Below are 113435 nucleotides of genomic sequence, written 5' to 3'. Positions count from 1 at the left end.
TGCCATACCGCGTGATCACTTTGTGTACCGGCGATATGGGCTTCGGTGCAACCAAAACCTACGACTTGGAAGTTTGGGTTCCTGCGCAAAATACTTACCGCGAAATTTCCAGCTGTTCAAACTGCGAAGATTTCCAAGCTCGCCGCATGAAAGCGCGTTTCAAAGATGAAAACGGTAAAAACCGTTTGGTACATACTTTGAATGGATCAGGCTTGGCTGTCGGCCGTACTTTGGTGGCGGTTTTGGAAAACCATCAAAATGCCGACGGCAGCATTAATGTTCCTGCCGCGTTGCAACCGTATATGGGCGGCGTGACCAAATTGGAAGTAAAATAATCGCTGCTTAAAAGGAAAGGCCGTCTGAAACTTGGGTTCAGACGGCCTTTTATATGATTGAGCAATTATTTATTGTGTTGACGGAAATATTCCCATTCTTCAACAACGGTACCGTTAGGCAAGTGGCACATGCCGTATTCGTTGCCGTCTTTGTCTTTTTTGATTTCGGATTTGCCGCCTTGTTTGACGCAGAATGCGGAGGCCGGATTGGCCATGCCGATCTTAGGAGATTCTTGTTTTTCAGAAGCGGAGCAGGCAGCTAAAGCAGTTGCGGCAGCGAGGCTGAGGATAACGGGTTTGATCATGGCGAATCGTTTATTTGAAGGATAAAAACAAGCGGATTATAGGGGGTGCTTGCGTTTAATTGAGTTAACCAAATTAAAGGCCGTCTGAAAAGTTTTCAGACGGCCTTGAGTTTAAGAAGTCATACCGGATTATTTGGCTGCTTCGGCTTTTTCACCTTCTTTAGCAAAGTATTTGGCGTAAATTTTGTCGTATTCGCCACTTTCGCGTACTTTTTTCAGCGCATCGTTCAACATTTTGATGGTGGCTTCGTCGCCTTTGCGTGCAGCGATACCGTAGTTTTCGATGGTGAAGTCAGGCAGGGAAATGAAATCCAAGCCTTTGGTCGGGTTGTTTTTCACATAGTTGGCAATAACCGCGCTGTCGCTGACTACGGAATCCAGACCGCCGTTTTCCAATTCTTTGATAATCAGGGGAACGCTTTCAAAGCGGGCGATTTTCGGATTGTCGTTGCCCAAGAGTTTGGAAACGGAGAAGTCGCCGGTGTAGCCGGTTACAACGCCGACTTTGGCCATGTTTTTCAGGTCTTCGGAAGAGGCCACTTTTTTGCCTTTTGGAACGAGGACAACTTGGGTGATTTCAAAGTATGGATCGCTGAAGAGCATGCTTTGTTTGCGGTCGTCAGTGATGGTTACGCCGGACATAACGATGTCCACGTCGCCGTTGTTCAGAGAAGGGAAGAGGCTTTCCCATGGCTGGTGTTTGAATTCGACTTTGAAGTTGCCGGCTTTAGCCATAGCGTCCATCAGGTCAACGTCAAAACCTTCCACTTTGCCGGCAGAATCCAAAGATTCAAATGGGGCAAACTCGGCGTTGGAGCCGACACGGTACACTTTATCGGCAGGAGTAGAGGCATTGTTGCTTTGACCGCCGCAGGCAGTCAGGGCAAGGGCGGAGCAAGCGAGGGCAGTGGCCAGCCATTTTTTCATGTTCATGATATGTGCTTTCTTAATAAAATGTTAACGGATAAAATCTTAGTTTAGCATAATTTTGCGAACATACTAGCCGAAATCAGTGGTCTTTTTCTCGGAAAAATGCGTAGGTTACGTCATGGAAGAGGTCGGTGTGCGGACTGTCTTCGTAGCTCAATTCAGCCAACGCGTCTTCAAAGGCAAGTTGGATGGATTCTACGGCATCGTTGGCCATGTCGGAGGGCAGGGAGCGGATAAGGCCTTTGAGTGCGGTGGCGAGGACGTGGTTTTGCATACGCAAAGCGTCGTTGGCCTCTTCCAGATATTCGAGGCGTTGTTCGATGCTGCTCATGATGTATCCTTGAGTATTAAATAAAATAGTGATTATATAGCGAATTAATATTAAAATGTGACGCTTGCGCCGGCTTGCCGGATATGTCCAACCATCGGCCGTATTTCAAGTGATTTTAGGTTTGAATGCGGTTCACAATAAAAATGAAAAACGAGATTATTATGGAAAACAACCGTCTTGACCCCACAGCCTTCGAGGAAGAAGACCTGAATTGGGAAAAACGCCTGGAAAGATTGCGTCAGGTACGACAATTCAATACCGCGCCGACTCATGCGCCATTGGTCAAAAAATCGGACGAAGCTGTCGAAGCTGCGCCCAAAACCGCGCCTAAAAAAGAATATAAATTGGATGCGGGCAATCGTGAAAAAGTGCTGGAAGAGTATTTGTACCGTTGGCAGTTGGAACACAATACTGCTTTGGCCGACGATGGCGAAGCAGTGGAAACCGATGCGATGGTGGTTTTGCAGGACAACTGGTTGAGCGCGCAATCGGCATTGCAGGCCGCGGCTTCAGAGCGTCATATCGAATCAACGCGTACCGTCAGGCTAAATCCGAAATCAGGTGCAGTAGATTTTGATGTGCCTGAAGTGGAAGAAACTGAAAAACCGGAAAATGATGATGTGGAAGCGGCTGAAGAGGCGGTTTCAGATGGCCTTGAACAAGAACCGGCCATCAATGTCCATATCAATGTATTGAACCCGCAAGTGATTGGCCGCCAGGAAGTATTCTGCGTTTCTGAAAAAGATTTGACCGAGCGTCTGATTAAGCGTTTACGCCCCCATGTGGCCGATGCGGTCAATGGCATGATTCGGATTGCCGTGCAAAAACAAATGGCCTTGTTCACTTACCAGTTGCAGCAAATGCTGAACGAGCAGGCGTCGGGCTTGGTGGAGGATGTGTTGGAACACAACGTCAAACGTATTTTGGACGATATGAAGACTGAAATGAAATATCGCCGTTGAGTATCTGGGCCGTCTGAAAAGTTTCAGACGGCCTTTGGCGTAAAATTCCCTTAAAATTTTACGAAGCGTGTATAATAGCGGCTCACGTTTTCGTGATAAATATCCTTTCTAAATAGTTGATATGCCCGATGCAGAATCGGGCATTTTTTTTGAGATTGTTATGAATAAAAATAAAATCATTGTATTGCTGATTGCTTTGGTTGCCGTATTTGCCTATAACAAAATGCAAAACAAGCAGCCGGTACAATCGCAGAATCAGCAGAAAATAGAAGCCGTTCAAAAACAAAATAATGCGGACAAAAAGAATGCCGATACGGCTCAGCAGCAAATCGGTTCGGGCAAAGAATCAGCCGAAGCAGTTTTGAAACAGGCGTTTGAAAACGAGCAAAGCGATATTCAGGTTGAAGGCGAGGGCACGGTATGGAAAACCCTGCCGGATGACAATAAAGGCACGCGCCATCAACGCTTTATCTTGAAACTTTCCAGCGGTCAAACGCTTTTGGTGGCGCATAATATCGATTTGGCCGACAAAATCAAGGGCTTGAAAAAAGGTGATAAAGTCGCGTTTTACGGTGAATATGAATGGTCGGAGCAGGGTGGCGTTATCCATTGGACGCATCATGATCCGGCAGGCCGTCATGAAGACGGTTGGCTGAAGCACGGCGGACAGGTTTATCAATAATCGTTCAGACGGCCTCCTGCTTGAAAGATGACAGGAATAAGCGCAAAATGTTAACAAATTAAACGGGCGCATTGTTTACTGCGCCCATCGCAACATACAGTAGATTGAAAAACAAATGAGCAAAAAACTTCATCCTCAAACGCTTGCCATCCGTAGTGGCAAAGAACAAACCGGATACCGCGAACACAATCAGGCATTGTTCCTCACCAGCAGTTTCATGTGGGACAACGCCCAACACGCCTCCGATTTGTTTTCCAAAAAAATCAAAGGTTTTACCTATACCCGTACCGCCAACCCGACCATCGCCGCCTTTGAGAAACGCATTGCCGCATTGGAAGGCGCAGAGCGCGCAGTAGCTACTTCGACCGGTATGTCCGCGGTTCAGGCTGCGTTCTTTACCTTCTTGCAAGCCGGCGATCATGTTATTTCTAGCCGCAGTCTGTTTGGTACGACTGTCGGTTTTATCAATAATATCGTAACTAAGTTCGGCATCGAGGTCAGCCATGTGTCGCCGACCGACTTGAACGAGTGGAAAGCCGCGGTTAAAGACAATACCAAATTACTGTTTTTGGAAACCCCGTCCAATCCTTTGGGCGAAGTTGCCGACTTGGAAGCGTTGGCCGAACTGGCGCACAGCATCGGTGCGCTTTTGGTGGTGGACAACAGCCTCTTGTCACCAGCCGGTTCGCAGCCTTTGAAATACGGTGCGGATATTTCCGTGTCTTCCGCAACCAAAGCGATTGACGGTCACGGCCGCGTGATGGGCGGCGTGTTGGCCGGTTCGGAAGAATTGATGACGCAAGTGGCCATGTATTGCAACTCTTGCGGTTTGGCGATGTCTCCGTTTAACGCATGGCAGTTGTTGAGCGGCGTGGAAACTCTGTCACTGCGTATGGAAAAACAATACGACAATGCACTGAAAATTGCGCAATGGTTGAAAGAGCAGCCACAAGTCCAAGCCGTGTACTACACCGGATTGCCCGACCATCCGCAAGCCGAACTGATCCGCAAACAGCAAAATGGCGGCGGTATTGTTATAGGTTTTGAAGTTGCAGACCAAGAAACTGCATGGAAAATCGTGGATGGCGTAGAACTCTTTTCCCGTACTGCCAACCTCGGCGACGTGCGCTCAACCATCACCCATCCGTGGACAACGACCCACGGCCGTATGCAGCCTGAAGAAAAACTTGCCGCCAATATCCGCCCAGGCTTGGTGCGCCTGTCTGTCGGCTTGGAATACGTTGACGATTTGATTGAAGATTTGAAACAAGTCTTGAACAAATAAGTTCAAAAAAGATATTTCAGACGGCCTGTTGCGGTAAGGCCGTCTGAAATTTACGGACACACATCTGAACCATACAAGGAAAGAATATGACTGAAGCAGAATTCGCCTCATGGGCAATGAAAATCCTACTGAGCGGCCTGATTATCTTTTTGGGCTTTATCGTTTGGAACTTGGGTAAAGAATCCAAAGCCGGCAAATTCGGCATTGCCATGCTCTTCTTGGTTTTGGGCTTGGGTGTGTTTGGATTCGTATTTAAAGAGTTGCTGATTAGCTTTTTGGTATTGCCGAAGTAAGCAGGAAGTTTATAGATAGAACAAGGCCGTCTGAACATTTTTTCAGACGGCCTTTTCCTTTTAATTTGATAATTTAAATGACGCCCAATTCTTGCAAGCCGCGCAATACGCCGTCTTCATCAACGCTGGGGCAGACGAATTGTGCGGCAGCTTTGGCAGCTTCTTCGCCATTGCCCATGGCAACACCAAAGCCGACGGTTGACAGCATTTCCAAGTCGTTGAAGCTGTCGCCGAATGCCATCACTTTGCTCATATCAATCCCCAGTTTTTCCACTGCGTGGGCGATGCCCCGTGCTTTTGAACCTTCTTTACGCAGCAGGTCCACAGCATATTCATGCCAGCGGACGGATTTGAAGCCGTGTTGCCGGGTCAGCGGTTGCAGGATTTTTTCTTCTTCCTTGTCCACAAAGACCAACATTTGATAAACAGGTTGTTTGCGGAAATATTCTTTATCCATCAGGAAGTTGGGCAGGATATGTGATAAGCCTTCGACAACGCGCGGAGAGTTGGACGAGACGGCAATTTCTTGGTTGTTGACGAATGCGTAGTCTATTTTTTGTTGTTCAAGCAGGTTGATGGCGGTTTCGATGTCGGCAATGTCCAAGGGGTAACTTTGCAGGGGTTCGCCGCGAAAGGAAATATATTGGCCGTTGATGGTAACGAGCATGTCGATACCGCATTCTTGAATCAAGGCTTTGACTTTGGCGGGAAAGGCAATTTCCGGACGGCCGGTAGCAATGGCAGTCAAAATGCCTTTGGCTTTCAATGCGCGCATGGCTTGGGCAACCGAAGGACGCAGGGTATCCGTGTATTTGCGGTAGAGGGTGTCGTCGATGTCAAAGAAGATGATTTCAGGGTTGTTCATGGTTTACTCGTTGGGCTGGGTATACACAGCTTTCATTGAAAATTGTGTGAACAGCTTGTGTATAAATCGGTTTAGTATTTGATTGCTATTATAAAAATAAGTTCTGATTAAAATTTAGGCAGTTTTTGTTTTGAGAATAAAGCGGAAAGTTATTCACAATAGGCCGTCTGAAAATTTGGTTTTCAGACGGCCTTGTTTTAAGCAATCAAACGGATATTTTCTTTGTCTTGCCTGAATTTGTTTTTAATCACGAGAGGCAGGCTGCTGTCGAAATACCAGCTTCCATCAGGCAATGCCAACGCGCCGCCGGCGCAGAGCAGGGTAATACTGTTTCCGGTCAGGGGGTCGGTTTCGGTAATTTCAATTTCGTGCGCTTTGCCCCAATCGGTTACGGGGAGTAGGGCGGCAAGCTCGGTAATGCGTTGGTTTTGATGTTTGATACCGTTTGGCTGGCGACAGTTGCCATTGCATTTTCCGACGGCCTCGACAGGGCAGGGTTCGCCTTTTGCGTAGCTGGTCGGCAAAATATTGAGTGAATCTGGACAGAGTTTGTGTTCTTGCGACCATTGCGTCAAAGCGCGTTTGGCTGCTTTTTTGTGGGCAAACAAACCGTAAGGGCGCCAGTTTCTGGTGCCGCTGTTTAACAAGACAATGCGTGCTTGAAGGCTGCCGTGTTCGTCAGCGATAAAGCGGACGGTAGAAAACGATGTGGACTTTTCTGACGGCATCAGTTGGTATTCTTGCATGGTCTGGGCTTTGAGCCATAATGTATGGAGCTGTCCGACTGCCGGAATAAAACGGATGGAGGCTGCGGCTTTGATGTGCGGCGGCAGTTTTTTGCTGTGCAGCAGGGTGGCGGTTTCACTGTATGCGCGTTCGTGTGCTTCAATAGCTTGGGCTTTGCCGAAATGGTCAAGCCAAACCAATACGCCGTAACTGTCGGGCAGGGCATAGAGCTGTTGGGCAAGCGAATCAGGCAGCCAAGTGGGCAACATTTTCGGATTCATCAATACACGGACGTGTTCGTCCCATTGTTGATGATTTTTTTCTGCCAGACTTAATTCGAGATAATCACACAATGCGGCAACATCGGTCATGGCGCGGTGGCGGTTGGCCGTCTGAATGCCGGTGCGTTCGATAATGCTGTCGAGACTGTGTTTGTAAAACTCAGGATAGAGGCGGCGCGACAGTTGAACCGTACAGAGCGAGGGTGCGGCAAAGTCAGTATGGATACGGGCAAACTCGTGACGCAGGAAGGTATAGTCAAAGCGGCTGTTGTGGGCAACAACCACAGCACCTTGCAATAGCGGCAACAAATCGGCTGCAATATCGGCAAAGACAGGTGCGTTTTTCACCGTTTCATCATGAATCCCGGTCAGTCTGGCAACAAATTCGGGTATGCTGCGGCAAGGATTGACCAATTGCTCGTAATGTGTGGCGCGTCCTTGCTCAAAACGAACAAGGGCAACTTCCGTTATCCTGTCTTGATAGAAATTTCCACCGGTCGTCTCCAAATCTACCACGACCACAGGCCGTCCCAAACGGGAAAATGCTTCGGATAAGAGCGGCCAGCGTGCGAAATCTGACATTTTATTCTCTGTAAATTCAATAGCAAATGCGCATTTTACACGCTGTCTACAAGTTTTCCAAATAAAACGCTTGACAGTAAATAGCCCTCTCTTTATAATTCAAATCTTTCTTGATGCACCCGTAGCTCAGTTGGATAGAGTATCTGGCTACGAACCAGAGGGTCGGGCGTTCGAATCGCTCCGGGTGCGCCACAGAAAATCTCCGCGCCCATCGTCTAGCGGTTAGGACATCGCCCTTTCACGGCGGTAACCGGGGTTCGATTCCCCGTGGGCGTGCCAGTTTATAAAAAAGCGCAATCTGTTTCAGATTGTGCTTTTTTGCGTCTGTCAGTTTTGAAATGATTTGAACCTCTCTTTTTATCTGCTAATGCAAGGAGGAGTTTGTCATAATCTACTAAAAGCATTTATTATTACATATCTAATAATCATAATTTAAGGGAAAACGTTCATGGCGTGGCAGTTTGTGTTGCCTGCTTGGGTGGTGGGTGTAGTGCTTTCATTTGCGTTGCCGTTTGTACCGCCATGGTGGGTTTGGTTGTCTGTGATCATTGGCGCGCTTGCGTTGTGTCGAAGATTTGCTGTGGCTTGGTTGGTGCTGGCCGTCTGCATGGGCATGGCGTTTGGGGTGTGGCGGACCGGGCTGGTGTTGGCCGGTCAATGGCCTGCGGGGGAGGCATCGGCTAAAGTTTTGACGGTTGAAGTGGCGGATATGCCGCGTGATGATGGTCGGCGTGTGCAGTTTGCGGCAAGGGCTTGGGATGATCGTGGGCAGGCTTTTGATTTGATGTTGTCGGATTATCAGCGGCGTGATTGGGCGGTGGGCAGCAGGTGGTCTGTATCGGCGCGGGTAAAGCCAGTGATTGGTGAAGTGAATGTGCGCGGTTTGAACCGTGAAACATGGGCTTTGGCCAATGGTATCGATGGCATGGGTACTTTGGGGCGCGACAGGAAACTCGTGCGGCAAGGTGGCGGTTTCGGTTTGGCTAATATGCGTGATGCGGTAAGCCGGAGTTGGCAGAGAACAGGGGACAAATATCCTGAGTTTTCAGACGGCATAGGGCTGATGCGTGCTTTGAGTATTGGCGAGCAATCGGCGTTGCGGCCGCCTTTGTGGCAGGCATTTCGGCCTTTGGGGCTGACGCACTTGGTCAGTATTTCGGGCTTGCATGTGACGATGGTGGCGGTATTGTTTGCTTGGCTGATTAAGCGAATTTTCCGTTATTTGCCATGGATTCCGACGAAACCGCGTGTGTGGGTATTGGGCGGAGGTGTTGCCGGTGCTTTGCTTTATGCGCTTTTGGCCGGTTTTTCCGTACCGACGCAACGCAGTGTGTTGATGTTGGCTGCGTTTGCGTGGGCATGGTGGCGCGGCAGTGGCGGCTCGGGCTGGACGGCGTGGTGGCAGGCTTTGGCTGTTGTTTTGTTGTTGGATCCGTTGGCTGTATTGGGTGTGGGCACTTGGTTGTCTTTCGGTTTGGTTGCTGCTTTGATTTGGGCTTCATCAGGCCGTCTGAAAGAGTCGGGCTGGCATTTGGCTGTACGGGGGCAATGGGCGGCAACTGTATTGTCGGTGGTATTGCTTGGCTATCTGTTTGCTTCGTTACCTTTGCTCAGTCCGTTGGTTAATGCGCTGGCTATTCCTTGGTTTTCTTGGGTGTTGACACCGTTGGCTTTGCTGGGTTCGGTTTTCCCGTTTGAACTTGTTCAGTTGGTAGCGGCATTTTTGGCGGAATATACTTTACGCGGTTTGGTATGGCTGGCTACGGTATCACCTGAATTTGCCGTCGCAGCGGCGCCTGTGCCTTTGCTGGTGTTGGCGATGATGGCGGCTTTGCTGTTATTGTTGCCTAAAGGAATGGGCTTGAAACCTTGGGCATGTCTGGTTTTATTGGGTTTTGTGTTTTACCGTCCTGCCAAGCTGGAGGAGGGGGTGGCAAGAGTTACGGTGATGGATGCAGGGCAAGGTTTGTCGGTGTTGATACAAACGCGTAACCGCAATCTTTTGTTTGATACGGGAACGGAGCAAGTGGCGCAAACAGGTATTGTGCCGAGTTTGAACGCTATGGGTGTGCGCCGTTTGGACAGCCTGATTTTGTCGCACCATGATATTGACCATGACGGCGGTTTTCAAAGTGTAGCGGCTGTCGGTACCGATAAATTGCTTGCCGGACAACCTGAGTTTTATCCGAATGCGGAGTTTTGCCAAGAAGACAAATGGCAATGGGACGGCGTAGATTTCGAGTTGCTCAGGCCGTCTGAAAATTCCGGCAAGGAAGATAATGACCAAAGCTGCGTATTGCGTGTCGTGGCAAACGGCAAAGCCTTGTTGATAACCGGTGATTTGAGCGTAAAGGGCGAGGCCGGTTTGATTGAGAAATACGGCAATGCGCTGTATAGCCAAGTGTTGGTATTGGGACATCACGGCAGCAGCACGGCTTCGTCGGGCAGCTTTTTGCATACGGTTTCGCCACAATATGCCGTGGCATCCAGCGGCTATGCCAATGCCTACAAACATCCGACCGTTGCCGTACAGAATCGTGTCCGCGCGCACGGCATTACTTTGTTGAGAACGGATTTGTCAGGCGCGTTGGTGTTTGCTTTGGGGCAGGGCGATATATTTCAAGGCCGTCTGAAAAAGGATAAGTTTTATTGGCAGAAGAAACCGTTTGAGTAAAAAGGATAAAAGGCCGTCTGAAAGACTTTTTCAGACGGCCTTAATATTTTTTATTGACGGGCATTATCCAAATTTTGTGTGAATCCAATTGTGGATAGTTTGGTTTGATATTTGATAATAAAGAATAAATTAATCGTGATGAAAAAATAGGCAGTTTAAAAAGAGGGTAATAATTACAAAGTTATTAGTAATTATCGGCTGATGGTTGTTTTAAAGTTTAAGGCCGTCTGAACCTGATATTTCATGTTCAGACGGCCTTAAACTTATATAATATCCGACCTATCTGTTTAAAAAGGCAATCCCCATGAACACCATACGCACCAAAATTTGTGGTATTACCCGACCTGAAGACGCGCTGGCTGCGGCCGAATTGGGCGCGGATGCTATCGGGCTGGTGTTTTACGCCAAGAGTAAACGGGCGGTGAGTATTGAGCAGGCTCAGGCGGTTGTGAAAAATCTGCCGCCGTTTGTATCGGTGGTGGCCTTGTTTGTGAATGAAAACGAGCAAACCATCCGCGAGATTTTGCGTCAGATGCCGATAGATGTGATTCAGTTCCACGGCGATGAAGACGATGATTTTTGCCGTCGGTTTGACCGCCCGTATTTGAAGGCCGTGCGCGTACAGTCCGCTGCCGATATTCAGACGGCCTGTGCTAAATTTCCGAATGCCCGCGCTTTGCTGTTTGATGCTTATCATCCGACCGAATACGGCGGTACGGGACAAAGTTTCGACTGGACCATGTTGCACGGCAATATCGGCAAACCGTGGATACTTGCCGGCGGATTGACTGCGGAAAACGTTGCCGAAGCGGTAAAAATCAGTGGCGCGGCGGCGGTGGATGTGTCCGGCGGCGTGGAAATCTCCGGCGGGGTTAAGAGCAGGGAGAAAATGGCAGCGTTTATTCAGGCAGTAAAGGCCGTCTGAAATTTTGTTTGAATGAAAAACAACCGGAATACAGATATGCAAGAGCCAATCGTTGAGTCCCACCCCTTCGCAGCTTTGTTGCCGCCGCAGGCAACGGTCATGATGATGGGGACGTTCCCGCCTAAAGAAGAAAAACACGCGATGCAGTTTCATTATCCGAATTTTCAAAACGATATGTGGCGTGTGTATGGGCTGGTGTTTTTCGGCGATGCGGTGCATTTTCAAAAGCAGGGCGAAAAAGCGTTTGATGCCGATAAAATCAAAGCGTTTTTGAGTGAAAAGGGAATTGCATCCTGTCCGACCGTATTAAAGGCAATACGCGAACATGGCAATGCTTCGGATAAGTTTTTAAAAGTGATAGAAACTGTCGATTTGGCAGCAGTATTGGCGCAAATGCCCGAGTGCTGCCATCTTTGCACCACCGGCGGCAAGGCAACCGAAGTTTTGTTGGAGATTCAAGGCAGCGGCATGAAAATGCCGAAGGCCGGCGAAACAGTACCGTTCCCCTATGCTGGACGTGAGTTGACCCTGACACGTCTGCCTTCGACTTCGCGTGCCTATCCTTTGAGTTTGGCGAAAAAAGCGGCGGCGTATCGGGCTTTTTTTGAAATGGCCGGATTGACTGTTTTTCAGGAGTAGGGTGATGGACCGTTATGAAATCTCTTTAATGACGTTTATGGCTTTGTGGTGGCTTTTTAATGTCGTCTCAGTGTGGCTGAAGGCCAAACAATGGCATATCAAGGTATTGTTGGGCGGAACGCTTTTGTATGTGATACAAATATCTGCAGTCATTATGTCTGTTAACGGCCTTAATTGGATATTTTTGAACACAAATACCATAAATACCAATGAGTTGATTATTGCTTTGCTTGTGCTTAACTTTCTGGGTTGTTGGTTGCTGGCGTTGTGGCTGGGGATGTTGGCATTGAAACTATGCCTGAGAAACAAAAACGAAGAAAAATATATCGCGCCGCCGTTGGGTACGGCATTGATTGCAACATCGAGCTGTACGCTGTTGTTCCTATTTTGTCTGCTGATATTATTATTCAATTAGTTGCCGACAAGATGAATGGAAAACAGCTATAATTGCTGACAATTTTTACTTTCAGACGGCCTTGTACTGAATCAGGCCGTCTGAAACCATAAAACAAACAAGGAAAAATCCTATGAAAAATTATCACGCTCCCGACGAGAACGGCTTTTTCGGCGAACACGGCGGCCTATACGTTTCCGAAACCCTGATTCCGGCTTTGCAAGAATTGGCAGAAGCCTATCAAGCAGCGAAAGAAGATCCTTCATTTTGGGAAGAGTTCCGCCATGATTTGAAACACTATGTCGGCCGTCCCAGCCCTGTTTACCATGCCGCGCGCTTGTCCGAGCATTTGGGCGGCGCGCAAATCTGGCTGAAGCGTGAAGATTTGAACCACACCGGCGCGCACAAAGTGAACAACACCATCGGTCAGGCATTGCTCGCCCGCCGTATGGGCAAAAAACGCGTCATCGCCGAAACCGGCGCGGGTCAGCACGGCGTGGCGAGTGCCACCGTCGCCGCCCGCTTCGGTATGACTTGCGACGTGTACATGGGCGCGGACGACATCCAACGACAAATGCCCAACGTGTTCCGTATGAAATTGTTGGGTGCGAACGTGGTCAGTGTTGACAGCGGCAGCCGCACGCTGAAAGACGCGATGAACGAAGCCATGCGTGAATGGGTGGCTCGTGTGGACGATACGTTCTACATCATCGGTACTGCCGCAGGCCCTGCGCCGTATCCGGAAATGGTACGCGATTTCCAATGCGTGATCGGTAATGAAGCTAAAGCGCAGATGCAGGAAGTCATCGGCAGACAGCCCGACGTCGCCGTTGCCTGCGTCGGCGGCGGATCGAACGCCATCGGTTTGTTCTACCCCTATATCGAAGAAGAAAACGTACGTCTGGTCGGTGTAGAAGCAGGCGGTTTGGGTGTAGATACGCCCGACCACGCCGCACCGATTACCGGCAAAGCCCCTATCGGCGTATTGCACGGTTTCCGCAGCTATTTGATGCAAGACGAAAACGGTCAAGTTTTGGGTACGCACTCTGTTTCCGCAGGCTTGGACTACCCAGGCATCGGCCCGGAACACAGCCATTTGAACGACATCAACCGCGTGGAATACACTGTTGCGAAAGACGACGAAGCACTTGAAGCCTTTGACTTGCTCTGCCGTTTCGAGGGCATTATTCCTGCGTTGGAGTCCAGCCATGCCGTTGCCTGGGCAGTGAAAAATGCACCGAAAATGAGCAAAGACCAAGTGATTTTGGTCAACCTCTCCGGTCGCGGCGATAAAGACATTAATACCGTGGCGAAGTTGAAGGGGATTGAGTTGTAAGGTTTCAGGTAGCCTTTGGGTTGCCTGAATTTTGTTTATCGAAACAAGGAAAAAACCATGAGTATGTTCACTATGTTGCATGGTGTTCCTTCCGAATTTTTGGAAGCCTGCCTTGCCGACAGTTCGCGTTTGGATGAATTGTCCTATCCCGACGATGCCGAAAATAATCCCGATTTTTTGGATACTGACAAAACATGGGGTGCGCTCACGTTCATGTTGGGCGGCGATGATACGGGTATACCTGACGATGAGGTTTTGTTGAGTCAAGCTGCTTTGGGTTCGGAAGCCATAGACGAAGAATACGATATGGGTATGTCTCCTGCGTTTTATCTGACGGCAGAGCAAGTGGCACAGTTGGCGAAAGAAATTACGGCGTTGAGTGATGATGAATTGCTCAGTCGATACCAACCTAGTGAAATGGAAGACATTTACCCATGTGAATGGCAAGAGGATGATGAAGAAACGTTGGAATGGTTGCTGCAATACTTCCATGCGTTGCAAAAATTCTATGCTGAACAGGCACGAAAAGGTCATGCCGTGATTAGCTATATCGCCTGATACTCCGAAAATAACGCCGTTTGAAAGTCCGCCTTTCAAACGGCTTGTTTTTTAGCTGCCGAAAATTTGTCCGCGTAATAATGCGCTGGATATTAACCGCTTCGCCGAAAACAGGTTTTCAGACGACCTTTTCCTTATCCGATAGAGACTTTCAGGTTCTCATCTAATCATCAGAATGGGTTAAAATAGCGGAATTTAGCATTGACCCTGTAAGAAAATATGTTTTCCGAACACACTTCCTCCCTGCTCGATTTCGACCGCGCCCATCTGCTCCATCCCTATACATCCATGACCGACCCGTTGCCTGTTTATCCGGTGCGCCGTGCGGAGGGCGTGCATATCGAATTGGCGGACGGCACGCGGCTGATTGATGGGATGTCGTCTTGGTGGTGTGCGATACACGGTTACAATCATCCTGTTTTGAATCAGGCGGTTGAAGCGCAGATGAAACAAATGGCGCACGTGATGTTCGGCGGTTTGACGCATGAGCCTGCGGTAGAACTGGGCAAGTTGTTGGTCGGGATTTTGCCGCAGGGGCTGGACCGTATTTTTTATGCGGATTCAGGCTCGGTTTCGGTAGAAGTCGCGCTGAAGATGGCGGTGCAATACCAGCAGGCGCGGGGTTTGCGTGCAAAACAAAATATGGCGACGGTGCGGCGCGGCTATCACGGCGATACTTGGAACGCGATGTCCGTCTGCGATCCGGAAACGGGGATGCACCATATTTTCGGCAGCGCATTGCCGCAGCGTTATTTTGTCGGTAATCCGAAAAGCCGTTTCGACGATGAATGGGACGAGGCGGATTTGCAACCTGTCCGCGCCTTGTTTGAAGCGCATCATGCGGATATTGCCGCCTTTATTTTGGAGCCGGTCGTGCAGGGCGCGGGCGGCATGTATTTTTATCATCCGCAGTATCTTTGCGGATTGCGCGATTTGTGCGACGAATTTGACATCGTGTTGATTTTTGACGAAATCGCTACCGGATTCGGGCGCACGGGCAAGATGTTTGCCTGCGAACACGCGGAGGTCGTGCCGGATATTATGTGTATCGGCAAGGGCTTGAGCGGCGGCTATATGACGCTGGCGGCGGCGGTTACTTCGCAAAAAGTCACCGAAACGATTTCGCGCGGCGAAGCGGGCGTGTTCATGCACGGCCCGACGTTTATGGCGAACCCGCTGGCGTGCGCCGTTGCCTGCGCTTCGGTCAAGCTGCTTTTATCCCAAGATTGGCAGGCAAATATCCGCCGCATCGAAAGCATCTTAAAATGCCGTCTGAAAGCCGCGTGGGACATTCGCGGCGTGAAAGACGTACGCGTTTTGGGCGCCATCGGCGTGATCGAGTTGGAAAAAGGCGTGGATATGGCGCGTTTTCAAGCGGATTGCGTGGCGCAGGGCATTTGGGTGCGCCCGTTCGGCAGGTTGGTGTATCTGATGCCGCCTTACATCATTTCAGACGGCGTTTTGACCAAACTTGCCGACAAAACCGTGCAAATCTTGAAGGAACACAGCAAATGAAAGGCGTTTACTTCGTCAGCGGCATAGACACGGACATCGGCAAAACCATCGCCACCGGCGTATTGGCAAAACAATTGTTGCAGCAGGGCAAAAGCGTGATCACGCAAAAGCCCGTGCAAACCGGTTGCCAAGACATCGCCGACGACATCGCCGTCCACCGTAAAATTATGGGCATACCCATGCAGGAAGCCGACAAACAAGGGCTGACCATGCCCGAAATCTTCAGCTATCCGGCTTCGCCCCACCTTGCTGCCCGACTGGACGGCAGGGATTTGGACTTGGAGAAAATCCGTACCGCCACGCAAGAATTGGCGGCACAATACGAAATCGTGTTGGTCGAAGGCGCGGGTGGTTTGATGGTGCCGCTGACGGAAGATTTGTTGACCATTGATTATATCCGTCAGCAAGGTTATCCCGTCATCCTCGTTACCAGCGGACGGCTCGGCAGCATTAACCACACTCTGCTCAGCTTCACCACGCTCAAACAATACGGCATCCAGTTGCACAGCCTGATTTTCAACCATATTCACGACAGCAAAGATGAAACCGTTGCCGGAGATACCTTGGAATATCTTAGAGGCCGTCTGAAAGATGAGTTTCCCGAAGCCAAATGGCAGGAATTGGCCAAGACAGAGGTGTCAGATGGAGCTTGATATACCGCGTGGCACGCTTTGTTCACATGCCGAAGCTTCAAGTCTTTTGCCGTCTAAGGCCGGACATCTACTGACCGTTTCTTCGCTAACCGCCGCTTTACGCGCTTCTGGTAAGGATTTTTCAGTCGAGCCTGTGTATTTGGGTTTGACGAAGGGGGCGGACAATAGCGATGAAATCTTTGTGCGCGATGTTTTGCTCAAACTGGACGGCGAAACAGTGATACAAGCCAGAAGCGCGTGCCGGCCGGATAGCAGTCTATGGGCAGAATTATTAGATTGCGGAACGCAGCCTTTGGGCGAGCGCCTGTTTGACGGCACATTGCCGTTGAAACGTTCGGATTTTAAGTTTCTTCGTTTTGAAGATTCCGACCATCCATCTTTCAGACGGCCTGTTACCGCGCGCCGTTCGTATTTCGATTGGAACGGCGAAACATTGGAATTAACAGAATATTTCTTATTGAAATTAATAGATTTATACCGCTAAGGCCGTCTGAAAATAAAACCAATTACCGATGTTTGTCATAATTCTGTTATAATACAATAAATTAAATTGTTAAGATCTGTTTGATTTCAGACGGCAATAAATTATAATAAGAGCTAAGGCTCTAAAAAGCCATTCCTTCCGAATCGACACATAAACAACGACACATTACATCAATGAACATAAGGCGCTTTTTTCTACAATTTCTACCGCGTTACGCTGTCGGACGGATGGTGATATACGCCAAGCTGATGCGCGTCGACAAACCCATTGGCACACTGCTTTTGCTGTGGCCGACTTATTGGGCATTGTGGATTGCGTCTAAAGGCGTTCCCGCCGCGGATATTTTTATTGCCTTTACCGCAGGTACATTTCTAATGCGCAGCGCAGGTTGCGTCGTGAATGACTTTGCCGACCGCAATTTTGACGGCGCAGTAGAGCGCACTAAAAACCGCCCGTTTGCCAAAGGTTTGGTTTCCAAAACCGAAGCACTGCTTTTGACCGTCATGCTGTGTCTGATGGCGGCTTTATGCTTGGTGCCGCTCAACCGTTTTACTTGGCTGATGAGCCTTCCGGCCTTGTTCTTGGCCGTCACATATCCCTTTACCAAACGCTTTTTCCCTTTGCCGCAGTTTTATTTGGGGCTGGCATTTTCGTTCGGCATTCCCATGGCCTTTGCCGCCGTACAAGGCCGAGTGCCTCCTGAAGCATGGCTGATGTTTACCGCCAATGCCTTATGGACGCTGGCTTACGACACGATTTATGCCATGGCGGATAAAGAAGACGATTTGAAAATAGGTATTAAAACTTCGGCAATCACATTTGGCCATCACGATATTGCCGCCTCTATGCTTTGCCATTTTTGGTTTACCGTATTGATGGCGGTGTTGGGTATCAAAATCGGCGCAACTTGGCCGTATTGGCTGGTATTGCCGGTAACCGTTTATTGGCAGTATCAGCAGTATGCCGCCATCCGTACGCGCGACCGCCAGTTGTGCTTCCAAACGTTTTTGGCCAACAACCGCATCGGTTTGGCGTGGTTTTGCGGATTGGTCTGCCATTATTTCTGGTTGTTTTTGGTTTCCAAACTGTTTTAAAAAACTAGGTTGAGGCCGTCTGAAAAGAAAGGGAAAAGGGGTATGCCAGACATACCCCTTTTCATTTGAATCATGGTTTGTCCAGTCATAGGATTTTTACTTTAAATTCTATATAAACAAATAGTTGGCTTATTTTTAGCTCGTTAAAAAATATCAAAAACAACATGGAAAATGTTAGCAGGGCGAGTGTAAATTGCGCCTTCAGGATTGAGATTTGCACCGACAATCGGTACAATCCCATTGTTTTGCGACATTTAAAAGAGATACACATGAGCCTGATCGGCGAAATTTTACCTTTGTCCCATATCGTTTTGGATTTGGAAGTCAGCAGCAAAAAGCGTCTGTTTGAAGAGGCCGCCCAGCTGCTGGAGAATGAAGCAGAATTACCGAATACCAACGTGTTTGACTGCCTGTTTGCCCGTGAAAAACTTGGTTCGACCGGTTTGGGGCAGGGGGTGGCGATTCCTCATGGCCGTCACGCATGCGTGAAAAAAGCCACCGGTGCGTTTATCCGCACCAAAGAGCCGGTTGCCTTTGATGCGCCCGACGGCAAACCCGTTTCCCTGATTTTCATCCTGCTTGTGCCTGAAAACGCTACCGGCGAACATTTGGAAGTCTTGTCCAAACTGGCCGGCAGATTCTCTCAAAAAGCCATCCGTGAAGCGTTGATGGCCGCGACTTCTGCCGAAGAAGTACGCACACTCCTGAGCGAAGAGTAATTTATGCCCAGTATATCCGTCCGCCGCCTGTTTTCCGATAATCAGCACAAACTCGAACTTGCTTGGGCTGCCGGCAATTCCGGCGCGGACAACCGTATCGGTGTCGAAGCCGATAAACCCGTCTTGGCCTTGGTCGGCCATTTAAACTTTATCCATCCCAACCAAATTCAAGTTGTCGGCGTAGCTGAAGCCGAATATTTGCGCCGCTTGGAAACAGGCGAGCTCAACTATGATTTCGGCGAGCTTTTCGACATCCCCATGTCTTTGGTCATCGTCGCCAACGGCTTGCCTGTTTCGCCCAAATTGCGCGATTATTGCCATACCAACAGTATTCCTTTGCTGACTTCCAAGCAGGAAAGTCCGCACCTGATGGACGTTTTGCGGATTTATCTGCAACGTACATTGGCTACTTCCACCATCAAACACGGCGTATTTTTGGATGTATTTGAAGTGGGTGTACTCATTACCGGGCAATCCGGCTTGGGTAAGAGCGAATTGGCATTGGAGCTGATTTCGCGCGGCCACAGCTTGATTGCCGATGATGCGGTCGAACTTTTCCGTACCGGCCCGGAAATGCTGGAAGGCCGTTGCCCGCCTATGCTGCGTGATTTCCTCGAAGTACGCGGTTTGGGCATACTCAATATCCGCCATATTTTTGGCGAAACCTCTATCCGTCCGAAAAAAATCCTCCAGCTGATTATCAATTTGGTTCCGGCCGACGACGGATACATGAAACAACTCGATCGATTGAGCATCCGTACCGAAACAGAATCTATCCTCAACGTCAGCGTCCGTTCCGTTACCCTGCCTGTTGCAATCGGTCGAAACTTAGCAGTATTGGTTGAAGCTGCAGTGCGCAATTACATCCTTCAATTGCGCGGTAAAGACAGCACCAAAGAATTCCTCGAACGCCATCAAACACAACTCAAAGAAAACGAACAAAATCATGAAAATCGTCCTGATTAGCGGCTTATCCGGCTCAGGAAAATCCGTAGCCCTCAAACAACTCGAAGATTTAGGCTATTATTGTGTCGATAATCTGCCTTTGGAAATGTTGCCTTCGCTGGTGTTGTACCATATTGAACGCGGCGAAGAAACCCAGCTTGGTGTCAGCGTTGATATCCGTTCCGGTATCAATATCCAAGAGGCGCAAGAGCAAATCCAATATTTGCGTGACGAAGGACATCAGGTCGAAGTCCTATTTGTTGAAGCAGAAGAGGGCGTTTTGGTTCGCCGCTTCTCAGAAACCCGTCGCGGACACCCTTTGTCCGGCCCAAACCTGACTTTGTTGGAAAGCCTGCAAAAAGAACGCGAGTGGCTCTTCCCGCTTAGAGACATCGCATATTGCATCGATACGTCCAAAATGAACGCTCAGCAGCTGCGTTATGCTGTGCAACAATGGCTCAATATTGAACGTGTCGGTTTGCTGGTCATTCTTGAATCTTTTGGTTTCAAATACGGCGTTCCCAATAATGCCGACTTTATGTTTGATATGCGCAGCCTGCCCAATCCGTATTACGATCCGGAATTACGCCCCTTTACCGGCATGGACAAGCCTATTCAAGATTATTTGGGCCGGCAGCCGTTGGCTCAAGAAATGGTTGATGACATCGACCATTTTATTAGCCGCTGGCTGCCGCGCCTGCAACAAGAGAGCCGCAGTTATGTGACGATTGCCATCGGTTGTACCGGCGGGCAGCACCGCTCCGTTTATGTTGTGGAAAAACTGGCCGAGCGCCTCAAAGGCCGTTACGAACTCCTTGTCCGCCACCGTCAGGCTCAAAGCTTGGCAGGACGCTGACTTGCCGTTTCAAACGGCCTCAAAGGAAGAAACCATGAAAAAAATCAGTATGACCGCATTATCCCTGCTTATCTTGACCGCCTGTGCAACAGAGCCTGTCACTGCTTACCGTTGGCACCGTACCGGCGCGAGCGAAGCCGAAGTTTCCCGCCAAATCAACACCTGCAAATCACAAGTTCAAAATGAAGCCAAACGTGGCAATACATCCAAGACGTTTGAGCAATGTATGGATGAAGCAGGTTATTACAGCTACGAGCATGGCAACCTCTAAATCCTGATTGACCGATTATCCAAATATCGAGGCCGTCTGAAAAACAATGATTTTTCAGACGGCCTCAGATACGAATAGAAAGAAGAAAAAGACATGGCTATCCAATGGTTTCCCGGCCACATGAACAAGGCAAAAAAAGCCATTGCCGAACGCATTAAAAGCGTTGATATGGTGATTGAGATGCTGGACGCGCGTATGCCTGCTTCCAGCGAAAACCCCTTGCTTGCCCAGTTGTCCAAAGGTAAGCCCAAACTTAAAATTTTAAATAAACAAGACCTTGCCGATCCCGATCGCACCAAAGTTTGGCTCGAACACTACAACAGCCGCCAAGATACCCGTGCCATTGCGCTTGATTCTTCCGAAACCGGCGCGCATGGCAAAATTACCCAAGCCTGCCGCGCCATGATTCCGCATCGTCAAGGTATCGAGAAGCCGCTGCGTGTCCTGATTTGCGGTATTCCCAACGTCGGCAAATCCACCTTGATTAACGGCATGATCGGCAAAAAATCTGCCAAAACCGGTAATGAACCCGGTATTACCAAAGCCGAACAGCGCCTTTTCCTTGCCGACGATTTCTGGCTTTACGATACCCCCGGTATGTTGTGGCCAAAAATTATCGTCGAAGAAGGCGGCTACAACCTTGCAGCCGGCGGTGCAGTCGGACGTAACGCGCTGGACGAAGAAGAAGTGGCGCTTGAGCTTTTGGATTACCTCCGCCGCCATTATCTGGCTCTGTTGCAAGAGCGCTATCAAGCAGACAAAGATCCAAGCAGCCATTGGGACGATACTTCTTGGCTGGAGTGGATTGCCAAGAAACGCGGTGCGGTTTTGAGCGGCGGACGGGTCAACTACCAAAAGGCCGCTGAAAATATCCTGACCGATTTTCGCGAAGGCAAAATCGGCAGAATCACGCTGGAAACGCCAAACCAATGGGAAACTTGGCTGAAAAAAGCCAGACAGAAAGAGGCCGAACTTAAAGCCATTCGCGAAGCCAGAAAGGCGGAAAGAAAAGGGCAGCAGCCTTCAGCCGATTAATATAAAAGGCCGTCTGAAATCTATTTTCAGACGGCCTTTTGTTGGAATAGGCAATTTAGAGGGCGGTACGGCTGAAGTTGTCTAGAGTTTTATCGGTTTGGATTTGGTTGAACTGCATGATGGTTTTGTCGCCTTGCTTTTCGTCCAATTCGATTTTACGCACCAGTGTATCGCCGTTGATTTCGATACGGTTGAAGATTTGACGGGTAATGGCGGTTTTCGGAGTTAAGGTCAACGTCCATTTTTTCTCGTTGCCGTTTAATTTCAAATCAAATTGTTTTTCCAAGCCTTGGGTATTGCCGCCCAAGAGGTCGAGGAAGAGTTTGATTTGGCGGCTTTGGCCGTTGAGTTTGCTGGCGTTTGGGTTGACCCATTGGCTGCCGTTCCATTGCATGATGCCGTCTGAACGCACGCGCAGGGTGGTTTCAAATGGTTTTTGCATTTTCCAGAGCAGGCCTTTTTGTGGGACAAGGGTAAAGCTGCCGCTGGTGGTCATGGGTTTGCTGAGGGATTTTAGCTGGCGTTGTTGGACAAAATTGCCTTGCACGTTTTGCGGTTTTTGCAGGGTTTGTGCCAATTCGGCAGGGGAAAATGCCCATAAAGCCGGAGCGCTGATGAGGAGAGTAAGAGAAAGAATGGTTTTTTTCATTGTGCTTCCATAAGGTTTGAGGCCGTCTGAAAGTTCAGACGGCCTTTTATTGCTTTAATTATAAGGCTGACAAGGCCTGATTAAAGGTTGCGCTTGGACGCATCGCTTGCGCGGCTTTTTCAGGATTGGCTGCGTAGTAGCCGCCGATGTCGACCGCTTTGCCTTGTACGGCAGAGAGTTCTTCAACGATTTTGGCTTCGTCGGCAGTCAAAGCGGCTGCCAATGGCGCAAATGCGGCTTTCAGTTCGGCATCTTTGTCTTGCGCCGCCAATTCTTGCGCCCAGTAGAGGGTGAGGTAGAAATGGCTGCCGCGGTTGTCGAGTTCGCCGGCTTTGCGTTTGGGCGATTTGTCGTTTAGCAGCAGTTTTTCGGTGGCGGCATCCAAAGTGTCGGCAAGGACTTGGGCTTTGGCGTTGCCGGTTTTTTGCGCCAAATGTTCAAACGATACGGCAAGCGCGAGGAATTCGCCCAAAGAGTCCCAACGCAAGTGGTTTTCTTCGAGGAATTGTTGGACATGTTTCGGTGCAGAACCGCCCGCGCCGGTTTCAAACATACCGCCGCCGTTCATCAATGGGACGATAGACAGCATTTTCGCGCTGGTACCCAGTTCCAAAATCGGGAACAAGTCGGTCAGGTAGTCGCGCAGGACGTTGCCGGTGACGGAAATGGTGTCTTCGCCGTTTTTCAGACGACCCAAGCTGAATTTAGCGGCTTCTTCAGGAGCAAGAACGCGGATGTCGAGACCATTTGTATCCAGTTCGGCAAGGTAGGCTTTAACCTTGGCGAGCAGGCTCTTGTCGTGCGGACGGTTTTCGTCGAGCCAGAATACGGCGGGCGTGTTGCTCAGGCGGGCGCGGTTGACGGCGAGTTGTACCCAGTCTTTAACCGGAGCGTCTTTAGTTTGGCACATACGCCAAATGTCGCCGGCTTCAACGTCGTGTTGCATCAGGACATTGCCTGCTGCATCAATGACTTGAACCCGGCCGTCAGCTTCGATTTCGAAAGTTTTGTTGTGTGAACCGTATTCTTCGGCTGCCTGCGCCATCAGGCCGACGTTAGGAACGGTACCCATGGTTGTCGGGTCAAATGCACCGTGTTCGCGGCAGAAGTCGATGGTTGCTTGATAAACGCCTGCGTAGCTACTGTCGGGAATCACGGCTTTGGTGTCTTGCGCTTTGCCGTCTTTATCCCACATACGGCCGGAGTTACGAATCATTGCAGGCATAGAGGCATCGACGATGACATCGCTGGGAACGTGCAGGTTGGTAATGCCTTTGTCGGAATCAACCATCGCCAAATCAGGGTTGGCGGCGTAAACGGCGGCGATTTCAGCTTCAACGGCAGCGCGGGTGTCCGCATCCAGTTTGTCCAAATTGGCAAGCAGGTTGCCGAAGCCGTTGTTGACGTTGACGCCTGCGGCAGCCAGTTTGTCGCCGAATTTTTCAAATACAGGCGCGAAGAACACTTTGACGGCGTGTCCGAAGATAATCGGGTCGGACACTTTCATCATCGTGGCTTTCATATGCAGCGAGAACAATACGCCTTTAGCTTTTGCGTCTTGCACTTGTTCGGCAAGGAAGGCGAGCAGGGCTTTTTTGCTCATCACGGTCGCGTCGATGATTTCGCCGGCTTTCAGGGCAACAGGCTCGCGCAGCTCTTTTTTGTTGCCTTGTTTGTCGATGAACACGATGGATACGGAAGTCGCATCGGGTACAGTAACAGATTGTTCGTTATGGAAAAAGTCGCCGCTTTGCATAGTGGCAACGTGGGTTTTGGAGTCTTTGGTCCATGTGCCCATGCTGTGCGGATTTTTTTTCGCAAAGTTTTTCACTGCTTTAGGGGCGCGACGGTCGGAGTTGCCTTCACGCAGGACAGGGTTTACCGCGCTGCCTTTGATGCGGTCGTAGCGTTCGCGTACGGCTTTTTCTTCGTCGGTTTGCGGGTCGGCGGGATAGTCGGGGACGGCAAAGCCTTTTGCCTGCAATTCTTTAATCGCGGCGGTCAGTTGCGGTACGGACGCGCTGATGTTCGGCAGTTTGATTACGTTTGCATCGGGTTGTTTCACCAGTTCGCCCAATTCGGCAAGCGCATCAGGTACGCGTTGCGCTTCAGTCAGGTATTCTGGAAACGCCGCCAAAATACGGCCGGAGAGAGAGATGTCGCTGGTTTTGACATCAATATCGGCGTGGCGGGTAAACGCCTGCACGATTGGCAACAGGGATTGAGTGGCCAATGCAGGAGCTTCGTCGGTGTAGGTATAGATAATGGTGGATTTAGTCATGGGATTATTCTCTATGTAGGTTAAGTTTTTCTTTTCGGGCACATCGCGAGAAGAAACGTGCTAAGCCTATTATGGCATATTTCGGCGGATTTGGTTGTTGTTTTGATGTTATTGTTTTTTAAGTTGCGGAAAAGAAAAAGGCCGTCTGAAAAGACAGCCTAAATATAAGGACTTATCCGATAATCAAAACGGCATTGCTGCCGCCGAAGGCAAATGACGAGCTGGCGGCAATGCGTTTTTCAGACGGCCAGCGGCTGTTTTCGTCGGTCAAAGCGATGTTGGGCAGCTCGGAATCGGGTACGTTGTCCCATTGTTGGGGCGGCAGTTTGCCTTCCGGATTGTATTGGCGGTTGGCCATTAACCAGGCAAACGCGGCTTCGATCGCGCCGGCTGCACCCAAGGTATGACCGGTGGACGGCTTGGTTGACGTGCAAAGGGTGTGGCAGCCAAATACTTCGGCAACGGCTCGGCTTTCCATGCTGTCGTTGTGTTGCGTGCCGGTGCCGTGCAGGTTGATCCAGCCGATGTCTTCCGCTTTCAAACCGGCTTTATCCAATGCGGCCTGAAAAGATTGGGCTGCACCCAAACCGTCGGGGCGGGGCGAAGACATATGGTAGGCATCGCTGCTTGCGCCGTAGCCCAGCAACTGCATTTCGCCGTCAAAATCGGCATCGCGCGTCATTACGAAAAATGCGGCCGCTTCGCCGATATTGATGCCGTTGCGGTTGGCAGAAAAGGGCTTGGCGATGCCGTCTGAAAGCACTTCCAAAGAGGCAAAACCATTAATCGTCAGCGGAGAAAGCGTATCTGCGCCGCCGCAAATCACGGCATCACACAATCCGGCACGAAGCAGTCGAGCTGCGCTGATGAGGGCGCGTGCGCCGGAAGTGCAGGCGGTGGAGACGGTATAGCGCAAGCCGTCCAAGCCGTAAACTTGGGCGATAAATTCGGAGGGCGAAGCCATGGTGTGTTGCAGCTGTTTGAACGGAACATCCGTCCACTCACCACCTTGGACAACGTGTTGGAACAAGGGGATATTTTCGTCTGCACCACTGGTGGACGTACCGGTAACGACAGCAACCCTTTCTTTGCCGTAACGGGCAATGGCCGTCTGGATCAGTCCGTCTATTTGCGAAAGCGCGTGCAGGATAAGCTGGTTGTTGCGGCTGCGATGCGATTCGGGGATGTTGTCGGGCAGAGGCATCAGGGTTTCTTTGACTGCACCGAAAGCATGCGTTTTGCCTTTTACCCATTGGTCTGAAAAAGTCAGGGGCGTGTTTTCAGACGGCGTGAGTAAGGCATCGGTATGAACTTGCAAGCCGCTGCCCAATGCGCTGGTCAGTGCCGGACGGCTGAGATAAACAGGAGTATTCATGAATTAGTCTTCTGCAATCGGACTGATCGTCCAGAAAGTTTGGTCGGGGAAGCCGATAAGGAATTGTTCGGAATGGTGGGCGACACACCACAAATCACGCTCTCGGTAGCTGAACACCGCGCCTTTGCCGTCAGGGCAGAAGCCTTGATGGGTGGCGTTTTGTTGGCGGGCTTCAGGGTAAAGCATGGCGGCGTGTTCGGCGGCCAAAAGCGGCAACAGGGCGGCAAACAGTCGGCGCGAAGTGGCATTGGGCATCACAAAACCGTCATTTTTCCAGCCTTTGGTGCTGACCGATTGACGCGATACCGGCGCACCCAGTGCATCGGTTTGGACAAAGCGGATGCCGTCTGAATGAGGCTCGACTGCCAAGAGATTGGTTTGAACGGTTTGCCCCGCCGCATTGGTCTGCTCGAGTTTGAACCATTGGCCTTCTTTGGAAAGTGGCGGCAGCGTTTGCGGATGGGGGAGCGAGGTCGCACATGCGGAAAGCAGCAGTGCGGCAAGCAAAGGGATAAATCGCATAAGGTTTTATCTATCGGTCAAAATATTTAATGGTGTGGATGAAGTTTCAGACGGCCAGTTCCGTTCTCAGACTCGGTCGTCTGAAAGACATTCGTCCTTATTCTACCTTTAAATCGCCCACCAATGCGGCAAGTGTGGACAAGCGTTGCTCGGATTTTTCTACGAATGGATTGTTCGTATCCCAAGCATAGCCTGCCAGAATAGACGAAAGCATGCGGCTGATTTCAGGGCTGCGGTTGGGCGCATAGATGGCGTTTTGGAAGCGGAAATCGTACCAGCCGGTTACATAAGTGCGGAACGCGTTCACGCCGATCATCAGCTGGTCGGCAAATTCGGTTTGCCAATCGGCGGCTTCGCCTTTGAGCTGTTTGCCCAGTAAATCGGCGGCCAGTTTGGCAGAGTGCAGGGCAATGGTCACGCCGGAGGAGAAAACGGGGTCGAGGAATTCGGCGGCGTTGCCTAAAAGAGCGAAGTGTTTGCCGTATAAGGTTTTCACGTTGGCAGAGTAGCCTTGGATAGAGCGGAACGGGAAGTCGTTTTCCCAAACGGCTTTATCCAAAATTTCCGCCAGCATCGGGCATTCGTACACAAATTTTTTCAACACGGCTTCTGATTCGCCGGCCAGTTTGTCGGGCGTGCCGACAACGCCGATGGAGCAGCGGTTGTCGCCGAAAGGAATCAGCCAAATCCAGACATCGCGATGTTCAGGATGCGTGTTGATCAGGATTTTGTTGCGGTCGAATTTCGGGCTGGTGATGTTGTCGTCGATATGCGTGAAGTGGGCTTGGCGCGGAGGCAGCTCGGACGGGCTTTCCAAATCTAAAAGGCGGGGCAGGACGCGACCGTAACCGCTGGCATCCAAAACGAATTTGGCAGTCAGTTCATAGTTTTCGCCTGTATCGGTCGCAACGCTCAAACGTGCCACATCGCCGTTGTTGTCAAACGCGGTTACGCCGTGTCCGAAGCGGACATCGACGCCTTGTTTTGCCGCCTCATCAATCAGGATTTTGTCGAAGATGCCGCGGCGCACTTGATAAATAGTACCGGGGCCGTCTGAAAATTTTTCAGTAAAGTTGAAATCTGTGTAACGGCTGCCCCATGAAAACGCCGCGCCGTCTTTAAATTGAAAGCTGGGTTCGGCATGTACCGCATCGGCAAAACCGGCTTCTTCCAACATTTCCATGCAATGAGGCAACAGGCTTTCGCCGATGACAAAGCGCGGGAAATGTTGTTTTTCCAATACGCAAACTTTAAAGCCTTGTTTGTTCAGCAAAGCGGAAGCAACCGAACCTGAAGGGCCTGCGCCGATAACGGCAACGTCAAATTCTACGGACATTTGAAAATACCTTTGATTTTAATGATAAATAATGTTTAATCTGTCGCCTGAAATTTTTCAGACGGCCTGTTGCAACTTGGCGATAGAAGTTGAAAAAATATTGTTTCAACTTCAATCGTCTTCATCTTTTGTCTAATTTTTCAATAATGTGCCTGCCAGCCAAATATTGAATGCCACGCCGATGGTAACCGTCATGCCGAACGCGGCAACGGCGGGCGTGCTGCTGATGGCGAGCAGGGCAAAGGAAATGGCTGTCGTCGCGGCGGCAAGCAGCATTCCGCCTAATTTTGCCTGTGCGCTGTGGTGTGCGGTGGCGGCATAGACGGCATAGTCCACGCCGATGGCGGACACTAAAAGCAGGCCGAACATGGCAAACAGGCTGACGGGAATGCCGGCCAAACCGAGTACGGCAACGGTGCAGATGGCGGCGGCCAGCGGCACGGCAAGGATTTTGCTGCCGCGTTTGAAACCAAACATTTTCCATAAAAGCAGCCATGCCAACGCATAGGAAGCCAGTTTCAACCATGCGGCCTGATTGCGCGTGTGGTGGAAAAGCTCGTTTAAGTGGGCGCGTTTGTCTGCCCAATGTACGCCGGAGACGTGTTGTGCCACGACGCGTACGGCGGCTTCATCGGTCATGCCGTTCAAACGCACGACGGCAGCAAAACGGCCTGGTTCCACTTCGCCCAAATACAAGGAACGCCAAGCTTCTGCCAAATCGGTATTCAGGCCGTCTGAAAGCGACAATGGTTGCGTGTCGGCAGCTTGAAGCAGGGCATCGCGCACGGTTTTGCGCGGAATACCGATTTCTGTGAGCGGTTTCCAGCTATCAGGCAATTTGGTCAATTCGCGCAGGCGGTTTTGCAGTTTTTGCTGTTCCGTTGTCGGCAGGATGAATTGGTCGGGCGATTGGATGCCGGACAGTTTGCCTTGCGCGATTAAGGGCTGCAAGGAGCGGCCGAGTTCGGCGGTTTTCTTCAACAGGGCATCTTCGCTTTGTGCTTCGGCCACCAAATATTTGCCGCCAAAATCCGTGCCGCTCAACCGGCCGATTTGTTGTACCTCGGTCAACATCGCGGTCGGCATATTGACCCATTGACGGATGTCGTCACGCCAGTCGCTGCGCCACAGTCCGACTGCCAGCAAAATTCCGCCCACGATTAACCAGCCGCGTTTGTGCAGGCGGTTTTTCAGACGGCCTGACAGGGAATAGAGCTTTTCGGTTAATGCGGCAAAAGGCACGGTTTTGGCTCGATAGCGGCGAAACAGCGGCGGCAGCCATAAAACGGTGGCACCAAACGCGCCAAATAAGGCAAAGCCTGAAAATACCGCGGTTTGGCGCAATACAGGTAAAGGAGTAAACCACAGCAACGTGTAGCCCAAGACGGTAATCGTCAGGCTGACGGCAAAGCTCGGCAAGACATGTTTCATTGCCGATTCAGCCTGCCAAACGGTCTTTTCAGACGGCCCGAATACCGACGGAGCAAGCCAGTGCAACGGGAAATCCACCAACATACCCACCAGGCTGGTGCCGATGACGATGGTCAGGATATGCACTTCGCCCAATACCAATAAAGCGACCGCCAATCCGGTCAACATACCGGCTGCCAGCGGCAGGGACAGCAAAAATACCCGGCCGCTGCGGAAGACCCACAACAGCAGCGCAAAGGTCAGCCCAAGTCCGACCATGCTCATCAGCCGACTTTCTTTTTCTGCGGCTGCTTTGGATACGGCGGCGAACAATGCGCCACCTGCGCTTAAGGTTTCCGCGCCGTTTTCCGAAGCGATTTGACGGCTTTGCGACATCAGCGGCAATAGGGCATCGTTGCCGGAGAATTGATCGCCGCCGGCAAGCCGTCCGCGCAAGAATACCCAAGTTTTGCCTTTGTCTTCGGCAAACAGCATGCCATTGTCCATGTCCCACTGCAAACGGCTTTGCGGATTGGCTTTGTCGGCAACAAAGCGTCCGAAGCCCAGCCAGTCTTGTTCTAAAGACAAAGGTGAGGGGGCGGCAAACGGATTGGCCGCGGCTTCTGCACGTGCTTGAAAATAGGCTTGCGGCTGCTCAAACAGCAGGCGTATTTCGTCTTGCGGCAAAACTGCCAAACTCAGTTTCTGCATATCCACCCGCACTTTGTCCAAATTCGGCGTCATGCTGCTGTCGACTTGTTCAAATACGCCGCTTTTGCGCCATGTGTCGGCAATTTGTGCGGCCGTCTGAAAAGCAGTTTCGGCATCGGTACTGCCTGCAAGCAAAATGACTTGCGAATTGAGCTGCGCTTCTGCGGCTTTATCTGCTGCCGTCAGTAAGGCATCGGGTTGCTGTTCGCTTGGCAACAACGCGGTCAAATCGGTTTGGATGCGCGCTTGTGAAGCAAAGGCGTAAATCAAAAACAGGGTAAGAAACAGGATAAGGGCGGTATAGAGGCGGTTTAGGAGGCGAAGATTCATCGTTCAGACGGCCTTTTGAAAATGCTGCTGTTGGTGTGTGGAATAAGTAAAAGTGCAGTAAATTAAATCAGATTATTATTATTTTGTCAGTTGTTAGATAGTTTGCCGGTCGGTTAAATCATTGGGCTTGATCGAACCGAAAAACTGCCATTGCAGAGTGACGGCTTTTTCCTTCCAAACGCAGGCAAGTGCCATCGTATCCGCCAAAATCGCGCTTGTGCCACGCCAATCGGTTTGCTTTCCAGCGCGTAAACCGACGGGTTGCCCTGAATCGAAAACATAGCCGACCGATTTCATATCTGATGGGAAATCCAAATTCGCCGCTTTAATCAATGCTTCTTTGAAACACCACAATCGGTAAAACGTTTCAGACGGCCAGTTTACTGTTTCTAAGTAGTCTTGTTCTTCTTGCGTGCAGACCAAAGCCGACAACGCTTTGAAATTGCGTGGGCGGATAAATTCGATATCGACACCGGCTGTTAAGGGATGAGGCGCACACAATAAAGCGGCAAAGCCTTGGCTGTGGCTCAGCGATACAGTCGGTAAATCGGTTTGCTGTTTTAACGCTCGGCTGACTTGCCAGTCTTGACGCTGCGCCAGTTGAGGCGTAGTAGCCAAACGTTGTGAATCGGCTGCGTTTAGAGAAGCATGGTTGTAGCAGGCGGCAAAAGATGGGTCGGCCAGCAGGCAGTGAAGGAGTGTCGTATCCATAAAATAGAAAAATGCCAAACTTCATATTGAAGTCCGGCATTTTTGACATTGCTTAGTGGAAGCTGCCTTTCAAAACCACACGGCTGTTGAATGTAGCGATGTGGCATTCGTACTCGTTACCGCCTTTGGTTACTTTGTCAAAGTAGCTAACCAGATGAACGGATTTGGCTTTTTTACGAAGTGCAGTGCTTTGGAAGCGTTTAACTGCGCTCAGGAATGCGCGTTGGCAGGTTTCATCAGGGGTTTTGCCGACTGAGTTGGCGATTTGACGGGAAGTCAAAGTCGCGCCGGATGTGCTGCCGTAGTGAACGCGGATGCTAGGATCCAAAGCGGATTTGGCTTCGGTAGAGTTCAAAGCTACATCGACTTTACACATATAGATATCGTTTTGACCTTTGCCATTGACTTTATGGCCTTCACCCATGCTGCGGCAGGCAGAACCGGCGGCAGTCGTTTTTTGAGTAGAAGTTTGAGAGGAGGAAGTAGATGGTTGGGAATTGCCGGATTGTGAGCAGGCGGCAAGCATCAGGGCGGATACGGCAACCAAAGCAGAAAAACGTAACATACGAACTCCTTTGTAATAAGGGGTGTGAAAAAAGGTTCACAGAAAACAGAATCATTTTAACATATATGAAAGAAGTATAAAAATAGGATGATGCAAAAAATATTATATTTTTATTTAAATGATTTCATGGTGTTAAGAAAGTTTGGGGCGGTAATGCTTGACGAGGGAAGGGAGAAAGCGTATATTGCGGTCTTCCTTAGGAGTAATGGCTGAGAGGCTGAAGGCACTTCCCTGCTAAGGAAGCATGTGGGGTCAACCTGCATCGAGGGTTCGAATCCCTCTTACTCCGCCAAATATGAAAGACACCGTTTATACGGTGTCTTTTTTATTATCCGGAATTTCTTGAAATCCAAGGCCGTCTGAAAGTGTGAAATGAACGATTTGATTATTCTAAACAAGCCTTATGGCGTGATTTGCCAGTTTTCTGCACATGAAAAACATCAGTGCCTTAAGGATTTTGTCGAGAAACCGGGATTTTATCCGGCCGGACGTTTGGATACGGACAGCGAGGGCTTGCTGCTGCTGACCAATAATGGCCGTTTGCAGGCGCAGATTGCCGACCCGAAATTTAAGCAGGTTAAAACTTATTGGGCGCAGGTGGAGGGCTCTCCAGATGAAGCCAAATTGGATTTATTGCGCCGTGGCGTAGATTTGGGCGATTTTGTCACCCATCCGGCCGAGGTAAGGGTATTGGAAGAAGGCGAAGCGGATGTTTTATGGCCGCGCGTGCCACCGATTCGCGTGCGCAAGTCCGTGCCTGATTTTTGGGTGGAAATCAAAATTTCGGAAGGGAAAAACCGCCAAGTGCGAAGGATGACGGCGAAAGCAGGCTTTCCATGTTTGCGCTTGGTTCGTGTGGCGATAGGCCGTCTGAATCTGTTTGATTTGAATTTGGAATTGGGACAATGGCAGTTTGCGCCGCATCGTCCTTAAATAGGATGAATAAAGGCCGTCTGAAATTTCAGACGGCCTTTTGTCATGGAAGAATCAATGGTGTGAATGACCGATTTGGAAAGTCAGTGTGGTGTAGTTCGCCTGTTTTTGGCACACGCTTTGATCAGGGAAATCGGCTTTGTGTTCTACGCTGGCTTTCCAGAAACCTTGGCGCAATGGAATGATGCTGACTTCGCCTTTATCGTCCGTAGTATCGGAGAAGGCTTGGGCTTCGGTTTTATGGGTTTTGCTGCGGTCGCTGGTGTCGAAGCCGTCAAATGTAGCGGTAACGGTGGCGTTGGGCAGCGGCTCGCCATTGAAGAGGACGCGGACTTTGAAGCGTTCGCCGACGTGAACATTGGCAGGGTTGTCCAAAGGAACGATTTCCAAATGTTGACCGACTTGCTTGGTGATGATGGCGGTGTCTGCGCTTTCATGGCCGACATTGACGATGTTTTTACCGAACATACGGGTTTGCTCGCAATAGTTTGCATCAGGCATTTCTTTGATGCTTGCCTGTTTCCAGCCCGCGCTGTTTTTTGACCAGAAGGTCGGTTGGTATTCGGCGGTTACCAAGTAGCTGCCGTCTTTGACCGGCAATTTGCTGCGGTATTGGTAATTGTATGTACCTTTTTGAATCATGTTTTCTTTGCCTTTTTCAGTCACCAGTTGCATGGGTTTGCTGAAAATGTGCAGGCGGTCTTTGGCGATCGGCTCAAGCTCTGGGAATTCGCCATAGCCCAATTCGGCTTCAAGGTATTCGCCGCCATGTGTGTGGGCGGTTTCAACCCAAACCCGGTGGGCGTGTGCGGCAGTGCTGAACAGGAAGGCGGATGCGATAAGTAAAGCAGTTTTTTTCAAGATTTCTCTCCGATTTTCAATGTGTAGAAAAGATAGAATAAAGTGTTCGTTATAATATAACAAAATTATTTAAATTTAAAGAGAGGCCGTCTGAAAGTTTTCAGACGGCCTTTTAGATGATTGTTTTTTGAGGCGGATTATTGAAACGGTTTAGTCCCCGTCACGACAAACGTCAATCGCTTCCTGCAAACTGCTGACGCCGTAGATTTTCAGGTTTGGAAATTCTTTGGCATTGCGCGGCATATTGGCTTTGGGAACGATGGCGCGTTTGAAGCCGAGTTTTTCCGCTTCTTTGAGCCGCTCTTGTCCGCGCGCGACAGGGCGGACTTCGCCGCTTAAGCCGATTTCGCCAAATACAACGGTTTTTTCAGGCATGGGGCGGTTGCGGAAGCTGGAGAGCATGGCGAGGATGACAGCAAGGTCGGCGGCAGGTTCGCCGATTTTGACGCCGCCAACAGCATTAAGGAATACGTCTTGGTCGAAGCAGGCGATGCCGCCGTGGCGGTTGAGGACGGCGAGCAGCATCGCGAGGCGGTTTTGTTCGAGACCGACGGTAAGGCGTTTGGGGGTGAAGCCGTGCGCGTCATCGACCAATGCCTGAATCTCGACCAGAAGCGGGCGGCTGCCTTCTTGTGTAACCAAAACACACGAGCCGGGCGTGTCGTCGCGGTAGCTGGCGAGGAAGATGGCGGACGGGTTGGACACGCCTTTCAAACCGTTTTCGGTCATGGCGAATACGCCCAATTCGTTTGCCGCGCCGAAGCGGTTTTTGATGGCGCGTATCATGCGGTAGTTGGAATGTTGGTCGCCCTCGAAATACAGCACGGTATCGACCATGTGTTCCAGCACGCGCGGGCCGGCAATCGCGCCGTCTTTGGTTACATGTCCGACCAGAATCATGGCGATGCCCATTTGTTTCGCCATGCGCGTCAGTTGGGCGGCGCATTCGCGCACCTGCGACACGGAGCCGGGGGCGGAAGTGATTTGGTCGGAATACATAGTTTGAATGGAGTCGATGACGACGACTTCGGGCTGGTGTTGTTTCAACGCCGCTTGAATCGCTTCCATCCGGATTTCGGCAAGCAGGTTCACGCCTTCCGTGGGCAGTTCCAAACGTTGCGCGCGCAGGGCGACCTGTTGGGCGGATTCCTCGCCGGAAACGTACAGCACTTTGCGGCTTTGCGCCATTTTGGCGATGGTTTGCAACAGCAGTGTGGATTTGCCGATGCCGGGGTCGCCGCCGAGCAGGATAACCGCACCATCGACCAAACCGCCGCCCAATACGCGGTCGAGTTCGCCCATGCCGGTCGGATTGCGCGGCACTTCGGCAGCGGTAACGGCGGAGAGGGATTGGACGGTCGAAGTGTCCGCCGCCCAAGATTGGAAGCGGGCGTTTTTCGGTTCGGGCGCGGCAAGGCTTTCTTGAAGCGTATTCCACTCGCCGCAATGCGGGCATTTGCCCTGCCATTTCGGGGAGGTGCCGCCGCATTCGGTGCATTGGTAGATGGTTTTGGGGGCTTTTGCCATGGTGTTTTCCCTGTGGAATATTTGATGTGTGAAAAGGTCGTCTGAAAACAATCATATCGTTTTCAGACGACCTTAGGATTATGAATACTTTATTTATAATTTCAAGTATTCATAACTGGTTTAATGCAGCGGCATTTGCTGTTTTTTTGCGGCATAATAGGAAAAATTTACATGGAAGTTTTAGAAAAATGATTTTATTTCAACATAACGATGGTAAGCTTGCCTTGCCTTGCCTTGCCTTGCCTTGCCTTGCCTTGCCTTGCCTTGCCTTGCCTAGTTCTCTATTAAAATCCCTTCAAGGGTTTTTATCAAATCTATACATAGGAGTGAAATCCTATGTTATCTAAAAAAATCTCAAAGTTTAATTCATCTGACAAGAAACCCAGAATTTTATCTCTATTTTCAGGATGTGGAGGTTTAGATTTGGGTTTTCACCAAGCTGGTTATGAAACTGTTTGGGCGAACGATTTTTCCCATTGGGCTTGCGAAAGTTTCCGTAAAAATATCGGCGATGTCATCGTAGAGGGCGATATTGAACAAATAGACCCTAACGATCCAACTATTCCCGATTGCGACATCATTTTAGGCGGATTCCCTTGCCAAGATTTTTCCATGATTTGGAAACAGCCGGGCCTAGAGGGTGAGCGTGGAAATCTTTATAAAAGCTTTTTACGTTTTGTAAATGCAAAAAAACCAAAAGTCTTTGTTGCTGAGAACGTAAAAGGTTTGTTGACTGCCAACAAGAAAAAAGCCATCCAGCAAATTATTACCGACTTTGAGAATTGCGGTTATTACGTTCAGGCAAAGCTGTATAACTTTGCTGAATTTGGTGTACCTCAATTTCGTGAGCGTGTGTTGATTGTTGGTGTAAGGTTGGATACAGGATTTGATTTTCATCATCCAGAACCGACGCACAATGAAACTGGCGAAAATGGCTTAAAACCATATGTAACTGCTGGTCAAGCTATATCTAATATTCCCAAGAATGCCAGTAATAATGAATTGTTGAAAATTAGTGAGCAAACCCGTAAACGTTTAGAACTAATCCCAGAGGGAGGAAACTATAGTGATATTCCTAAAGAACATCCTTTATATGTAAAAAGTATGTTAAGCCTTGTTTATCGCCGAATGCACCGTAATAGACCTTCTACAACGATTATTGCTGCGGGTGGCGGTGGTACTTGGGGCTATCATTTTCCTGAACCCAGAGCCTTTACCAATCGTGAACGTGCAAGATTACAAAGCTTTCCTGATGACTTTGAGTTTGTTGGCTCAACGACGGAAGTTCGTCGTCAAATTGGCAATGCGGTACCGCCTCAAGGCGTGGTTGAATTGGCAAGAACCCTCTTACCAATTTTTTCAGGCAACTATAAAAAAGTAGATTTGCATAAGAAATTGAAAGCAGAGAAGGACGTTTTATTTCATGACCGACTAAGCAAAATTAGAGGGGGAAAACGATGAATACTGTTTTTTCTAATATTGCTAATGCACGAATTACAGATAAGCCATTAAATAAAGTTTGGATGGATTTATTTATGTCCGCCAATGAAATTTTAATGGCAACAGGCTATGTTTCTAATGATGCAGTCAAAGAGTTACATAAAATTTTAGAAGATAGCGAACATAACCAGAAAATCAAGTTATTAGTTGGTATGCATTATTTAGAAGGGTTTAGTCGTCCTCAATACAACAGTCTTTGTGAATTAAATTATTTTTTGCAAGATAAGCAACGTGGGGCAGTATATGTTTCTCCACGTGTGAAATTTCATGGAAAAATGTATTCGTTTAAGAATCAGAATGAAACTCATGGATTGATTGGTTCTGCTAATCTTACTTGCTTTTGGGATAATACTGAGCGCACCTATGAAACGATGGTTCATTTGAATGATGTTCAGACGGCATCTAAATTACATAAAAATATAGATCAGGTTATCCAGCAATTGGGTGTGATTATTAATCAAGTAGCAAAACCAACTGATTTTAAAGAACATAATGTTCATTTAGAGAATTGTCTGGGAGTGGAAAAAGTGAAGGATTCTATACTTGAGCAACTTTTTTCACAAATATCGACTTATCACTTTGATTTACCAGTTAAAACTTTCCCAGAAAGCAGTTTAAACCGATTTTTTGCCAAAGGCCGTAAAAATAAACGTGGATTTTATTTACCGAGGCCATGGTATGAAGCAGAGTTGATTGTATCAACAAAATTTTTAGGTACAGAAGGATACCCAAAACAAAAAGAGTTTACTGTCATCACGGATGATGGCTGGCAATTTGAATGTAATACCACAGGACAAAATGGTAAAAATTTCAGTTCAAAAGGTGATCAAACCATATTTGGTAAATGGGTTAAAGGACGTTTAGAGGCGGCTGATTGTTTAAGAACAGGGGAACCTGTCACAGAAGAGACTCTACATAAATACGGTAACGATCATTTTGAGTTCCGTTCAACCGACAACCCTGATGTTTGGCTACTCTCATTTAAGGGGAAAAACTAAATGTTGCAAACCTACTTGAATCAATTAACCCCGTCCGAATTAGCTGATTCTGTTAAAAATACCGTTGATGGTTTTATGGGGAAATTATCACAAACCAAGCCAAAAATTGCTCAAAATGTTTTATTGCTAGGCAATGTTCAAAGTGGCAAAACAGCACAGGTTTTGGGTGTATTAAGTGCGCTGGCTGATGATGGTGACCACAAAGTTTTCTTATATCTCACTACTGACAGCGTAGATTTGCAGGAACAAACAGTCAAGCGTGCCAAAGACAATCTGAAAAATTTTATTGTTTTGTCTGAAAATGATGACCGAAGTTTTATGCAGGTAATGAAGGCAAATAATCCCATCTTGGTCGTGATTAAAAAGAATGCCCGTGTATTGAAACGTTGGCGTAATTTGTTTGCCAGTCAAAGTAGCCTGAAAGGCTATCCTTTGGTTATTGTGGATGATGAAGCCGATGCTGCCAGCCTAAATACTAATACTGATAAGCTGGATAAAGATGCCAGTACTATCAATAAACTGCTAAATGACATTAAGAATTCCTGTTGTCAAAGCCTATTTATTCAGTTGACCGCCACACCTCAATCGCTTTTATTGCAACATGAAGAATCTGATTGGCAACCTGAATTTATCCATTTCTTTGAAGCTGGTGAAAAATACATCGGTGGTAACTTTGTCTTCTCTGATCCTCCAAGCTATATCGTTCGCTTTATTGACAGTGAATTGGATGATATGAAAGATGCAAGTGGTGAAATTGCCGAAGGGGTAAAACAGGCATTGCACAGTTTTCTGCTTACTTGTGCAGAGTTTGCTTTATGCGGTAAAACCAATTGTAATTTTGCTTTACATCCAAGTTATAAAATCCAAGATCATCAAGCCTTTTCTCAAAAAATCCAAGCCTTTTTGAATGATTTGGTACAAGCAATTAATAGCGGGGAGAATTTTGCAGACAGTTTTAAAGAAGGCTATTTGGATTTACAAAAGACTAAGCCTGATATTCATCATTTTGAGGAAATTTATGAAAAACTAACAGAACTTTTAGAAAATAAGCAAATTTATACTCTCGTCGTTAACTCGCAGACAGAATCAGATTTTGATTTAGAAAGAGGCTTTAACATTATTATTGGTGGGAATGTGATTGGACGAGGCTTAACTATTCCGAAACTACAAACGGTTTATTATAGTCGCGCTGCCAAAAAACCGAATGCAGATACTTTCTGGCAACATTCGCGTATTTTTGGATATGACCGTGATAAATCATTATTACGGCTTTATATTCCGTTTGATGTCTATTACTTCTTTGTACAACTCAATCAAGCAAATAATCTGATTATTGAGCAGGCAAAAAATTCAGACGGCAATATTCAGGTTATTTACCCGAAAAGCATCAACCCAACACGAAGAAATGTATTAAAATCTGACAGCATCAATCAAATGGTCGGAGGAGTAAATTACTTCCCACTTCGTCCGAATGAAAACAACTTGTTGACTATCAACAACCTTCTTCCCTCTGTTTTGACAAATAAGGTGCAATCTGATTTGTATAAAATAGACATAGAAGAGCTATTCTTGATTTTAGATAAACTTGGTAATTATGTATCTGATGATTGGGACAAGGAAAGATTTATTGCCGGCATAGAAGCATTAAAAACGCAACATCCAGCTTTCAAAATCTATGTTTTGGTTAAAACAGAGCGTAATCTTTCTCGAGCGACAGGCACAATGCTTTCGGAAGACGACCGTAAATTAGGAGAAAAATATCCCGATGATTTATTCCTTACACTTTATCAAGTAGTGGGAAGTAAAGATAAAGGTTGGCAGGGTAAAGATTTTTGGTTGCCAAATATCAAGTTACCACATAAGGGATTAGTGTATTGGGGTGTTAAGTAAAATACAAAGGTCGTCTGAAAACTTTATATCGTTTTCAGACGACCTCTTTTCAAGGATTCGGACTGAGCTTATTTGCTTTCGTCTTTACCGTCTTTCTTGTCTTTTTTCGGGGCCGGTTTTTTCGCTGCCAAACCCAAAGATTTTTGCCATTCGGCTGGATTTTTCACTAAATCCAAGGCTTTGCGGAGTTGGTCGTCTTTGGCAGGATTAGGAATGCGACGGCTGGAGATGTCTTCGTCTTTTTCTTTGTCCTTGCCTTTTTTGGACTTGGCGTTTTCATCGGCTTTGGCTGCTTCGTTTGAATCAGGCGTGCTGATTTCGTTGCTGCTGTTGACGTCTTCGCCGCCGAGCGGGTTGCCGATGTGTCCGGCGAGGTCGGCTTCGCGGCTTTCAAAAGCGCGGTCTTTGTCTTTGACTTCGACATCGGGAACAATGCCTTGCGCTTGAATCGAACGGTCGTTCGGCGTGTAATACAGCGCGGTGGTCAGTTTGACTGCGCTGCCGCCGGAAAGCGGAATCAGGGTTTGCACTGAGCCTTTGCCGAAACTTTGTGTGCCGACGACGACGGCGCGTTTGTGGTCTTGCAATGCACCGGCAACGATTTCGGAAGCGGAGGCCGAGCCTGCGTTAATCAGGACGGTCATCGGAATGGTTTTCAGCTCGGCAGGCAATCCGGCCAACGGGTCTTTGCCACTGGTGGTGATGTAGTCTTCGGCAGTTGCTTTGAGAACCATGCCTTCTTTTTTGTTGCGGCCTTTGGTGCTGACAACGGTTACGTCAGGTTGCAGGAAGGCTGCGGATACGCCGACTGCACCGTTGAGCAGGCCGCCCGGGTCGTCGCGCAAGTCGAGGATGATGCCTTTGAGCAGGCCTTTGTTTTCTTTGACAAGGGCTTGTGCGGCTTCGTTAAGCGCGGCAACGGTGCGCTCTTGGAATTGGGAGACGCGGATGTAGCCGTAGTCTTTTTCAAGCAGGTGATGGCGCACGCTTTTGACTTTGATGATGGCGCGGGTCAGGTTGACGACGATAGGTTTGTCGGCATTTTTGCGTGAAAGCGTCAGGGTGATTTTGGTACCCGGTTTGCCGCGCATTTTTTTGACGGCTTCGCTGACGGTCAGGCCGCGGGTAGAGGTATTGTCGATTTTGACGATGAAGTCGCCGCTTTTCACGCCGGCGCGTTCTGCAGGTGTGTCTTCAATCGGGGCAACGACTTTGACGAAGCCGTCTTCTTGTCCGATTTCCATGCCCAAGCCGCCGAATTCGCCGCTGGTGGATTCTTTCATTTCGGCATAGCCTTTTTTGTCCATATACTCGGAATGCGGATCGAGATCGGACACCATGCCTTTCATTGCGCCTTCAAAGAGCTCGGCATCGGGTTTGTCTCGGTAATAATTGGCTTTGATTTGGCCGTACACTTCTGCCATGGTGCGGATGGTTTGCACGGGCAGGGCCTCGTTGTCTTTTTTGTCTTTTTCGGCGGCAAAACTTTGTACACTCAGACTAAGGGCGACGCCGCTAAATGCGCCGAGAGTGTAGATTGCAACTTTTTTTAAAGTGGATTTTGTTGACATTCGTTTGACTTTCTTTTTGTGTATGGTAAGCAAAGTGGTTTTTGTTTTCTCTGAGCCAGTTGACTTTATGTGATTTAAACGCTCGGAACAATAAGTTTAAGGTAAAAGTTTGTTGTTTAATGTGCTGAACAGGCGTGAAAATCGTGTTTTATTGTAGTTTATGATGAAAATTCAGACGGCCTGAAGGGGAAAATTCACTCAGGCCGTCTGAAACATCAGTTAATCCATGAAAGAGGATTCATGACTTGTCCGTTATAGCGGACTTCAAGGTAAAGGCCGGTTTCGCCCGACGGTAAAGTGCCGCTGGTGCCAATCTTGCTGCCGGCATTGACGGCGTAGTTTTGGGCGATGTCGATTTCGTTCAGGCCGGAGTAAATGCTGACATAGCCGTCGCCGTGGTTGAGGACGACCACTTTGCCGTAGCCTTCAAGCTCGCCGGCAAAAGTAACCGTGCCTGAGGCAATGCTGCTGACCGGAGCAGGAACGGTATTGTAGAACACGCCTTTCCAAACTTCGCCATCGCCGCGGTCTTGACCGAACAGGCCCGCCAGTGTGCCGTTGACCGGTTTTTTCAGACGGCCTTGCATACGGCTGAAGCTGTTGGCGTTGCTGACGGTCAAGTCTTGGGTATTCGGGGCTTGCAGTTTCATGTCTTCGTCAGTCAGCGTAGACATGGCGGCGCGTTCGGCTTCGGCTTTTTGTTGGGCGGCAGCCTGCTCTTTGCGGGCTTTTTCAGCGGCGGCTAGACGGGCTTCGGCGGCTTTTTTACGTGCTTCAGCTTCGGCTTTGCGTTGATCGGCTTTGCGTTTTTCCAAATCTTTCAATAGATTGTTGAGGCGTTGCTCGTTTTCTCTGTGGTTGATTTTCTTTTGCGCTTCTTTGGCCATTTGCGCGTTTTGACGGCGGCTTTCGGCTTGTTCGGCGGTATTGGTTACGCCTTGTTGACGCAACGAAGCTTGGATATTGGCTTGCAGTTTTTTCAGGTAAGCCAATTCATTGTTGATTTTTTGCTCTTGCGCCGCCAGCTCTTTCTGTTGTTTTTCCAAGTCTCTCATGACTTGGTCGTTGGCGTTGTTGATATAACGCGTGTAACGCAGGAAGCGGGTTTTTTGACCGGCATCGGCGTTTTTCAGGAAGAGGGCGACCGCGTTGGGCTGGCTGTTTTTATAGTTGCCGGACACGAAGCGCGAAATTTGGGCGCGCGTGTTGGAAACTTCGGCTTTCAACTGGTTGGCATCGGCATTGAGCTTTTGGAATTTTTCCCATGCGTCGCGTTGTTTGCGGTTGATGCCGGAGAGGTTGTTGCGTGTTTGTTGCAGCTGTTTGAGCGTGGTATTGACATGGATAATGAAACCCTCGTTGCGTTTGGCAAAGGATTTTTTGGTTTCCATATCGTTGGCGGCGGCAGTTACGGCTGCTTTGAAATCGTTGTCGGCTGAAGAAGCGGCTTTAGGCTCGGCTTTTTTGTTTTGCTCTTTGGCTTTTGTGTCTTTTTTGCCGTCTTTTTTATCCTCGGCCGCTTTTTTAGCAGGCTTTTTAGCTTTGGTTTCCTTAGGGTCTGCTTTTTTTACGGGTTCTTTGGCTTTGCTGTTTTTTTTATCTTCAACAGGTTTCTTGTCTTGTTCTTTGGTTTTGCCGGATTTTGCGGCTGCGGCTTTTTTGTCTTTTGCCGTTTCTTTAGGCTCTTCGGCTTTGCGGCTGGATTTTTTATTGTCGGCAGTTGCTTCGGCGGTTTTAGCCGTTTTGTTTTTGGCTGAAGCGCGTTCGTTTTTGTCGGCGGTTTCCTTCTCTTTGGAGGCTTTGGCTTTAACCGCTTTTTTGTCTTCCTCTTTTTCTTTTACCGCTTGTTTTTTTGAGGTTTCTTTTTTTACATCTGCCTTAGTGGCTTCTTTTTCTTTTTTCACGGACGCAGCTTTTTTGACGGCGGCCGCTTTTTCTTTCGGCGCGTCTTTGGCAGCATAGGTTGGCAGGGAAAAACTGAGCAACAGGGCGAGAATGAGGGGTTTGTAACGCATGGTTCGATCTTGCTATCAAAGTAGGAACAATAGGACGGATTATACTGTCTGTCAGGCCGTCTGAAAATAATATCGGGTTGCAATATGGACGAACGGTCTTATATAGTAACGATAGAGTAGGCGGATGGGATTTAAGTCTGCCTGGAAACTGACAGTCTGCATCGACAGGATATTATGAAAAAATATTTATTAGTAGTGCTGGGCGCCATGGTTTTGGCGGCTTGCGGTAACGATACCGATAAAATCGGACGCGCCAGTACGGTGTTTCATATGCTGGGTAAAAATGACCGTATTGAAGTGGAAGGTTTTGACGATCCTGATGTGCAAGGGGTTGCCTGTTATATTTCGTACGCGAAAAAAGGCGGTTTGAAAGAAACGGTCAATTTGGAAGAAGATGCCAGCGACGCATCGGTTTCATGTGTACAAAGTGCGGAAGTCATCCGTTATAACGAGTCTGCGGTTTTGAAACCGCGACAAGTGTTCAAACGTAGCGCCAGCATGGCATTTAAGAGCCAGCAGATTATCCGTTATTACGATCCGAAACGTAAGTCTTTCGCTTATTTGGTCTACAGCGATAAAATCGTTCAAGGCTCGCCGAAAAACTCTTTGAGCGCGGTATCGTGTTTTGCCCATGCGAAAACCGATACGCCGGTACCGGCAGGCGGCGCGGTTTATGGTGCATGCGTGGTGGACGCGCCGGTTGCCGACGGACAAAAATAATAAAATCAGCTTAATAGATTAAAAGAATATGAATTTAGCCAACCATTTCCTGATTGCCATGCCTCATATGGACGATCCGTTTTTTACGGATACGGTCATTTATGTATGCGAACACGATGAAGAAGGTGCGCTGGGCATCGTCATCAACAAGCCTTCGCCGATTACCATGGACATGATTTTCGCCGCCGCAGATCGCAATATCCCGCTGCGCCTGCAACATGAAAACGTGATGATGGGCGGGCCGGTTCAGATTGAGCGCGGCTATGTCGTGCATACGCCGATCGGCCGCTGGCAAAACAGCATGGTGGTAACCGATAACGTCGCGCTGACTTCTTCGCGTGATGTGATTGAAAACTTGTCTAAAGAAGGTGCGGTTGACAAGGCTCTGATCAGCATTGGTTATTCAAAATGGGGTAAAGGGCAGTTGGAACGCGAGCTGGCAGAAAATGTTTGGCTGACCGTTCCTGCGGACGAGCATATTCTTTTTGATGTGCCTTACGAACTCCGTTATGCCGCCGCTTTTGAAAAATTGGGCGTCAATCCGAATGCCTTGGTTTCAGGAGTCGGCCATGCCTGATGCACCAAAAGGCACGGTTTTAGCCTTTGATTTCGGCGAGGCGCGTATCGGCGTGGCGCAGGGCGATGCCGAGTTGGGCATGACCCATCCGCTGGCGACGGTAACCGGCAACAGCAATGATGAAAAATTTGAGGCCATTGCCAAGCTGGTCAAAGAATGGCAACCCAAGTATTTTGTAGTCGGCCTGCCGACGCATACCGACGGCACGGAGCATGAGCTGACCCGTTTGAGCCGCAAGTTTGGCCGCCGTTTGCACGGACGTTTTAACTTGCCGGTTTATTGGGTGGATGAAAGGATGTCTTCCCTATACGCGGAAAGCCTGCTTGCAGAAGCCCAAGTGTTTGGCCGAAAACAAAAATCCGTACTTGACCAAGTAGCGGCGCAGGCGATTTTGCAAGGGTTTTTTGAAGGTGGCGCGGCAGAGTATTTCAATGGCCGCGAAGAATAGCATTATTCATTATAAAGGCCGTCTGAATCCGTTCAGACGGCCTTATAACTTTTGGTTCGCGGCAAATAACCAATAAGTCTTTTTCTGATGGAGGCGGATGGCTTATGATGGGCGCTTCATTTCACCAGATAAGAAGGTTATACACATGTCCCGCTTGACCATACACACAGTTGAAACCGCTCCTGAAGCTGCTAAACCACGCATTGAAGCCGTATTGAAAAACAACGGCTTTATTCCTAACCTGATCGGCGTTTTGGCCAATGCGCCTGAAGCTTTGGCGTTTTACCAAGAAGTTGGCAAGCTGAATGCGGCCAACAGCCTGACTGACGGCGAAGTTGAAGTTGTCCAAATCATTGCCGCCCGTACCAACGAATGCGGGTTCTGTGTTGCCGGCCACACCAAACTGGCTACCTTGAAAAAACTGCTGTCCGAGCAATCCATCAAAGCCGCACGTGCATTGGCTGCAGGCGAGTTTGACGATGCCAAACTGGGTGCTTTGGCAACATTCACCCAAGCCATTATGGCGAAAAAAGGCGCGGTATCCGACGACGAGCTGAAAGCTTTCTTCGATGCAGGCTACAACCAACAGCAAGCCGTTGAAGTCGTTATGGGTGTTGCTTTGGCAACCTTGTGCAACTACGTCAACAACCTTGCCAAAACTGAAATCAACCCTGAATTGCAGGCATTTGCCTAATCTCATCAAAGGCCGTCTGAAAATTCAGACGGCCTTTTAGTAAAAAGCAAGGATATCCTTGTTGTCAAGAAAATTCATGAGTAGAACCATCTACGCTTCAAACCTTATTCAGAGGAAAAAATCATGACACGCGAAGCTTTACTGAACAATGTTGCCGCACTTGTTAAAAGCAAGCTGAAACCATTGGTGGACGACATCGACCGCAAAGGCCTGTACCCGAAAGAATTTATGCTGGAATTGGGCAAAATCGGCGGTTTTGCCGCGACCGGTACGGTTGAAGAAGGCGGCAACGGTTTGGGTTTGGCAACGCAAATCGCCGTATTGCGCGAAATCGGTAAAGAATGCGGCGCCACTTCGTTCAGCGCATGGTGTCAGGCGGCTTGCGCGTGGTATCTGCACCAATCGCCCAACCAAGCGGTGAAAGACAAATATTTAGCCGATATTCTGCAGGGTAAAGTTTTGGCCGGTACGGGCATGTCCAATACCGTCAAACACCTCGCCGGCATTGAAAAACACAACCTGCAAGCCGAGCGCGTTGAGGGCGGCTACAAAGTCAACGGCGCGCTGCCTTGGGTATCCAATATCGGCGAAGACCATATTTGGGCGAATACCGCCCAAATCGGCGACAGCTATGTGATGTTTATCACCGGCGGCCAATGGGAAGGCGTAACCCTGCAAGCCTGCCCCGAATTTTGCGCCCTCGAAGGCACGCGCACGTTCAGCCTGAATTTTAAAGACGTGTTTATTCCCGATGAAGATGTGATTGCTTCGCCTGAGCAGTTCCAGTCTTATATCCCGACCATTAAAGCCGGTTTCATCTTGCTGCAAATAGGTATCGGCGCCGGTGTGATTGACGGTGCGCTCGACATTATCCGCATAGCCAATGTAGTGAACGCGGAAGTGAACGCTTACCTCGACCACAGCTACGATGATTTGAAAGCCGCGTTGGACGGCGCATGGGCGGAAACCGAACGCCTTGCCGATGATGCGTGGAACAACAAACCTGACACGCTGGCAACCTTAAAACTGCGTGAAGCGGCTGCCGTATTGGCACTGAACGCCACTCAATCTGCCGCATTGCATGCAGGCGCGAAAGGTTATCTGATGCGCAGTCCGGCGCAACGCCGCGTCCGCGAGGCCATGTTCGTCGCCATCGTAACACCGGCCATCAAACACCTGCGTAAAGAAATCGCCACTTTGGAAGCAGCGCAATAAATTCAAAATATCAACAATAAAACACACGAAAGGCCGTCTGAAAATACGGTTTCAGACGGCCTTTTAAAATAGAAGGAACACACAATGGCTCAATATATGTGCGGCCCTTGCGGCTGGATTTACGACGAAGACCTCGGCGATCCAGAGCACGGCTTGCCAGCCGGAACCAAGTTTGAGGATATTCCCGACGACTGGAAATGCCCTGAGTGCGGCGTAGGCAAAGAAGATTTTTATCTGTTGGATTTCGTGATATAACTTGGTTGATTTAAAAAGGCCGTCTGAAATTTCAGACGGCCTGAGACCTTTGCAAAAAAGTCCTTCTCCAAACAGCCGAAACCCAAACACAGGTTTTCGGCTGTTTTCGCCCCAAATCACTCCTAATTCTACCCAAATACCCCCTTAATCCTCCCCGGATACCCGATAATCAGGCATCCGGGCCACCTTTTAGGCAGCAACAGGCGTACTTGGCCTGTTAGCCGCTTTCAACAGGTTTAAACACATCGCCTTCGGATGGCTTTGCGCACTTACTTTAATCAGCCCGAAATAGGCTACCCACGCATAGCGGAATTTACGGTGCAGCGTACCGAAGCTTTGTTCGAGTTCGGGATCGGAGAGGCTGTGCCTGCCATTGTCCGAGCAGGACGGCTTTGAACATGGACAACAGGGGATAGGCGGGACGGCCGCAGTGGTCTCGAAGGTAACGGGTTCTTTGACGATTCAGGTATTGTTCGATCGGCTGCCAATCAATCACCTGATCCAACTTCAATAGAGGGAAGCGGTCGATGTGTTTGGCAATCATGGCTTGTGCGGTTTGCCGGAAGAAGGTTCTCATGAGAAATCCCCTAAATGTCTTGGTGGGACTTTAGGGGATTTTAGGGAATTTTGCAAAGGGCTCAAACATATAAAAAACATTGGAGTATCAAACAATCCATTTTTTTTTTTTTTTTTGGTGTGTCAATGATTTAAGCATATAATAGTAAAAATCACATACCATCAAAATGGAAAACCGATGAAACAAAAAAAGACAGTTCAATGCATCTTACTTGGTTTTGCAGCCGCTTCTATGCACGCTCAAGGGGCGGATGCTGCAAACAGTGGAACGATAGAGAAGAAAGACAACTACACCCTCGTCCTCGCAAAACAAGGGCAAGAGAACAACTACACTTACGATGGCGAAACCGAAGTCAAACCCTTAAATTCCCTCATCATTGCCGCCAACGGCGGTACGAACAACATTACGATAAAAGGCAAATTGGCAGACGGCTCTGCCGATGCCCCGCCGACGATTGACAATAAATCGATTGAAACAAAGATAAACCATTCAGGTTATTTGTACGACTTAAGCAAAGCTAGATGGGAGAAGAGAGGCGGCGCGGTGATGTTGGCGGATCAAAGCTATGAGGGCAAAAATAACGTTACTTTTGAAAACGTAACCATAGCCGCCCATAAAGCGAATGTCGGCATTATGTCTTATGACGGAATCAATACTAGTGTAGCCAAAAGCTTGGCGCCGGCGACGCTTACCTTTAAAGGGCGCAACACCATCAATATAGATGCGGATTCCGACTCTAGTAACGACGGTATCCTATTGTTTAATAATGGTGAAAAAGTGGGGAACTATCATTTTGTTTCCGAAGAAGGCTCGACGCTGAATATCAACATCAAATCAGGAAAAGAGAGAGGACAAGGCATTACCGCCAACCACTATAGTAGCACCAAACCCAACCCTGATTTTCCAAGCATCACCACGATGGAGTTCAAGGGCGATGTAAACATTAAAATCGATAGGAACGGACAGGAAGAGGCGGAAGCAAACGGTTTTGGCTTCTATTCAAGCCGCAGACTAGGCAATAAGAAGCAGATTCCGGAAGGCTCCAAAATGGAAGCGATTTTCCGTGGGAATGTCGATATCGTTGCAACGCCGGTTTATGACGGGCAAGGCAGACCCAAAAGCATAGGCAGCGCGTTTGCGATTGACGGGAAAAACAGCAAAGTCGAGGTTGTCGGCGGGGAAGACAAGGTTGTCAAAATCAAAGGCGATATTTTCGCCTACAACGGCGGCAGCGTGAGCGTGAACCTCGCCAACAAAGATTCTTATTTTGAAGGGGAAGCACATATCGGGAAAAGGAGCTTTGCCAAAGGGAAAGATATGTTTGCCTTAACCGTGGATGCGGACGGGAATGTACCGCCCACGGAAAAAGATATCGACAGTACAAGGAAACGTCTAGTTCGCAAACAGGAAAAATTGCCTAAGCTGGATGAAGAATTGGCTAAACTCAAGGAAGAATTGGCTAAACTCAATGAAAATGGCTCGTCAGAAAAAGAAAAACAAAAAATAGAAAAACAAATAAAAGCAAAAGAGAAATCAAAAGAAAGCAGCATAAAAAGCATTGAGAGAGACGAAGCAAAAATCAAAGAATATGAAGATTTCTTCGATGAAAACGGTTGGATTAAAGACAGCGCAATCGACGACAAAACAAAAAACACCGTCAACCTCAAAATGAGCAACGGCGCGCGCTGGATGGTTACCAATGATTCGATGCTGAAAGAGTTGGATTTGTCGGAAGACGCGCAGGTCGAATTTAGCGACAGCAATAAATTCGTCAAAGTGTCTGTGAGCAAGCTCAAGGGCGACGGCGGCGTGTTCAAAATGTATGGCGACATCGTCAAAGGCGAATCGGACAAGCTGATTACCCGAAAAGGCAGCGAAGGGACGTACATTATCGAATATGAAGACAATGCCAAGGCAAAAACGACGGGCAGGGAGTTTTTAAAGCTGGTCGAAAACAAAGGCGATGCCGAAAACACAAAAGCGTCATACGAACTGCGCGTCAAATGTACGGAACAGGGAGGGTGGTGTTTTGCCTTGGGCGAGTCGGGTGATTCCAAAAAGGTCAATATTTCCGCAGACGGCAAGCGGGACTTCTACCTCTACCCGGCCACCCTGTCGACGGGCGCATCGAGCAGCGTCCTTTTCGGCGAGGCGTTATATCAGTTGAACGCGGTTTCCGATGAAACGCTGGTGCAGCGTATGGGCGAAATCCACGCCGACGAAACGCCGCAGGAAGACAACAAGCGTCGGCGGAAAATTCGTCGGCAGCAGCAGCGATTACCGCGTGGGCGGTTACGGCAACCGCTATTGGGGCTTTGCCGGCGGCTTCAACCGGACGGGGTTCGGCGATAAATGGATTCATTACAAAGGGCTGATGCTCCGCCACCTCCAATCGTCCTACACCCCCGAAGACTACGCCGGCAGCGGCAAAATCTACGGCAGGTCGGCAGGCGTTTATTCCACCTGGCTCAACCGGGAAAGCAGGGCTTATTATGATTTGGTCGCCAACATCGCCCGATATAAGGGCAGCTACGGGCTGACCAATTACGCAGGCAAACGGGTCGAATCGGACGAGGCGCGCCTGAATGCCTATATGCTTTCCGCCGAAACCGGCAGGCGGATGGAAAAACAGGACGGCGGCAAAACCTATTGGTGGCAGCCGGAAGGGCAGTTGTCTTACTGGTTTACGCGCGGCTACGGCTTTTCGCTGTCAAACGGCTTGTCTGCCGAGACGGACAATTTCCGCAGCCTGATGGGGCGGTTCGGCTTTCGGGCGGGCGTGGACGGTTTGGACGGCGGCAGGCTGAACATCTACGGCAAGCTGATGTACAAACGCGAGTTTATCGGCACGATCCGCCACAGGTTCAACGGCTCTGCCGTGGAGGAATTCAAACACCGGGGCGGCTGGTTGGAATACGGCTTGGGCGTGGTGCGCCGCAATGCCGAAAACGGACGGCAGTTTTATTTTGAGGCGCAAAGGTCTTCGATGCACACGATGCGCCAGAATTGGCAGGTCAATATGGGCGTGCGCAGTATGTTCTGATGCGCGGATGCCACCTGAAAACAATCCGGAACGGTCAGACGCGTTCCGGATTGTTTTTTTTGTTGGGGCGGTTTGTTTGTTGGGATGGTTTTTTTGTTGGGACGCGGGACGGCCGCGGTGGTCTCTAAGGTAACAGGTTCTTTGACGATTCAGGTATTGTTCGATCGGTTGCCAATCAATCACTTGATCCAACTTCAATAGCGGGAAGCGGTCGATGTGTTTGGCAATCATGGCTTGGGCGGTTTGCCGGAAGAAGGTGGTCATGAGAAATCCCCTAAATGTCTTGGTGGGGATTTAGGGGATTTTGGGGAATTTTGCAAAGGTCTCGGCCTTTGTTTTATCGGCGGTATAAAGCAACCATGGTTTCAGCCGCTTTGACGCAGCTTTCCACATCGGCAACCAAAGCGATGCGGACGTAGCCTTCGCCCGGATTGCCTTGTTCGGTATCGCGGGCGAGGAAGCGGCCGGGCAACACTTGGATAGCGGCTTTCTGCCACAGGTTGCGCGTAAATGCCAAGTCGTCGCCATCGGGAACTTTCAGCCAAATGTAGAACGACGCGTCAGGCAGTTTGACATCGAATGCCTGTTGCAAAATAGGGATGACGCGGTCGAATTTTTCTTGGTAGAGGCGGCGGTTGTCAATGACGTGTTCTTCGTCGTTCCAAGCGGCAATGCTGGCGCGTTGGACGGGAATGCTCATCGCGCTGCCGTGGTAGGTGCGGTAGAGCAGGAAGTTTTTGAGCAACTCGGCATCGCCTGCGACAAAGCCGGAGCGCAAACCGGGGACATTGGAGCGTTTGGACAGGCTGGTAAACATCACGATGTTGCGCGTGCCGCGTCCTAATTGTGCCGCAGCCTGCAGACCGCCGATTGGTTTGTTGCCGTCAAAATAGATTTCGGAATAGCATTCGTCAGAGGCAATAACGAAGCCGTATTTGTCTTGCAAATCAAAAATTTCTTTCCAGTCTTCTAATTGCAGGACGCTGCCGCTCGGGTTGTTTGGCGAGCAGACAATCAGGACTTTGGTGCGCTGCCATACGTCTTCGGGCAGACTACTCCAATCGGGATTGAAGCTGGGTGCAGGACAGTTGGCAAAATGGATTTCGCCGCCGCCCAAAATAGTCGCGCCTTCGTAAATTTGATAGAAAGGATTGGGGCTGATAACAACCGGTTTGGGGTCGTCTGAAGCCGGATTTAAAACGGTTTGGATAAAAGAAAACAAAGCTTCCCGGCTGCCCAATACGGGCAGGATTTCATTGTCGGGATTGAGGCTCAAACCATCATAACGGCGGGCCACCCATTCGGCGCAGGCTTGGCGCAGTTCGTGCAGGCCTGCGGTCAGCGGATATTTTTCCAGTTCGTGCAGGGAGGCGGTCAGCGCGTCGGTGATGACTTTGGGCGTCGGATGTTTCGGCTCGCCGATTTGCAGATGAATGGGCGTTACGCCTTCAGGTGCATCAATACCTTGCATGGCTTCACGCAGGCGGGCGAAAGGATAGGGTTTGAGATGGTTCAATAATGGGTTCATGGTGTTTCTGCCGATAAATTAAGGCAATAATCTTAGCATTTTTTAGATGGATTGGGACAAAAAGGCCGTCTGAAAACAGGGTTTAAATGTTTTTCAGACGGCCTTTTGAATATTGATGCGTTTATTTGGCAGAGACGACGGGCAGGGAACCGTTCAAGAGATAATGAATGGTTTCTTGAACCGTACGGATGGCGTTGCCAAACGGCAATGGGTCTTTACCGCGGAAAAACAGGCCTTTATCGACTTCGCCGCGGAATGCAGCGGAAAGTTGGATGTCGATACAAAATTGACCGGCTTTGGCCAAACCGTCACGCAAACCGCAGCTGGTCAGGCAGTTCAGGCCTTGGGTGCAACGGCGCGGATCGTTTTTGGCATTGGCTTGCAATTTGGCTTCGCGTTTGATGTAGCTGTCGAGGAATTTGGTGCGCACGCCGCGAGCAGGCAAACCGGCAACAGACATGAATTCAACCACTTTTTCGGTTTCCGCACCGGCCAGCGTTTTCTTGAAGTTGATGTGGGCATCGCCTTCTTCGGTAACGGCAAACGCGGTACCGATTTGAACAGCGGACGCGCCCCAGTTTTTCAAGGCTGTTTTGATTTTTTCAAAGTTTGCCATGCCGCCGGCGAGTACCAATGGGATTTTTTCGCTTTCCAAGCCCAAGTTTTTGAATACTTCAAATGTTTCTTCAATAACGCGTTTGAACTCGAATTTGGCATCATTCACGCCGTCAACGGTTGCCGCACCCAAATGGCCGGCTGCGTGGGCAGGGTGTTCGATAACGATGGCATCGGGCAAGATGCCTTTTTTCATCCAACGTTTCAAAACGATGTTGATACCGCGTGACTCGGACAAAATAGGGAAAAGGGCGACATCTTTGTGGTAGCCTTCGGTCATTTCCGGCAAGTCCAAAGGCAAGCCTGCGCCCATCACAATCGCGTCTGCACCGGATTCGCAGGCCTGACGGACGTAAGCGGCATGGTCTTTGACGGCTTTCATGACGTTGACGGCAATCATGCCTTTGCCTTCTGAATCGGCTTTGGCTTTTTTGATTTCACGGTCAAGCGCGATGCAGTTGAGGCGGGTGTATTTTTCTTCGCTGGAATCGATTTTTGATTCGGCCAGCAAATCTTCGTGCAAGTGGCGCAAATCGACGCTGGCAATCGTACCCACGCCGTTTTCGCGCGCAACCGCGCTGGAGAGTTTTGATGCGGAAACGCCTACACCCATACCGCCTTGAACGACGGGAATCAGTGATTTGCCACGGATAATCAATGGGTCAAAGTTGTTGTGCATGGGTGCTCCTTCATAGATTCTGGATGGTGCCGTCTGAAATCCTATGAAATGGATTGGATAACGGGCTGATGTGTATATAAATAAGTGTGTTTTTCGCCGCCGTTTTTCAGACGGCATGAGGCGTGTTTTTAAAATTTTAGGAATTATACTCTAAATTAGTGTAAAAATTAGAGTATTAATACAGTTTTTTTAAAGGAAAAATTGAAAAGTCTTGTTAATAAAGGAATAAATTTTATGATGGATTGGATTGATGAGGAGAAATTGCAAACAAAATCTACAAAGAAAAAGGCCGTCTGAAATTTCAGACGGCCTTAAGCATGGGAATCAGGCAGATGTCGGATTACATTTGTTTTTTAGCGGCATCAATGGCGCGTTGGTCTGGGTTGATCAAGATTTCAACGCGGCGGTTTTATGCGCGGCCTTCAACAGTAGCATTGGAGGCGATGGGTTGACGGGAGCCGTAACCGAAAGTGCTCAAACGGGTACTGCTTACGCCACGGGATTGCAGGAAGATGGCAACAGATTCGGCGCGGTTGCGAGACAATGGCTCGTTGATGGCGTCGTTACCGGTGTTGTCGGTGTGGCCGTTGATGGTCAAAGTTGTGTCAGGATATTGAACCAAAGTTTGCGCGGCGGCAGACAAGGCGCTTTGAGCATGGCCGCTCAGGGCAGCGCTGCCGGTAGCGAAGGTTACGTTTTCAGGCATAACCAGTTTGATTTGGTTGCCTTGACGTTCAACTTCGATGTTGGTGTTGGCCAAGCTTTGACGCAGTTTTTTCTCTTGGTAGTCCATGTAACCGCCGATACCGGCACCTACTGCACCACAAGCCAATGCGGAGTTACGCGCGCCTTTACCGCCGTGGGTCAGCGCACCAACAATGCCGCAAACAGCCGCACCGCCCAAACCGTACATAGCGGTTTTGCTGGCGGATTGTTGACCGGTAGCAGGATCGGTCACACAGCCGGTAAGTGCCAAAGGAATTGCAGTAGCAATAACGGTCAGGGGTTTCAAGAATTTCATGTCGTATCCTCTTTTTAGATGACGGCTCGGGCCGTCTGAAAAAATCAATAAAAACCGCGTAGGTCATTACGGATTAATGATACCGAATATCCGAAACGCAAAAGAACGGGTTTAACCCGATATTACGCAAATATTTGCCAGTTAACATAATACTGAAACATTTCTGCATTTTTCTGACCGTTTTGCCGCCAGATAAAAAGCAGTTTTCTTTACGATTTCTTCCGTTTTTTCTTTTTACGGCGATACCAGCTGACAAATGCCCATTTCAGTCTGACTTTGACATCGTATCCCACCGAGCCTGCGCCCAGTATGAACAAAACGGCGGAAACGGGCAGGGCGAAATGATGGCCGACCAAATGATAACCCCATACGCCAACCACGCCGCCCAGTAAAAACGACAGCATCAAGCCGCTTAAAAGCCACATTTTCGGTTTGTTGACGCGGACGTGCGGCAGGCGCGGATGATGTTGTTTGGAATAATAAAGTGCGCGTGAAATTTCAATGCCCAAATCGGTTGCCGTGCCGGTCATATGGGTGGAGCGGATGGCGCATCCGGACAAAAGCGTAATCACGGTATTGTGCATGCCCATGATAAAGCATAATAAAAACAATGCTAAAGATGGCATGATGAAATCCGATCCGCCAAAATCCCATTCCATCGCGGCAATGCCGAATAAGCCGAAAATCAACAGATAAACCGCTTCCAGCCACATGGAAAAACCAAAGCTGCCACGGAAACGCATTTGCTGCGTCCACAAAATGACCCAGCCCGAATGCGCGGCTCCGGCAATAAAACACAACACGCTAATCGTGGCGATAATGGCCATGCTCCACTCTTGAAGATACAAAACATCTGCCAACAGCGACATAGAGCCGGTAACGTGGGAGGTATAACGTGAGAATGCGAAGAAGCCGCCGGCATTAATCGCACCGGCAAGAAAGGCCATGATGTAACCAAGCCGTCTGAAACGGGCATCGGAAATATTGTGTTCGTGCAGGTACGGACGGTCTGCCTGCCAAAACGGCGGCGTGTGTTGCCTATGGTGGCGCGGTCGGTAAGAGTGGGGTCGTTTGTCGTCGTTCATTGATTTGAGGATAGGGGCGAGCATTTATACGGGGTGTATTTTATATGCAACTGCCTGCTGCCAAGAACAAATAATATCAAGTGTCCCCAAGTTGCTACACTTGCCCATTACAAGATGAAGGCGTACATTAATAGCCATACATGAGTATAAGGAAACACCCGATGAATCCTATCCGCCTGACCTTATTGATTGGTGCTGCCGCATTGCTTGCCGCCTGCGCCACCACGCCTGAGCAAAAAGCCGCACGCGCCCAAGCGCAGAAACGCTATGAGCAGGACCTTCAAGTACATCTTGCAGCCCAATGCGATCAGGAAACTGCCGCGCTGATCCGCCGCAAATTTGACGAAGAAGGCAAACCCGGTGTCGCAACTGCGGAACAAAAAGCCTTCCGCCTCAAATATATCGACAAAGTTTCCGATCCGATGTTCCAAGCCTGCTACAAAATGGCATGGCAAAACTATATTTCCCAAGAACAGCTGCGCGAAGCCCGCTACTATCGCTATTACGACGATTGGGGCTATCCGTTTGGCCGTTATCCTTGGTGGTGGTAAGGTATTAACAAACTTTAGGGCCGTCTGAAAGCATATATTTATTGGTTTCAGACGGCCTAAGGTTTATTGAAACGGCAATAACGTTTACAATAGCCGCCTATTCAAACACAATACCCACCACCCATGAACATCTGGCTTGGACAGCGACACGCGCCCAAATTTCCGCAAGGAGCCGCCGTAACCATCGGCAACTTCGACGGCGTACACCTCGGGCATAAACACATTCTACAAAAACTCAAACGAGAGGCAGACCAGCGCGGTCTGCCTGTTGTCGTTGTTGTTTTTGAGCCTCAGCCCAAAGAATTTTTTGCGCGCAAAGCCGGGAAAAAGCTACCTTACCGTATCAGTCCGCTGCGTACCAAATTGCGCCTTTTGCGTGAAACCGGCTGTGTGGATGCCGTTTGGGTCTTGTGTTTTAACCAAGCTTTCTCCGATATGAGCGCACAAGCGTTTATCGACCAGCTTTTGCGCCAAACACTCAATACGCGGTATCTGCTGATTGGCGACGATTTCCGTTTCGGTGCCGGCCGTGAAGGCTGTTTTGAACTCTTGGCTCAACAGCCCGATATGCAAACCGAGCGCACGCCGTCCGTTATCGTTGAAGACATCCGCACCAGCAGTACCGCCGTCCGCCAAGCCCTTTCAGACGGCAAGTTGGAATATGCCAAAAGACTGTTGGGCCATGATTATGTGTTGAGCGGAAAGGTCAAACACGGACAAAAACTCGGCCGTACCATCAACGCACCTACCGCCAATGTCCAGCTTCCTCCGTATCATTATGCGTTAAGCGGCGTATTTGTCGTTGAGGCAGACGGCACATTCGGCACGCGCCGAGGCGTTGCCAGCTTTGGTTTTAACCCTACTGTCAGCAACAACCGCTCGCAGAAGCTGGAAGTCCATCTGTTCGATTTCAACGGCGATTTGTACGGCCAACGCATCTTCGTCCGCTTCCTGCACAAACTGCGGGACGAGAAAAAATTTGAGAGTATCGAAGCATTGAAAACCCAAATTTTGCAAGATATGGAAGATGCGAAGGTTTGGGAAGCATAGAAACGCTTCTAGAAGCTTATAAAATCAAGACAATTGGGCTACAATAAGTCCTTTGAATTTTTTCAGACGGCCTGTTCTTTTCAAAATGAGCAATCAGGCCGTCTGAAACCGAAATATTGTAACAATAGAGATTAAAAAATGACCGATTACAGTAAAACCGTCAACCTGCTCGAAAGCCCGTTTCCGATGCGCGGCAATCTTGCCAAGCGCGAGCCTGCATGGCTGAAAAGCTGGTACGAGCAAAAACGCTACCAAAAACTGCGCGAAATCGCCAAAGGCCGTCCGAAATTCATCCTGCACGACGGCCCGCCGTATGCCAACGGCGACATCCACATCGGTCACGCCGTCAACAAAATTCTCAAAGACATCATTATCCGCAGCAAAACCCAAGCCGGTTTTGACGCGCCTTATGTGCCGGGTTGGGACTGTCACGGTTTGCCTATCGAAGTGATGGTAGAAAAGCTGCACGGCAAAGACATGCCCAAAGCGCGTTTCCGTGAATTGTGCCGCGAATACGCCGCCGAACAGATTGCCCGTCAGAAAAAAGACTTTATCCGCTTGGGCGTGTTGGGCGACTGGGACCATCCTTACCTGACTATGGATTTTAAAACCGAAGCCGATACCGTGCGTATGCTCGGCGAAATCTACAAATCCGGCTATCTCTACCGGGGCGCGAAACCGGTTCAATTCTGCTTGGACTGCGGTTCTTCGCTGGCGGAAGCGGAAGTGGAATACAAAGACAAAGTATCGCCTGCGATTGACGTGGGCTATCCGTTTAAAGACACCGCCGCGCTTGCCGCCGCATTCGGTTTGGCAGGTATCGAAGGCAAAGCGTTTGCCGTCATCTGGACGACCACGCCTTGGACGCTGCCTGCGAGCCAAGCTGTTTCAGCTGGCGCAGACGTGGTTTACCAACTGATTGATACGCCCAAAGGCAAATTGGTGCTGGCGAAAGATTTGGCGGAAGACGCTTTGAAACGCTACGGTTTTTCAGACGGCATCGCCATCCTTGCCGAAACCACCGGTGACAAGCTGGAAAACCTGCATATGAACCATCCGTTTTTGGAACGCGATATTCCTATGCTCAACGGCGACCACGTTACCACCGATGCCGGTACCGGCTTGGTTCATACTGCGCCTGCGCACGGTCTGGAAGACTACGCCGTCTGCAACAAATACGGCATCGAGCTTTACAACCCCGTCAACGCCGAGGGCAAATACATTAGCGAAACGCCGCGCGTTGCCGGTATGCGTGTTTGGGAGGCGAACCCCGTCATCCTGCAATGGCTGGAAGAAACCGGCAACCTTTTGGCAAGCAGCAAAATCGAACACAGCTACGCACACTGCTGGCGCCACAAAACGCCGTTGATTTACCGTGCGACCGGCCAATGGTTTGTTGGTATGGATAAAGCAGGTGCCGATGGTAAAACCTTGCGCGATAAAGCCATCAAAGCCGTTGATGACACTGAATTTTTCCCATCATGGGGTCGCGCGCGTTTGGAAGCCATGATTGAAGGCCGTCCTGACTGGGTGGTTTCACGCCAACGCTACTGGGGTACGCCGATGACCTTCTTCGTCCACAAAGAAACCGGTGAACTGCATCCAAACTCTGCCGAGTTGTTGGAAAAAGTTGCCCAAAAAATCGAAGAAAAAGGCATCGAAGCATGGTTTTCTCTTGATAAGAGCGAACTCTTGAGTGCGGAAGATTGCGAAAATTACGATAAACTTTCTGACACAATGGACGTATGGTTCGACTCCGGCTCGACCCATTATTCCGTTGTGAAACAACGCGAAGAATTGGAATGGCCGGCTGATTTGTATCTCGAAGGCAGCGACCAACACCGCGGCTGGTTTCAATCGTCCATGCTGACCGGCTGCGCCTCATCCATGGGTCGCGCGCCATACAAACAGCTGTTGACCCACGGTTTCGTGGTTGACCAAAACGGCCGCAAAATGTCGAAATCCATCGGCAACGTCGTCGCGCCGCAAGAAGTGTATAACGAGTTCGGCGCGGACATCCTGCGCTTGTGGGCGGCATCCACCGATTACAGCGGCGAATTGGCGATTTCCAGAGAAATCCTCAAACGCGTTACCGAAAGCTACCGCCGTATCCGCAACACCTTGAGCTTCCTGTTTGCCAACCTCAGCGACTTCAATCCTATTGAAGATGCGGTACAACAGGCAGACATGGTGGAAATTGACCGCTACGCCCTGGTATTGGCACGTCAGCTGCAAGAGCGTCTGGCAGGCGATTACTATCCGCGCTATGCCTTCCATTTTGCCGTAAAAGAAATGGTTTCTTTCTGCTCGGAAGACTTGGGCGCGTTCTACCTCGATATCCTGAAAGACCGCCTCTACACCACCAAAGCAGACAGCCATGCACGCCGCAGCGCGCAAACTGCCCTGTATCACATCACACGCAGTTTGGTTCTGCTGATTGCTCCGATTTTGTGCTTCACCGGCGAAGAAGCGTGGGACATCATCGGCGGCGGCGAAGAAGACAGCGTGCTTTTCCACACCTGGCACGAGTTCCCGACCATCAACGAAAAAGCCGAAGCCGAATTGGTGAAAAAATGGACGGCAGTCCGCAAAGTGCGCGAAGCCGTAACCGCCGCCATCGAGCCTTTGCGCGCCGACAAAACCGTCGGTTCGTCCTTGCAAGCCGAAGCCGAAATTACCGCGCCGGAAGAAATGGCCGGCTACCTGAACGCTTTGGGAGAAGAGTTGCGTTTTGCTTTGCTGGTGTCTAAAGCTGAAGTGAAAGTAGGTGATGAACTTGCTGTAACCGCTAAAGCCAGCGATGGTGAAAAATGCGAACGCTGCTGGCACTACACCCACGATGTGGGCGCAGTTGCAGGCCATGAAACCATCTGTAAACGTTGTGCCGACAACGTTGACGGTAAAGGCGAAGACAGACATTACGCTTAATGGTTTGGTCTAAGATAAAGGCCGTCTGAAAACTTTGGTAATAGGTTTTCAGACGGCCTTTGTTTATTGAATCTGTTTCGTATAGCGAATAGATTTTGAAGGGTAATTGGGATTTGTGATTTAGGTAAAATACAGGATAGGGTTTCAAGTTATTGCTGGGTAGGAGTTTAATTGCACAAAATAACTCTTACTTCAGAGAAAATTTGTTGAGGATATAGGAATGACGAATAATCATTTGTCTAGAATTGAGATCAATCATTATAATTCTGTATTCGTAAGTCTTTAATAATAATGAGGTATCCTATGCGTCCTAAAGATAAGTTTGACATCAAGGCTTGCAAAAAAATTAAGGACTGCAACGATGAGGAATTAATTGAGATGGGGGAGTGGCTCTCAGGATGGTTGGGAGATGCGAACTTTCCTGTTTTTAGTGAAATTATCGAAATCTTTGTAGAACGACAAGACACATTACTTCCATTCGTTTCAAATATTTTTTACTCAAATGATAGTATATGCATTTATTGGGTTTTACTTGAACTCTATCCAAAATTATCCTATCAAAACCAAGTAGCCTTAGCCATTGATTTGGAACATTGTCTTCATAATATTTCAGAAAAATTAATTTTGGATGAAGATGATGAAAACCTTAAAGAAATCTTGGAAAAAGTTTTAAATTAAGGTAGATATATATTTAATGATTTTGAAATAATGCATTGTCGGAGAAGATACCTTTCAAAGGGTCTTACTTATCCGTGGAGTATGGACGTATTTTGAATCTTCAAATAGCCACATATTTGCATTTTCTCATTAAACGGAAACTATATTCCTTATTTGTTTTATCCAATATAAAAGGCCGTCTGAAACAAGTTTTCAGACGGCCTTCAGTTATTCTATTGCCAAGTAGAAATTAGCGGGCAGAGCAAGAAGTTTCTACTTTGTTGCCGTATGGGTCAGTGAAGCCGAAGAATGCTTCGCTGCCTTTTTGATGCCATTCAGCACCTTTACCGAACAGACCTTGGTTGGCAACATAGCGTTCGCCTGAACCTGCAACGGCAGAAGACAGGGTGGCAACTTTGTCGTCCAGACGTAGTTCAACTTGGTTGGTGCTCAGGTTGCGGACTTGTACAGACAGGCCATTTTCGCAGCTGAATGATTGAACACGGCCATGGTTGTGCATATCATGGTTGTGCATGTCATGACGTTGACCATGGTCATGGCGATGGGCTTCAGGTGCGGCACAGGCAGTGAGGCTCATGGCAGCGGCAATTGCAAGCAGGGCTTTTACTTTCATTTTTGACTCCTATGGTCAGTGTTGAAGGAAGAATGTAGCGGCATGTTATAAATATCTTTATGGCTTCACAATAGGGATAACCATTATTTACTTTTCCTTCCTGTTTCCGGGAGTATGACAGGATTCTTTGTAGTTTTGATATGAATGATTAATGCCGTTTGAAAAAAGCCGCACTTGCGCTAGAGGTAAACGAAAGTGCGGAAAATTCAGAGAGTTACATTGAAAGAAGGATAGGACAGCTTAACGCTGGCGTGCTTTAAAACGGGGATTGCTCTTGCAAATGACGTACACTTTGCCTTTTCGGCGGACAATTTGGCAGTCGCGGTGTCGTTTTTTTGCAGTTTTCAGGGATGAGAGGACTTGCATCATTTATCCTTTCTGAAAGAAGACATCATGGATTGGTAACGTTGGTTGAACTTGCTGGCGCGGCCTTCGACATTGACATTGCGTTGTTTGCCTGTGTATACGGGGTGGGACGCGGAAGAGGTATCAAGAGAGAAGAGGGGATACTCTACTCCGTCTTTCCAGACCATGGTTTTTCCGTGGGTATTGGCGCATGAACGGATGAGCCATCCTTGGTCTGCACCGCTGTCGTAAAACAGGACGGTACGATAGTTGTCTGGGTGGATATCGGGTTTCATTTCTTTCTCCAGTGAGTGTTATGGTATAACATTATACTCTTAGAAAAAGAGCAGGCAAGTGTTTTTTGGTTTTTCTTTATCACGGGGTTGCGGCATTTTGATAAAATATGCTGTTTCAGACGGCCTTTTTTTCATGAGGCCGTCTGAATATTTTGTTTTCTGATGATAGGGATATGATGTATTTGTATAAGGGGTTCAGATTGGGTGGTGCGGTAAGCAAGGTTATGCCGATTATCCATGTATTGTCCAAGCTGGGGCTGTTGTTTTCACTGCTGTTGGCCGTGCCGACACTGATGTCGTATTTTTATCACGACAGCGCGTTTTTCGTGTTTGCCTATACGGCGTTGACGGTATTGTTGGTGTCGTGCGTTACTTGGGTGTTGACTTTGCGTTTCAACCGTGAATTGCGGCCGCGTGACGGATTTACCCTGGTATTGATGCTGTGGCTGGCCTTTGCCGTCGTGGCGGCGATGCCGATTTATTTCTATATGCCGTCCATGAGTTTCACTGATGCGTTTTTTGAAGCGATGTCGGGGCTGACGACAACGGGGGCAACAGTGATTTCCGGCTTGGATACGTTGGCACCGTCGGTGAATTTTTGGCGGCACATGCTCAACTGGCTCGGCGGTATGGGTATTATCGTGCTGGCTGTGGCGATTTTGCCGATGTTGGGCGTGGGGGGGACGCAGCTTTTCAAAGCGGAAATTCCGGGTATGGATAAGGAAAGCAAGATGGCTCCCCGCATTTCGCAAGTGGCCAAACGGCTGTGGTTTGCCTATGCGCTGACAACTGCTGCCGCCTTTGTATCCTTGCATATTGCCGGCATGGGCTGGTTTGATGCCTTGTGTCATGCGATGGCGGCAGTGTCCTTGGGCGGTTTTTCGACACATGATGACAGCGTTGCTTATTTTGATTCCGTAGCAGTTGAATGGACGTTGATGTTTTTTACCGTCTGGAGCGGTATCAATTTTGCCAGCCACTTTACTGCGCTGGGCAACCGCTCTTTGCAGGTGTATTGGAAAGATGAAGAATGCCGTTCCATGCTGCTGGTTTTGTCGGGCAGTATTTTGATTTCGGCATTGTATTTATGGCAGCAGGATGTTTATCAAAGCCTTGGCGAAGCTTTGCGCTTTGTCAGCTTCAACTTTGTGTCCATCGGATTGGCAAGCGGTTTCTCCAATGCTGACTTTGCCCAATGGCCGCTGATTGTGTCATTGTGGATGTTTTTCCTGGCGAACGTATTGGCAAATTCAGGCTCTATGGGTGGCGGTATTAAAAACGTACGGGCGTTGGTGTTGTTCAAATTCAGCTTGCGCGAAATGCTGATTTTGTTGCACCCTCGTGCGGTTCGTACGGTAAAGGTCAACAACCGCTCCATTCCGGATCGCATGGCGCTGACCGTCATGTCGTTCATCTTTATTTATTTTATGACGGTCATCGTATTCAGCTTTTTACTGATGGCGGCAGGCTTGGACTTTTTATCCGCCTTTACGGCAGTCATTGCCTGTATTACCAATGCAGGGCCGGGTTTAGGCGCAGTTGGTCCGTCGCATAATTATGCCGCGCTGAGCGATGTACAGACGTGGCTGTGTACGGCGGTGATGTTGTTGGGACGTTTGGAGATTTTTACCGTTCTGATTTTGCTGACTCCGGCATATTGGAAGAAATAAGTGTGAGAAAAAGGCCGTCTGAAATTTCAGACGGCCTTTTTATAATGGCTGGGTCTAAGCGTATTGTTTGAGCAATTCTTTGAATTGTTCGCCAGTTTCAGGGTGTTTCAAACCATAGGCCACGGTTGCTTCAAGGTAACCCAATTTGCTGCCGCAGTCGTAGCGTTTGCCATCAAATGCGTGAGCCAACACAAACTCATGGTCGAGCAGGCGTGCAATACCGTCTGTCAGTTGGATTTCGTTACCGGCACCTCGGGGCAGGTTGGTCAACAAGTCAAAAATACGCGGAGTCAGGATGTAGCGGCCGACAACAGCAAGGTTGGAAGGCGCTTCTTCCGGTTTGGGTTTTTCAACGATGTTGGTGATACGTTGATAGTTTTTCAGCTGTTCAACTTCGACAATACCATAAGAGCTTGTTTGAGAAGGATCAACGGTTTCAACGCCTAAAATGCTGTTACCGCTTTGGTTGTACACATCAACCATCTGTTTCAACGCGCCTTTAGGAATGTCAATCAAATCGTCTGCCAAAATAACGGCGAAAGGCTCGTTACCAACGGCAGCCTGCGCGCACAATACGGCATGACCCAAACCCAATGCTTCAGTTTGACGGATGTACATGCAGGTAATGTTGGGAGGCAGGATATCGCGAACATGCTCCAACAGTTTGTCTTTTTGACGCAATTCCAATTCGGTTTCCAACTCGTATGCTTTGTCGAAGTGGTCTTCGATACTGCGTTTGTTACGGCCGGTGATAAACACCATTTCGGTACAACCGGCTTCAACCGCTTCTTCAACTGCATATTGAATCAGAGGTTTGTCCAAGATAGGCAGCATTTCTTTGGGGCTGGCTTTGGTCGCAGGCAAGAAACGGGTGCCCATACCGGCAACGGGGAAGACGCATTTTTTAATGGGTTTCATATTATCATCCTATTTTAACTGTGGGTTTATACCCCAAAAAGTGTAAAGATGTAGTCGTATGTAACAATAATGCCACATGATAAAGTATCAGACGGTCTGAAAAGGAGGGTTGGTCATAGATACCGTCTTATCCCAGCAACGTCAGTAATTCTTCTTCGGTTAATACAGCCACGCCCAAAGCTTGGGCTTTTTCCAATTTACTGCCTGCGGCTTCTCCGGCAACAACGTAGTCGGTTTTTTTGGATACGCTGCCGGAAACTTTACCGCCAGCAGCCTCAATCATGGCTTGGGCTTGGTCGCGTTTGAGCGTGGGTAAAGTTCCTGTTAATACAAAGGTTTTACCTGCTATAGCCTCATTAATGCCGTCTGAAATAGTTTCATCTTGAAGCTTAGACAGTGTTTGAGCAAAGAAAGTTTTCATATTTTCAAGCAGGGCTGCGTTTTGCGGTTTACTGCGCCATGTCTGCCAATCGGCAGGCAACGCTTTGTCGGTTTGCAAACCTTCTATGCTTTGTCCGGCAAGCTCCCACAAGGCCAGCGCTTTGGTTTCGCTGATTTTAAAATCAGGCAGGCGGGCAATCCAGCGTTGCGGCTCGGCATGGCGCAACGGCGGGATAGTGACAGCCTGGCTTTGCGGGGCAATACCTACAGCCAGCAGCTCGTCTATCATCGCCTGTTGTGCTTCTTGGGCAAAAAAGTGGGCGATGGAACGGGCAACCACCGTGCCGATATCGGGCAGGCAGGCGAGGATGGGTTCGGGTGCATGGCGGACATGTTCGAGCGTACCGAATGCCTGCGCCAACGTTTTGGCTGTGCGTTCGCCGACGTGACGGATGCCGAGGGCAAAAAGGAAACGTGCAAGTTCGGGCGTTTTGCTGGCTTCTATGCCTGCGAGGATGTTTTCCGCCCATTTGGTCGGCTGTTTTTTATTGTTTTTGGCAAGCAGAGTATTGCCGGTCTCGCCTTCAAAGTCTTCAATCTCACTGTTTGACGGTTCTTCCTCATTAATCGATGCTTTATCCGCTGTTTCCTTCATTTTTTGCAGGGTTGGAATATCGAGGCGGTAGAGGTCGGCGAAATGACGAACCAAATCTTGTGCGACCAGCTGCTCGATTTGTTTTTGACCAAGTCCGTCGATATCCATGGCTTTGCGTGAGGCAAAGTGGATTAAACCTTGCACGCGTTGTGCTTGGCAAAGCATACCGCCGCTGCATCGGGCAACCGCTTCGCCTTCTTCACGTTCGATTTCGCTGCGGCAGATAGGGCAATGGGTGGGCAGACGGTAGGGTTTGTGAAGCGGTTCGGATCGGGTTTCAGAAGGTGTTTCGGCAAACAAATCATCTTGCAGGCCGTCTGAAACGGAAATGTTGGTCTCCTGCATTGGGCGACGTTCAAAAATCACGCGCACCACCTCGGGAATCACGTCTCCGGCGCGGCGCACGACAACGGTATCGCCAACTCGCACGTCTTTGCGCGATACTTCGTCCTGATTGTGCAGGGTGGCGTTGGTAACGGTAACGCCGCCGACGAATACAGGTTGCAGGCGGGCAACCGGAGTTACTGCGCCGGTACGTCCGATTTGTACATCAATGGCTTCGACAATGGTCAATGCTTCTTCGGCAGGGAATTTGTGGGCAATGGCCCAACGTGGCGCGCGTGAGATGAAGCCCAGTTTTTCTTGTTGTGCCAGACTGTTGACTTTGACCACCATACCGTCGATTTCGTAGGGTAAAGTAGGGCGTTTTTGCTGCATTTGCTCGTAAAACGCCAATACTTCGTCGATATTTTTGAAACAGCCGAAATTACCATCAGGCAGGCTGAAGCCAAGCTCTTTACAGTAGTTAAGCTCTTGCAGGTGTTCTTCCGCGATAAAACCGCCTTGTTGTCGGGCGATGGAATAGGGGAAGAAATGCAGTTTGCGCTGTGCTGTAATGCGTGAATCAAGTTGGCGCAAACTACCGGCGGCGGCATTGCGCGGATTCGCAAAGGGTTTTTGCCCGTTTTCAGCTTGTTTTTTATTGAGGGCGGCGAAATCGGCTTTGAGCATCAGCACTTCGCCGCGTATTTCGATAAGCTCGGGAATATTTTCTCCATGCAGGCGCAGGGGGATGTTGGATACGGTTTTGACGTTGTGGGTAACGTCTTCGCCTGTTGTGCCGTCACCACGGGTTGCCGCTTGAGTCAATACGCCGTCGCGGTACAGCAGGCTGATGGCCAGACCGTCAAATTTAGGCTCGATAACGTATTCCGGTTTTTCGCCGTTTAATCCGCCACGAACGCGCTCATCAAAAGCGTACATTTCAGTATGGTCAAACACACCGTTTTCATCTTGTGGCGAGAAGGCGTTGGTCAGTGACAACATAGGTATTTCATGACGCACTTCATTAAAGCCTGCCAAAGGCTCGCCACCAACGCGCTGGGTTGGGCTGTCGGGCAGTTTCAACTCAGGGTGATTCAACTCCAATGCCTCGAGCTCGCGGAACAATTTGTCGTATTCGGCATCGGGTACGCTGGGCGCGTCTAGGGTATAGTATTCGTAGGCGTAGCGGTTGAGGAGATCGGTCAGGTATTGGATACGTTGTGCGGTCGGATTCATGTGTAATCGAAATAGAGTTTTCAGACGGCCTGATGATAGAGAGGCCGTCTGAAAATCGATGAATATTGAAGATGAAGGGATTTTACCTGAAAAAAAGCGGATATGCCGTCATTGCATATCCGCTTTTTGATTGGGGAAGTTTAAGAGAACAGGCGCAGGGCTTGCTTGCTGCCGGGTTTGATGCCGACTTTGAGCATTTCTTCCTGACGGGCCAAAACGTAGTTGCGTACGTCTTTGAGCCATTGGGTAGAAACTTCTTCCATTTGGTCGTTAACCAAATCCAAGCTGAGTTGGCCGGAAAGTTTGACTGCCAAGTCCATGAATTTGTCGAAAGTTTTTTCGCCGGCAGGAACATGCGGAATATCCAGAAGCATGCTGAAACCGCGGTAGGCTTGGTTGTCCAACAGAGGGTTGGTAAACGGTTTGTTGTCCAAAGTATGGATGGAGAACAATTTAGGGTTGTTGTTGTCGCCGAAGTGGAATGCGCCGTCTTCGCCCAGTTTGAAGCCTGTATCTTCCACGGAGGCACGCAATTCTACGCCGCTGATATTGGAGTGGGAAACCAAGTGAATGGCGATGGTTTGGTCAACACGCGCACAGAATTGGTCGAGGGCTTGCGCGACTTCGGTGAACGCGTCCAAGTCGGTATGCAAAGCTTTGCCGTCCATCAGTTGGGCAAAAGCATCAACCTGTTGGTCGAAGTGTTGCAGCTCTTCACGCGCAGCCAAACCATTGCGGCTGACAGCCTGCAGACCCATAACGAAGCCTTGGTAGTAAACGCCCGGAATCGGCTCGGCAACACGGAAATGGTCGTCCATGGTGCAACCGATGATTTGGAAGCGGTGGGTGCCGGAAAGGCGCGGCAGGGCGTGCAATTCTTGGGCTTGTTTCAGGGAGATGTAGGCCATGTAGTCGAAGCGCGGGTCAAACCAAGGCAACTCGACTTGAGACAATTCGTCCAAGCTGATCAATGGTACTTGTGCCACAGGCTCGGCTGCAGTTTCAACTGAGGAGGAAGCGGCTTCGGCAGGGCTGACGGTAATTTCGTTGTTCAAACCGATAACAGTGTGTTGGACTTTTTCTTCTGCGGAGAAGTCGTCTTCAACGGTCAGCTCAACATCGGTTTTAAGTTGGGCAGGGTGAGCCAGTTTGGCTTTTGCTGCGTAGATTTCATCTTGCTCTTGCAGGTTGCGCAATGCCTCTTCGGTTTTTTTGTTTTTCTTGATAAACAAACCTTGGCCGCCGGTTTCTTTGCTGTCGCGGACGTGCTTGGTTTTGCTGGTCAAAAGCGCATCTTTATCGGAATGGCCGAATTGTTCGCGCACTTGTTTGCGGTATTGGTTTTCCTGGTACATGTTGTAACCGATGACCGCCAAAAGGATGGCGAGGGCTAAGACAATGAAAATCATGGAGTAATCACTTTTTAAAAAGGCAGCATTCCGTCTTTTTCAGGGTGCGGAATCTTGCTGCGTGGGAAGTTCGTTGGAGCCGGACTTTATGCGTCCGAATGAATAGCTGAATTATAACGAAAATAAACGGTTGTGACAGCATTATGTCTGCCAATCATCGTTCAGGCCGTCTGAAAGTTATCCGCGCCGGATGGGGAAACCTGCTTTTTGAAGGCGAGGCCAATCGAAGAAATGTCCGGGATCGGTTTTCCTGTCCGGCGCGATGTCCTGATGACCGGTAACGGCCTGAATCGAGTAATGTTCGGAAATGGCGGTCAGCAAGGCTTGCAGGCTGATGTATTGTGCTTCGGTAAAAGGCTCGAAATCGCAGCCTTCCAATTCGATACCGATGGAAAAGGCATTGCATTTTTCTCTGCCTTGAAACGATGATATGCCGGCATGATAGGCCATGTCGTCGCAGGAAACGAATTGGACGGTTTCACCCTTACGGCTGATGAAAAAATGGCTGGAAACGCGTAGGGTGTGGATGATGCTGAAGAAAGGGTGCTCGTCAGGGTTGATTTGGTTGGTAAACAATTTTTCCACTGCACCTGTGTTGTACTCAAAAGGAGGGAGGGAAATATTGTGGAGAACAACCAATGAGATGTCTTCATCCGGTTCGCGCGGGCTGAAATTGGGCGAATGGGTTTGGCGTGCATTCAGCCAACGGCCGTTTTGCCAAATGTTTTTTGAAGGGGAGTTCATGGTTTCAGACGGCCTTTCGGGATAGGAAAACATACGTTGGGTAAGGTGGCAGGCTTGGTGCGCTTGTTTTCGGTTATACTGTCGCCCGACACGTTCACAAACCAAGAATCCTACCATGCTGAAAAAAATGTTGAAATGGCTGGCCGTATTTTTGACGGCATTTGCCGCCGTGGTTGCCGCATTGTTGTTTGTTCCGAAAGACAACAGCAAACCATACCGTATTACCATTACCAAAAACCAAGGTATCTCTTCCGTCAGCCGCAAACTGGCTCAAGACGGCATTGTTTATAACCGTTATGTGCTGGTAGCCGCCGCATATGTGATGGGCGTACACAACCAACTCAATGCCGGTTCTTATCGCCTGTCTGCCAAAGTATCGGCTTGGGACATTTTAAAACGTATTAAAAAAGGCCGTCCTGACTCGGTCAGCGTGCAAATTTTGGAAGGCGCGCGTTTTGCCCAAATGCGCCGCATTATCGACAATACTGCCGACATTGCCCATGACACGCGCGGTTGGAGCGATGAAAAACTGATGGCTGAAGTGGCGCCCGATGCTTTGAGCAGCAATCCTGAAGGACAGTTTTTCCCGGATAGTTACGAAATTGATGCCGGTGGCAGCGATCTTCAAATTTACAAAATCGCCTACCGTAAAATGCGGGAAAACCTGCAAGAAGCATGGGACGACCGTCAAAGCGGCCTGCCTTATAAAAATCCGTACGAAATGCTGATTATGGCAAGTCTGATTGAAAAAGAAACCGCACATGAAGACGACCGCGCCCATGTGGCCGCCGTATTCATCAACCGCCTGAATATCGGCATGCGCCTGCAAACCGACCCGACCGTCATCTATGGCATGGGCGATGCGTATAAAGGCAGAATCCGCAAAGCCGACCTGCAACGCGATACGCCTTACAATACCTATACGCGCAGCGGTTTGACGCCGACGCCGATTGCGCTTCCCGGCAAGGCCGCGCTTGAAGCAGCAGGCCATCCGTCTGATGAAAAATATCTGTATTTCGTCTCTAAAATGGATGGTACGGGCTTGAGCGAGTTCAGCCACAATCTTTCTGAACACAATGCTGCCGTACGCAAATATATTTTGAAGAAATAAACCGAATAGGCCGTCTGAAACATTTATAATCCCTGTTTCAGACGGCCTTTAAATTGATGATATCCATATGAAACCCAGATTTATTACCCTTGACGGCATAGATGGCGCAGGCAAGTCCACCAACCTCGCCGTAATGAAAGCATGGTTTGAGAAACACCAACTGCCCGTATTATTTACGCGCGAACCGGGAGGCACTCCGGCCGGAGAAGCATTGCGTGAAATCCTGCTCAACCCTGCTACCCAAGTCAGCCTGCGTACCGAAACCCTGCTGATGTTTGCCGCCAGACAGCAACACTTGGAAACAGTCATTCTGCCTGCCCTGAAAAACGGCACGCATGTGGTTTCCGACCGCTTTACCGATGCAACGTTTGCCTATCAAGGAGGTGGACGCGGTGTTCCCTTGCAAGATATCGCCACGCTTGAGCATTGGGTGCAGGGCGATTTCCGCCCAGATTTAACTTTGCTGTTGGATGTGCCTTTGGAAGTATCAATGGCGCGCGTCAACCAAACGCGTGAGAAAGACCGCTTTGAACAAGAAAAAGCCGAGTTTTTCAATCGGGTGCGCGAAGTGTATCTGCAACGTGCTAACGAACAGCCGGAACGCTATGCCGTCATCGACAGCAGCCAAAGTCTGGACGCGGTAAAAAATCAGATTGAAACCGTGCTAGACAGTCATTTTGAATTGAATGTTTAAGTTTAAATAAAATGCCGTCTGAAAGAAGGGTAGTGTGGCGAAGAAATATTATTACAGAAGTTTTTAGACATAAAACCAAATAAAACGAAACATCAAAACAAATGTAATAAATATCGGTATGCGCCACAAAAAGAACATGATAAAATTACGGCCTCTTACAAAGCCGGTCTGTTAACAACCCGACTTTAGAAATTTTAAACGTCTGAAGCAGCCTGTTTCAGACTTGTTCGCAGTAAAATCTCTCTCTCTCGCAAACAGGATCGATAAATGGAAAATTCATTAAAAGAAGCCGCCCTGCAGTTTCACGAATTCCCCGTGCCGGGCAAAATCTCCGTTACCCCAACCAAATCTTTGGCAACTTCTAAAGACTTGGCGTTGGCGTACTCTCCGGGCGTAGCCGCTCCTTGTATGGAAATCCATGCCGATCCTCAAACTGCCTACAAATACACTGCCAAAGGCAATTTGGTTGCTGTGATTTCCAACGGTACCGCAGTGTTGGGTTTGGGCAACATCGGCGCATTGGCCGGTAAACCTGTAATGGAAGGCAAAGGCGTATTGTTCAAAAAATTCGCCGGTGTTGACGTATTCGATATCGAAATCGATGAAAAAGACCCGCAAAAATTGGTAGACATCATCGCTTCTTTGGAACCGACTTTCGGCGGCATCAACCTCGAAGACATCAAAGCGCCTGAGTGCTTCTACATCGAACGCGAATTGCGCAAACGTTGCAAAATCCCCGTATTCCACGACGATCAACACGGTACTGCCATCATTACTGCTGCCGCTGTATTGAACGCTTTGCGTTATACCGGCCGCAAAATTGAAGAAGCGACTTTGGTGTGCTCCGGCGCAGGTGCCGCAGCGATTGCTTGCTTGAACCAATTGCTGGATTTGGGCCTGAAACGTGAAAACGTAACCGTCTGCGACTCTAAAGGCGTGATTTACAAAACCCGCGAAGACAAAGACCGTATGGACGAGTCCAAACAGTTCTACGCCATCGAAGACAACGGTCAACGCGTGCTTGCTGATGCCGTCAAAGGCAAAGACATCTTCTTGGGCTTGTCCGGTGCAAACCTACTGACTCCTGAAATGCTGAACACCATGAACGAAAAACCAATCGTGTTCGCTATGGCAAACCCGAATCCGGAAATTCTGCCGCCGCTGGCGAAAGAAACCCGTCCGGACGTGGTCATCGGCACCGGCCGTTCCGACTTCCCGAACCAAGTGAACAACGTATTGTGCTTCCCGTTCATCTTCCGCGGTGCGTTGGATGTCGGCGCGACCACCATCAACGAAGAAATGAAACGCGCCTGCGTGTACGCTTTGGCAGATTTGGCGATGGAAGAAGTAACTGAAGAAGTGGTTGCCGCTTACGGTAAAAAATTCGAATTCGGCGCGGAATACCTGATTCCGACCCCGTTCGACTCCCGCCTGCTGCCTCGCGTTGCTGCGGCTGCCGCCAAGGCAGCGATGGAAAGCGGTGTGGCTACCCGTCCAATCGCTGACTTGGATGCGTACGCTGCTAAATTGGCTGAATGGAAACTGTAATTCAGTAATTTGTGCTTGATTGAAAAGGCCGTCTGAAAGTTGTATTTCAGACGGCCTTTTTGTTTATTGAGTATTTTAGAAACGGCTTAATGCAGCAATCGGAATGAAGAATACGATAATCTGCTGATTCAAAATCGACGTGGGAATATGGATTGTTTTCTAAGATAGGTTTCTTATTTTTGAGCTGCTTTGACTTTGCAGGGTTTGTATGGGATTGAATACAATATTTTTTTCAGCTTTTTTAAACAACATCAGGCCGTCTGAAATCGGGTTTTCAGACGGCCTGAGTTAATGAAACGGTTTATTTTTGCCAATAGGTTTTGACGTTGACGAACTCGTACAGCCCGAATTCTGACAGCTCGCGTCCATAGCCGGAAGCTTTTACACCGCCAAAGGGGAGGCGCAGGTCGCTGCTGGTGTGGCGGTTGATAAAGACAGAGCCTGCTTGGATTCTTTCGGCGTATTGCCATGCGTTTGCTGTATCCGCTGTGTAGATGCAGGCGCCGAGGCCGAAAGGTGTGTCGTTGGCAAGTGCGACGGCGTGATCCGGATTGTCGGCGCGTAAGATCATGGCAACCGGGCCGAAGACTTCTTCGTGCCAAACGCGGCAGTTGGGGTTGACTTGATCCAATACCGTGGCAGGGTAAAACCAGCTTTCTCCCTCAGGAATATAGCCGCCACTCAAACATTGCGCGCCATGTGCAACCGCATCTTGAACCTGCTCATGTACGGTTTGACGCAGGTCTTGGCGGTGAAGCGGGGCAAGGGTGGTGTTCGGGTCTTTGGGATTGCCGGTTTGCAGTTTGGCGCACTCGGTAAGGAAGAGCGGGATAAACTGTTCGGCAATATCTTGGGTAACAATGATGCGTTTGGCGGCATTACAGGATTGTCCGGCATCGCGAAAGCGCGAATAGCAGGCATCGATGGCTGCGCGTTGCAGATCGGCGTCGGGCAGGATGATAAACGGATTGCTGCCGCCCAGTTCAAGGACGTTTTTTTTCAGATGTTTGCCTGCATGGGCGGCCAGCAGGCGGCCGGTATGGGTCGAACCGGTAAATGCCATGGCATCGGTATCTTCAATGGCTTGAAGCGTGTCTTCATGGCTTAACCATGCGCCGATAAGCGGCAAACCTTTGGGGACAAGATCGAAGAGGGTTTCGCTGACGCGGGCGACACTGGGCGCAGGTTTGACCGCGCAGGCATTGCCGGCGCACAGGGCTGGGATGGCAAATCGTAAAATCTGCCAAACAGGATAGTTCCAGGGCATGATCGCCAAAACAACGCCCAAAGGCTCAAAGCGGACTTGGCTGAGGCTGGCTTGGGTAGCGATGGTTTTATGGGCAAGCAGTTCGGGGGCAAGGCGGACGTAGTAGCGGATAAGCTCGATGGACTTGCTGATTTCGGCACGGCATTCGTGTAGGCAGCGTCCGACTTCTTCGCAAACCATTTCGGCAAGGCGTTCTTGGTTTTGGGTAAGGCTGTCGGCAAATTGCTGTAAGAGGGCGGTGCGCTTGGTAATGCTTGATTGGGCGAAGGTTTGTTGAAGGGTTTGGAGGCGGTTCAATTCGTCGGTGAACTCGGTATAGCTTTGCGCCGGTCGGCGGTAAATGGTTTCTCCGGTGAAAACGTGGGTGCTGTGAAACATAGTTGGCTCCTTTGTTTTTATGTTTTTATGAGGCCGTCTGAAAATGTTTCAGACGGCCTTTTATTGTGATGATTGTACTTCAAGCGACCAGTTGGGGGAAAATGGATTTTAAGCCGGCAACAATAATTTCTACGGAAATGGCGGCAAGCATCATGCCCATGATACGGTTGAGGATGGTCAGGCCGGTAGTGCCCAAGCGTTTGCTGATGCGTCCGGCCACAACCAAAATGAAATAGCAAATCAGGCTGACCAAAAAGCCGGAGATGATAATCAGGGCAATATCGCTGTAATTTTTGGCGGCAGAGGAGTAAATGATGACAGTGGAGATGCCGCCGGGGCCGATGGTAATCGGAATGGCAATGGGTACGACGGCAATGGCTTTTTCATTGCGGCGGACTTGTTGCGCACTTTGATGTTCTTCTGAATGGGGATCAATTTTGGGTTTGGCCGGGTTGTCGTTGCCGTTCATTAAGGAGATGGCAATCAGCAAAACCAGAATGCCGCCGCCGACTTGGAAAGAACCAACGCTGATACCGAGTACTTTCAATAAGATACTGCCGCCCAGTGCAAAGACGACAATCACGATGAAAACAGCCAATGCGGCAGTACGCGCGATTCTGCGTTTTTCTTTGGTGCTGTGGTCTTGTGTCAGGTCAAGATAAATCGAGAGTGCGCTGAAAGGATTAATCAGCACGAGCAATGCCACGAGCAGCTTGCCGATTTCTACACCCAGTTCCATATTATTCCTCGCTTTCAGTTAGGTCATCGTTATCCGCATTACGGAGGCGGAGGTTTTTGTGTTCATTGGCAATACCCATTAACAGGGCGAGCACCACCATGATGGAAAGCGTAGCCGTACCGCCGTAGCTGACCAAGGGGAGGGGGACGCCTACGACGGGCAAAATACCGCTGACCATGCCCATGTTTACAAAAGCGTAGCAGAAAAAGGTCATGGTCAACGCGCCTGCCAAAGTACGACTGTAAAGGGATTGCGCTTGCGCGGCAATCCACAATCCGCGTGCCAGAATGATAAGGTAAACCAGCAGCAAAAGTATATTGCCAATCAGGCCGAACTCTTCGCCGAATACTGCGAAAATAAAGTCAGTCGTTGCTTCGGGAATATAGTCCAAATGGGTTTGCGTACCGTTGAGCCAGCCTTTACCCCATACGCCGCCCGAGCCGATGGCAATCATGGATTGGATGATGTGGTAGCCTGCACCTAACGGATCTTTGGTTGGGTCGAGCAGGGTGAGGACGCGGGTTTTCTGATAGTCGTGCATGCCGTAGTTCCACAAGAGCGGTAAGGCGGCCACAAAGGCAATAATAGCGGCAAAAATAGCTTTCCAAGGCAATCCGGCAAAGAAGATGACAAAAATACCCGAAGCCATAATCAATGCTGCTGTACCGAGATCGGGTTGCTTCAAAATCAGGGCGACAGGAACAAGAATCAGCACGAGGGCGACAATATAATGTATCCATTTCAGACGGCCTTCATAGCGTTGGAAATACCACGCGACAGTCATGGGAATGCCGATTTTCATGATTTCGGAAGGTTGGATACGGGTAAAGCCGAGACTCAGCCAACGGGTCGAACCGTTGACGGTAACGCCGGCGACTTCAACGCCAATCAGCAGTAATACGCCGACAATGTAAACAGGCAGGGCAACTTTGGCAGCCGTTTGCGGCTTGAATACGGCGATAATCCATAACAGGGCAAAGCCCAAAACGGTATGGATGGTTTTATTTTCCAATTGGCCGAACTCTTGCCCGTCTGCAGAATAGAGCAGGAACAGGCTCATGATGTAGATGGCGAGCATGGCAAAAAACAGCCAAGGGTCAATCGGGGCTGCAATGGTGGATTTGAAATTTTTCCACGCTGATGTGTTATTCATGATGAACCTCCGGCTGTGAGGCAGGGCTTGTCGGAGTCAGTCCGTAGGCAGATTGGAAAATGCTGGTAATAGGCTGATGCTTGTCCGTTGTTTCAGTTTTGGCCGAGTCTGCCTCAAGGCCGTCTGAAAACTGTTGCGGCTTGACGTGAAGCATATAAAAATCAGTCATTTCACGGGCCAATGGCGCGGCATACGCACCCCAACCGCCGTTTTCCAAAATCACGGCAATCGCGATTTCAGGTTTTTCCAATGGCGCAAACGAGATAAACCATGCGTGGTCGCGGTGTTGTTCGCGCAGGGCTGCGGCATTGTAACGGCCACCCTGTTTGATTTGTACGACTTGGGCCGTACCGGTTTTACCGCCCATTGTATAAGCAAGTCCGCCACCGATACGGTGTGCCGTACCGCCCGGTTTCAATACCTTTTCCATTGCACGTTTGACGTATTCGAAGTTGTCGGCTTTGAATGGAATTTGACGCTCGGGATTGGGGTTGATGCGGGTAATTTTGCGTGCGCCGAAGTCCAATACTTCTTTGACCAAATGCGGCTGATGGACGACACCGTCATTGGCAAGAGAAGCTGTCGCATGTGCCATTTGCAAAGGTGTGTAGGCGTTATAGCCTTGGCCGATGCTGACAGAAACCATTTCGCCGGCACGCCATTCTTTGGTGGTAGGGTCGGAAGATTTGGCAAAGCGTTTGGCTTTCCATTCGCGGCTGGGCAAAACGCCTGCGTATTCGCTGGGCAGGTCAATGCCGGTTTTTTGGCCGAAACCGAATTGCGCCAGATACGGAGAGGCTTTATCGATACCCATTTCGTAACCCAAGCGGTAAAAGAAGGTATCTGAAGATACTTGGATGGCTTTACTCAAGTTGGCAGAGCCGTGACCGCTGCGGACAGAGTCGCGGAAAATATGGCGGCTGCCGGGTATGTTCCATGCGCCGGGTGCGGGGACGATGGTGTTCTGAGTGATTTTGCCGCTTTCCAACAAGGCCATACCCATAAAGGGTTTGAATGTAGAACCTGGTGGATAAAGGCCTTGGGTAACGCGGTTGATCAAAGGCTTTTTCCAATCGTCATTCAGCATTTTCCAAGTGTCGCTGTCGATGCCGGCAATAAAGAGGTTGGGATCGAAAGAAGGCTTGGAAACAAATGCCAAAACGGTACCATCTTGTGGATTAATGGCCACCAATGCGCCACGGCGGTCGCCTAAAATGCGGTCGGCTTCCTGCTGCATACGGATATCCATGCCTAGGCGCAAGGTTTGCCCCATTTTTGACGGGACATTTTTCAATACGCGGACGATATTGCCGTAAGCGTCTTTTTCGACTTCCTGATAGCCTGGAACACCATGAAGCTGGTGTTCGTAATATTTTTCCAAACCGGATTTGCCGATATGCGTACTGCCGCGGTAGAGGGCGGTCAGGCCTTCTTCTTCCAGCATTTCTTTGTCTTTGTCGCTAATACGGCCGATATAGCCTAAGAAATGGGAAGTCAGTTTGCCGTAAGGATATTCGCGGAATGTGCGTGAATTGACCTCTACGCCTTTGAATTCGCGCAGATGTACGGACAAACGGGCGGCCTCTTCATCGGTTAGTCTGAGTTTGAGCGGAATATTTTCAAATTTTCGATAGCTTTCGCGGTATTTTTTGAAGCGTTTTAAATCTGTCGGCGTAATATCAACATATTTTTTCAATGCTTCAATGACATCTTCCATTTTGCCTTCAATGCGGCTGGGAATAACTTCGAGCGAAAAGATAGGATAGTTTTTGGCCAAAGGAACGCCGTTGATATCGACGATTTCGCCTCGTACGGGCGGCGTTGGAATCAGGGTAATGCGGTTGCTCGATGCCTGACCGGAAAACTCGTTGTGTTGAGTCACTTGCAGGTAGAAGAACCGCGCCAGCAAGATGGAAAAGAAGATGACGATCAGGATAAAAGCAACGAGCAGGCGCAATAGGGCGTCGGCTTGTGCTGCCTGAGCAGAAGGTTTTTTGGTATGTTGACCACTGGAAAGACGGTGTGGAAGAATCGGTTTCATCTTTTCAGTGGGAGCGGTAAATACGGGTCACAATCAACATCAGCTGGCTGAGTATCGGCCAAAGCAATGCGCCGACAAACGGGGCAACAAAGCCTTGCAAAGTGATAACCTGATGATTGAGGAACAAACGGGCAACAGTTAAGACGGCCTGATTGAGAAGCAGCGCAACCAATACAGCGGCTAATTGCATAATGTGGCCGTAAAGCATGATTTGGCGGCGGCGGTTTAAGATGAAATAAGTCATCACGACGTAAGATAGGGCGTGCAAGCCCAAAGTCGCGGCGGTTACGGCATCGACAATCAGGCCGATGGCAAAAGCCAGTCCCATGCCTGCGCGTTGCGGTTGGTGCAATGTCCAATACAGCAACATCAGTGCCGTCATTTCAGGCAGCCAAAAGAATCCGTCAAAGGAAAACGGCATAAAGTCCAGTATCATCATCACTATGAGACTGGCCGCCATGATGTGCAGCGGTACTGCACGGTAAGAATCGTCAAAATCGTTCATGAAATCAGCGTGGGGAAGAAGGGGCGGAAGAAAGTACTAAGACAAAACGGCTGCTGCGTAAAGCGGCCAAAGGCGTCAGTTGCGTATCGTAATAAGGCGTTCCTGATGCGCGGACAACCTTGCTGACGGTTGCAACGGGAATCCCCGCAGGATAAGTACCATCCAAACCGGAAGTCAGCAGAATATCGCCGGGCTTCAAGTCGGAGCCGGTTGGAAAATAGCGCAAATCCAAACCGTTGCCATTGCCGTATGCCAAGCTGCGTTCGCCGGTGCGGCTGACGGCTATGGGGACAATGCTTTGTCCGCCTGAAATCAGCCCAATTTCCGCGCTTTGTGTGTGAACTTGTGTCAACAGGCCGATCAAACCGCTTTGATCGATGACCGTGTCGCCAACTTTCAAGCCGTCTTGACTGCCCTTGCTGATAATCAGTCTTTCGGAAAGCGGATCTTTGCCATTGGAAATGACTTCCGCACCGATAACGTTGTGAATGCCTTTTTGTTGCAAACCGTACAGTTTTTTTAATTCGCGCAATTCATCGGTATTGACTTTATCCCGCTGCAAATCGATTTTCAGACGGCCATTTTCTTCCATAAGCTGGCGGTTTTGTTCCAAAAGCTCGGATTTGGACTGGGAGAGGTCGGCAAAATATTGATAAAGTTGAACAGGTTGATTCGCCAGCCATTGAGCAGGGTAGAGCATGGGTATGACTGCCGCACGTACAGGCTGCATCAATGAAAAGCGGTAATCTGCCACCATCAGACCGGCAGCCAGAGCAATATAAACGACAAAACGAGGCAACAGCTTAGGGCCTTTTGCCTCGTCAAAGCGCAAAGAAGAGCGTTCCATAACCATCTACCTTATGGGTTTTCCGTGAATACGGTATCCCATTTGCCGATATAGTCCAAAGCCTTGCCGGCACCATAGGCAACGCAGTTCAGAGGCTGGTCGGCAATACCGACGGGCAGGCCGGTTGCATCGGCCAAGACGGTATCGATACCGTGCAGAAGCGCGCCGCCGCCGGTCAGCATAATACCGCGGTCGGCGATGTCGCCAGCCAGTTCGGGCGGAGCCTGTTCCAAAGCCAGACGGACGGCACGGATGATTTGATTGACCGTTTCACTCAATGCTTCACGGATTTCATTTGAAGTAACCGCCAAGGATTTAGGCGTACCTTCGGCCAGATCTCGACCCTTAATGCGCATGGCTGTTTCGGTTTCAAGGCCCGAGGCCGAGCCGATTTGTTTCTTCAATTCTTCGGCCGTAGCTTCGCCAATCAAGACACCACGATGGCGGCGCAGGTAATGGATGATGCTTTTATCGAATTCATCGCCGGCTGCGCGGACAGAAGCAGAGTAGGCCATGCCGCCCAGCGAAAGAATACCGATTTCAGTCGTACCGCCGCCAATATCGACAATCATCGAACCTGCCGCATCTTCAATCGGCAAGCCTGCGCCCAAAGCGGCGGCCATCGGTTCTTCAATCAAATGTACGCTTGCCGCACCGGCAGCAAACGCAGAATCCAAAATTGCTTTACGTTCCACTTGGGTAGAGCCGCCCGGAACACAGATAACCACACGAGGCGGAACCAAAGACCGTCCTTCGGTGGCTTTTTTAATCAACATACCCAGCATACGCTCGGTAATCACAAAATCAGCAATTACACCGTCTCTCATCGGGCGGATGATTTCAATATTGCGCGGCGCACGGCCCTGCATTTTTTTGGCTTCCGTGCCCACCGCCATAATTTTACTTTTATTGCCTGCGCCGGATTGAATCGCAACCATGGACGGCTCATCCAAAACAATCCCTTTGCCGCGTACAAAAATCAGCGTGTTGGCCGTGCCCAAGTCGATGGCAATATCATTGGAGAGGAAACGGGATAAAAGACGAAACATAGGATACCTGAAATTCCGGCCCAGCCCGGATGCTTTAAGCAGTATTTAAAATAAGAAAAACAGGTACACGGTTTTAGACGGATAAATGCGCCCTTAAAAGGCCGTCTGAATCAAAACACCATGCCAACCTGTTTGGTTTTCGGTTATAATTCTTCGCTTCATAGAAGACGAAAAGCAATGATACCCCAAACCAAAGAGGCATTGCTATCAGACAAGGATTTTTTATGGCTTTAAGCTTAAATGATGTGGAAAAAATCGCAAAACTCTCGCGCCTCACTTTAACGGACGAAGAAAAAAACAAAACGCTTGCCGAGTTGAACGACATTTTCGCCATGGTTGAAAACATGCAAAGCGTCAATACCGACGGCATCGAACCCATGGCGCATCCGCACGAAGCCGCTTTGCGCCTGCGCGAAGATAAAGTGACTGAAACCGATCACGCTGCAGAATATCAGGCTGTTGCCCCCGAAGTGCGCAACCGCCTGTATATCGTTCCTCAAGTGATTGAAGAATAAGGTTTCAGACGGCCTTTGCTTATCGGCAAGCCCCTATTGCAAGGCCGTCTGAAAGGATATTCTGTTCAGACGGCTCGATTTATTGATTTAAACGGATGTTTTCAATATCTGTTTTGAAAGCAAAAACTGTTTTATAGAAAGTACGGCACAATGACCGCTTACACGCTCAAACAAGCCAGCAGCCTGCTGCAATCCAAACAAATTTCCGCAGTCGAATTGGCGACCGAATATTTGGCCGCTATTGCTGCGAAAAATCCTGCTATCAACGGCTACGTTACCATCGATCAAGATAAGACCCTTGCTGAGGCCAAAGCAGCCGATGCGCGTATCGCGGCCGGTAATGCAACGGCTTTGACCGGTGTGCCGGTTGCTTACAAAGATATTTTCTGCCAAACAGGTTGGCGCAGTGCATGCAGCTCCAAAATGTTGGATAACTTTGTTTCTCCTTATACTGCCACTGTGGTGCAAAACCTGTTGGATGCCGGCATGGTCACTCTTGGCCGTACCAATATGGACGAATTTGCCATGGGTTCGACCAATGAGACTTCGTTCTACGGCGCAATCAAAAACCCGTGGAATCTTGAACATGTTCCCGGTGGTTCGTCAGGCGGTTCGGCTGCAGTGATTGCGGCGCGTTTGGCACCGGCTGCGTTGGGTTCGGATACCGGCGGTTCTATCCGTCAGCCTGCGTCGCATTGCGGTATTACCGGCATCAAGCCGACTTATGGTACGGTTTCACGCTTCGGTATGGTTGCCTATGCTTCCAGCTTTGACCAAGCCGGCCCTATGGCGCAAACGGCCGAAGACTGTGCGATTTTGTTGAATGCCATGGCCAGCTTTGACGAGCGCGATTCCACCAGTTTGGAGCGCGACAAAGAAGAATACACCCGTGATTTGGACAAGCCGCTTAAAGGTTTGAAAATCGGTTTACCTAAAGAGTATTTTGGCGAAGGCGCGGATGCCGATGTTCAGACGGCCTTGCAAAGCGTTATCGATTTGCTCAAAGCACAAGGCGCAGAGACTGTTGAAGTTTCCCTGCCGCAAACATCATTGTCGATTCCCGCTTATTACGTTCTCGCCTCTGCGGAAGCAAGTACCAACCTGTCCCGTTTCGACGGCGTACGTTATGGCCATCGTGCAGCGCAATTCAGCGATTTGGAAGAAATGTACAGCAACACCCGTGCCGAAGGTTTCGGCAGCGAGGTTAAACGCCGTATCATGATTGGTACTTATGTATTGAGCCATGGTTACTATGATGCGTATTACCTGAAAGCGCAAAAACTGCGCCGTCTGGTTGCCAATGATTTTCAGACGGCCTTTGGTCAATGTGATTTCATTTTGGCGCCGACTGCGCCGACTGCCGCGCCTAAACTCGGCAGCAACATTCACGACCCTGTGCAAATGTACTTGTCCGATATTTACACCATCGCCGTGAACCTTGCCGGTTTGCCTGCACTGACTCTGCCTGCCGGTTTTGGCGCAAACGGCCTGCCGATTGGTGTGCAATTTATCGGCAACTATTTCTCCGAAGCCAAAATTTTGGGTGCCGCACATCAAGTTCAACTGAACAGCGATTGGCACACTAAAGCGCCGGAATAAGGGTAGGGAGTCTATATGCCTGAAAAGTTTTCTTTTCCGGGATTTAAAACTGTTTATCAGAATGCACCAAAGTTTAAAACGCAACATTTAAAATTTATATTGCGGACATTGTGGTATCGTAAAGAAATTAAGGCATTTGAGCAGTTTGTAAATGCTTCGGAAATATGCCAAAGTTTTTTTAGTCAAATGCCCCAAGATGCCTATCCTTTGATACATGAGTTTGTTGATAAGAAATTTAGTGGTCATGATAGGTTAAAAATTATGCAGTCAGATTTTGAGGCTGCAGAAAAGCTGTTTGGAAAAGAAAGAGTAATGGGTATGAAAACCCGTTCCTTTCATATTGTTTTGGCAAAACCTTCAGACGGCCTTGAGATTTGGCTTAACCGAAATGACAATTGCGTCGATGAGGGAATGTGGTCTCTTTCTTTACGAGAAAGCAATGGAAGACGTCTGTATATGACAACATTCGCCTTTGTAAATAATATGCTGCTTGCAGCCTCTCTTCAGGGGCCGGCAGGAGAAGAGGCGAAAGATACCGTACGGGGTTTAACTAAGAAGCTACATGGATTGCGTCCTCAGCAATTGATGGTGCATGCATTGCAATATTTTGCTATTGCATTAGAGCTGGATGGTGTGATTGGTATCACACAAGATAGACAAGTTAAGCTACGTTGGCGCTTGAAGAAACGTGTCAAAATGAACTATGACCAATTTTGGCAGGAGCATGGTGCTCAAAAGGGTGTTGATGGATTATGGCATCTTCCAAAAGAGCCGGTGCGTAAAGATTTTGAGGAAATTGAAAGCAAAAAACGATCCATGTATCGTAAGCGTTATCAGATGTTAGATGAAATAGAAGAGCAAATAAGAAATGGTTTAGCGCCTATAAAATAAACTATCATCTGATGAATAAAACATATATATGAATACAACCGACTTCATTCAAATCATTGGGACAGCCGCGTTTGCCATTTCCGGCTATTTGGTCGGCTACAACAAGCGGTTGGATGTACTCGGTGTCGTCATTACTGCGTTACTGACGGCTGTCGGCGGCGGCATGATACGCGATGGTTTGGTCGGTCGGATTCCGCAAGTGTTTTTGCAAACCGATGCGTTGATTGTTGTGTTTGCTACGCTTGCTATTGCATGGTTGATAAGAGTGCAACGTTATCGCAGCACCTATTTGGCCGCTGCTTTTATTATTGCCGATGCCATCGGTTTGGCAGCGTTCAGCATTACCGGCGCACAAATCGGTATGGCTTTGCATCTCAATCTGTTCGGCGTTATTTCTTTGGCTTTTGTGACTGCCGTTGGCGGCGGTATTGCACGCGATATTTTGGTCAATGATGTGCCGATGATTTTGCGCACCGACCTTTACGGCAGCGTAGCCATTTTGATTGGCGGGCTGATTTATCTGTTCGGGCATTTGGGCTGGATTAATATTTTTACGTTAAACCTGCTCTTTGCCGGCGGATTGTTGTTTCGCCTGACTGCATACCGTTTCCATTGGCAACTGCCCGGTTTCCAACGCCGCAGGAAATAAACTTATCTTACAGACGGCCTGTTATGGTTTTTTATTCAGGCCGTCTGAAAAACGAATCACTCATTTAACCGATTAACTTTTTTTCGACAGAAAGACCCTTATGACTTGGGAAACCGTAATCGGACTGGAAATCCACGTCCAACTCAACACCCAATCCAAAATCTTCAGCGGCGCATCCACTGCATTCGGTGCCGAGCCTAATGCCCACGCCAGCGTGGTTGAGTGTGCGTTGCCGGGCGTATTGCCGGTAATGAACCGCGAAGTCGTCGAAAAAGCCATCAAACTCGGTTTGGCTTTGGATGCGAAAATCAATCAGAAAAACGTGTTCGACCGTAAAAACTATTTTTATCCTGATTTGCCAAAAGGCTATCAAATCAGCCAGTTGGATTTGCCGATTGTTGAACACGGCAAGCTGGAAATCGTAGTGGGCGATGAGGTTAAAACCATCAATGTTACCCGTGCACACATGGAAGAAGATGCGGGTAAATCCGTGCACGAGGGTTTGAACGGTGCCACCGGTATCGACTTGAACCGTGCCGGTACGCCTTTGTTGGAAGTTGTCTCCGAGCCTGAAATGCGTTCCGCTGCCGAAGCCGTGGCATACGCTAAAGCGTTGCACGGTTTGGTGACTTGGCTCGATATTTGTGACGGTAATATGGCGGAAGGCTCGTTCCGCGTTGATGCCAACGTTTCTGTACGTCCAAAAGGCCAGGCCGAGTTCGGTACACGTCGTGAAATTAAAAACCTCAACTCTTTCCGCTTCTTGGAACAAGCCATCAATTATGAAGTGGAAGCGCAAATCGAAATCTTGGAAGACGGCGGTAAAGTACAGCAGGCAACCATGTTGTTTGACCCTGAAAAAGGTGAAACCCGTGTGATGCGTTTGAAAGAAGATGCGCACGATTACCGCTATTTCCCTGACCCGGATTTGCTGCCGGTCATTATTTCAGACGGCCAATTGCAAAAAGCCAAAGAGCAAATGCCTGAATTGCCACATGAAATGGCGGCGCGTTTTGTTGCCGATTACGGCGTGTCTGACTATGATGCGCGCCTGTTGACTGCCAGCCGCGTTCAAGCTGCCTATTTTGAAGAAGCAGCCAAAGCCTGCGGCAAAGGTAAATTGACGGCGAACTGGATGAACGGCGAGCTTGCCGCTACCTTGAACAAAGAAGGTTTGGAATTGGCTGAAAGCCCGATTACGGCTTCACGTCTTGCCGAGTTGGTTGCTAAAGTTGCAGATGGAACATTAAGCAGCAAACTGGCGAAAAAAGCTTTTGAAGCAATGTGGGCTGAGCCTGAAGCAGGTATTGCTGAAATCATCGAAAAACATGGTTTGCAACAGATTACCGATACTGGCGCAATTGAAGCTATGGTGGATGAAGTGCTGGCAAACAATGAGAAAGCCGTTGAGCAATTCCGTTCCGGTAATGAGAAAGCCTTGAATGCGATTGTCGGTCAAGTGATGAAAGCAAGCAAAGGCAAGGCCAATCCGGCTCAGGTTCAAGAGCTGATTAAAGCTAAATTAGCTTGATAGATAGGACAGGCCGTCTGAAAAATAGGTCTTATTTTTCAGACGGCCTTTATTTTGATTCTAAAATTATTCTAAATACCATGACACATACTATTACCTTACCAGATCAAACTACATTTACGACGAATGAGGACGAAACTGTTCTTGCTGCCGCAACCCGTCAAAATTTAAATTTGCCTCATTCTTGCAAAAGCGGTGCTTGCGGGCAGTGTAAGGCCGAGTTGATTAGTGGCGAATTTGAAATGGGCAAGCATATCGATAAAGCCATCAGCGCAGAAGAAAAAGCGCAGGGTAAAGTGTTATTGTGCTGCACTACTGCGAAGAGCGACCTCAAAATCAATGTGCCGGGTTTTAATCAAAATGCTTTACCAGTACGCACATTGCCGGCACGTATTGAAAACATTGAAATCAAACACGATGTTGCTTTGCTCAAACTAGCTTTGCCTAAAGCGCCGTCATTTGCATTTTATGCCGGACAATATATTGATTTGCTGCTTCCCGGCAATATCAGCCGCAGCTATTCAATCGCCAATTCGCCTGACCAAGAAGGCGTTTTGGAGCTGCATATCCGTAAACGTGAAAACGGCGTATGCTCAGAAATGATTTTTGGTGCCGATCCGAAAGTTAAAGAAAAAGGTATTGTCCGCGTTAAAGGTCCATTGGGTACGTTTACTTTGCAAAAGGACAGCGATAAACCGATTATTTTGTTGGCAACGGGTACAGGTTACGCACCTATCCGCAGTATCTTGCTTGATTTGATTCATCAGAATAGCGAACGTCCGGTTCATTTCTACTGGGGGGCACGTCAGCAGGAGGATTTGTACGCATTGGAAGAAGCAGAAACATTAATAGGCCGTCTGAAAAATGCGAAATTCTCGCCTGTTCTTTCTAAGCCTGATTCCGATTGGAAAGGGGAGAATGGGTATGTGCAAAACGTTGCCGCACAAAATTATCCTGATTTGAGCCAATATGAAGTTTATGCTTGCGGGTCACTAGCCATGACGGAGAGTGCGCAAAGTTTGCTGACTCAAAAATGCGCTTTACCGGAAGATGCCTTCTTCTGTGATGCTTTTTCACCGGCATAATGATGTTTATACAGGATTTATATGTTTGAATGCAGGTGTTAAGAGTAAAATTTGATGGCAATCTGTTTGAGAAAGAGTGTGTTTTGCACACTCTTTTTCTATGTCGCAGTGATTGAACAGATATTTATAGCTTGAAGAGATAGCTATTTTGTTTTTAAAAATTGAATTTATTATTTATTATAAAGAAAAAGGCCGTCTGAATATTTCAGACGGCCTTTGTTTTGAAGTAAGTATTAGCTACCGATCAGTTTCAAACGTTGACCAGGAGTCACAGTACGGGTATTGCGGTTCCAACGGCGGATATCATTAACATCAACATTGAAACGGCTGGCAATGGTGTTCAAAGTATCACCTTTGCGTACAGTGTAGGAAACGTTTTGAATCGGGTTGCTGTGGATTTTTGCCGGAGCAGCTGTAACGCGGAGGATTTGGCCTTTTTTGATATTGTTGCCTTTGATGTTGTTGGCAATAATCAAATCAGCTACGCTCAGGTTATAACGTTTGGAGATATTAAACAACGTATCACCATCTGCCACGCGGTATGTGCCTGCTGCAAGTGCTGCAGTTTGTGTGTTTTGTTGACCACTTACACGGGCAAGACGCGCATTGATGCGGCTTTGCTGTTTAACGGTATTGGCTGCGATACGTTCTGTACGAGCGCTTTCGGCAGTAACAACAGTTTGAACTTGTTTGGCTTCAGGAGTCGCTTCAGCAACAGTCGCTGCAGGTTCCTCCGCAGGTCGGTTTTGTACCAAAGCCATCAGGTCATCATGCTCTTCTTGAACCGGCACGGCAGCAACAGATTCAACTGCAGAAGTAGGCGCTACATCGTTTGCGGCAACAGTCGGTGCAGTCAAGTCGGCAGGGGTGGCTGCTTTGGGTGCTTCTGCAACATTTGTGGCAGTAGGCTCAGTAGCAGTATGGGTCATGGCTACAACAGTGGCTGCTGCATCCGCATTTGCAACTTGAGGTTGCGCCTTGGTTTCTGTTACCACTACGGAAGTAACGTTTTCAGCTTTGCTGCGTGCAATAAAGTCAACCGGTTTGCTGGACTGTGGAACAACAGGAGCAACAATATTGGTCACGGTAGTTTGAGCGACTTTAACCGGTTCTGCTACGTTGGAAGCAATAATCGGAGACATGGCCGGCATATTGGATTGGTAAGTATCCGGAGTATTGTCTTTGTCGATGAAGTTAATAATGTCTTGGCTTTGGGTAGCTGAGTTTTTAGCCACCAAAATGCTGCGGCCTTCAGAAATGGCACTGCCGCTCAGGCCATTGAGGCGTTTGAGTTCGGCTACACTCATGCCGGTATCGTTAGCAATGGCATTAAGTTTTTTGTTGCCCAAAGAGGTATAAATATCCCAAGACATCAGGGTATCTGGATTGGCATTGCGGTAGTTCTTTTCAAATGCAGAAACCGCAGAAACCGGTAACAACAGACGACGGTTGTTTTTAGGGATAAATACCGGGGCATTGAAACCTGGGTTGAGTGCCAACAGTTCGCTTTCGCTGATGTTTGCAAAACGAGCAATTGTGCTGTTATCAATAGGTTTGTCGATGCTGACAGATTTGAAATACGGCTGATTGCTGATTTCACTGATATTCATGCCGAAAGTTTGCGGGTTGGCAACGATATTGCGGACAGCCAAAAGTTTTGGAACGTAATTGCGTGTTTCGTTCGGCATACGCAGGTTTTCGTATGTCGGTTCCAAACCTTGCGCACGGGCGCGGTTTACGGCACGGCCGACGTTACCTTCGCCCCAGTTGTAAGCGGCAAGGGCCAAAGACCAGTCACCGAACATGCTGTGCAGGTATTGCAGGTAGTTCAGTGCGGCATCGGTAGCGGCGTAAACGTCGTGGCGACCGTCATACAAAGGCGTTTTTTCCAAGCCGAAGTGGCGGCCGGTAGCCGGCATAAATTGCCACAGGCCGGATGCGCCGACGTGTGATTTGGCTTTGGTTACGAATGCGCTTTCAATGAAAGGCAGCAAAGCGATTTCTGCAGGCATATTGCGTTTTTTAACTTCATTGGCAATATGGTACATATAAGGTTTGCTGCGGGAGATGGTGCGGTCGAAATATGCACTGTTTGCAGCAAATTTGTTTTCATGGCGGCGAACCAGTTCTGTATTGACTTCGTTGATGCGGAAGTCTTTACGCAATGATGCCCACAAACTACCGGAGCCGAAGGTTTGTGTTTTTGCTTGGTCGAGCAGGGAGGAGTTGAGGCGCATCATGGCCATGCCGACTTGGTTGGGCGTAGCGTTTTGCGCGTAGGCTGTGGCGGAAACTGCCGACAGGCTTGAAACGGTCAGAACGATGGTTTTTAGTTTTGCCATAGTAAATAGAGTTATCAAATATATAATAAGATTTTGTCTTCTCGATGGTATCGTTTCAGCATTCAAACGTCAAGCCGGGCAGGGAATTTGCTTGTATGATGTGGCCGTGGTGTTAAAATTCGGTCACACAAGTCGGGATGCATAGGGGAGTCTTTAATGGAAGTTTTTTTTATGCAAACGCCAATGGGACAATATCTTGCTCAAAAAGAGGCGGATTTTTTCAGACGGCATTTGCAATATTTGAATGGCCAAGTGGCAGTTCAATTAGGCGGTATATGGCAGAGGCCGTCTGAAAATATGATTATGGTGCCGCGCGATGTACGGATGGATGCTGAAATGTTGGCATTTGAAACGCATTCTGTGGATGTATTATTGATGCCTCATCTTTTGGAAATTTCATCTGCCGATTTGGTGTTGCAAGAGGCATTTAGGATATTAAAACCCGAGGGCAGGTTGATTTTGACGGGGTTTAACCCTAAATCTTTGTGGGGATTGAGCTCGTGGTTTGATGGCAAAAGACTGCCTATGAAATCTCAATGCTTGGCTCTGGCTGAGTTGAAACGAAAAACTGTCGCTATTGGTTTTGAAATGGAATATGGGCAGTTTATGGATTATCTGCCTGCTGTGAATTCACCATCTGCTTTGAGGTTTTGGCAGTTTATGGAAAAGGCGGGGGATAGGTGGTGGCCTCAGTGTGCGGCGGTGTATGGTGTGGTTTTGACGAAACATTTGATTGGTGTCCATCCTTTGCCTGAATTGGAATCTGCATTCGATGGCAATACGGTTGCTTTAAGTACGGCACGTTTGGCCGAATAGTTTTCAGACGGCCTATATATAATGATGAATTTGGAGAATAATGATGCCTGAATTACCTGAGGTGGAAACGACTTTACGCGGAATCGCGCCGCATATTGATGGCAAGAAGATAGAAAAAGTCATTATTCGCCAGTTTAAATTGAGATGGCCTATCCATCCGAACTTGGCGCAAATTTTGGCCGGGCGCAAAGTTTTGGCATGCAACCGTCGTGCGAAGTATTTGATTATTACTTTTGAAACGGGTATTTTACTTATTCATTTAGGCATGTCTGGCAGTTTGCGTATTTTTACCGCCAATGATGAGCGTATCGCCACGCCTGATAAACACGATCATTTAGATTTTGTATTTGATGACGGTACTGTATTGCGTTATCACGATCCGCGTAAATTTGGTGCGGTATTGTGGTATGAGGGTATTGCCGAGCATCATCCGCTGTTGGAAAAACTGGGACCGGAGCCGCTTTCGGACGATTTTGATGCAAATTACCTGTATCAGAAATTGAAAACCCAAAAGCGTGCAGTCAAATTAGCGCTAATGGATAATGCGGTGGTGGTTGGCGTTGGCAATATTTATGCGAATGAAAGTCTGTTTAAGGCAGGTATTTCGCCATTGCGCCCGGCGAATAAGCTGACCAAGAAAGAATGCGCATTATTGGTGGAAACCGTTAAAGCGGTTCTGCAAAGGGCGATTGAAACCGGCGGCAGTACGCTGCGAGACTTCGTGAATAGCGATGGAAAAAGCGGCTACTTTCAGCAGGAGTATACGGTCTATGGCCGTCACAATGAGCCTTGTGTCCAATGTGGCGGGTTGATTTTTAAAGAAACTTTGGGGCAGCGTGGAACATTTTATTGTCCAAATTGCCAGAAATAGTTTCAGACGGCCTTAAATGTCAGAGGCCGTCTGAAAATAATGAACACAATACAGAAGAAATTTTATGTCTAAACAAAAAGCTCCTTTTTTTAAACGACTGGGCAGACTTTGCCGTTTGGCAGCTTGGTTATTCAGAACCGGTCGGGATTTGCGTGCCATCGATGGCAACAATGCAGAGGAACGCAATCACGCAGTGGTTGTTTTGGGGAAAGGTGCGTTGGATGCTTTGGATATCGAATTGGAAATCGGCGTACCGCCTCAAGGAAATGTAAGCGGTACTTTGGTCGTGGCCAACCATGTGTCTTGGTTGGATATTTTTGCCATGAGTGCCGTTTATCCGAGTAGTTTTATTGCGAAACAGGAAATCAGCGGTTGGCCGGTTTTGGGGAAAATGGGTAAAAATGCCGGCACGGTGTTTATTAACCGCAATTCCCGCCGTGATGTCGAGCCGATTAATCAGGCAATTTGTGCGGCATTGAAAGCAGGGCAAAATGTCAGTTTCTTCCCCGAGGCGCGCACTTCTTCCGGCTTGGGTATTTTGCCGTTTAAAGCAGCCCTGTTTCAATCGGCTATTGATGCGAAAGCGCCGATTCAGGCAGTAACTTTGCGATATTATGATGACGAAGGACAACGGACGGATCTGCCATCCTATGCGGAGGTAAACCTGTTTCAGTCTTTATGGCGCATTGTTTCTATGAAGAAAATCCGTATCCGCTTGGATTTCTCGCCACAGTACAAATCGACAGATATGCCGGATAAAGACCGCTATGCTTTGAAGGATATTGCGGAAACAGCCATCGGCGAAATTGTGGCTTCGGATTCTCCCGTTCAGCCCTCACCTAAAAAATAATTTCAGTCAGGTACTTGTTTTATTTCAGACGGCCTTCATTTAAAGAAACAGCTGTTTTCGGTTTAATTGAATTGATAGTTTGATGTAATTAATATCATTTGAACTATAAATTATACAAATCGATAGACCTGCATTAGAATGCAAGCATTGATTCATTTCTCAAACCTGAATTTTTAAGGAGCTTAAAAATGGCTTTGCAAGATCGTACCGGTCAAAAAGTACCTTCCGTAGTATTCCGCACTCGCGTTGGCGACACTTGGAAAGATGTTTCTACTGATGATTTGTTCAAAGGCAAAAAAGTAGTCGTGTTCTCTCTGCCTGGCGCATTTACTCCGACTTGCTCTTCTTCTCACCTGCCACGCTACAACGAATTGTTTGGCGCGTTCAAAGAAAACGGTGTTGACGCAATCTACTGCGTATCTGTAAACGACACTTTCGTGATGAACGCTTGGGCTGCTGAAGAAGAATCTGACAATATCTACATGATTCCTGATGGCAACGGTGAATTCACTGAAGGCATGGGCATGTTGGTTGGCAAAGAAGACTTGGGCTTCGGCAAACGCTCTTGGCGTTACTCCATGCTGGTTAACGACGGCGTGGTTGAAAAAATGTTTATCGAACCTGAAGAACCAGGCGATCCTTTCAAAGTGTCTGACGCTGACACTATGTTGAAATTTATTGCTCCTGAGTGGAAAGCTCAAGAGTCTGTTGCCATCTTTACCAAACCTGGCTGCCAATTCTGTGCTAAAGCTAAAAAAGCTCTGCAAGACAAAGGTTTGTCTTACGAAGAAATCGTATTGGGCAAAGATGCAACTGTTACTTCCGTACGCGCTATTACCGGCAAGATGACTGCTCCTCAAGTATTCATCGGCGGCAAATACATCGGTGGCAGCGAAGACTTGGAAGCTTACTTGGCTAAAAACTAATTGCCTGTATGCTTGAGACGGCTTGAAAAGGCCGTCTGAAAGACCCAAATATAGAGTTATTCAAACGACGTTTGCAAATCGTCGTTCTGAATAACTCTATATTTACAAGTAGAATTTGAGATTATTGTTTTAAATCGATATTTAGGTATTGACTATTGATTTTTAAATTTTGATAGTTTATGAAGTTTAGGCCGTCTGAAAACAGATAACCTGATGGCAATATCGGTTTGGATATAGACAGTAAGGATAAAATATGAAAAAGATTCAAGCAGATGTGGTAGTACTGGGTGGCGGTACAGCCGGTATGGGCGCATTTCGCAATGCCCGACTTCAGACAGACAATGTTTACCTGATTGAAAACAATGTATTCGGAACAACTTGTGCGCGTGTCGGCTGTATGCCGTCCAAATTGCTGATTGCGGCTGCGGAAGCGCGCCATCATGCTCTGCATACCGATCCGTTTGGTGTGCATTTGGATAAAGACAGTGTAACGGTAAACGGCGAAGAAGTCATGCGCCGCGTGAAGTCCGAACGCGACCGTTTTGTCGGTTTTGTAGTCAGCGATGTAGAAGAGTGGCCTGCCGACAAGCGTATTATGGGTACGGCAAAATTTGTTGACGAACACACCGTCCAAATCGATGATCATACTCAAATCACTGCAAAAAGTTTTGTAATTGCCACAGGTTCGCGCCCTGTGATTTTCCCTCAGTGGGAAGTTTTAGGCGATCGCTTGATTGTGAACGATGATGTTTTCTCTTGGGATACCCTGCCTAAGAGTGTGGCCGTGTTCGGTCCTGGCGTAATCGGCTTAGAGTTGGGTCAGGCTTTGCACCGTTTGGGCGTAAAAGTTGAAATTTTTGGCGTGGCCGGTGCGATTGGCGGTATTTCCGATCCTGTTGTCGTTGAAGAAGCCAAAACCGTTTTTGGTGAAGAGTTGACTTTGCATTTGGATGCAAAAACCGAAGTCAAGTTGGACGCAGAGGGCAATGTTGAAGTTCATTGGGAACAAGATGGCGAAAAAGGTGTGTTCCATGCTGAATATGCTTTGGCTGCCGCCGGTCGCCGCCCAAATGTGGACAATATTGGTTTGGAAAACCTGAATATCGAAAAAGATGCGCGTGGCGTGCCTGTTGCCGATCCGTTGACCATGCAAACCAGCATTCCGCACATCTTCATCGCAGGTGATGCGTCCAATCAATTGCCTCTACTGCATGAAGCTTCTGACCAAGGCAAAATTGCCGGTCACAATGCCGCTATTTTCCCGAATATTGAGGGCGGTTTGCGCCGTAGCGTAATCGGCGTGGTATTCACCAGTCCGCAAATTGCCACTATCGGCTTGAAATACACGCAAGTTGCAGCGAAATATCAGCCTGATGAGTTTGTAATCGGCGAAGTTTCATTCCGAAACCAAGGCCGCAGCCGCGTTATGTTGGTCAACAAAGGCCATATGCGTTTGTATGCTGAGAAAGCGACCGGCCGTTTCATTGGTGCGGAAGTTGTCGGCCCTGCTGCCGAACATTTGGCACACTTGATGGCTTGGGCGCATCAAATGAAGATGACGATTCCGCAAATGCTGGATATGCCGTTCTACCATCCGGTTATCGAGGAAGGTCTGCGCACTGCATTGCGTGATGCCGATGCAAAATTGAAACAGGCTTGATTGTTTGATGGATAAAGGCCGTCTGAAACTTTCAGACGGCCTTTTTTATGCTTTGAAGCTGTTAAATCAATTCTAAATCCGTACCGGCATTTTGTGTGCGGCGGCTGCGCAGTTGGATGTCCAAACGCAGGTCGTGTGCGGAGTCGGCGTTTTTAATGGCGTCTTGGAAACTGATGTCGCCGCGTTCGTACAGCTCGTAGAGCGCTTGGTCGAAAGTCTGCATACCCATGGTGGTAGATTTTTTCATCATTTCTTTAATGCCGTGGATTTCGCCTTTTTGAATCATCTCGGAAATAATCGGCGAATTGAGCAGAATTTCCACAGCGGCTACGCGGCCTTTACCGCCCTCGCGGGGAATCAGGCGTTGTGAAATAAAGGCTTGCAGGTTGAGCGATAAATCGGTCAGCAACTGGGTACGGCGCTCTTCGGGGAAGAAGTTGATGATGCGGTCGAGCGCTTGGTTGGAGTTGTTAGCGTGCAGCGTGGCGAGACAGAGATGGCCTGTTTCAGCGAACGCCAAGGCGTAGTCCATGGTTTCGCGGTCGCGAATCTCGCCGATCAGGATGACGTCGGGTGCCTGACGCAGAGTGTTTTTCAGCGCGGCAAACCAGTTTTCGGTATCCACACCGACTTCGCGCTGGGTAATGATGCTTTTTTTGTGTTGATGGACGAACTCAATCGGGTCTTCGATGGTAATGATGTGGTCTTGGCAATTTTCGTTGCGGTGGTCAACCATCGCGGCGAGCGAGGTGGATTTGCCCGAACCGGTACCGCCGACAAAAATCACGAGGCCGCGTTTTTTCATCACCACGTCTTTCAAGACAGGCGGCAGATTGAGGCTGTCGAAATTAGGGATTTTGCTGGTAATGGAGCGGAACACCAGCGCCGTCGCGCCGCGCTGCACCATTGCATTGACACGGAAGCGGCTGGTGTCGGGCAGACTGATGGCGAAGTTACATTCGTTGGTGGAGGAAAACTCTTCGATTTGTTTGGTGGACATAATCGAAAAAGCGATTTCCATACATTTTTCAGAGGTCAGCGGCTCATTGGTAATCGGCGTGATTTTGCCGTCCACTTTCATAGCGGGCGGAAAATTGGTCGTGATAAAGAGGTCGGAGCCTTTGTATTTGTTCATATGGCGTAGCCAAGCGAACAATTCTTCTTTTGCGTCCGGAGTATTTTCGTCAAACATAAGAATTCAGATAGTTAATGTTAAGTTATTTTATTGAGAACAATTGTAACAGAAGCAATCATTATTTGCTGTTTTGCCCGTTAGAGTGGCGATCTGTTTTAAATTGAGTGTCGTTCTGGGAATATAGCAGATTTTTCAGTATCCCTGTGATTTTAAATTCTGCTGTTATAATATTGCCCGATTAGTGAATGGAAAGGTAACGAGATGTCAGCACAAACAATTGCCGTGATCGGCGCAATGGAACAGGAAATTGAGCTTTTGCGTGAAAGCATGGCCAATGTCAAACATGTATCCTTCGGTAAATTCTCAGCATATGAAGGCGAATTGGCCGGGAAACGCATGGTATTGGTTTTGAGCGGTATCGGTAAAGTCAATGCGGCGGTTTCGACTTCTTGGGTCATTCATCAGTTTGCACCGGATTGCGTCATCAATACCGGCAGTGCAGGCGGTTTGGGAAAGGGCCTGAAGGTCGGCGATGTGGTTATCGGCGAAACTGTGGCGCATCACGATGTTGATGTAACGGCTTTTGGTTATGTTTGGGGGCAGGTACCGCAACTTCCTGCTGTGTTTGCATCGGATGAAAACCTGATTCGCCAAGCAGAAAAGGCGGCGCAAGTGTTTGAAGGTGCGGCCGTAACGCAAGGCCTGATTGTCAGTGGCGACCGTTTTGTGCACAGCAGTGAAGGTGTCGCGGAAATCCGCAGCCATTTCCCTGACGTGAAAGCAGTGGAAATGGAAGCTGCGGCGATTGCGCAGACCTGTTACCAGTTGGAAGTGCCGTTTGTGATTATTCGCGCCGTATCCGATTCGGCAGATGAGAAAGCGGACATCAGCTTTGAAGAGTTTTTGAAAACAGCGGCCGTCAGCTCGGCGAAGATGGTTACCGAGATTGTCAAATCGCTATAAAATCATGCAGAAACGTTGAATTTCCGTTAGAATACGGAACGATTCAACCTTATTCTAAGGCCGTCTGAAAACCGAATCCCTGTTTTTTCAGACGGCCTTTCCGGCTTTAATTGCATTTATCTTAATAACAATATGAAAAACATACGGAATTTCTCCATTATTGCCCACATCGACCACGGCAAATCGACGCTTGCCGACCGCTTCATCCAATACTGCGGCGGTTTGGATTTGCGCGAAATGAGTACGCAGGTGCTCGACTCCATGGACATCGAAAAAGAGCGCGGCATCACCATCAAAGCGCAAACCGCCGCGCTCAACTACAAAGCACGCAACGGACAGGTGTATCAGCTCAACCTGATTGACACGCCGGGACATGTCGACTTCTCTTACGAAGTCTCCCGCTCCTTGTCCGCCTGCGAAGGCGCACTGCTGGTCGTTGACGCGTCGCAAGGCGTGGAAGCGCAAACCGTGGCGAACTGCTATACCGCGATTGATTTGGGCGTGGAAGTCGTGCCGGTTTTGAACAAAATCGATCTGCCTGCCGCTGACCCCGAGCGCGTTGAACAGGAAATCGAAGACATCATCGGCATCGATGCCGTCGGCGCGGTGCAATGTTCCGCCAAAAGCGGCATCGGCGTAGAAGACGTTTTGGAAGAAATCGTTGCCAAAATCCCTGCGCCTACCGGCGATGAAAATGCGCCGCTGCAAGCCGTTATCGTCGATTCGTGGTTTGACAATTACGTCGGCGTGGTCATGCTGATCCGTGTGAAAAACGGCACTATCAAGCTGAAAGACAAAGTGCGCTTTATGAGTACCAAAGCGGAAACGCAGGTCGAGCAGCTGGGCGTATTCACGCCGAAATCAGTTCAGAAACAAGAGCTCAAAGCCGGCGAAGTAGGCTTTTTGATTACCGGCGTAAAAGAATTGGGTCAGGCGAAAGTCGGTGATACGGTTACATTGGTTGCCAATCCTGCCTCCGAGCCGCTGCCCGGCTTCCAAGAAGTGCAAAGCCAGGTATTCGCCGGACTTTATCCCGTAGAAAGCCACGATTACGAAGCCTTGCGCGATGCGCTGGAAAAATTGCAACTGAACGATGCTTCGCTGAAATTCGAGCCTGAAGTTTCCCAGGCATTGGGTTTCGGTTTCCGCTGCGGCTTCTTGGGTCTGTTGCACTTGGAAATCGTGCAGGAACGTTTGGAGCGCGAGTTCGACATGGATTTGATTACCACCGCGCCGACGGTGGTTTACGAAGTCGTGTTGAAAAGCGGCGAAAAAATCGAAGTCGAAAACCCATCCAAACTGCCCGACATCGGCAGCATCGAAACCATTCTCGAGCCGATTATCACTGCGACCATTCTTGTGCCGCAGGAATACGTCGGCAACGTCATGACTTTGTGCAACCAAAAACGCGGCGTGCAGGTCAATATGCAATATATGGGCCGCCAAGTGATGCTGACTTACGACTTGCCGATGAACGAAGTGGTGATGGACTTCTTTGACAAACTCAAATCCACTTCACGCGGTTATGCTTCGTTGGACTACCATTTCAAAGAGTTCCAACCGTCTGATTTGATTAAGCTGGATATTATGGTCAACGGCGAAAAAGTCGATGCCTTAAGCCTGATTGTTCACCGTCAAAGCGCCGTTCACCGAGGCCGCGAGCTGGCATCAAAAATGCGCGAACTGATTCCGCGCCAGATGTTTGATATTGCCGTACAGGCCGCCATCGGCAGCCAGATTATTGCTCGTGAAAACGTCAAAGCCCTGCGTAAAAACGTTTTGGCGAAATGTTACGGCGGTGATATTACGCGTAAGAAAAAACTTCTCGAAAAACAAAAAGCAGGTAAGCGCCGCATGAAACAAGTGGGCAACGTGGAAATTCCGCAAAGCGCATTTTTGGCGATTCTGCAAGTAGGGGAAAAGTAGATTTAAAGCGGCATTTTCTAGAGTATTCATAAAATATTTGATGAAATTCATCTTACTGTAATATAAAAATTTTGTTTTATTCACGGTTATTTAAATGATAAAAAGAAACATTCCTTATGCAGAAGCCATGGCAATATTCCAAGTAGCATTGACCTATTATGATAAACAAAACTATAAATCAGCTTTCCCAATTTTTGAGAAATTGGCAAAAGATAATATACCTGAGGCACAGTATAACTTAGCTTTAATGTATGAAAATGGGGAAGGAGTAAAGCAAAATATTAATAAAGCTGTGGAACTATACAAGATTGCTGCTTATCAAGATTATTTGCCTGCTGCATATAATTTAGGAATGATATATGTACTTGGACAAGGCTTAGAAGAACGAAATTTAGAAATGGCGGTTAAATGGTTTGAAATTGCCGCCTCAGAAAATGATCCATCAGCACTATTCAATTTAGGATGCGTTTATTATGAGGGGGGTTACGGTATTGAGAAAGATGATCGAAAGGCTCTTATGTGGTGGCAAAAAGCTGCCATACAAGGTCATCCAATCGCTTATGAACGCATTGAAATTTTAAAAAATGAAAATAAAAATTGCAATTTCTATATACCTAATATATTAGGAAAACTATACGGATTAGATAGCCTATTTAAAAGTCTTTCCAATTATGCAACATACAAAGAAGAAAATTATATTTATATAAATGGGATAATGAATGCAATGATGGATGAATATATACCAATCCTAAAAGATCAATATATTTTAAATAAAAACAATTACATTAAAATATTGATTAATGAAATATATAAAATACACAATATGAGTTTTCACTCCCCTAGCCATTATACTAAATTAACAAAATTAATTAACCATTGTTCCAAATTAATTGATAAAGCAATAAAATATGAAGAAAAATTGCGCAAAAATATAAAGAAAGAAGTAATTCAAGAGTCTCCATTATTGAGAAACATTAAAAATGATATTGATGAATTAAATAGAAAGATTACAAGTATTAAAGAAAAAATAAAATCCATAGATATAAAAATAAAATCGTTAAGAAATACAGAGTATAACGAGGAAATTAGTCTCATAAATCATAGAATAAGCAATATAAACTTTAAAATAAATAAAACAAAAAAAGCTATTAAATATGGCAAAATTGAAAAACTGAAGGGTTACACAATCATCAATAAACTAGAAGAAAGAAAGGATAATCAATTTTCTATAATAAAAGAATTACAAAAAAATATATTTAAAAAAAATCAAGATTTAATTTTGAATTTAGAAAACGAAAAAAAAGAACTTGTATCTCAAATAGATTTTTTAGAAAAAAGTATTTACATCAAACAACAGGATTTATCTTATGAGTAAGTAAAATATACACCTAGCATCTAAATTGAAAATTATGGAATTACTAATATTATGAAAGACTATTTTACAAAATAATCGTTCAAATCATGAGATGAATAAATGAATAATATATATCTTACTGGGGCAGTAGTAATTTTAACTGCCAGTTTTATACTTTATTTCAAAAGCAGCAAAGAGCGTCAGGAAAACGGCGAATGGAGCTCCGGCCTGCAATGGAGTTATCTCCTGTGCATGGTCGGTGTATTCGGCATTTTGTCCGAATTTATGAGCTTTACCGCCGTATTGCTGGTGTTTGTCGTGTTCACCGGTATTGTTTGGGCAATTCATAAAGGCCGTCTGAAAAAAAGCGAGACCGACGAAGACAATGCGCATTTTACCGACTACATGGGCGGCTTTTTCCCCATCATCTTGGTTATCTTTGTGTTGCGCAGCTTTATTGCCGAACCGTTCCAAATTCCGTCCAGCTCCATGCGTCCGGGCTTGGTCAAAGGCGATTTTATTTTGGTGAACAAATTTTCTTACGGTATCCGCCTGCCGATTTTGAATAAGGTCATTATCCCTGTCGGCAACATTGCCCGAGGCGATGTCGTGGTGTTCAATTACCCACTTCAGCCTGAGATGAATTACATCAAACGTATCGTCGGCATTCCGGGCGACGTTGTGGAATACCGTGATAAGGTTTTGACTGTTAACGGTGAAATTATTTCCGAAAAACCAAACGGCAATTATCAATACGCAGATGATACCGATCCGTCTATTATTCATACGCTTGAGCGTTTTCAGACGGCCTTGAACGGCAAAAACTTTGATGTGGTTAAAGAAGCCGGTCAGCCTTCCGTATCCATTGCCGTATTGAACAAATACACCTCCGAAGTGATGCCTGAAAGCAATTACTCACTTGGAACAAGCGGTTTGGAAAATTGCGAATACGCAGAAGACGGCAATGGCTTTATCTGTAAAGTTCCCGAAGGCCGTTATTTCGCGATGGGCGACAACCGCGACAACAGCGCCGATTCCCGTTACTGGGGATTTGTCGATGACAAACTGATTGTCGGTAAAGCCTTCTTCGTTTGGATGAACTTTGGCGAACTCAGCCGTATCGGTACCAGTATCAAATAAGCAATAACAGATTAAAAGGCCGTCTGAAATTTTTCAGACGGCCTTTTTTGTATCTATTTTTTGTTTTTTAACGAACCTAAATAAATCGCCAATAAAGTCAAAGTGGCACCGCTCCATTGGACGGTATTAATCGGTTTATCCAACCAGAAATAATCGATCAACATGGCAGCGACCGGTTCGGAGAGCAGTAGCAGGCCGGTCAGTGACAAGGATAAAAGAGGGATGGCGTAAGCAATCAATGCCCAAGCGAAGCATTGCATGACGATGCCGTAGATGGAGACTAGAATCACATCGTTAAAAGTTTTGGGATATAGATGGGCGGCATCGAATAGCAGCGACGGAATGATCAGCGCCATTGCGCCGCCAAAGCTTAAAATCATCATCAGCGGAAACAAACCGACTTTTTCCTGCTCATGGGTTTTGCGTACGAAAACCATAGACAGGGCCAGCATGGCACCGGACACTACGCCGCTGACAAATCCCCATGCGGCATTGTCGTTATGACCGAACTCCGGGCTGCCGATTAAGGCTACGCCTATGGTGGCCAATATCAAACTTAAAATTTGCAGGGTGCTTAGACGTTCCGAATAAAAGAAGAAGCCGATGGCGGCTAAAAAGAAAATCTGCAGACTGTTGAGCAAGGTGGAAATGCCGGGGCCTACGGCGTGAATGCTTTCGTGCCAAAGGGCGAGGTCGAATGCGAGGAAAACGCCGGATAAGATTGCGTAGCCGACCGTTTTTCTTTTCGTGGGCATTTTTTGTCTGAAAAAACGCCCGAGCAGGAAGAATATAGGGGCGGCAATCAGTAAGCGCCAGAATGCGATGGCGTAAGAGCCGACATCGACAAATTTGACGATCAAACTGCCCAAGCCGAAGACGACGCAGCCGACGACTAGCAGGGGCGCTGCATAATTTCCTGAACGTGTGTCCATCGGCTTCTCCATGAATCAAATGAAGACGATTATTCCATAAAAGATAGATGAGGTGCTAATGATAAATAGTGGTAAGCCAAGATAAAGGGGTTATGATGAAAGGCCGTCTGAAAACTGTTTCAGACGGCCTTTTGATGATTTTCTGGCTTGATTTCGTATTGTTGTAGTATAAAATCGTTTTACGCCGTGTTTTCAGACGGCTTGATCAGTTTTGGTTTTGAGAAAAGGATTATTGGAAATGGCAAACCCTATTCGTGCGTTTTTGGATTATGTGCCGTCGGTTGATGAGTCTTGTTTTGTAGATGAGACTTCGGTAGTGATTGGCGAAGTATCGCTGGCGGAAGATGTATCGATTTGGCCTTATGCTGTATTGCGCGGCGATGTGAACAGCATTTCTATCGGCAAGCGCAGCAATGTGCAGGACGGCAGCGTTTTGCATGTGTCGCATAAGAATGCGGTGAAGCCTGACGGTTCGCCTTTGATTATCGGCGATGATGTGACGATTGGGCATAAGGTCATGCTGCATGGCTGCCGAATTGGGAGTCGTGTGTTGGTGGGCATGGGCTCGATTATTTTGGATGATACGGTTGTCGAAGATGATGTGATGATAGGCGCGGGCAGTTTGGTGCCGCCGCGCAAACGTTTGGAAAGCGGTTTTTTATACGTCGGCTCGCCTGTGAGACAAGTGCGTCCGCTGACGGATGAGGAAAAGGCATTTTTGACGTATTCGGCTGCGCATTATGTCCGCCTGTCCGGACAGCATAAAATTTCAAAATAAGGAAAACCAATCCAATGAACGCAATTTATCTGGCTTCGGGCAGTCCGCGCCGTCGTGAGATTTTGGAAAATTTGGGTTTCACAGTACACCGCCTCCCAGCGGATATTGATGAAACCCCTAAAGAAGGCGAAGCCGCGCTGGAGTATGTGCGCCGTATGGCCTGCGAGAAAAATCAGGCGGCGGTGGCGCAATGGTTTACTGCTCATGACGAAGAGCCTGAGTTTGCTGTATTGACGGCGGATACGACGGTGGCGGATGGTGCGGCTATTTTGGGCAAGCCGGAATCCGAGGCGGATGCGGTCGATATGCTGGAACGCTTGTCCGGACGGACGCATCAAGTGCTGACGGCTGTATGCGTTTACTGGCAAGGCGTGCGCCATGATGTGGTGCAGACGAGTGAAGTGCGCTTTAAAACGTTGACAGCTGAGGAGATTGCAGCCTATGTTGCCAGCGGCGAGCCGATGGATAAAGCCGGTGCGTATGGGATTCAGGGCTTGGGCGGCGTATTTGTCGAGCATTTGCAGGGCAGTTTTACCGGCGTGATGGGTTTGCCGGTTTATGAGACCGCGCAACTGCTGAAATCTTTGGGTTTGGCAGCGCCGCCGTTTGCTTAAAATTAGGCAAATGCCGTCTGAAAGCGTGCCGACAAAAACGCCTGTTTCAGTTACAATACTGCCTTAAATAGCTTGTTTGAAGAAAGATATGAAAGAACATAAGGCCCGGAAACGCTTCGGGCAGAATTTTTTGCAGGATACGCGGATTATTAGCGATATTGTCAACGCGGTCAGACCGCAGCCCGATGATATCATGATTGAAATCGGCCCGGGCTTGGCAGCCATTACCGAGCCTTTGGCGAAAAAACTCAATCGCCTGCATGTTTGCGAAATCGACCGCGACATCGTACGCCGTCTGAAAACCTTGCCGTTTGCAGATAAATTGGTGATACACGAAGGCGATGTATTGCAGTTTGATTTCAACAGCATTGAAGGCAAGAAAAAAATTGTCGGCAACCTGCCGTACAATATTTCCACGCCGCTTTTGTTCCGATTGAGCGAAGTGGCGGACGATGTGATCGATATGCATTTTATGCTGCAAAAAGAAGTGGTCGAACGCATGGTGGCGCAGCCGAAAACCAACGACTATGGCCGTCTGGGCGTCATGCTGCAATATTTCTTCGATATGGAAATGTTGATTGAAGTACCGCCCGAGTCCTTTGATCCTGCACCAAAAGTGGATTCGGCCGTCGTACGCATGATTCCGGTGAAACACCGTATCGGTAAAGCAGAAGATTTTGAACATTTTGCCAAACTGGTGAAACTGGCTTTCCATCAACGCCGCAAAACCATACGCAATAATTTGAAGGAACTTGCCGGCGATGATGATTTGCAGGCAGTCGGCATCAGCCCGCAAGATCGTGCCGAACATATCGCGCCGGAAAAATATGTGGAACTGAGCAATTATTTAGCTTGCAAGTAATTTAAAATTCTTTATAACTAAATTAAGAAAAGGAAAATCAATGAAAACGTCCCTTGTTGTATTATCTTTATTTGTTGTCAGTGCTTGTGCTACTCATAAAACTATGGTTCCGATAAGTGGGAGCAAGGCTGATGGAATTGTGAAAATGGCTTATGACTATGCCTGGTTTGAATCCCCAATGATTAATAGGGAAGCATCACAAGAACAGGCTGTAAAACGATGTAATGCTTGGGGATATTCTGATGCGGAAGCATTTGGTACAAGTAGTAAACAATGTATAGAAAATAATGGATTTGGTTGTGAAAGATTTAGAGTGATAACTGAGTATCAATGTACGGGTAGTTACAATTATCCCACCCAACAAATTCCTTCACGAAACGTTTCCCAATCTTCTTATGCTGTCCAGCCGGGCCAGCAGATTATCATTAATATTCCTGCTTCTACTCAACAGGAAGTTACGTTACAGCCGATTAATCGACATTAAACTCAAACGATATGATTAAATTCAAAAATGTACACAAACATTTTAAAGATTTGCACGTTATCAACGGCGTGAATCTGGAAGTCAAACAAGGCGAAGTGGTCGTTGTATGCGGCCCTTCAGGCAGTGGTAAATCTACGCTGATTCGTACGGTAAACCAACTCGAGCGCATTGAAAGCGGTGAGATTTGGGTGGACGGCATCAATGTTGCCGATCCGAAAACCGATTTGAACAAAGTGCGCGAAGAAGTGGGTTTTGTGTTCCAAGGGTTCAATCTGTATCCACATTTGACTGTCTTGGAAAATATCATTCTTTCTCCGATGAAAGTGAAAAACCAAAGCCGTGAAGAGGCGGAAAAGAAAGCGATGGAGCTTTTGGAACGTGTCGGCTTGGCGCATAAAAAAGACGCGCTGCCCGGTCAGCTTTCCGGCGGTCAGCAGCAACGTGTGGCGATTGCACGCGGTTTGGCGATGGAGCCGCGCGTGATGTTGTTTGACGAGCCGACTTCCGCGCTTGACCCTGAAATGGTCGGCGAGGTATTGAAAGTGATGAAAGACTTGGCGGAAAGCGGCATGACCATGATGTGTGTGACCCATGAAATGGGTTTTGCGCGCGAAGTTGCCGACCGTGTGATTTTTGTCGATAAAGGCCAGATTCTGGAAGATGAAACGCCGGAAGAATTTTTTACCAATCCGAAACACGAGCGTGCCAAACAATTCCTGCAACAGGTGATGACACATTAAACTCGGGCCGTCTGAAATTTCAGACGGCATGATCGGTTTGAATGATTTTGAAAGTTGAAAATAATGTATTTTGTTGACCGTACTGCTGTCGTGCTGAAGCCGACCGCCCGTTTTTTGGAATGGCTGAAATCCGCCGATGAAAATATGCCTGACCTGACCGTCGAGCAACTGCGCACCAACTGCTCCGTATTCCTTGTGCCGCAATTTGACGAACCCGAATCCGTTATTTCTTATTTTGACGAACGCTACCAGCAGATTTTTGAAGCCGAATTGGCCGGCTGGGACATCGATAAAAGCAAATGGCCGCAAGACATGAGCTTGAAGGCTTTTTGGGAATTTTTCGATACCGAAATCCACGATATGGTTTTGGATATGGAAGAGGCGGAATTGAACATTACGCCTGTTTTCGACAATATGATGTAAAGCCGTGCGCAGTTTTCAGACGGCCTTAAAGCCTTCGCGTTCTTTGAAAATTCTGATTGTCTTCTTACACCTTTCGGCATTGGCCTCATGCCTTGCCGAGTTTTACGGCTGGATGATGTGGCTGGGTTTGGCGGCATTGGCCGGCAGTTTTACCTATGCTTGGCGCAGCGTTAATTTTCACGCTCAAAATACGGTCAGAAAAATCATCATCGACCGCCAATACCGTGCGACGGTTTACTTGAATGGCGAGGAAGAGGGAAGAAGCGCGGTTTTGCAAGACGGCAGTATGTTGACAGTTTATGCTTTGTTTCTGCAATGGAATGTTGATGGAAAAATGGTTAAACACTGCATCTTGCCAGATATGACCGACCGCGATGCCTACCGCCGTCTGAAAGTGTGGGCGCGCTGGTGTCGTGAAAAAGAAGACAAAGCAGAACTTGCGGCAGATATGGATTAAACGGCTGTTTCAGACGGCCTTTTGAAGCGATAAATACAATGAAAACATTACAAGACTGGCTTTCTCATTTGGAGACTGCCCATAGTTCCGGCCTTATCGATATGGGTTTGGAACGCGTGGGAGAAGTGAAAAAACGCATGAATTTGGTGCCGCAATGTCCTGTCGTCGTGGTGGCGGGTACCAATGGCAAGGGTTCCGTATGCGCCTATTTGTCGCATATTTATAAAGAAGCCGGTTTTAAAGTCGGTACGCTGACCAGTCCTCATCTTCTGCGTTACAACGAACGAATCGCCATCAACACTCAACAGGTTTCAGATGAATTGATTGTTTCCTCATTTGAGCGTGTTGAAGCTGCACGCGGCGAAATTTCTCTGACGTATTTTGAGTTTAATGCTTTGGCGGCCGTCGATATTTTCATGCGTGAAAATGTGGACGTAATGATTTTGGAAGTCGGTTTGGGCGGACGATTGGATGCTGTGAACGTATTTGACGGCGACTGCTCGGTCGTTACAAGTGTGGATTTGGACCATCAGGCATTTTTGGGCGATACTGTCGAGCAGGTCGGTTTTGAAAAAGCCGGAGTGTTCCGTAGCGGCAAGCCTGCTGTATGCGGTCAGAATCCTGCGCCTGAATCATTGGTTAAGCACGCAGAAGAAATTGGTGCAAAATTGTTGATGGTTCAGCGAGATTTTGATTTTACGTCAATGGAAAGCGTACAGTGGAACTATCGCTTCCATCCGCAATCTTCAGACGGCCAAAGCCGTAACCGCAATTCCTTGCCGTTTCCTGCTTTGCGCGGCGCCTATCAGTTGTCCAATGCCGCGTGTGCATTGACGGTGTTGGAATGTTTGAACGAACAATTGCCGGTTGATATCGGCGCGATTAAACGCGGTTTGCTGTTGGTTGAGAATCCTGGACGTTTCCAAGTTTTGCCCGGCCGTCCGCTGGTGGTTTTGGATGTCGGCCACAATCCGCACGCAGCCCGTGCTTTGCGCCGCAGCCTGATTAACCTTGCCTTTGCCCAAAAACGTACTGCCGTATTCAGTATGTTGTCCGACAAAGATATTGATGGTGTGCTGGAAATCGTTAAAGATCAGTTTGACGAGTGGAATATCGCGCCTTTAAATGTACCGCGCGGCATGACGGTAGAGGCTTTGCAGGCCAAATTGGCTGAACACGGCATCGATAATGTAAATGTTTTTGAAACTGTCGCTGCAGCCTATCGCACTGCTTTGGCTAAAGCAACCGAAAATGATAGAATCGTTGTTTTCGGCTCATTCCATACTGTTGCCGATGTGATGGCTGTTTTGAAAGAACACTAACGAGGAAATTATCATGTCCGACAATAAACAAAAAGAAACTCCAAACGGATACGATTTAGACGGTTACGAACGACTCAAACGTCGCAACCGCCGTCGCTTGGTCTTGGCCTCCGGCTTGGTGGTGGCATCGGGTATGCTATTCGGTCTGGCGCTGACTTCCGGCGACGATAAAAATTCACCGTTTAAAGAAGCGCCTGTCGGTCAGAGCCAAGTCAAAACGGCTGACGAGCCGAGCAAGGCTGTTGTTTTAGAGCCGAATAAAGAGGATGTCGCTGCTGCTGAAGAGGCTGCCCTCCATGCGGATGCCGAAGCACCAAATAAACCGCAAAATGCAGGCGACGAAGAAGATAATGAGCCGGTTGAAGTATTGAAGCCAAGCCGTGAATCTGCTCCCGAAGATGTTGGCGAGCCGTTGGTTTTGATCAACGATACTTTGGATGACGGCAATATTAAAGGCTTGGAAGAGTCCGAACGTATTCAACGCGCCGAGGCAGCCAAACGTGAAGCTGCGGAGCGCCGAGCCGAAGAACGCCGCCAACGTCAGGCTGAACAACGTGCTGCTGCCGCCCGTAAAACACAAGCCCAACAGGAAGCTGCTGAGAAAGAAAACGCATTGGCAGCTAAAAAACGCGTACTTCAAGCGCGTGCTGAGAAAGCAGAACGTGAAGCCGCTGCCGAACGCAATAAATTGGCACAATTGGAAAAAGCAGAGAAAGCCATTGCCGAGCGTAAATCTGCCAAAAACAGCAAAGACAGCGTAAAAGACAAGGCCGAGCCTGCCAAGAAAGCAGAAGCCAAAGTTGAAAAACCAAAAAATGAAAAAGCTAAACAGGAAACGGCCAAAGCAGAAAAAGCCGATAAGGTAAAAACTGCCGAGAAGCCGTCTGAAAAAGCCAAACCTAAAGCTGAAAAAGAAACAGCAGAAGCCAAACCTGCGAAAAAAGCCGCTATTCAAGCTGGTTATGCTGAAAAAGAACGTGCGCAAAGCCTGCAACGTAAAATGAAAGCCGCAGGTATCGATTCGACCATCACTGAAGTGATGACCGATAAAGGTAAGGTGTATCGCGTGAAATCAGCCAGTTATAAAAATGCACGCGATGCAGAGCGCGATTTGAACAAATTGCGTGTACATGGCATTGCCGGTCAGGTGACCAGTGAGTAATTTGCCTGTTGCCGATTTGTTGGCTGCCGCCGTCATCGTCATCTGCATCATTATCTCGTTGACACGGGGTATTATTGCCGAAGCAGGGGCGATGGTGGCGTGGGTAGTATCGTTCATTGCAGCCAGAATGCTTGCCGTGTCGTTTGGCGATGTGGTCTTTAAATCGGTTGAGCCGCATTCTTTGGCGGTTGCCATGGGGTTTGCCGCTGTGTTTTTTCTGGCATGGCTGTTGCAGAAACTGGCACGATCGCTGTTAAGCAGTTTGATGTCCGCTGTTGGTTTGGGAAGCATCAACCGTTTGCTTGGTGGCGTATTCGGCGCAGTGAAAGGTGTGATTTTGGTGACACTGGCCGTGATGGTTTTTTCACACACTGATTTGCCGAAAACGGAAGAGTGGCAAAGTTCGCACACAATTCCGTATTTTGAATCACTTGCCGATGCTGCAATGCCTTATCTGCCTGGAAAAGATACCGCAATGCCGCATCTTTCGGGTAAAGCAGCTGAAGTAGAAGAATTGGATGATTGAGTTTGACGGATTCAGACGGCCTATGGGTCGTCTGAATCCGTTTTTATTTGCGTAAATTTGACATCATATTGTCAACAATTTGAGCAAACTCATCTAAATTATTTTATAATGACAGCTTACCCATTTAATCTTCAAACTCGGAGAAGCACGATATGTGTGGTGTATTAGGTTTGGTTAGTCATGAGCCGGTCAATCAGATATTATATGATGGTTTGCAGATGTTGCAACACCGTGGTCAGGACGCAGCAGGTATTGTTACTGCCGAAGGCAATATATTTCATATGCACAAGGGCAAAGGCATGGTGCGCGAAGTATTCCGTACCCGCAATATGCGCGACTTGGTCGGTAATGCCGGCATTGCACACGTCCGCTATCCGACTGCAGGCAATGCGGGCAGCAGTGCAGAGGCCCAGCCGTTTTATGTCAGCTCCCCATTCGGCATTGTTTTGGCACACAATGGTAATCTGACCAATACCGAAGAGCTGTATGAAAATGTGTGCAACAAACACCTGCGCCACGTTAATACCAGTTCGGATTCTGAAGTTCTACTCAATGTATTCGCGCATGAATTACGCCGCGAAGTCTCTAAAAATACAGCCCCTTATCAACTCACCATCGACAATATTTTCAACGCCGTTTCCGAAGTACACCGCATAGTGCGCGGCGCATACGGTGTTGTAGCCATGATTGCCGGATATGGCATGGTTGCCTTCCGCGATCCTCACGGTATCCGTCCGTTGGTCTTGGGTTCGCAAACCGATGAATCCGGTAAAAAATCGTATGCTGTTGCCTCTGAATCAGTTGCTTTCAACGCGCTTGCCTATGATTTGGAACGCGATATCCAGCCAGGTGAGGCCGTGTTTGTCAGCTTTGACGGTTCAATCGTGGCGCGTCAATGCAGCGATAAAGTCAAACTCAGCCCTTGTCTCTTTGAATACGTCTATTTCGCGCGTCCCGACTCCGTCATCGACGGCGTATCCATCTATCAGGCGCGTATGGATATGGGCGTTTCTTTGGCGGAAAAAATCAAACGCGAGTTGCCCGTCGACGATATCGATGTTGTGATGCCGATTCCTGATACCAGCCGACCAAGCGCGATGGAGCTTGCCGTTCATCTCGAAAAACCGTATCGCGAAGGTCTGATTAAAAACCGCTATATCGGCCGTACATTTATTATGCCGGGACAAGCAACGCGTAAAAAATCAGTACGCCAAAAACTCAGCCCGATGGAAACCGAGTTTAACGGCAAAAGCGTTTTGTTGGTGGATGATTCCATCGTGCGCGGTACAACCAGCCGTGAAATCGTTGAAATGGTACGCGCGGCAGGCGCACGCAAAGTCTATATTGCTTCTGCGGCTCCCGAAGTGCGCTATCCGAATGTGTACGGTATCGATATGCCGACCCGTGAAGAACTGATTGCAAACGGCCGCAGCGCAGCAGAAATCGCAGCCGAGATTGGCGCAGACGGCATCGTCTTCCAAAACTTAGAAGACTTGGAAGCAGTAGTCAAAGCACTCAATCCAAAAATCGAATCCTTTGATTCTTCATGCTTTAATGGTGTCTATCAAACCGGCGATATCGACGAAGCGTATCTAAACCGTCTCTCTACCGAAAAATCAGGTTGTGGCGGCTTGAAAGTTCATCCAAGCAAAATGGAACACAGCATCACTATCAGCGATAGCGATGATGATGAAGAATAAAGCAAATTGACTTACAATAAAGGCCGTCTGAAAATTAATGTTCAGACGGCCTTTAATTATGTTCTAGACACATCATGAGTACCGAAACCAAAAATTACATTACACCCACCGGTTGGCAGGCACTGAAAGACGAACTTTATCATCTGGTCAACAAAGAACGCCCGGAAATCGTCCAAATCGTTAACTGGGCGGCAAGCAATGGCGACCGCAGCGAGAATGGCGACTATCTTTACGGCAAACGCCGTATGCGCGAAATCGACCGCCGTATCCGCTTCCTAACCAAACGCTTGGAAGCAGCCGTCGTCGTCGACCCTGAAGCGCGTGAAGCCACGGACCAGGTTTTTTTCAGCGCCACTGTTGGCTTATTACGCGGAGACGGTCGTGAACAAACCGTCAAAATCGTCGGCGTAGATGAAATCGATACTGCTAAAAACAAAATCTCATGGATTTCCCCTTTGGCACGCAGCCTGATTAAAGCACGCGAAGGCGATGAAGTTGTCTTGGATACACCGGAAGGACGCGAGGTTATAGAGATTTTATCGGTGGAATATATTAAGATTGACTGATTATGAGTGAATAAAGCAAGTGAAACTACAAAAGGCCGTCTGAAAAATATACTTTCAGACGGCCTTTTATTGATTGTATCTACGTTTTTAAGATTTTCCGGCTTTATCTCCGATTTTGCTTTCTTTGCCTTGAATCAGGTTTTGAATATTGCTTTTATGGCGGTACAACACCAATGCTGCAATGAATACGGTTGCCCATGCCCAAGAGGCGTGTGGCATCATGAAGAAGGCGAAGATAGGTGCGCAGACGGTGGCGACCAGTGCGGCGAGGGAGGATACTTTGAAACCGAATGCCATGATCAGCCAAACCAAGGCGCAGAGCAGGGCGGTTGCAGGGGAGAGGGCGAGCAAGACGCCCAATGCGGTGGCTACGCCTTTGCCGCCTTTAAAATTGAAAAATATTGGCCACATATGGCCGACCAATGCGGCGATGGCAACCAGGGCTATCGTTGCATCAGACAAATTTAAAGCATCTTGTAGACAGCGTGCCAAGATGACGGCAACCAAGCCTTTTACTGCATCGCCGAGCAAAGTCAGTGCGGCTGCTTTTTTCTTACCGCTGCGCAAGACATTGGTGGCACCGGGGTTGCCGGAGCCGTAAGTGCGCGGATCGTCCATGCCGTAATATTTTGATACGATGACGGCAAAAGACAGGGAGCCGATAAGATAGGCGGCAATAATGGCGAGTACATTGAACATTTTGGGTGCTTTACTTAAAATGGGAACGGTTATTCTATCAAAAAAATGGACAGGCAAATGGATAAAATCTTTTTGTACGGCATGAAGGCCGATACTTTAATCGGCGTATATGATTGGGAACGCGAGCGTAAACAGACTTTGATTTTGGATTTGGAAATCAGTGTTCCCGAGCGTACCGGTACGAGCGACAATATCGGCGACACCATCCATTATGGCGAAGTATGCGAAGTCGTACGCCGCAGCCTTGCCGAACAGGATTTTTTACTGCTGGAAACTTTGGCGGAACATATCGCCCAATTGATTTTAAATGATTTTGGTGCGGCCAAAGTGCGCGTCCGTATTGTGAAACCGGGTATCTTGCCTGATGTGGCGCAGGTCGGTATTGAGATTGAACGTACTCGGGAATAAACCATAAATATATAAATTTTTAGTTTTAAATAAAAAAGAAAACGTCATGATTGAACAAATATTGGGAAGTATGTCAGGTATATTTTGGATTTTTTTGATCATTATTCCTTTGCTTTTATTAAAAGCGCTGTTGAAAAATCCTAAAATAAAGGGAAGTATGGGGGAAATAGCAGTTCGTTCTGTAATTGGAAAAAATTTAGATGAGAAAACTTATTCTGAGTTTCACGATTTAATTATTCCATCTCGAGATGGTACGACACAAATTGATCATATTTATGTCTCAATTTTTGGGATATTTGTGATAGAAACTAAAAATTACACAGGTTGGATTTTTGGTAGTGAAAAGCAATCTAAATGGACGCAAATCATCTATAAACAGAAACATTATTTTCAAAACCCGTTGCGTCAGAATTATGCTCATATCAAAGCATTGTCAGAACTATTGCAATTTCCTGAGGAGAAGTTTCATTCAATGGTAGTTTTCTTGGGTGATTGTGAGTTGAAATCGAAAATGCCACCAAATGTTTGCCGTATTAGGCAGGCGGTGGCTTATATTAAGAATTTTCAGACGGCCTTATTGCTTCCTCATGAAGTAGAGGCAATAGTTGCTGTATTGTCTTCAAGTGACTACCAAGCAAATAGTGAGAAGCTGCGAACACATACGGAGCGTTTGCAACAACGACATCAGCGGTAACTATTAGAAAAGGCATCCTCTGAGTTTATTTCTGTAAAATTTCAGACGGCCTTTAATATTTAATAATTTGGAAATGAGGTAAAAAAATGGATTTGAAAGAAACTAAATTAAGCAGCGAGCCAATCTACGAAGGTTCTTTTGTTACCATCAGCCGCGATCGGGTTCGCCTACCCAACGGCAACGAAAGTCAACGGATTGTGATCCGTCATCCGGGTGCTGCGTGTGTATTGGCGGAAACGGAAGACGGTAAAGTTGTTTTGGTACGCCAATGGCGTTATGCCGCCGATCAGGCGACGTTGGAATTGCCGGCGGGTAAATTGGATGTGGCGGACGAAGATCCTGCCGAATGCGCTTTGCGCGAGTTGGCG

109 protein-coding genes, 3 tRNA genes and 3 pseudogenes (2 of these 115 running past the window's edge) are annotated in these 113435 nt (G+C 48.4%); 74 read left to right on the top strand and 41 right to left on the bottom strand.

Going from position 1 to position 113435, the window contains the following annotated elements:
* A protein-coding gene (gene serS / locus FAH67_RS05895; RefSeq protein WP_003680530.1) for a serine--tRNA ligase crosses the window boundary here: on the top strand, positions 1-335 show its 3' end. It extends 961 nt beyond the left edge of the window; only the last 335 of its 1296 coding nucleotides appear in the window; the start codon falls outside the window, past its left edge; its stop codon occupies positions 333-335.
* A gap of 65 nt (positions 336-400) precedes the next feature.
* Here serS and FAH67_RS05890 read toward each other — a convergent pair whose 3' ends face one another.
* The 3 genes from FAH67_RS05890 to FAH67_RS05880 all read right to left on the bottom strand — a co-directional run bounded on the left by FAH67_RS05890 (position 401) and on the right by FAH67_RS05880 (position 1901).
* Positions 401-640, bottom strand: a complete 240-nt coding sequence (locus tag FAH67_RS05890) for a putative hemolysin (RefSeq protein ID WP_003680529.1) — start codon at positions 638-640, stop codon at positions 401-403.
* Positions 641-769: 129 nt separating this feature from the next.
* Entirely contained in the window at positions 770-1573 is an 804-nt protein-coding gene (locus tag FAH67_RS05885) for a basic amino acid ABC transporter substrate-binding protein (RefSeq protein ID WP_003680527.1), read from the bottom strand.
* Between the two features lie 76 nt (positions 1574-1649).
* Positions 1650-1901 carry an NGO1151 family protein gene (locus FAH67_RS05880; RefSeq protein ID WP_003680526.1) on the bottom strand — a complete coding sequence of 84 codons (252 nt, stop codon included), beginning with the start codon at positions 1899-1901 and terminating at the stop codon, positions 1650-1652.
* A 161-nt stretch (positions 1902-2062) separates the two neighbouring features.
* On the opposite strand from FAH67_RS05880, the gene FAH67_RS05875 reads away from it, so the two are divergent.
* The 4 genes from FAH67_RS05875 (at position 2063) to FAH67_RS05860 (ending at position 5123) form a co-directional block, all read left to right on the top strand.
* Positions 2063-2863, top strand: coding sequence for a hypothetical protein (locus tag FAH67_RS05875; protein WP_039863918.1), 801 nt, complete (start codon positions 2063-2065; stop codon positions 2861-2863).
* A 121-nt stretch (positions 2864-2984) separates the two neighbouring features.
* The gene (locus FAH67_RS05870; protein WP_003680524.1) at positions 2985-3545 is read left to right on the top strand and encodes a DUF3465 domain-containing protein; all 561 of its coding nucleotides are present in this window, start codon (positions 2985-2987) and stop codon (positions 3543-3545) included.
* A 115-nt stretch (positions 3546-3660) separates the two neighbouring features.
* Positions 3661-4830 (top strand): O-succinylhomoserine sulfhydrylase, encoded by a 1170-nt coding sequence (gene metZ / locus FAH67_RS05865; RefSeq protein WP_003680521.1) that lies wholly within the window; start codon positions 3661-3663, stop codon positions 4828-4830.
* Between the two features lie 86 nt (positions 4831-4916).
* The gene (locus FAH67_RS05860; RefSeq protein ID WP_003680520.1) at positions 4917-5123 is read left to right on the top strand and encodes a DUF2788 domain-containing protein; all 207 of its coding nucleotides are present in this window, start codon (positions 4917-4919) and stop codon (positions 5121-5123) included.
* A 73-nt stretch (positions 5124-5196) separates the two neighbouring features.
* On the opposite strand, the gene FAH67_RS05855 is transcribed toward FAH67_RS05860, so the two are convergent.
* Both FAH67_RS05855 and FAH67_RS05850 read right to left on the bottom strand, forming a co-directional pair.
* Positions 5197-5988: a Cof-type HAD-IIB family hydrolase gene (locus tag FAH67_RS05855; RefSeq protein ID WP_003680519.1), complete on the bottom strand. Its 792-nt coding sequence runs from the start codon at positions 5986-5988 to the stop codon at positions 5197-5199.
* A gap of 197 nt (positions 5989-6185) precedes the next feature.
* Entirely contained in the window at positions 6186-7577 is a 1392-nt protein-coding gene (locus FAH67_RS05850; RefSeq protein WP_003680517.1) for a 3'-5' exonuclease family protein, read from the bottom strand.
* 115 nt (positions 7578-7692) lie between these two features.
* Between FAH67_RS05850 and FAH67_RS05845 the strand changes: the two genes are divergently transcribed.
* From FAH67_RS05845 to ylqF, 17 genes are all read left to right on the top strand, one after another.
* A tRNA-Arg gene (locus FAH67_RS05845) sits at positions 7693-7769 on the top strand.
* Between the two features lie 12 nt (positions 7770-7781).
* Positions 7782-7856, top strand: a tRNA-Glu gene (locus FAH67_RS05840).
* 169 nt (positions 7857-8025) lie between these two features.
* On the top strand, positions 8026-10251 hold the full coding sequence (locus FAH67_RS05835; RefSeq protein ID WP_003680515.1) for a DNA internalization-related competence protein ComEC/Rec2: 2226 nt from the start codon (positions 8026-8028) through the stop codon (positions 10249-10251).
* Positions 10252-10555: 304 nt separating this feature from the next.
* Positions 10556-11176: a phosphoribosylanthranilate isomerase gene (locus FAH67_RS05830; RefSeq protein WP_003680512.1), complete on the top strand. Its 621-nt coding sequence runs from the start codon at positions 10556-10558 to the stop codon at positions 11174-11176.
* Between the two features lie 36 nt (positions 11177-11212).
* A complete protein-coding gene (locus FAH67_RS05825; protein WP_039863932.1) occupies positions 11213-11815 on the top strand; it encodes a DNA glycosylase in 603 nt (200 codons plus the stop codon).
* Positions 11816-11819: 4 nt separating this feature from the next.
* Complete coding sequence (locus FAH67_RS05820; protein ID WP_003680510.1) at positions 11820-12230, top strand: hypothetical protein; 411 nt, start codon at positions 11820-11822, stop codon at positions 12228-12230.
* 112 nt (positions 12231-12342) lie between these two features.
* On the top strand, positions 12343-13545 hold the full coding sequence (trpB, locus tag FAH67_RS05815) for a tryptophan synthase subunit beta (protein WP_003680509.1): 1203 nt from the start codon (positions 12343-12345) through the stop codon (positions 13543-13545).
* 57 nt (positions 13546-13602) lie between these two features.
* On the top strand, positions 13603-14103 hold the full coding sequence (locus FAH67_RS05810) for a YfbM family protein (protein ID WP_003680508.1): 501 nt from the start codon (positions 13603-13605) through the stop codon (positions 14101-14103).
* A 219-nt stretch (positions 14104-14322) separates the two neighbouring features.
* Positions 14323-15618, top strand: a complete 1296-nt coding sequence (bioA, locus tag FAH67_RS05805) for an adenosylmethionine--8-amino-7-oxononanoate transaminase (RefSeq protein WP_039863915.1) — start codon at positions 14323-14325, stop codon at positions 15616-15618.
* Positions 15615-16271 (top strand): dethiobiotin synthase, encoded by a 657-nt coding sequence (bioD, locus tag FAH67_RS05800; RefSeq protein WP_003680504.1) that lies wholly within the window; start codon positions 15615-15617, stop codon positions 16269-16271. Before bioA ends, bioD begins: the two co-directional genes overlap by 4 nt.
* Entirely contained in the window at positions 16261-16755 is a 495-nt protein-coding gene (locus tag FAH67_RS05795; protein ID WP_003680503.1) for a chorismate--pyruvate lyase family protein, read from the top strand. The genes bioD and FAH67_RS05795 overlap by 11 nt, the downstream gene beginning before the upstream one ends.
* A gap of 227 nt (positions 16756-16982) precedes the next feature.
* On the top strand, positions 16983-17849 hold the full coding sequence (gene ubiA / locus FAH67_RS05790) for a 4-hydroxybenzoate octaprenyltransferase (RefSeq protein ID WP_370446679.1): 867 nt from the start codon (positions 16983-16985) through the stop codon (positions 17847-17849).
* A gap of 269 nt (positions 17850-18118) precedes the next feature.
* A complete protein-coding gene (ptsN, locus tag FAH67_RS05785) occupies positions 18119-18568 on the top strand; it encodes a PTS IIA-like nitrogen regulatory protein PtsN (RefSeq protein WP_003680500.1) in 450 nt (149 codons plus the stop codon).
* A gap of 3 nt (positions 18569-18571) precedes the next feature.
* Positions 18572-19534 (top strand): HPr(Ser) kinase/phosphatase, encoded by a 963-nt coding sequence (gene hprK, locus FAH67_RS05780; protein WP_036490342.1) that lies wholly within the window; start codon positions 18572-18574, stop codon positions 19532-19534.
* Positions 19515-20369, top strand: coding sequence for an RNase adapter RapZ (gene rapZ, locus FAH67_RS05775; RefSeq protein WP_039863930.1), 855 nt, complete (start codon positions 19515-19517; stop codon positions 20367-20369). Before hprK ends, rapZ begins: the two co-directional genes overlap by 20 nt.
* A gap of 34 nt (positions 20370-20403) precedes the next feature.
* Positions 20404-20640: a hypothetical protein gene (locus FAH67_RS05770; protein ID WP_003680497.1), complete on the top strand. Its 237-nt coding sequence runs from the start codon at positions 20404-20406 to the stop codon at positions 20638-20640.
* 93 nt (positions 20641-20733) lie between these two features.
* Complete coding sequence (gene ylqF, locus FAH67_RS05765) at positions 20734-21675, top strand: ribosome biogenesis GTPase YlqF (RefSeq protein WP_003680496.1); 942 nt, start codon at positions 20734-20736, stop codon at positions 21673-21675.
* 55 nt (positions 21676-21730) lie between these two features.
* On the opposite strand, the gene FAH67_RS05760 is transcribed toward ylqF, so the two are convergent.
* The 8 genes from FAH67_RS05760 to FAH67_RS05725 form a co-directional block, all read right to left on the bottom strand.
* Entirely contained in the window at positions 21731-22324 is a 594-nt protein-coding gene (locus FAH67_RS05760; protein ID WP_112890813.1) for a LolA family protein, read from the bottom strand.
* 58 nt (positions 22325-22382) lie between these two features.
* Entirely contained in the window at positions 22383-24605 is a 2223-nt protein-coding gene (locus FAH67_RS05755) for an NADP-dependent isocitrate dehydrogenase (RefSeq protein WP_039863912.1), read from the bottom strand.
* Positions 24606-24777: 172 nt separating this feature from the next.
* Positions 24778-25980 carry a beta-ketoacyl-ACP synthase gene (locus FAH67_RS05750; RefSeq protein WP_003680492.1) on the bottom strand — a complete coding sequence of 401 codons (1203 nt, stop codon included), beginning with the start codon at positions 25978-25980 and terminating at the stop codon, positions 24778-24780.
* Positions 25981-25983: 3 nt separating this feature from the next.
* The gene (locus tag FAH67_RS05745; RefSeq protein ID WP_003680491.1) at positions 25984-26502 is read right to left on the bottom strand and encodes a hypothetical protein; all 519 of its coding nucleotides are present in this window, start codon (positions 26500-26502) and stop codon (positions 25984-25986) included.
* A gap of 97 nt (positions 26503-26599) precedes the next feature.
* A complete protein-coding gene (locus tag FAH67_RS05740) occupies positions 26600-27838 on the bottom strand; it encodes an NAD(P)/FAD-dependent oxidoreductase (RefSeq protein ID WP_003680490.1) in 1239 nt (412 codons plus the stop codon).
* Between the two features lie 132 nt (positions 27839-27970).
* A complete protein-coding gene (locus FAH67_RS05735) occupies positions 27971-30289 on the bottom strand; it encodes an MMPL family transporter (protein ID WP_003680486.1) in 2319 nt (772 codons plus the stop codon).
* Positions 30290-30382: 93 nt separating this feature from the next.
* Positions 30383-31000, bottom strand: coding sequence for a 4'-phosphopantetheinyl transferase family protein (locus tag FAH67_RS05730; RefSeq protein ID WP_003680484.1), 618 nt, complete (start codon positions 30998-31000; stop codon positions 30383-30385).
* Between the two features lie 52 nt (positions 31001-31052).
* Positions 31053-31565, bottom strand: a complete 513-nt coding sequence (locus FAH67_RS05725) for a hypothetical protein (RefSeq protein WP_232500817.1) — start codon at positions 31563-31565, stop codon at positions 31053-31055.
* 199 nt (positions 31566-31764) lie between these two features.
* On the opposite strand from FAH67_RS05725, the gene FAH67_RS05720 reads away from it, so the two are divergent.
* Positions 31765-31857: transfer RNA gene (locus FAH67_RS05720), tRNA-Ser, on the top strand.
* 80 nt (positions 31858-31937) lie between these two features.
* Positions 31938-32498 carry a pseudouridine synthase gene (locus tag FAH67_RS05715; protein WP_003680482.1) on the top strand — a complete coding sequence of 187 codons (561 nt, stop codon included), beginning with the start codon at positions 31938-31940 and terminating at the stop codon, positions 32496-32498.
* Positions 32499-32552: 54 nt separating this feature from the next.
* Here FAH67_RS05715 and FAH67_RS05710 read toward each other — a convergent pair whose 3' ends face one another.
* Positions 32553-33359 (bottom strand): DUF4198 domain-containing protein, encoded by an 807-nt coding sequence (locus tag FAH67_RS05710; RefSeq protein ID WP_039863911.1) that lies wholly within the window; start codon positions 33357-33359, stop codon positions 32553-32555.
* A 150-nt stretch (positions 33360-33509) separates the two neighbouring features.
* Positions 33510-34886, bottom strand: coding sequence for a DNA repair protein RadA (gene radA / locus FAH67_RS05705; RefSeq protein WP_112890811.1), 1377 nt, complete (start codon positions 34884-34886; stop codon positions 33510-33512).
* An 80-nt stretch (positions 34887-34966) separates the two neighbouring features.
* Here radA and FAH67_RS05700 point away from each other — a divergent pair, with 80 nt between their 5' ends.
* From FAH67_RS05700 to FAH67_RS05685, 4 genes are read left to right on the top strand one after another with little or no spacing between them, the layout of a single operon-like run.
* A complete protein-coding gene (locus FAH67_RS05700) occupies positions 34967-35233 on the top strand; it encodes a hypothetical protein (RefSeq protein WP_244284786.1) in 267 nt (88 codons plus the stop codon).
* Positions 35223-36347, top strand: a complete 1125-nt coding sequence (locus FAH67_RS05695; RefSeq protein ID WP_003680477.1) for a DNA cytosine methyltransferase — start codon at positions 35223-35225, stop codon at positions 36345-36347. The genes FAH67_RS05700 and FAH67_RS05695 overlap by 11 nt, the downstream gene beginning before the upstream one ends.
* Positions 36344-37384, top strand: coding sequence for a restriction endonuclease PLD domain-containing protein (locus FAH67_RS05690; protein ID WP_003680475.1), 1041 nt, complete (start codon positions 36344-36346; stop codon positions 37382-37384). Before FAH67_RS05695 ends, FAH67_RS05690 begins: the two co-directional genes overlap by 4 nt.
* Positions 37385-39274: a Z1 domain-containing protein gene (locus FAH67_RS05685; protein WP_003680474.1), complete on the top strand. Its 1890-nt coding sequence runs from the start codon at positions 37385-37387 to the stop codon at positions 39272-39274.
* A 68-nt stretch (positions 39275-39342) separates the two neighbouring features.
* Here the strand turns inward: FAH67_RS05685 and FAH67_RS05680 are convergent, their stop codons facing one another.
* Both FAH67_RS05680 and FAH67_RS05675 read right to left on the bottom strand, forming a co-directional pair.
* Complete coding sequence (locus FAH67_RS05680; RefSeq protein WP_003680472.1) at positions 39343-40845, bottom strand: S41 family peptidase; 1503 nt, start codon at positions 40843-40845, stop codon at positions 39343-39345.
* Between the two features lie 215 nt (positions 40846-41060).
* Complete coding sequence (locus FAH67_RS05675; protein ID WP_115287619.1) at positions 41061-42860, bottom strand: murein hydrolase activator EnvC family protein; 1800 nt, start codon at positions 42858-42860, stop codon at positions 41061-41063.
* A gap of 174 nt (positions 42861-43034) precedes the next feature.
* On the opposite strand from FAH67_RS05675, the gene FAH67_RS05670 reads away from it, so the two are divergent.
* From FAH67_RS05670 to FAH67_RS05645, 6 genes are all read left to right on the top strand, one after another.
* Positions 43035-43580, top strand: coding sequence for a CreA family protein (locus FAH67_RS05670; RefSeq protein ID WP_003680467.1), 546 nt, complete (start codon positions 43035-43037; stop codon positions 43578-43580).
* Positions 43581-43608: 28 nt separating this feature from the next.
* Positions 43609-44157, top strand: coding sequence for a YqgE/AlgH family protein (locus FAH67_RS05665; RefSeq protein ID WP_003680465.1), 549 nt, complete (start codon positions 43609-43611; stop codon positions 44155-44157).
* Complete coding sequence (gene ruvX, locus FAH67_RS05660; RefSeq protein WP_003680463.1) at positions 44150-44605, top strand: Holliday junction resolvase RuvX; 456 nt, start codon at positions 44150-44152, stop codon at positions 44603-44605. Before FAH67_RS05665 ends, ruvX begins: the two co-directional genes overlap by 8 nt.
* A 145-nt stretch (positions 44606-44750) precedes the next feature.
* On the top strand, positions 44751-45299 hold the full coding sequence (locus FAH67_RS05655; RefSeq protein ID WP_039863910.1) for a carboxymuconolactone decarboxylase family protein: 549 nt from the start codon (positions 44751-44753) through the stop codon (positions 45297-45299).
* A 123-nt stretch (positions 45300-45422) separates the two neighbouring features.
* On the top strand, positions 45423-46514 hold the full coding sequence (locus FAH67_RS05650; RefSeq protein ID WP_003680461.1) for an acyl-CoA dehydrogenase family protein: 1092 nt from the start codon (positions 45423-45425) through the stop codon (positions 46512-46514).
* An 84-nt stretch (positions 46515-46598) separates the two neighbouring features.
* Positions 46599-46769, top strand: coding sequence for a rubredoxin (locus tag FAH67_RS05645; protein ID WP_003680460.1), 171 nt, complete (start codon positions 46599-46601; stop codon positions 46767-46769).
* 324 nt (positions 46770-47093) lie between these two features.
* On the opposite strand, the pseudogene FAH67_RS05635 reads toward FAH67_RS05645, so the two are convergent.
* Positions 47094-47346, bottom strand: a pseudogene (locus FAH67_RS05635) (transposase); the annotation flags it as partial.
* A gap of 177 nt (positions 47347-47523) precedes the next feature.
* Here FAH67_RS05635 and FAH67_RS05630 point away from each other — a divergent pair.
* Positions 47524-49698, top strand: coding sequence for a pertactin-like passenger domain-containing protein (locus tag FAH67_RS05630; RefSeq protein ID WP_244284785.1), 2175 nt, complete (start codon positions 47524-47526; stop codon positions 49696-49698).
* Complete coding sequence (locus FAH67_RS12065) at positions 49631-50389, top strand: autotransporter outer membrane beta-barrel domain-containing protein (RefSeq protein ID WP_244284789.1); 759 nt, start codon at positions 49631-49633, stop codon at positions 50387-50389. The genes FAH67_RS05630 and FAH67_RS12065 overlap by 68 nt, the downstream gene beginning before the upstream one ends.
* Before the next feature lie 102 nt (positions 50390-50491).
* Here FAH67_RS12065 and FAH67_RS05625 read toward each other — a convergent pair.
* The 5 genes and pseudogenes from FAH67_RS05625 to FAH67_RS05605 all read right to left on the bottom strand — a co-directional run.
* Positions 50492-50653, bottom strand: a pseudogene (locus FAH67_RS05625) (IS5/IS1182 family transposase); the annotation flags it as partial.
* Positions 50654-50726: 73 nt separating this feature from the next.
* Positions 50727-51917 carry a succinyldiaminopimelate transaminase gene (dapC, locus tag FAH67_RS05620; protein WP_004464293.1) on the bottom strand — a complete coding sequence of 397 codons (1191 nt, stop codon included), beginning with the start codon at positions 51915-51917 and terminating at the stop codon, positions 50727-50729.
* A 121-nt stretch (positions 51918-52038) separates the two neighbouring features.
* The gene (locus FAH67_RS05615; RefSeq protein ID WP_004464292.1) at positions 52039-53211 is read right to left on the bottom strand and encodes an NAD(P)H-dependent flavin oxidoreductase; all 1173 of its coding nucleotides are present in this window, start codon (positions 53209-53211) and stop codon (positions 52039-52041) included.
* Between the two features lie 340 nt (positions 53212-53551).
* A pseudogene (locus FAH67_RS12255) lies at positions 53552-54232 on the bottom strand (YiaD family glycine zipper/OmpA-like lipoprotein).
* 209 nt (positions 54233-54441) lie between these two features.
* Positions 54442-55317 (bottom strand): YoaK family protein, encoded by an 876-nt coding sequence (locus tag FAH67_RS05605; protein WP_039863626.1) that lies wholly within the window; start codon positions 55315-55317, stop codon positions 54442-54444.
* 161 nt (positions 55318-55478) lie between these two features.
* Here FAH67_RS05605 and FAH67_RS05600 point away from each other — a divergent pair, with 161 nt between their 5' ends.
* The 4 genes from FAH67_RS05600 (at position 55479) to FAH67_RS05585 (ending at position 60524) form a co-directional block, all read left to right on the top strand.
* On the top strand, positions 55479-55868 hold the full coding sequence (locus tag FAH67_RS05600) for a hypothetical protein (RefSeq protein ID WP_039863620.1): 390 nt from the start codon (positions 55479-55481) through the stop codon (positions 55866-55868).
* Between the two features lie 123 nt (positions 55869-55991).
* The gene (gene ribF / locus FAH67_RS05595; RefSeq protein WP_004464285.1) at positions 55992-56918 is read left to right on the top strand and encodes a bifunctional riboflavin kinase/FAD synthetase; all 927 of its coding nucleotides are present in this window, start codon (positions 55992-55994) and stop codon (positions 56916-56918) included.
* A 138-nt stretch (positions 56919-57056) separates the two neighbouring features.
* Positions 57057-59846 (top strand): isoleucine--tRNA ligase, encoded by a 2790-nt coding sequence (gene ileS, locus FAH67_RS05590; protein WP_004464282.1) that lies wholly within the window; start codon positions 57057-57059, stop codon positions 59844-59846.
* Positions 59847-60149: 303 nt separating this feature from the next.
* Positions 60150-60524, top strand: coding sequence for a DUF5071 domain-containing protein (locus FAH67_RS05585; RefSeq protein ID WP_004464279.1), 375 nt, complete (start codon positions 60150-60152; stop codon positions 60522-60524).
* Between the two features lie 229 nt (positions 60525-60753).
* Here the strand turns inward: FAH67_RS05585 and FAH67_RS05580 are convergent, their stop codons facing one another.
* The 3 genes from FAH67_RS05580 to FAH67_RS05570 form a co-directional block, all read right to left on the bottom strand.
* Positions 60754-61137: an MliC family protein gene (locus FAH67_RS05580; RefSeq protein ID WP_004464278.1), complete on the bottom strand. Its 384-nt coding sequence runs from the start codon at positions 61135-61137 to the stop codon at positions 60754-60756.
* A gap of 240 nt (positions 61138-61377) precedes the next feature.
* Positions 61378-61503, bottom strand: a complete 126-nt coding sequence (gene ykgO / locus FAH67_RS05575; protein WP_003685279.1) for a type B 50S ribosomal protein L36 — start codon at positions 61501-61503, stop codon at positions 61378-61380.
* Positions 61503-61778 carry a type B 50S ribosomal protein L31 gene (locus FAH67_RS05570; RefSeq protein ID WP_004464264.1) on the bottom strand — a complete coding sequence of 92 codons (276 nt, stop codon included), beginning with the start codon at positions 61776-61778 and terminating at the stop codon, positions 61503-61505. Before FAH67_RS05570 ends, ykgO begins: the two co-directional genes overlap by 1 nt.
* Before the next feature lie 173 nt (positions 61779-61951).
* On the opposite strand from FAH67_RS05570, the gene FAH67_RS05565 reads away from it, so the two are divergent.
* Positions 61952-63448, top strand: coding sequence for a TrkH family potassium uptake protein (locus FAH67_RS05565; RefSeq protein ID WP_004464261.1), 1497 nt, complete (start codon positions 61952-61954; stop codon positions 63446-63448).
* Positions 63449-63502: 54 nt separating this feature from the next.
* On the opposite strand, the gene galU is transcribed toward FAH67_RS05565, so the two are convergent.
* From galU to ampD, 4 genes are all read right to left on the bottom strand, one after another.
* Positions 63503-64366, bottom strand: a complete 864-nt coding sequence (gene galU / locus FAH67_RS05560) for a UTP--glucose-1-phosphate uridylyltransferase GalU (RefSeq protein WP_115287620.1) — start codon at positions 64364-64366, stop codon at positions 63503-63505.
* 127 nt (positions 64367-64493) lie between these two features.
* A complete protein-coding gene (ligA, locus tag FAH67_RS05555; RefSeq protein ID WP_004464257.1) occupies positions 64494-66962 on the bottom strand; it encodes an NAD-dependent DNA ligase LigA in 2469 nt (822 codons plus the stop codon).
* A 140-nt stretch (positions 66963-67102) separates the two neighbouring features.
* The gene (locus FAH67_RS05550) at positions 67103-68371 is read right to left on the bottom strand and encodes a cell division protein ZipA C-terminal FtsZ-binding domain-containing protein (protein ID WP_004464255.1); all 1269 of its coding nucleotides are present in this window, start codon (positions 68369-68371) and stop codon (positions 67103-67105) included.
* A gap of 177 nt (positions 68372-68548) precedes the next feature.
* The gene (gene ampD / locus FAH67_RS05545) at positions 68549-69115 is read right to left on the bottom strand and encodes a 1,6-anhydro-N-acetylmuramyl-L-alanine amidase AmpD (protein ID WP_039863618.1); all 567 of its coding nucleotides are present in this window, start codon (positions 69113-69115) and stop codon (positions 68549-68551) included.
* 115 nt (positions 69116-69230) lie between these two features.
* Between ampD and mltG the strand changes: the two genes are divergently transcribed.
* The 3 genes from mltG (at position 69231) to FAH67_RS05530 (ending at position 72468) form a co-directional block, all read left to right on the top strand.
* Positions 69231-70226: an endolytic transglycosylase MltG gene (gene mltG / locus FAH67_RS05540; RefSeq protein ID WP_004464253.1), complete on the top strand. Its 996-nt coding sequence runs from the start codon at positions 69231-69233 to the stop codon at positions 70224-70226.
* A gap of 67 nt (positions 70227-70293) precedes the next feature.
* On the top strand, positions 70294-70920 hold the full coding sequence (gene tmk / locus FAH67_RS05535; protein ID WP_004464249.1) for a dTMP kinase: 627 nt from the start codon (positions 70294-70296) through the stop codon (positions 70918-70920).
* A 267-nt stretch (positions 70921-71187) separates the two neighbouring features.
* Entirely contained in the window at positions 71188-72468 is a 1281-nt protein-coding gene (locus FAH67_RS05530; protein ID WP_004464247.1) for a malic enzyme-like NAD(P)-binding protein, read from the top strand.
* A gap of 301 nt (positions 72469-72769) precedes the next feature.
* Here the strand turns inward: FAH67_RS05530 and FAH67_RS05525 are convergent, their stop codons facing one another.
* The 7 genes from FAH67_RS05525 to FAH67_RS05495 form a co-directional block, all read right to left on the bottom strand.
* Positions 72770-74113 (bottom strand): aldehyde dehydrogenase family protein, encoded by a 1344-nt coding sequence (locus FAH67_RS05525; RefSeq protein ID WP_112890809.1) that lies wholly within the window; start codon positions 74111-74113, stop codon positions 72770-72772.
* 79 nt (positions 74114-74192) lie between these two features.
* Entirely contained in the window at positions 74193-74852 is a 660-nt protein-coding gene (locus FAH67_RS05520; RefSeq protein WP_004464239.1) for a MarC family protein, read from the bottom strand.
* 1 nt (position 74853) lies between these two features.
* Positions 74854-76005, bottom strand: coding sequence for a rod shape-determining protein RodA (gene rodA / locus FAH67_RS05515; protein ID WP_004464238.1), 1152 nt, complete (start codon positions 76003-76005; stop codon positions 74854-74856).
* Entirely contained in the window at positions 75998-78046 is a 2049-nt protein-coding gene (gene mrdA, locus FAH67_RS05510; RefSeq protein WP_004464236.1) for a penicillin-binding protein 2, read from the bottom strand. The genes rodA and mrdA overlap by 8 nt, the downstream gene beginning before the upstream one ends.
* Before the next feature lie 4 nt (positions 78047-78050).
* Complete coding sequence (gene mreD / locus FAH67_RS05505; RefSeq protein ID WP_004464233.1) at positions 78051-78551, bottom strand: rod shape-determining protein MreD; 501 nt, start codon at positions 78549-78551, stop codon at positions 78051-78053.
* Between the two features lie 4 nt (positions 78552-78555).
* Positions 78556-79398: a rod shape-determining protein MreC gene (gene mreC / locus FAH67_RS05500; protein WP_039863617.1), complete on the bottom strand. Its 843-nt coding sequence runs from the start codon at positions 79396-79398 to the stop codon at positions 78556-78558.
* An 11-nt stretch (positions 79399-79409) separates the two neighbouring features.
* On the bottom strand, positions 79410-80447 hold the full coding sequence (locus FAH67_RS05495; protein ID WP_004464229.1) for a rod shape-determining protein: 1038 nt from the start codon (positions 80445-80447) through the stop codon (positions 79410-79412).
* A gap of 224 nt (positions 80448-80671) precedes the next feature.
* Here FAH67_RS05495 and gatC point away from each other — a divergent pair, with 224 nt between their 5' ends.
* The 6 genes from gatC (at position 80672) to FAH67_RS05465 (ending at position 86717) form a co-directional block, all read left to right on the top strand.
* On the top strand, positions 80672-80962 hold the full coding sequence (gene gatC / locus FAH67_RS05490; protein ID WP_003685110.1) for an Asp-tRNA(Asn)/Glu-tRNA(Gln) amidotransferase subunit GatC: 291 nt from the start codon (positions 80672-80674) through the stop codon (positions 80960-80962).
* 150 nt (positions 80963-81112) lie between these two features.
* Entirely contained in the window at positions 81113-82561 is a 1449-nt protein-coding gene (gene gatA / locus FAH67_RS05485) for an Asp-tRNA(Asn)/Glu-tRNA(Gln) amidotransferase subunit GatA (RefSeq protein ID WP_004464224.1), read from the top strand.
* 15 nt (positions 82562-82576) lie between these two features.
* On the top strand, positions 82577-83452 hold the full coding sequence (locus FAH67_RS05480) for a VirK/YbjX family protein (protein WP_004464223.1): 876 nt from the start codon (positions 82577-82579) through the stop codon (positions 83450-83452).
* 28 nt (positions 83453-83480) lie between these two features.
* A complete protein-coding gene (locus FAH67_RS05475; RefSeq protein ID WP_004464221.1) occupies positions 83481-84101 on the top strand; it encodes a trimeric intracellular cation channel family protein in 621 nt (206 codons plus the stop codon).
* 100 nt (positions 84102-84201) lie between these two features.
* Positions 84202-85632 carry an Asp-tRNA(Asn)/Glu-tRNA(Gln) amidotransferase subunit GatB gene (gatB, locus tag FAH67_RS05470; RefSeq protein WP_004464219.1) on the top strand — a complete coding sequence of 477 codons (1431 nt, stop codon included), beginning with the start codon at positions 84202-84204 and terminating at the stop codon, positions 85630-85632.
* A gap of 80 nt (positions 85633-85712) precedes the next feature.
* A complete protein-coding gene (locus tag FAH67_RS05465; RefSeq protein ID WP_039863616.1) occupies positions 85713-86717 on the top strand; it encodes an FAD-binding oxidoreductase in 1005 nt (334 codons plus the stop codon).
* Positions 86718-86950: 233 nt separating this feature from the next.
* On the opposite strand, the gene FAH67_RS05460 is transcribed toward FAH67_RS05465, so the two are convergent.
* A complete protein-coding gene (locus tag FAH67_RS05460) occupies positions 86951-89059 on the bottom strand; it encodes a LysM peptidoglycan-binding domain-containing protein (protein WP_004464215.1) in 2109 nt (702 codons plus the stop codon).
* A gap of 156 nt (positions 89060-89215) precedes the next feature.
* Here FAH67_RS05460 and FAH67_RS05455 point away from each other — a divergent pair, with 156 nt between their 5' ends.
* The 5 genes from FAH67_RS05455 to FAH67_RS05435 all read left to right on the top strand — a co-directional run bounded on the left by FAH67_RS05455 (position 89216) and on the right by FAH67_RS05435 (position 94182).
* Entirely contained in the window at positions 89216-89875 is a 660-nt protein-coding gene (locus tag FAH67_RS05455; protein WP_112890808.1) for a class I SAM-dependent methyltransferase, read from the top strand.
* 43 nt (positions 89876-89918) lie between these two features.
* Positions 89919-90746 (top strand): bifunctional DNA-formamidopyrimidine glycosylase/DNA-(apurinic or apyrimidinic site) lyase, encoded by an 828-nt coding sequence (gene mutM, locus FAH67_RS05450; RefSeq protein WP_039863624.1) that lies wholly within the window; start codon positions 89919-89921, stop codon positions 90744-90746.
* 64 nt (positions 90747-90810) lie between these two features.
* Positions 90811-91596, top strand: coding sequence for a 1-acylglycerol-3-phosphate O-acyltransferase (locus FAH67_RS05445; protein ID WP_004464208.1), 786 nt, complete (start codon positions 90811-90813; stop codon positions 91594-91596).
* 188 nt (positions 91597-91784) lie between these two features.
* On the top strand, positions 91785-92522 hold the full coding sequence (locus tag FAH67_RS05440; protein ID WP_004464206.1) for a redoxin family protein: 738 nt from the start codon (positions 91785-91787) through the stop codon (positions 92520-92522).
* 253 nt (positions 92523-92775) lie between these two features.
* Positions 92776-94182 carry a dihydrolipoyl dehydrogenase gene (locus tag FAH67_RS05435; protein WP_004464205.1) on the top strand — a complete coding sequence of 469 codons (1407 nt, stop codon included), beginning with the start codon at positions 92776-92778 and terminating at the stop codon, positions 94180-94182.
* 61 nt (positions 94183-94243) lie between these two features.
* On the opposite strand, the gene FAH67_RS05430 is transcribed toward FAH67_RS05435, so the two are convergent.
* On the bottom strand, positions 94244-95374 hold the full coding sequence (locus tag FAH67_RS05430) for a PilT/PilU family type 4a pilus ATPase (RefSeq protein ID WP_004464201.1): 1131 nt from the start codon (positions 95372-95374) through the stop codon (positions 94244-94246).
* Positions 95375-95578: 204 nt separating this feature from the next.
* Between FAH67_RS05430 and FAH67_RS05425 the strand changes: the two genes are divergently transcribed.
* The 4 genes from FAH67_RS05425 (at position 95579) to lepB (ending at position 100700) form a co-directional block, all read left to right on the top strand.
* On the top strand, positions 95579-96280 hold the full coding sequence (locus tag FAH67_RS05425) for a 5'-methylthioadenosine/adenosylhomocysteine nucleosidase (RefSeq protein ID WP_004464200.1): 702 nt from the start codon (positions 95579-95581) through the stop codon (positions 96278-96280).
* A gap of 132 nt (positions 96281-96412) precedes the next feature.
* Complete coding sequence (lepA, locus tag FAH67_RS05420; protein ID WP_004464199.1) at positions 96413-98206, top strand: translation elongation factor 4; 1794 nt, start codon at positions 96413-96415, stop codon at positions 98204-98206.
* 94 nt (positions 98207-98300) lie between these two features.
* A complete protein-coding gene (locus FAH67_RS05415) occupies positions 98301-99581 on the top strand; it encodes a tetratricopeptide repeat protein (protein WP_112890807.1) in 1281 nt (426 codons plus the stop codon).
* 99 nt (positions 99582-99680) lie between these two features.
* Positions 99681-100700, top strand: coding sequence for a signal peptidase I (gene lepB / locus FAH67_RS05410; RefSeq protein ID WP_004464197.1), 1020 nt, complete (start codon positions 99681-99683; stop codon positions 100698-100700).
* Between the two features lie 53 nt (positions 100701-100753).
* Here the strand turns inward: lepB and FAH67_RS05405 are convergent, their stop codons facing one another.
* Positions 100754-101632, bottom strand: coding sequence for a DMT family transporter (locus FAH67_RS05405; RefSeq protein ID WP_039863615.1), 879 nt, complete (start codon positions 101630-101632; stop codon positions 100754-100756).
* A 238-nt stretch (positions 101633-101870) separates the two neighbouring features.
* Between FAH67_RS05405 and FAH67_RS05400 the strand changes: the two genes are divergently transcribed.
* From FAH67_RS05400 to greB, 12 genes are all read left to right on the top strand, one after another.
* Positions 101871-102410 carry a gamma carbonic anhydrase family protein gene (locus tag FAH67_RS05400; RefSeq protein ID WP_004464195.1) on the top strand — a complete coding sequence of 180 codons (540 nt, stop codon included), beginning with the start codon at positions 101871-101873 and terminating at the stop codon, positions 102408-102410.
* A 14-nt stretch (positions 102411-102424) separates the two neighbouring features.
* Entirely contained in the window at positions 102425-103024 is a 600-nt protein-coding gene (locus FAH67_RS05395; protein WP_004464194.1) for a Maf family protein, read from the top strand.
* Between the two features lie 88 nt (positions 103025-103112).
* Positions 103113-103886: a 16S rRNA (adenine(1518)-N(6)/adenine(1519)-N(6))-dimethyltransferase RsmA gene (gene rsmA / locus FAH67_RS05390; protein WP_004464193.1), complete on the top strand. Its 774-nt coding sequence runs from the start codon at positions 103113-103115 to the stop codon at positions 103884-103886.
* 40 nt (positions 103887-103926) lie between these two features.
* On the top strand, positions 103927-104370 hold the full coding sequence (gene yecR, locus FAH67_RS05385; protein WP_081451144.1) for a YecR family lipoprotein: 444 nt from the start codon (positions 103927-103929) through the stop codon (positions 104368-104370).
* A gap of 11 nt (positions 104371-104381) precedes the next feature.
* A complete protein-coding gene (locus FAH67_RS05380) occupies positions 104382-105110 on the top strand; it encodes an amino acid ABC transporter ATP-binding protein (RefSeq protein ID WP_003747231.1) in 729 nt (242 codons plus the stop codon).
* Between the two features lie 63 nt (positions 105111-105173).
* Positions 105174-105533: a hypothetical protein gene (locus FAH67_RS05375; RefSeq protein WP_003747228.1), complete on the top strand. Its 360-nt coding sequence runs from the start codon at positions 105174-105176 to the stop codon at positions 105531-105533.
* A gap of 4 nt (positions 105534-105537) precedes the next feature.
* Positions 105538-105990, top strand: coding sequence for a protein YgfX (locus FAH67_RS05370; RefSeq protein WP_039863614.1), 453 nt, complete (start codon positions 105538-105540; stop codon positions 105988-105990).
* Between the two features lie 38 nt (positions 105991-106028).
* Positions 106029-107312, top strand: a complete 1284-nt coding sequence (folC, locus tag FAH67_RS05365; RefSeq protein ID WP_004464190.1) for a bifunctional tetrahydrofolate synthase/dihydrofolate synthase — start codon at positions 106029-106031, stop codon at positions 107310-107312.
* A gap of 13 nt (positions 107313-107325) precedes the next feature.
* The gene (gene ftsN, locus FAH67_RS05360) at positions 107326-108474 is read left to right on the top strand and encodes a cell division protein FtsN (RefSeq protein ID WP_004464189.1); all 1149 of its coding nucleotides are present in this window, start codon (positions 107326-107328) and stop codon (positions 108472-108474) included.
* Entirely contained in the window at positions 108467-109000 is a 534-nt protein-coding gene (locus FAH67_RS05355) for a CvpA family protein (RefSeq protein ID WP_004464188.1), read from the top strand. Before ftsN ends, FAH67_RS05355 begins: the two co-directional genes overlap by 8 nt.
* A 152-nt stretch (positions 109001-109152) precedes the next feature.
* A complete protein-coding gene (gene purF / locus FAH67_RS05350) occupies positions 109153-110700 on the top strand; it encodes an amidophosphoribosyltransferase (RefSeq protein WP_004464187.1) in 1548 nt (515 codons plus the stop codon).
* A 74-nt stretch (positions 110701-110774) separates the two neighbouring features.
* Complete coding sequence (gene greB / locus FAH67_RS05345; protein ID WP_004464186.1) at positions 110775-111266, top strand: transcription elongation factor GreB; 492 nt, start codon at positions 110775-110777, stop codon at positions 111264-111266.
* Between the two features lie 87 nt (positions 111267-111353).
* Here greB and plsY read toward each other — a convergent pair whose 3' ends face one another.
* Positions 111354-111965 carry a glycerol-3-phosphate 1-O-acyltransferase PlsY gene (gene plsY / locus FAH67_RS05340; protein ID WP_004464185.1) on the bottom strand — a complete coding sequence of 204 codons (612 nt, stop codon included), beginning with the start codon at positions 111963-111965 and terminating at the stop codon, positions 111354-111356.
* Positions 111966-112022: 57 nt separating this feature from the next.
* Between plsY and folB the strand changes: the two genes are divergently transcribed.
* The 3 genes from folB to FAH67_RS05325 all read left to right on the top strand — a co-directional run.
* Entirely contained in the window at positions 112023-112373 is a 351-nt protein-coding gene (folB, locus tag FAH67_RS05335; protein ID WP_039863612.1) for a dihydroneopterin aldolase, read from the top strand.
* 46 nt (positions 112374-112419) lie between these two features.
* Entirely contained in the window at positions 112420-113067 is a 648-nt protein-coding gene (locus FAH67_RS05330) for a nuclease-related domain-containing protein (protein WP_004464183.1), read from the top strand.
* An 86-nt stretch (positions 113068-113153) separates the two neighbouring features.
* Positions 113154-113435 carry the 5' portion of an NUDIX hydrolase gene (locus FAH67_RS05325; RefSeq protein WP_004464182.1) on the top strand. The gene runs 255 nt beyond the window's last position, so the window shows 282 of its 537 coding nt (coding positions 1-282); its start codon is at positions 113154-113156; the stop codon falls past the right edge of the window.

This window comes from Neisseria flavescens (assembly GCF_005221285.1).
GTDB lineage: Bacteria > Pseudomonadota > Gammaproteobacteria > Burkholderiales > Neisseriaceae > Neisseria > Neisseria flavescens.
Note: the sequence above shows the minus strand (reverse complement) of the source record. Positions and strands in the feature narration are given on the sequence as shown.

What these genes read in the sequence shown, in the direction of transcription:
- mreC (WP_039863617.1), bottom strand. Translation starts at nt 79,398, where the DNA reads ATGGAACGCTCTTCTTTGCGCTTTGACGAGGCAAAAGGCCCTAAGCTG.
- dapC (WP_004464293.1), bottom strand. Translation starts at nt 51,917, where the DNA reads ATGAACCCATTATTGAACCATCTCAAACCCTATCCTTTCGCCCGCCTG.
- FAH67_RS05375 (WP_003747228.1), top strand. Translation starts at nt 105,174, where the DNA reads ATGTATTTTGTTGACCGTACTGCTGTCGTGCTGAAGCCGACCGCCCGT.
- lepA (WP_004464199.1), top strand. Translation starts at nt 96,413, where the DNA reads ATGAAAAACATACGGAATTTCTCCATTATTGCCCACATCGACCACGGC.
- mltG (WP_004464253.1), top strand. Translation starts at nt 69,231, where the DNA reads ATGCTGAAAAAAATGTTGAAATGGCTGGCCGTATTTTTGACGGCATTT.
- FAH67_RS05600 (WP_039863620.1), top strand. Translation starts at nt 55,479, where the DNA reads ATGAATCCTATCCGCCTGACCTTATTGATTGGTGCTGCCGCATTGCTT.
- FAH67_RS05870 (WP_003680524.1), top strand. Translation starts at nt 2,985, where the DNA reads ATGCCCGATGCAGAATCGGGCATTTTTTTTGAGATTGTTATGAATAAA.
- FAH67_RS05665 (WP_003680465.1), top strand. Translation starts at nt 43,609, where the DNA reads ATGAATTTAGCCAACCATTTCCTGATTGCCATGCCTCATATGGACGAT.
- FAH67_RS05415 (WP_112890807.1), top strand. Translation starts at nt 98,301, where the DNA reads ATGATAAAAAGAAACATTCCTTATGCAGAAGCCATGGCAATATTCCAA.
- FAH67_RS05455 (WP_112890808.1), top strand. Translation starts at nt 89,216, where the DNA reads ATGGAAGTTTTTTTTATGCAAACGCCAATGGGACAATATCTTGCTCAA.
- gatC (WP_003685110.1), top strand. Translation starts at nt 80,672, where the DNA reads ATGGCTTTAAGCTTAAATGATGTGGAAAAAATCGCAAAACTCTCGCGC.
- FAH67_RS05875 (WP_039863918.1), top strand. Translation starts at nt 2,063, where the DNA reads ATGGAAAACAACCGTCTTGACCCCACAGCCTTCGAGGAAGAAGACCTG.
- FAH67_RS05405 (WP_039863615.1), bottom strand. Translation starts at nt 101,632, where the DNA reads ATGGACACACGTTCAGGAAATTATGCAGCGCCCCTGCTAGTCGTCGGC.
- ruvX (WP_003680463.1), top strand. Translation starts at nt 44,150, where the DNA reads ATGCCTGATGCACCAAAAGGCACGGTTTTAGCCTTTGATTTCGGCGAG.
- FAH67_RS05425 (WP_004464200.1), top strand. Translation starts at nt 95,579, where the DNA reads ATGTCAGCACAAACAATTGCCGTGATCGGCGCAATGGAACAGGAAATT.
- FAH67_RS05520 (WP_004464239.1), bottom strand. Translation starts at nt 74,852, where the DNA reads ATGGAACTGGGTGTAGAAATCGGCAAGCTGCTCGTGGCATTGCTCGTG.
- mreD (WP_004464233.1), bottom strand. Translation starts at nt 78,551, where the DNA reads ATGAACGATTTTGACGATTCTTACCGTGCAGTACCGCTGCACATCATG.
- rsmA (WP_004464193.1), top strand. Translation starts at nt 103,113, where the DNA reads ATGAAAGAACATAAGGCCCGGAAACGCTTCGGGCAGAATTTTTTGCAG.
- mrdA (WP_004464236.1), bottom strand. Translation starts at nt 78,046, where the DNA reads ATGAAACCGATTCTTCCACACCGTCTTTCCAGTGGTCAACATACCAAA.
- ptsN (WP_003680500.1), top strand. Translation starts at nt 18,119, where the DNA reads ATGAGCCTGATCGGCGAAATTTTACCTTTGTCCCATATCGTTTTGGAT.
- purF (WP_004464187.1), top strand. Translation starts at nt 109,153, where the DNA reads ATGTGTGGTGTATTAGGTTTGGTTAGTCATGAGCCGGTCAATCAGATA.
- ftsN (WP_004464189.1), top strand. Translation starts at nt 107,326, where the DNA reads ATGTCCGACAATAAACAAAAAGAAACTCCAAACGGATACGATTTAGAC.
- FAH67_RS05650 (WP_003680461.1), top strand. Translation starts at nt 45,423, where the DNA reads ATGACACGCGAAGCTTTACTGAACAATGTTGCCGCACTTGTTAAAAGC.
- FAH67_RS05695 (WP_003680477.1), top strand. Translation starts at nt 35,223, where the DNA reads ATGTTATCTAAAAAAATCTCAAAGTTTAATTCATCTGACAAGAAACCC.
- FAH67_RS05730 (WP_003680484.1), bottom strand. Translation starts at nt 31,000, where the DNA reads ATGGATACGACACTCCTTCACTGCCTGCTGGCCGACCCATCTTTTGCC.
- FAH67_RS05400 (WP_004464195.1), top strand. Translation starts at nt 101,871, where the DNA reads ATGGCAAACCCTATTCGTGCGTTTTTGGATTATGTGCCGTCGGTTGAT.
- FAH67_RS05605 (WP_039863626.1), bottom strand. Translation starts at nt 55,317, where the DNA reads ATGAACGACGACAAACGACCCCACTCTTACCGACCGCGCCACCATAGG.
- FAH67_RS05475 (WP_004464221.1), top strand. Translation starts at nt 83,481, where the DNA reads ATGAATACAACCGACTTCATTCAAATCATTGGGACAGCCGCGTTTGCC.
- FAH67_RS05755 (WP_039863912.1), bottom strand. Translation starts at nt 24,605, where the DNA reads ATGACTAAATCCACCATTATCTATACCTACACCGACGAAGCTCCTGCA.
- FAH67_RS05440 (WP_004464206.1), top strand. Translation starts at nt 91,785, where the DNA reads ATGGCTTTGCAAGATCGTACCGGTCAAAAAGTACCTTCCGTAGTATTC.
- FAH67_RS05885 (WP_003680527.1), bottom strand. Translation starts at nt 1,573, where the DNA reads ATGAACATGAAAAAATGGCTGGCCACTGCCCTCGCTTGCTCCGCCCTT.
- FAH67_RS05395 (WP_004464194.1), top strand. Translation starts at nt 102,425, where the DNA reads ATGAACGCAATTTATCTGGCTTCGGGCAGTCCGCGCCGTCGTGAGATT.
- FAH67_RS05770 (WP_003680497.1), top strand. Translation starts at nt 20,404, where the DNA reads ATGAAAAAAATCAGTATGACCGCATTATCCCTGCTTATCTTGACCGCC.
- FAH67_RS05880 (WP_003680526.1), bottom strand. Translation starts at nt 1,901, where the DNA reads ATGAGCAGCATCGAACAACGCCTCGAATATCTGGAAGAGGCCAACGAC.
- FAH67_RS05565 (WP_004464261.1), top strand. Translation starts at nt 61,952, where the DNA reads ATGATGTATTTGTATAAGGGGTTCAGATTGGGTGGTGCGGTAAGCAAG.
- FAH67_RS05530 (WP_004464247.1), top strand. Translation starts at nt 71,188, where the DNA reads ATGGAAAATTCATTAAAAGAAGCCGCCCTGCAGTTTCACGAATTCCCC.
- FAH67_RS05460 (WP_004464215.1), bottom strand. Translation starts at nt 89,059, where the DNA reads ATGGCAAAACTAAAAACCATCGTTCTGACCGTTTCAAGCCTGTCGGCA.
- yecR (WP_081451144.1), top strand. Translation starts at nt 103,927, where the DNA reads ATGAAAACGTCCCTTGTTGTATTATCTTTATTTGTTGTCAGTGCTTGT.
- FAH67_RS05750 (WP_003680492.1), bottom strand. Translation starts at nt 25,980, where the DNA reads ATGAATACTCCTGTTTATCTCAGCCGTCCGGCACTGACCAGCGCATTG.
- FAH67_RS05580 (WP_004464278.1), bottom strand. Translation starts at nt 61,137, where the DNA reads ATGAAAGTAAAAGCCCTGCTTGCAATTGCCGCTGCCATGAGCCTCACT.
- FAH67_RS05670 (WP_003680467.1), top strand. Translation starts at nt 43,035, where the DNA reads ATGAAAAAATATTTATTAGTAGTGCTGGGCGCCATGGTTTTGGCGGCT.
- FAH67_RS05690 (WP_003680475.1), top strand. Translation starts at nt 36,344, where the DNA reads ATGAATACTGTTTTTTCTAATATTGCTAATGCACGAATTACAGATAAG.
- FAH67_RS05550 (WP_004464255.1), bottom strand. Translation starts at nt 68,371, where the DNA reads ATGATTTTCATTGTCTTAGCCCTCGCCATCCTTTTGGCGGTCATCGGT.
- tmk (WP_004464249.1), top strand. Translation starts at nt 70,294, where the DNA reads ATGAAACCCAGATTTATTACCCTTGACGGCATAGATGGCGCAGGCAAG.
- FAH67_RS05435 (WP_004464205.1), top strand. Translation starts at nt 92,776, where the DNA reads ATGAAAAAGATTCAAGCAGATGTGGTAGTACTGGGTGGCGGTACAGCC.
- metZ (WP_003680521.1), top strand. Translation starts at nt 3,661, where the DNA reads ATGAGCAAAAAACTTCATCCTCAAACGCTTGCCATCCGTAGTGGCAAA.
- ampD (WP_039863618.1), bottom strand. Translation starts at nt 69,115, where the DNA reads ATGAACTCCCCTTCAAAAAACATTTGGCAAAACGGCCGTTGGCTGAAT.
- FAH67_RS05615 (WP_004464292.1), bottom strand. Translation starts at nt 53,211, where the DNA reads ATGCACAACAACTTTGACCCATTGATTATCCGTGGCAAATCACTGATT.
- FAH67_RS05715 (WP_003680482.1), top strand. Translation starts at nt 31,938, where the DNA reads ATGAACGATTTGATTATTCTAAACAAGCCTTATGGCGTGATTTGCCAG.
- FAH67_RS05495 (WP_004464229.1), bottom strand. Translation starts at nt 80,447, where the DNA reads ATGTTTCGTCTTTTATCCCGTTTCCTCTCCAATGATATTGCCATCGAC.
- FAH67_RS05810 (WP_003680508.1), top strand. Translation starts at nt 13,603, where the DNA reads ATGAGTATGTTCACTATGTTGCATGGTGTTCCTTCCGAATTTTTGGAA.
- FAH67_RS05630 (WP_244284785.1), top strand. Translation starts at nt 47,524, where the DNA reads ATGAAACAAAAAAAGACAGTTCAATGCATCTTACTTGGTTTTGCAGCC.
- FAH67_RS05525 (WP_112890809.1), bottom strand. Translation starts at nt 74,113, where the DNA reads ATGTTTCACAGCACCCACGTTTTCACCGGAGAAACCATTTACCGCCGA.
- radA (WP_112890811.1), bottom strand. Translation starts at nt 34,886, where the DNA reads ATGGCAAAAGCCCCCAAAACCATCTACCAATGCACCGAATGCGGCGGC.
- ileS (WP_004464282.1), top strand. Translation starts at nt 57,057, where the DNA reads ATGACCGATTACAGTAAAACCGTCAACCTGCTCGAAAGCCCGTTTCCG.
- mutM (WP_039863624.1), top strand. Translation starts at nt 89,919, where the DNA reads ATGCCTGAATTACCTGAGGTGGAAACGACTTTACGCGGAATCGCGCCG.
- FAH67_RS05860 (WP_003680520.1), top strand. Translation starts at nt 4,917, where the DNA reads ATGACTGAAGCAGAATTCGCCTCATGGGCAATGAAAATCCTACTGAGC.
- folB (WP_039863612.1), top strand. Translation starts at nt 112,023, where the DNA reads ATGGATAAAATCTTTTTGTACGGCATGAAGGCCGATACTTTAATCGGC.
- rodA (WP_004464238.1), bottom strand. Translation starts at nt 76,005, where the DNA reads ATGAATAACACATCAGCGTGGAAAAATTTCAAATCCACCATTGCAGCC.
- FAH67_RS05735 (WP_003680486.1), bottom strand. Translation starts at nt 30,289, where the DNA reads ATGAATCTTCGCCTCCTAAACCGCCTCTATACCGCCCTTATCCTGTTT.
- FAH67_RS05760 (WP_112890813.1), bottom strand. Translation starts at nt 22,324, where the DNA reads ATGAAAAAAACCATTCTTTCTCTTACTCTCCTCATCAGCGCTCCGGCT.
- FAH67_RS05700 (WP_244284786.1), top strand. Translation starts at nt 34,967, where the DNA reads ATGAATACTTTATTTATAATTTCAAGTATTCATAACTGGTTTAATGCA.
- FAH67_RS05380 (WP_003747231.1), top strand. Translation starts at nt 104,382, where the DNA reads ATGATTAAATTCAAAAATGTACACAAACATTTTAAAGATTTGCACGTT.
- FAH67_RS05725 (WP_232500817.1), bottom strand. Translation starts at nt 31,565, where the DNA reads ATGTTACGTTTTTCTGCTTTGGTTGCCGTATCCGCCCTGATGCTTGCC.
- hprK (WP_036490342.1), top strand. Translation starts at nt 18,572, where the DNA reads ATGCCCAGTATATCCGTCCGCCGCCTGTTTTCCGATAATCAGCACAAA.
- bioA (WP_039863915.1), top strand. Translation starts at nt 14,323, where the DNA reads ATGTTTTCCGAACACACTTCCTCCCTGCTCGATTTCGACCGCGCCCAT.
- gatA (WP_004464224.1), top strand. Translation starts at nt 81,113, where the DNA reads ATGACCGCTTACACGCTCAAACAAGCCAGCAGCCTGCTGCAATCCAAA.
- FAH67_RS05795 (WP_003680503.1), top strand. Translation starts at nt 16,261, where the DNA reads ATGGAGCTTGATATACCGCGTGGCACGCTTTGTTCACATGCCGAAGCT.
- ylqF (WP_003680496.1), top strand. Translation starts at nt 20,734, where the DNA reads ATGGCTATCCAATGGTTTCCCGGCCACATGAACAAGGCAAAAAAAGCC.
- lepB (WP_004464197.1), top strand. Translation starts at nt 99,681, where the DNA reads ATGAATAATATATATCTTACTGGGGCAGTAGTAATTTTAACTGCCAGT.
- FAH67_RS05480 (WP_004464223.1), top strand. Translation starts at nt 82,577, where the DNA reads ATGCCTGAAAAGTTTTCTTTTCCGGGATTTAAAACTGTTTATCAGAAT.
- FAH67_RS05645 (WP_003680460.1), top strand. Translation starts at nt 46,599, where the DNA reads ATGGCTCAATATATGTGCGGCCCTTGCGGCTGGATTTACGACGAAGAC.
- FAH67_RS05820 (WP_003680510.1), top strand. Translation starts at nt 11,820, where the DNA reads ATGGACCGTTATGAAATCTCTTTAATGACGTTTATGGCTTTGTGGTGG.
- FAH67_RS05855 (WP_003680519.1), bottom strand. Translation starts at nt 5,988, where the DNA reads ATGAACAACCCTGAAATCATCTTCTTTGACATCGACGACACCCTCTAC.
- ubiA (WP_370446679.1), top strand. Translation starts at nt 16,983, where the DNA reads ATGGTGATATACGCCAAGCTGATGCGCGTCGACAAACCCATTGGCACA.
- FAH67_RS05655 (WP_039863910.1), top strand. Translation starts at nt 44,751, where the DNA reads ATGTCCCGCTTGACCATACACACAGTTGAAACCGCTCCTGAAGCTGCT.
- FAH67_RS05835 (WP_003680515.1), top strand. Translation starts at nt 8,026, where the DNA reads ATGGCGTGGCAGTTTGTGTTGCCTGCTTGGGTGGTGGGTGTAGTGCTT.
- FAH67_RS05830 (WP_003680512.1), top strand. Translation starts at nt 10,556, where the DNA reads ATGAACACCATACGCACCAAAATTTGTGGTATTACCCGACCTGAAGAC.
- trpB (WP_003680509.1), top strand. Translation starts at nt 12,343, where the DNA reads ATGAAAAATTATCACGCTCCCGACGAGAACGGCTTTTTCGGCGAACAC.
- folC (WP_004464190.1), top strand. Translation starts at nt 106,029, where the DNA reads ATGAAAACATTACAAGACTGGCTTTCTCATTTGGAGACTGCCCATAGT.
- gatB (WP_004464219.1), top strand. Translation starts at nt 84,202, where the DNA reads ATGACTTGGGAAACCGTAATCGGACTGGAAATCCACGTCCAACTCAAC.
- FAH67_RS05825 (WP_039863932.1), top strand. Translation starts at nt 11,213, where the DNA reads ATGCAAGAGCCAATCGTTGAGTCCCACCCCTTCGCAGCTTTGTTGCCG.
- ligA (WP_004464257.1), bottom strand. Translation starts at nt 66,962, where the DNA reads ATGAATCCGACCGCACAACGTATCCAATACCTGACCGATCTCCTCAAC.
- galU (WP_115287620.1), bottom strand. Translation starts at nt 64,366, where the DNA reads ATGAAACCCATTAAAAAATGCGTCTTCCCCGTTGCCGGTATGGGCACC.
- ykgO (WP_003685279.1), bottom strand. Translation starts at nt 61,503, where the DNA reads ATGCAAGTCCTCTCATCCCTGAAAACTGCAAAAAAACGACACCGCGAC.
- FAH67_RS05745 (WP_003680491.1), bottom strand. Translation starts at nt 26,502, where the DNA reads ATGCGATTTATCCCTTTGCTTGCCGCACTGCTGCTTTCCGCATGTGCG.
- ribF (WP_004464285.1), top strand. Translation starts at nt 55,992, where the DNA reads ATGAACATCTGGCTTGGACAGCGACACGCGCCCAAATTTCCGCAAGGA.
- FAH67_RS05850 (WP_003680517.1), bottom strand. Translation starts at nt 7,577, where the DNA reads ATGTCAGATTTCGCACGCTGGCCGCTCTTATCCGAAGCATTTTCCCGT.
- FAH67_RS05675 (WP_115287619.1), bottom strand. Translation starts at nt 42,860, where the DNA reads ATGCGTTACAAACCCCTCATTCTCGCCCTGTTGCTCAGTTTTTCCCTG.
- FAH67_RS05465 (WP_039863616.1), top strand. Translation starts at nt 85,713, where the DNA reads ATGACACATACTATTACCTTACCAGATCAAACTACATTTACGACGAAT.
- FAH67_RS05890 (WP_003680529.1), bottom strand. Translation starts at nt 640, where the DNA reads ATGATCAAACCCGTTATCCTCAGCCTCGCTGCCGCAACTGCTTTAGCT.
- bioD (WP_003680504.1), top strand. Translation starts at nt 15,615, where the DNA reads ATGAAAGGCGTTTACTTCGTCAGCGGCATAGACACGGACATCGGCAAA.
- FAH67_RS05680 (WP_003680472.1), bottom strand. Translation starts at nt 40,845, where the DNA reads ATGTCAACAAAATCCACTTTAAAAAAAGTTGCAATCTACACTCTCGGC.
- FAH67_RS05585 (WP_004464279.1), top strand. Translation starts at nt 60,150, where the DNA reads ATGCGTCCTAAAGATAAGTTTGACATCAAGGCTTGCAAAAAAATTAAG.
- plsY (WP_004464185.1), bottom strand. Translation starts at nt 111,965, where the DNA reads ATGTTCAATGTACTCGCCATTATTGCCGCCTATCTTATCGGCTCCCTG.
- FAH67_RS05570 (WP_004464264.1), bottom strand. Translation starts at nt 61,778, where the DNA reads ATGAAACCCGATATCCACCCAGACAACTATCGTACCGTCCTGTTTTAC.
- FAH67_RS05430 (WP_004464201.1), bottom strand. Translation starts at nt 95,374, where the DNA reads ATGTTTGACGAAAATACTCCGGACGCAAAAGAAGAATTGTTCGCTTGG.
- FAH67_RS05685 (WP_003680474.1), top strand. Translation starts at nt 37,385, where the DNA reads ATGTTGCAAACCTACTTGAATCAATTAACCCCGTCCGAATTAGCTGAT.
- FAH67_RS05445 (WP_004464208.1), top strand. Translation starts at nt 90,811, where the DNA reads ATGTCTAAACAAAAAGCTCCTTTTTTTAAACGACTGGGCAGACTTTGC.
- FAH67_RS05740 (WP_003680490.1), bottom strand. Translation starts at nt 27,838, where the DNA reads ATGTCCGTAGAATTTGACGTTGCCGTTATCGGCGCAGGCCCTTCAGGT.
- rapZ (WP_039863930.1), top strand. Translation starts at nt 19,515, where the DNA reads ATGAAAATCGTCCTGATTAGCGGCTTATCCGGCTCAGGAAAATCCGTA.
- FAH67_RS05330 (WP_004464183.1), top strand. Translation starts at nt 112,420, where the DNA reads ATGATTGAACAAATATTGGGAAGTATGTCAGGTATATTTTGGATTTTT.
- greB (WP_004464186.1), top strand. Translation starts at nt 110,775, where the DNA reads ATGAGTACCGAAACCAAAAATTACATTACACCCACCGGTTGGCAGGCA.